Source organism: Nonomuraea helvata, assembly GCF_039535785.1.
Classification (GTDB): domain Bacteria; phylum Actinomycetota; class Actinomycetes; order Streptosporangiales; family Streptosporangiaceae; genus Nonomuraea; species Nonomuraea helvata.
The window spans coordinates 450,950-566,292 of the sequence record NZ_BAAAXV010000005.1 but is presented as its reverse complement, the minus strand read 5'-3'; the positions used below and the strand labels follow the sequence as shown (position 1 = coordinate 566,292).

The 115,343-nt window shown below is 70.4% G+C and carries 93 protein-coding genes and 1 pseudogene (2 of these 94 running past the window's edge); 43 read left to right on the top strand and 51 right to left on the bottom strand.

Annotated features, from left to right (window positions below; translation table 11 throughout):
• A protein-coding gene (locus ABD830_RS21985) for a serine hydrolase domain-containing protein (RefSeq protein WP_344990252.1) crosses the window boundary here: on the top strand, positions 1-840 show its 3' portion. The gene continues 273 nt to the left of window position 1, outside the view; only the last 840 of its 1,113 coding nucleotides appear in the window; its start codon lies off the left edge, out of view; the stop codon is at positions 838-840.
• On the opposite strand, the pseudogene ABD830_RS21980 reads toward ABD830_RS21985, so the two are convergent.
• From ABD830_RS21980 to ABD830_RS21945, 8 genes and pseudogenes are all read right to left on the bottom strand, one after another.
• Positions 801-926 (bottom strand): annotated as a pseudogene (locus tag ABD830_RS21980) (cytochrome P450); the annotation flags it as partial. The gene ABD830_RS21985 and the pseudogene ABD830_RS21980 overlap by 40 nt on opposite strands.
• Positions 927-1,108: 182 nt before the next feature.
• On the bottom strand, positions 1,109-2,287 hold the full coding sequence (locus ABD830_RS21975; RefSeq protein WP_344990249.1) for a cytochrome P450: 1,179 nt from the start codon (positions 2,285-2,287) through the stop codon (positions 1,109-1,111).
• A 73-nt stretch (positions 2,288-2,360) separates the two neighbouring features.
• The gene (locus ABD830_RS21970; RefSeq protein ID WP_344990247.1) at positions 2,361-3,293 is read right to left on the bottom strand and encodes a cucumopine synthase-related protein; all 933 of its coding nucleotides are present in this window, start codon (positions 3,291-3,293) and stop codon (positions 2,361-2,363) included.
• A gap of 51 nt (positions 3,294-3,344) precedes the next feature.
• The gene (locus tag ABD830_RS21965) at positions 3,345-4,517 is read right to left on the bottom strand and encodes an NAD(P)/FAD-dependent oxidoreductase (protein ID WP_344992970.1); all 1,173 of its coding nucleotides are present in this window, start codon (positions 4,515-4,517) and stop codon (positions 3,345-3,347) included.
• A 26-nt stretch (positions 4,518-4,543) separates the two neighbouring features.
• Positions 4,544-5,872 carry a class II 3-deoxy-7-phosphoheptulonate synthase gene (locus ABD830_RS21960; protein ID WP_344990245.1) on the bottom strand — a complete coding sequence of 443 codons (1,329 nt, stop codon included), beginning with the start codon at positions 5,870-5,872 and terminating at the stop codon, positions 4,544-4,546.
• Positions 5,873-6,359: 487 nt separating this feature from the next.
• On the bottom strand, positions 6,360-7,742 hold the full coding sequence (locus tag ABD830_RS21955) for an aminotransferase-like domain-containing protein (RefSeq protein ID WP_344990243.1): 1,383 nt from the start codon (positions 7,740-7,742) through the stop codon (positions 6,360-6,362).
• Between the two features lie 128 nt (positions 7,743-7,870).
• A complete protein-coding gene (locus ABD830_RS21950; protein ID WP_344990241.1) occupies positions 7,871-8,662 on the bottom strand; it encodes a hypothetical protein in 792 nt (263 codons plus the stop codon).
• A gap of 462 nt (positions 8,663-9,124) precedes the next feature.
• Positions 9,125-10,339, bottom strand: a complete 1,215-nt coding sequence (locus ABD830_RS21945) for an MFS transporter (protein WP_344990239.1) — start codon at positions 10,337-10,339, stop codon at positions 9,125-9,127.
• Positions 10,340-10,452: 113 nt separating this feature from the next.
• Here ABD830_RS21945 and ABD830_RS21940 point away from each other — a divergent pair, with 113 nt between their 5' ends.
• The gene (locus ABD830_RS21940) at positions 10,453-11,289 is read left to right on the top strand and encodes a helix-turn-helix transcriptional regulator (RefSeq protein ID WP_344990236.1); all 837 of its coding nucleotides are present in this window, start codon (positions 10,453-10,455) and stop codon (positions 11,287-11,289) included.
• A 267-nt stretch (positions 11,290-11,556) separates the two neighbouring features.
• Here the strand turns inward: ABD830_RS21940 and ABD830_RS21935 are convergent, their stop codons facing one another.
• Positions 11,557-12,756 carry a cytochrome P450 gene (locus ABD830_RS21935; protein WP_344990234.1) on the bottom strand — a complete coding sequence of 400 codons (1,200 nt, stop codon included), beginning with the start codon at positions 12,754-12,756 and terminating at the stop codon, positions 11,557-11,559.
• Between the two features lie 188 nt (positions 12,757-12,944).
• On the opposite strand from ABD830_RS21935, the gene ABD830_RS21930 reads away from it, so the two are divergent.
• The gene (locus ABD830_RS21930; RefSeq protein ID WP_344990231.1) at positions 12,945-16,127 is read left to right on the top strand and encodes an AfsR/SARP family transcriptional regulator; all 3,183 of its coding nucleotides are present in this window, start codon (positions 12,945-12,947) and stop codon (positions 16,125-16,127) included.
• Here ABD830_RS21930 and ABD830_RS21925 read toward each other — a convergent pair.
• Both ABD830_RS21925 and ABD830_RS21920 read right to left on the bottom strand, forming a co-directional pair.
• Complete coding sequence (locus ABD830_RS21925) at positions 16,075-16,836, bottom strand: ABC transporter permease (protein ID WP_344990228.1); 762 nt, start codon at positions 16,834-16,836, stop codon at positions 16,075-16,077. The genes ABD830_RS21930 and ABD830_RS21925 overlap by 53 nt on opposite strands.
• Positions 16,833-17,777, bottom strand: coding sequence for an ATP-binding cassette domain-containing protein (locus ABD830_RS21920; protein ID WP_344990225.1), 945 nt, complete (start codon positions 17,775-17,777; stop codon positions 16,833-16,835). The genes ABD830_RS21925 and ABD830_RS21920 overlap by 4 nt, the downstream gene beginning before the upstream one ends.
• A 104-nt stretch (positions 17,778-17,881) precedes the next feature.
• Between ABD830_RS21920 and ABD830_RS21915 the strand changes: the two genes are divergently transcribed.
• Entirely contained in the window at positions 17,882-18,706 is an 825-nt protein-coding gene (locus tag ABD830_RS21915; protein WP_344990223.1) for a helix-turn-helix transcriptional regulator, read from the top strand.
• Positions 18,707-18,750: 44 nt separating this feature from the next.
• Positions 18,751-19,701 (top strand): quinone oxidoreductase family protein, encoded by a 951-nt coding sequence (locus ABD830_RS21910; protein WP_344990220.1) that lies wholly within the window; start codon positions 18,751-18,753, stop codon positions 19,699-19,701.
• Positions 19,702-19,716: 15 nt separating this feature from the next.
• Here the strand turns inward: ABD830_RS21910 and ABD830_RS21905 are convergent, their stop codons facing one another.
• Positions 19,717-22,005 (bottom strand): polysaccharide lyase 8 family protein, encoded by a 2,289-nt coding sequence (locus ABD830_RS21905; protein ID WP_344990218.1) that lies wholly within the window; start codon positions 22,003-22,005, stop codon positions 19,717-19,719.
• Between the two features lie 132 nt (positions 22,006-22,137).
• On the opposite strand from ABD830_RS21905, the gene ABD830_RS21900 reads away from it, so the two are divergent.
• Entirely contained in the window at positions 22,138-22,332 is a 195-nt protein-coding gene (locus ABD830_RS21900; protein ID WP_344990215.1) for a hypothetical protein, read from the top strand.
• A gap of 58 nt (positions 22,333-22,390) precedes the next feature.
• Here ABD830_RS21900 and ABD830_RS21895 read toward each other — a convergent pair whose 3' ends face one another.
• Together ABD830_RS21895 and ABD830_RS21890 are read right to left on the bottom strand one after the other, a co-directional pair.
• Complete coding sequence (locus tag ABD830_RS21895; RefSeq protein ID WP_344990213.1) at positions 22,391-24,688, bottom strand: hypothetical protein; 2,298 nt, start codon at positions 24,686-24,688, stop codon at positions 22,391-22,393.
• A gap of 94 nt (positions 24,689-24,782) precedes the next feature.
• Positions 24,783-25,208, bottom strand: coding sequence for an aldo/keto reductase (locus ABD830_RS21890; protein ID WP_344990210.1), 426 nt, complete (start codon positions 25,206-25,208; stop codon positions 24,783-24,785).
• Positions 25,209-25,352: 144 nt separating this feature from the next.
• Here ABD830_RS21890 and ABD830_RS21885 point away from each other — a divergent pair, with 144 nt between their 5' ends.
• The 3 genes from ABD830_RS21885 to ABD830_RS21875 all read left to right on the top strand — a co-directional run bounded on the left by ABD830_RS21885 (position 25,353) and on the right by ABD830_RS21875 (position 30,277).
• Positions 25,353-26,237 carry a hypothetical protein gene (locus ABD830_RS21885; RefSeq protein WP_344990208.1) on the top strand — a complete coding sequence of 295 codons (885 nt, stop codon included), beginning with the start codon at positions 25,353-25,355 and terminating at the stop codon, positions 26,235-26,237.
• A gap of 178 nt (positions 26,238-26,415) precedes the next feature.
• Positions 26,416-29,526: an AfsR/SARP family transcriptional regulator gene (locus ABD830_RS21880; protein WP_344990206.1), complete on the top strand. Its 3,111-nt coding sequence runs from the start codon at positions 26,416-26,418 to the stop codon at positions 29,524-29,526.
• Between the two features lie 31 nt (positions 29,527-29,557).
• Positions 29,558-30,277 (top strand): sensor histidine kinase, encoded by a 720-nt coding sequence (locus tag ABD830_RS21875; protein WP_344990204.1) that lies wholly within the window; start codon positions 29,558-29,560, stop codon positions 30,275-30,277.
• Here ABD830_RS21875 and ABD830_RS21870 read toward each other — a convergent pair.
• Together ABD830_RS21870 and ABD830_RS21865 are read right to left on the bottom strand one after the other, a co-directional pair.
• Positions 30,246-30,794, bottom strand: coding sequence for an alpha/beta hydrolase (locus tag ABD830_RS21870; RefSeq protein ID WP_344990201.1), 549 nt, complete (start codon positions 30,792-30,794; stop codon positions 30,246-30,248). The two genes, ABD830_RS21875 and ABD830_RS21870, sit on opposite strands and share 32 nt — an antisense overlap.
• Positions 30,795-30,986: 192 nt before the next feature.
• A complete protein-coding gene (locus ABD830_RS21865) occupies positions 30,987-32,150 on the bottom strand; it encodes a hypothetical protein (protein WP_344990199.1) in 1,164 nt (387 codons plus the stop codon).
• Between the two features lie 170 nt (positions 32,151-32,320).
• Between ABD830_RS21865 and ABD830_RS21860 the strand changes: the two genes are divergently transcribed.
• The 4 genes from ABD830_RS21860 to ABD830_RS21845 all read left to right on the top strand — a co-directional run bounded on the left by ABD830_RS21860 (position 32,321) and on the right by ABD830_RS21845 (position 35,073).
• Positions 32,321-33,640, top strand: coding sequence for a cellulose binding domain-containing protein (locus ABD830_RS21860; RefSeq protein WP_344990196.1), 1,320 nt, complete (start codon positions 32,321-32,323; stop codon positions 33,638-33,640).
• 197 nt (positions 33,641-33,837) lie between these two features.
• On the top strand, positions 33,838-34,395 hold the full coding sequence (locus tag ABD830_RS21855) for a DUF5994 family protein (protein ID WP_344990193.1): 558 nt from the start codon (positions 33,838-33,840) through the stop codon (positions 34,393-34,395).
• Positions 34,392-34,724, top strand: a complete 333-nt coding sequence (locus ABD830_RS21850) for an STAS domain-containing protein (protein WP_344990191.1) — start codon at positions 34,392-34,394, stop codon at positions 34,722-34,724. The genes ABD830_RS21855 and ABD830_RS21850 overlap by 4 nt, the downstream gene beginning before the upstream one ends.
• Positions 34,725-34,869: 145 nt before the next feature.
• Positions 34,870-35,073 carry a hypothetical protein gene (locus ABD830_RS21845; RefSeq protein ID WP_344990188.1) on the top strand — a complete coding sequence of 68 codons (204 nt, stop codon included), beginning with the start codon at positions 34,870-34,872 and terminating at the stop codon, positions 35,071-35,073.
• Positions 35,074-35,100: 27 nt separating this feature from the next.
• Here the strand turns inward: ABD830_RS21845 and helR are convergent, their stop codons facing one another.
• The 4 genes from helR to ABD830_RS21825 form a co-directional block, all read right to left on the bottom strand.
• Entirely contained in the window at positions 35,101-37,251 is a 2,151-nt protein-coding gene (helR, locus tag ABD830_RS21840) for an RNA polymerase recycling motor ATPase HelR (RefSeq protein WP_344990185.1), read from the bottom strand.
• 185 nt (positions 37,252-37,436) lie between these two features.
• On the bottom strand, positions 37,437-37,670 hold the full coding sequence (locus ABD830_RS21835; RefSeq protein ID WP_344990183.1) for a hypothetical protein: 234 nt from the start codon (positions 37,668-37,670) through the stop codon (positions 37,437-37,439).
• Positions 37,671-37,820: 150 nt separating this feature from the next.
• Complete coding sequence (locus ABD830_RS21830; RefSeq protein ID WP_344990180.1) at positions 37,821-39,035, bottom strand: cytochrome P450; 1,215 nt, start codon at positions 39,033-39,035, stop codon at positions 37,821-37,823.
• Between the two features lie 86 nt (positions 39,036-39,121).
• Positions 39,122-40,285 carry an NAD(P)/FAD-dependent oxidoreductase gene (locus tag ABD830_RS21825; RefSeq protein ID WP_344990177.1) on the bottom strand — a complete coding sequence of 388 codons (1,164 nt, stop codon included), beginning with the start codon at positions 40,283-40,285 and terminating at the stop codon, positions 39,122-39,124.
• A 139-nt stretch (positions 40,286-40,424) separates the two neighbouring features.
• Between ABD830_RS21825 and ABD830_RS21820 the strand changes: the two genes are divergently transcribed.
• Positions 40,425-41,042, top strand: coding sequence for a TetR/AcrR family transcriptional regulator (locus ABD830_RS21820; RefSeq protein WP_344990175.1), 618 nt, complete (start codon positions 40,425-40,427; stop codon positions 41,040-41,042).
• A 51-nt stretch (positions 41,043-41,093) separates the two neighbouring features.
• Here ABD830_RS21820 and ABD830_RS21815 read toward each other — a convergent pair whose 3' ends face one another.
• Entirely contained in the window at positions 41,094-43,955 is a 2,862-nt protein-coding gene (locus tag ABD830_RS21815) for a helix-turn-helix transcriptional regulator (protein ID WP_344990172.1), read from the bottom strand.
• A gap of 170 nt (positions 43,956-44,125) precedes the next feature.
• Between ABD830_RS21815 and ABD830_RS21810 the strand changes: the two genes are divergently transcribed.
• Together ABD830_RS21810 and ABD830_RS21805 are read left to right on the top strand one after the other, a co-directional pair.
• Positions 44,126-53,734, top strand: coding sequence for a LamG-like jellyroll fold domain-containing protein (locus ABD830_RS21810; RefSeq protein WP_344990169.1), 9,609 nt, complete (start codon positions 44,126-44,128; stop codon positions 53,732-53,734).
• Between the two features lie 47 nt (positions 53,735-53,781).
• Positions 53,782-54,111 carry a hypothetical protein gene (locus ABD830_RS21805; protein ID WP_344990167.1) on the top strand — a complete coding sequence of 110 codons (330 nt, stop codon included), beginning with the start codon at positions 53,782-53,784 and terminating at the stop codon, positions 54,109-54,111.
• Here ABD830_RS21805 and ABD830_RS21800 read toward each other — a convergent pair.
• The 3 genes from ABD830_RS21800 to ABD830_RS21790 all read right to left on the bottom strand — a co-directional run bounded on the left by ABD830_RS21800 (position 54,080) and on the right by ABD830_RS21790 (position 57,809).
• Positions 54,080-55,900 carry a DUF2264 domain-containing protein gene (locus tag ABD830_RS21800; protein ID WP_344990164.1) on the bottom strand — a complete coding sequence of 607 codons (1,821 nt, stop codon included), beginning with the start codon at positions 55,898-55,900 and terminating at the stop codon, positions 54,080-54,082. The genes ABD830_RS21805 and ABD830_RS21800 overlap by 32 nt on opposite strands.
• 71 nt (positions 55,901-55,971) lie before the next feature.
• Positions 55,972-57,003: a LacI family DNA-binding transcriptional regulator gene (locus ABD830_RS21795; RefSeq protein WP_344990162.1), complete on the bottom strand. Its 1,032-nt coding sequence runs from the start codon at positions 57,001-57,003 to the stop codon at positions 55,972-55,974.
• A gap of 29 nt (positions 57,004-57,032) precedes the next feature.
• A complete protein-coding gene (locus tag ABD830_RS21790; RefSeq protein ID WP_344990159.1) occupies positions 57,033-57,809 on the bottom strand; it encodes a sugar phosphate isomerase/epimerase family protein in 777 nt (258 codons plus the stop codon).
• Between the two features lie 241 nt (positions 57,810-58,050).
• On the opposite strand from ABD830_RS21790, the gene ABD830_RS21785 reads away from it, so the two are divergent.
• The 10 genes from ABD830_RS21785 to ABD830_RS21740 all read left to right on the top strand — a co-directional run bounded on the left by ABD830_RS21785 (position 58,051) and on the right by ABD830_RS21740 (position 70,077).
• Positions 58,051-59,466, top strand: a complete 1,416-nt coding sequence (locus ABD830_RS21785; protein ID WP_344990156.1) for an ABC transporter substrate-binding protein — start codon at positions 58,051-58,053, stop codon at positions 59,464-59,466.
• 61 nt (positions 59,467-59,527) lie between these two features.
• Complete coding sequence (locus ABD830_RS21780) at positions 59,528-60,538, top strand: carbohydrate ABC transporter permease (protein ID WP_344990153.1); 1,011 nt, start codon at positions 59,528-59,530, stop codon at positions 60,536-60,538.
• The gene (locus tag ABD830_RS21775) at positions 60,538-61,452 is read left to right on the top strand and encodes a carbohydrate ABC transporter permease (RefSeq protein WP_344990151.1); all 915 of its coding nucleotides are present in this window, start codon (positions 60,538-60,540) and stop codon (positions 61,450-61,452) included. Before ABD830_RS21780 ends, ABD830_RS21775 begins: the two co-directional genes overlap by 1 nt.
• A gap of 8 nt (positions 61,453-61,460) precedes the next feature.
• A complete protein-coding gene (locus ABD830_RS21770) occupies positions 61,461-62,621 on the top strand; it encodes a hypothetical protein (protein WP_344990148.1) in 1,161 nt (386 codons plus the stop codon).
• Positions 62,615-63,601: a hydroxyacid dehydrogenase gene (locus ABD830_RS21765; RefSeq protein ID WP_344990146.1), complete on the top strand. Its 987-nt coding sequence runs from the start codon at positions 62,615-62,617 to the stop codon at positions 63,599-63,601. The genes ABD830_RS21770 and ABD830_RS21765 overlap by 7 nt, the downstream gene beginning before the upstream one ends.
• Complete coding sequence (locus tag ABD830_RS21760) at positions 63,598-64,569, top strand: D-2-hydroxyacid dehydrogenase (RefSeq protein WP_344990144.1); 972 nt, start codon at positions 63,598-63,600, stop codon at positions 64,567-64,569. The genes ABD830_RS21765 and ABD830_RS21760 overlap by 4 nt, the downstream gene beginning before the upstream one ends.
• Before the next feature lie 5 nt (positions 64,570-64,574).
• The gene (locus ABD830_RS21755) at positions 64,575-65,702 is read left to right on the top strand and encodes a mandelate racemase/muconate lactonizing enzyme family protein (RefSeq protein ID WP_344990141.1); all 1,128 of its coding nucleotides are present in this window, start codon (positions 64,575-64,577) and stop codon (positions 65,700-65,702) included.
• 121 nt (positions 65,703-65,823) lie between these two features.
• The gene (locus tag ABD830_RS21750) at positions 65,824-66,177 is read left to right on the top strand and encodes a hypothetical protein (RefSeq protein WP_344990139.1); all 354 of its coding nucleotides are present in this window, start codon (positions 65,824-65,826) and stop codon (positions 66,175-66,177) included.
• A complete protein-coding gene (locus ABD830_RS21745; protein ID WP_344990136.1) occupies positions 66,170-67,327 on the top strand; it encodes an FxsB family cyclophane-forming radical SAM/SPASM peptide maturase in 1,158 nt (385 codons plus the stop codon). Before ABD830_RS21750 ends, ABD830_RS21745 begins: the two co-directional genes overlap by 8 nt.
• Complete coding sequence (locus ABD830_RS21740) at positions 67,324-70,077, top strand: aKG-HExxH-type peptide beta-hydroxylase (protein ID WP_344990133.1); 2,754 nt, start codon at positions 67,324-67,326, stop codon at positions 70,075-70,077. The genes ABD830_RS21745 and ABD830_RS21740 overlap by 4 nt, the downstream gene beginning before the upstream one ends.
• 2 nt (positions 70,078-70,079) lie before the next feature.
• Here the strand turns inward: ABD830_RS21740 and ABD830_RS21735 are convergent, their stop codons facing one another.
• Complete coding sequence (locus ABD830_RS21735) at positions 70,080-70,406, bottom strand: hypothetical protein (RefSeq protein WP_344990131.1); 327 nt, start codon at positions 70,404-70,406, stop codon at positions 70,080-70,082.
• Between ABD830_RS21735 and ABD830_RS21730 the strand changes: the two genes are divergently transcribed.
• Positions 70,405-70,572: a hypothetical protein gene (locus ABD830_RS21730; protein WP_344990130.1), complete on the top strand. Its 168-nt coding sequence runs from the start codon at positions 70,405-70,407 to the stop codon at positions 70,570-70,572. The two genes, ABD830_RS21735 and ABD830_RS21730, sit on opposite strands and share 2 nt — an antisense overlap.
• Positions 70,573-70,585: 13 nt before the next feature.
• Here the strand turns inward: ABD830_RS21730 and ABD830_RS21725 are convergent, their stop codons facing one another.
• From ABD830_RS21725 to ABD830_RS21710, 4 genes are read right to left on the bottom strand one after another with little or no spacing between them, the layout of a single operon-like run.
• Entirely contained in the window at positions 70,586-71,719 is a 1,134-nt protein-coding gene (locus ABD830_RS21725; RefSeq protein WP_344990128.1) for an NAD(P)/FAD-dependent oxidoreductase, read from the bottom strand.
• Between the two features lie 21 nt (positions 71,720-71,740).
• Positions 71,741-72,505 carry an amino acid ABC transporter ATP-binding protein gene (locus ABD830_RS21720; protein WP_344990125.1) on the bottom strand — a complete coding sequence of 255 codons (765 nt, stop codon included), beginning with the start codon at positions 72,503-72,505 and terminating at the stop codon, positions 71,741-71,743.
• On the bottom strand, positions 72,502-73,353 hold the full coding sequence (locus ABD830_RS21715; protein ID WP_344990122.1) for an amino acid ABC transporter permease: 852 nt from the start codon (positions 73,351-73,353) through the stop codon (positions 72,502-72,504). The genes ABD830_RS21720 and ABD830_RS21715 overlap by 4 nt, the downstream gene beginning before the upstream one ends.
• A complete protein-coding gene (locus ABD830_RS21710) occupies positions 73,350-74,120 on the bottom strand; it encodes an ABC transporter substrate-binding protein (RefSeq protein ID WP_344990120.1) in 771 nt (256 codons plus the stop codon). The genes ABD830_RS21715 and ABD830_RS21710 overlap by 4 nt, the downstream gene beginning before the upstream one ends.
• A 352-nt stretch (positions 74,121-74,472) precedes the next feature.
• On the opposite strand from ABD830_RS21710, the gene ABD830_RS21705 reads away from it, so the two are divergent.
• The gene (locus ABD830_RS21705; protein ID WP_344990117.1) at positions 74,473-75,399 is read left to right on the top strand and encodes a LysR family transcriptional regulator; all 927 of its coding nucleotides are present in this window, start codon (positions 74,473-74,475) and stop codon (positions 75,397-75,399) included.
• Positions 75,400-75,408: 9 nt separating this feature from the next.
• On the opposite strand, the gene ABD830_RS21700 is transcribed toward ABD830_RS21705, so the two are convergent.
• Both ABD830_RS21700 and ABD830_RS21695 read right to left on the bottom strand, forming a co-directional pair.
• Positions 75,409-76,197, bottom strand: a complete 789-nt coding sequence (locus tag ABD830_RS21700; RefSeq protein ID WP_344990115.1) for an SDR family oxidoreductase — start codon at positions 76,195-76,197, stop codon at positions 75,409-75,411.
• A 47-nt stretch (positions 76,198-76,244) separates the two neighbouring features.
• Positions 76,245-77,438 carry an aminotransferase class I/II-fold pyridoxal phosphate-dependent enzyme gene (locus ABD830_RS21695; RefSeq protein ID WP_344990112.1) on the bottom strand — a complete coding sequence of 398 codons (1,194 nt, stop codon included), beginning with the start codon at positions 77,436-77,438 and terminating at the stop codon, positions 76,245-76,247.
• Between the two features lie 111 nt (positions 77,439-77,549).
• On the opposite strand from ABD830_RS21695, the gene ABD830_RS21690 reads away from it, so the two are divergent.
• From ABD830_RS21690 to ABD830_RS21675, 4 genes are all read left to right on the top strand, one after another.
• Positions 77,550-78,446 carry a hypothetical protein gene (locus ABD830_RS21690; protein WP_344990109.1) on the top strand — a complete coding sequence of 299 codons (897 nt, stop codon included), beginning with the start codon at positions 77,550-77,552 and terminating at the stop codon, positions 78,444-78,446.
• Positions 78,443-78,697 carry a hypothetical protein gene (locus ABD830_RS21685; RefSeq protein ID WP_344990107.1) on the top strand — a complete coding sequence of 85 codons (255 nt, stop codon included), beginning with the start codon at positions 78,443-78,445 and terminating at the stop codon, positions 78,695-78,697. Before ABD830_RS21690 ends, ABD830_RS21685 begins: the two co-directional genes overlap by 4 nt.
• Before the next feature lie 96 nt (positions 78,698-78,793).
• The gene (locus ABD830_RS21680; RefSeq protein ID WP_344990104.1) at positions 78,794-79,762 is read left to right on the top strand and encodes a zinc-binding dehydrogenase; all 969 of its coding nucleotides are present in this window, start codon (positions 78,794-78,796) and stop codon (positions 79,760-79,762) included.
• Positions 79,763-80,169: 407 nt separating this feature from the next.
• The gene (locus ABD830_RS21675) at positions 80,170-80,943 is read left to right on the top strand and encodes a hypothetical protein (protein ID WP_344990102.1); all 774 of its coding nucleotides are present in this window, start codon (positions 80,170-80,172) and stop codon (positions 80,941-80,943) included.
• A 143-nt stretch (positions 80,944-81,086) separates the two neighbouring features.
• Here ABD830_RS21675 and lanL read toward each other — a convergent pair whose 3' ends face one another.
• Positions 81,087-83,627, bottom strand: a complete 2,541-nt coding sequence (lanL, locus tag ABD830_RS21670) for a class IV lanthionine synthetase LanL (RefSeq protein ID WP_344990099.1) — start codon at positions 83,625-83,627, stop codon at positions 81,087-81,089.
• Positions 83,628-83,686: 59 nt separating this feature from the next.
• Positions 83,687-83,830, bottom strand: a complete 144-nt coding sequence (locus ABD830_RS21665; RefSeq protein ID WP_344990097.1) for a hypothetical protein — start codon at positions 83,828-83,830, stop codon at positions 83,687-83,689.
• A 318-nt stretch (positions 83,831-84,148) separates the two neighbouring features.
• Here ABD830_RS21665 and ABD830_RS21660 point away from each other — a divergent pair, with 318 nt between their 5' ends.
• The gene (locus tag ABD830_RS21660) at positions 84,149-84,709 is read left to right on the top strand and encodes a GNAT family N-acetyltransferase (RefSeq protein WP_344990095.1); all 561 of its coding nucleotides are present in this window, start codon (positions 84,149-84,151) and stop codon (positions 84,707-84,709) included.
• On the opposite strand, the gene ABD830_RS21655 is transcribed toward ABD830_RS21660, so the two are convergent.
• Together ABD830_RS21655 and ABD830_RS21650 are read right to left on the bottom strand one after the other, a co-directional pair.
• A complete protein-coding gene (locus tag ABD830_RS21655; RefSeq protein WP_344990092.1) occupies positions 84,691-85,650 on the bottom strand; it encodes a GNAT family N-acetyltransferase in 960 nt (319 codons plus the stop codon). The genes ABD830_RS21660 and ABD830_RS21655 overlap by 19 nt on opposite strands.
• Positions 85,651-85,673: 23 nt before the next feature.
• Positions 85,674-86,273, bottom strand: a complete 600-nt coding sequence (locus ABD830_RS21650) for a cadmium resistance transporter (protein WP_378521039.1) — start codon at positions 86,271-86,273, stop codon at positions 85,674-85,676.
• Between the two features lie 294 nt (positions 86,274-86,567).
• Between ABD830_RS21650 and ABD830_RS21645 the strand changes: the two genes are divergently transcribed.
• Both ABD830_RS21645 and ABD830_RS21640 read left to right on the top strand, forming a co-directional pair.
• On the top strand, positions 86,568-87,758 hold the full coding sequence (locus tag ABD830_RS21645) for a cellulose-binding domain-containing protein (RefSeq protein ID WP_344990088.1): 1,191 nt from the start codon (positions 86,568-86,570) through the stop codon (positions 87,756-87,758).
• Positions 87,759-87,861: 103 nt separating this feature from the next.
• Positions 87,862-88,482 (top strand): acyl-homoserine-lactone synthase, encoded by a 621-nt coding sequence (locus ABD830_RS21640; RefSeq protein WP_344990086.1) that lies wholly within the window; start codon positions 87,862-87,864, stop codon positions 88,480-88,482.
• A 34-nt stretch (positions 88,483-88,516) separates the two neighbouring features.
• Here ABD830_RS21640 and ABD830_RS21635 read toward each other — a convergent pair whose 3' ends face one another.
• Positions 88,517-89,992, bottom strand: coding sequence for an LCP family glycopolymer transferase (locus tag ABD830_RS21635; protein ID WP_344990083.1), 1,476 nt, complete (start codon positions 89,990-89,992; stop codon positions 88,517-88,519).
• A gap of 150 nt (positions 89,993-90,142) precedes the next feature.
• On the opposite strand from ABD830_RS21635, the gene ABD830_RS21630 reads away from it, so the two are divergent.
• Complete coding sequence (locus ABD830_RS21630) at positions 90,143-91,564, top strand: phosphatidylinositol-specific phospholipase C domain-containing protein (protein ID WP_344990081.1); 1,422 nt, start codon at positions 90,143-90,145, stop codon at positions 91,562-91,564.
• Between the two features lie 101 nt (positions 91,565-91,665).
• Positions 91,666-93,171 (top strand): SDR family oxidoreductase, encoded by a 1,506-nt coding sequence (locus ABD830_RS21625; RefSeq protein ID WP_344990078.1) that lies wholly within the window; start codon positions 91,666-91,668, stop codon positions 93,169-93,171.
• Here ABD830_RS21625 and ABD830_RS21620 read toward each other — a convergent pair.
• From ABD830_RS21620 to ABD830_RS21580, 9 genes are all read right to left on the bottom strand, one after another.
• On the bottom strand, positions 93,138-94,439 hold the full coding sequence (locus ABD830_RS21620; RefSeq protein WP_344990076.1) for a cryptochrome/photolyase family protein: 1,302 nt from the start codon (positions 94,437-94,439) through the stop codon (positions 93,138-93,140). The two genes, ABD830_RS21625 and ABD830_RS21620, sit on opposite strands and share 34 nt — an antisense overlap.
• Before the next feature lie 27 nt (positions 94,440-94,466).
• A complete protein-coding gene (locus ABD830_RS21615; protein WP_344990073.1) occupies positions 94,467-94,619 on the bottom strand; it encodes a hypothetical protein in 153 nt (50 codons plus the stop codon).
• Positions 94,620-94,681: 62 nt separating this feature from the next.
• Entirely contained in the window at positions 94,682-96,586 is a 1,905-nt protein-coding gene (locus tag ABD830_RS21610) for a glycoside hydrolase family 127 protein (protein ID WP_344990070.1), read from the bottom strand.
• Positions 96,583-97,194 carry a YesL family protein gene (locus ABD830_RS21605; protein WP_344990068.1) on the bottom strand — a complete coding sequence of 204 codons (612 nt, stop codon included), beginning with the start codon at positions 97,192-97,194 and terminating at the stop codon, positions 96,583-96,585. The genes ABD830_RS21610 and ABD830_RS21605 overlap by 4 nt, the downstream gene beginning before the upstream one ends.
• Positions 97,194-98,117: a carbohydrate ABC transporter permease gene (locus ABD830_RS21600; RefSeq protein WP_344990065.1), complete on the bottom strand. Its 924-nt coding sequence runs from the start codon at positions 98,115-98,117 to the stop codon at positions 97,194-97,196. The genes ABD830_RS21605 and ABD830_RS21600 overlap by 1 nt, the downstream gene beginning before the upstream one ends.
• Positions 98,114-99,079, bottom strand: a complete 966-nt coding sequence (locus tag ABD830_RS21595) for an ABC transporter permease (RefSeq protein ID WP_344990062.1) — start codon at positions 99,077-99,079, stop codon at positions 98,114-98,116. Before ABD830_RS21595 ends, ABD830_RS21600 begins: the two co-directional genes overlap by 4 nt.
• Positions 99,079-100,677: a type 2 periplasmic-binding domain-containing protein gene (locus ABD830_RS21590; protein ID WP_344990060.1), complete on the bottom strand. Its 1,599-nt coding sequence runs from the start codon at positions 100,675-100,677 to the stop codon at positions 99,079-99,081. Before ABD830_RS21590 ends, ABD830_RS21595 begins: the two co-directional genes overlap by 1 nt.
• A 140-nt stretch (positions 100,678-100,817) precedes the next feature.
• Positions 100,818-101,837 carry a LacI family DNA-binding transcriptional regulator gene (locus ABD830_RS21585; protein ID WP_344990057.1) on the bottom strand — a complete coding sequence of 340 codons (1,020 nt, stop codon included), beginning with the start codon at positions 101,835-101,837 and terminating at the stop codon, positions 100,818-100,820.
• Positions 101,834-102,817, bottom strand: a complete 984-nt coding sequence (locus ABD830_RS21580) for a LacI family DNA-binding transcriptional regulator (RefSeq protein ID WP_344990055.1) — start codon at positions 102,815-102,817, stop codon at positions 101,834-101,836. The genes ABD830_RS21585 and ABD830_RS21580 overlap by 4 nt, the downstream gene beginning before the upstream one ends.
• 86 nt (positions 102,818-102,903) lie before the next feature.
• Here ABD830_RS21580 and ABD830_RS21575 point away from each other — a divergent pair, with 86 nt between their 5' ends.
• Together ABD830_RS21575 and ABD830_RS21570 are read left to right on the top strand one after the other, a co-directional pair.
• Entirely contained in the window at positions 102,904-103,800 is an 897-nt protein-coding gene (locus tag ABD830_RS21575; protein ID WP_344990052.1) for an ADP-ribosylglycohydrolase family protein, read from the top strand.
• Between the two features lie 34 nt (positions 103,801-103,834).
• Positions 103,835-104,317, top strand: a complete 483-nt coding sequence (locus ABD830_RS21570) for a GNAT family N-acetyltransferase (protein ID WP_344990050.1) — start codon at positions 103,835-103,837, stop codon at positions 104,315-104,317.
• Between the two features lies 1 nt (position 104,318).
• Here the strand turns inward: ABD830_RS21570 and ABD830_RS21565 are convergent, their stop codons facing one another.
• From ABD830_RS21565 to ABD830_RS21550, 4 genes are read right to left on the bottom strand one after another with little or no spacing between them, the layout of a single operon-like run.
• Positions 104,319-105,458, bottom strand: coding sequence for an amidohydrolase (locus ABD830_RS21565; protein WP_344990047.1), 1,140 nt, complete (start codon positions 105,456-105,458; stop codon positions 104,319-104,321).
• On the bottom strand, positions 105,455-105,769 hold the full coding sequence (locus ABD830_RS21560; RefSeq protein ID WP_344990044.1) for an antibiotic biosynthesis monooxygenase family protein: 315 nt from the start codon (positions 105,767-105,769) through the stop codon (positions 105,455-105,457). Before ABD830_RS21560 ends, ABD830_RS21565 begins: the two co-directional genes overlap by 4 nt.
• Entirely contained in the window at positions 105,766-106,710 is a 945-nt protein-coding gene (locus ABD830_RS21555; protein ID WP_344990041.1) for an ornithine cyclodeaminase family protein, read from the bottom strand. The genes ABD830_RS21560 and ABD830_RS21555 overlap by 4 nt, the downstream gene beginning before the upstream one ends.
• Positions 106,707-107,594, bottom strand: a complete 888-nt coding sequence (locus ABD830_RS21550; RefSeq protein ID WP_344990039.1) for a PhzF family phenazine biosynthesis protein — start codon at positions 107,592-107,594, stop codon at positions 106,707-106,709. The genes ABD830_RS21555 and ABD830_RS21550 overlap by 4 nt, the downstream gene beginning before the upstream one ends.
• 72 nt (positions 107,595-107,666) lie before the next feature.
• Here ABD830_RS21550 and ABD830_RS21545 point away from each other — a divergent pair, with 72 nt between their 5' ends.
• Together ABD830_RS21545 and ABD830_RS21540 are read left to right on the top strand one after the other, a co-directional pair.
• A complete protein-coding gene (locus ABD830_RS21545) occupies positions 107,667-108,542 on the top strand; it encodes a LysR family transcriptional regulator (RefSeq protein ID WP_344990037.1) in 876 nt (291 codons plus the stop codon).
• 167 nt (positions 108,543-108,709) lie between these two features.
• Positions 108,710-110,497: a cellulase family glycosylhydrolase gene (locus ABD830_RS21540; protein ID WP_344990034.1), complete on the top strand. Its 1,788-nt coding sequence runs from the start codon at positions 108,710-108,712 to the stop codon at positions 110,495-110,497.
• Here the strand turns inward: ABD830_RS21540 and ABD830_RS21535 are convergent.
• Entirely contained in the window at positions 110,494-111,540 is a 1,047-nt protein-coding gene (locus ABD830_RS21535; RefSeq protein WP_344990032.1) for an alcohol dehydrogenase catalytic domain-containing protein, read from the bottom strand. The genes ABD830_RS21540 and ABD830_RS21535 overlap by 4 nt on opposite strands.
• Before the next feature lie 148 nt (positions 111,541-111,688).
• Positions 111,689-112,381, bottom strand: coding sequence for a hypothetical protein (locus ABD830_RS21530; RefSeq protein WP_344990029.1), 693 nt, complete (start codon positions 112,379-112,381; stop codon positions 111,689-111,691).
• Here ABD830_RS21530 and ABD830_RS21525 point away from each other — a divergent pair, their 5' ends adjacent.
• Both ABD830_RS21525 and ABD830_RS21520 read left to right on the top strand, forming a co-directional pair.
• Entirely contained in the window at positions 112,382-114,838 is a 2,457-nt protein-coding gene (locus ABD830_RS21525) for a glycosyltransferase (protein ID WP_344990026.1), read from the top strand.
• Positions 114,839-114,869: 31 nt separating this feature from the next.
• Positions 114,870-115,343, top strand: partial view of a SigE family RNA polymerase sigma factor gene (locus ABD830_RS21520; RefSeq protein WP_344990024.1) — the 5' portion only. The gene runs 51 nt beyond the window's last position; only the first 474 of its 525 coding nucleotides appear in the window; it begins with the start codon at positions 114,870-114,872; its stop codon lies off the right edge, out of view.

Below are 115,343 nucleotides of genomic sequence, written 5' to 3'. Positions count from 1 at the left end.
GCGACCCGCTTCCAGTCCTGGTCGATGGCCAAGTCGTTCACCTCGGCCGCCGTCGGCATCGCGCTCGGCGAGGGACGCATCAGCTCGGTCGACGACCCCGTGGACAAATATCTGCCCGAGCTGGCCGGCTCCGGCTACGCCGGGGTGCCCATCCGCGAGCTGCTGCGCATGTCGTCCGGCATCGACTGGGACGAGGCCACCGACGCGCCACGCCTGCAGGCCGCCGCCAACAAGGGCTACCCCATCACGGAGATGGCCGCCCGGCAGAAGCGCGGCTGGGACTGGGGCACCCGGTTCGAGTACACCAGCATGAACTCCTTCGTCCTGGCCCGGCTCGTCACCAAGGCCACCGGAGTGCCGTACCACACGTATGTGCAGCGCAAGATCTGGCAACCCGCCGGCATGGAATCCACGGCCACCGTGGGCAACGACTCCCACGGTGACAGCCTCGGCTACTGCTGCTACTACGCCACTGACCGCGACTACGCCCGCTTCGGGCTGCTCTACCTGCACGGCGGCCAGGCCGACGGCCGCCAGGTCGTCCCGGCCTCCTGGGTCAGGGCGTCCACCGCCCCGTCCCCGGCCAACCCGCGCTACGGCCTGCACTGGTGGCTCGGGGAGGGTCGAGATTTCATGGCGGCCGGGCTCGGCGGCCAGTACATCTACGTCTCACCCGAGCACGGCGTGGTCGTCGTCAAGTCGGCCACCGCCGGAGGCCGCCCTGATCAGGAAGAGGCTCTCGTCGCCTTCCACGCCGTGGCGGCCGAGGTGGTCAGGACCCGGAGTGGCGCAGGTCGGGGTCACACGTCCCAGGTGACCGGGAGGCTCTTGACTCCGTAGATGTCCGCGGTCTCCGGGCGCAGGCCGACCTCTTCAGCCGGTACGGCCAGGCGCATGGTGGGGAAGCGGTTGATGAGCGCGGGGAGCGGGTCGGCCCCGGGCTGCCCGCGGCGGTGGATGCGCTTCCACCCGGACGCGGTGCCGGGCGGCGACATCCGTCGCAGAACCTGACCGAGGCGGCAAAGAAGGTGCGCGGTTGCCACCTCCTCTGCCGCCTCGTCTGTGCCATCTGTGCCGCCCTCGTCTCAGACGGCCGACAGCGGGAACGTCAGGAAACGGCGGCGTTTGACGGTGTCAGGACCACATCCAGCGACACGATGTAGTCCTTCATCTGATCAAGAGACCGCATGGGTTTCTCCGCATCGAAGCGAATGTCGGAGAAGGTGGCGACGAGCCGCTCCAGCACGATGCGCCCCAGCACCCGCACCAGGGGCAGGCCAAGACAGATGTACATGCCCTGCCCGAAGGTCAGATGGGGATTGGGGGAGCGCCTGATGTCGAATCGTTCCGCGTGTGGGAAGTAGGTCTCGTCGAAGTTGGCTGCCGAGTCCCAGACCACCACGTACTGACCCGCCTTGATCTCGTGCCCACCCAGCACGGTGTCGTTCCGAGCCGTGCGCCACAGGTTGAACCACGAGAAGTCGTAGCGAAGGATCTCCTCGATGGCCCCCGGAATCAGCGAGGGGTCGCGCCGCAGCGTCTGGTAGAGCTCCGGGTCCAGGCAGAAACGAGCGATGGCGTAGGCCAGCATGAGGGAGAGCGGGGCATTGCCCGCGGTCGCCAGATCCAGGCACATGTGGACGATTTTCTCCTCCGCCAATCGTCCGTCTTTGCTCCGCTCCGCGAGCAGAACGCTCATCAGATCGTCGCTCGGCTTGCGTTTGCGCTCGTTGAGCTGCTCCGTGAACAGATCGACCACGTCGGCGTGATCCGGCGAACGAACCCCGATCAGCTGGCCGAACATCTGGTCGGACCACTCACGGAAACGGCCGGCGCCCGTGATCCGCAACCCGAACATGTCCCCGATGACGCGTTCCATGAGCGGGAAGCACAGCTCCCCGAGCGTCTCCATCCTGCCGGAGGCCAGGGCGGGCGCGAGCAGCGAGTCGACCATCGACGTGAATTCCGGCGCCCGACTCTCGATGTTGCCCGGCACGAACGATCGCGCGACGAAGCCGCGCAGGAAGCGATGCTCCGGTATGTCCGCCCGGCCGAAGGAGAATGGCAGGCCCATATGGGTCTTGTTGGTCACCGAGAAGGTGTCGGGATTCTTGAGCACGTGACTGACGTCTTCGTACCGGAACACCTCCCAGAGGTTGTACTCCGGACGGAAGCGTAATGGCTCGTTCTTCTGCATCTGCTGGAACCAGGCTATCCGCTCCTCGATCGAGTCGCTCAGCTCGGGAAACAGCAGATCTCTGGTCGGCTTGCTCGATGTGCTGGTCATGCCTTCCCTTTTCTCCGGCCCTTTTCTCCGGCCCTTTTCTCCGGCGCGGCGCGTCCTGCCGACGTGGTGGTCACTACAGGAGCTCGGCCGTGAGCCAGATGTGTTCCTTCGTGCGAAACGTGCTCTCCCACACGGCCTTGCCGACCTCGGGGAGCCTGTCGATGTGATCGTCGATCACCTTGCCCAGGACGGCATTGCTGAGCGTCTCTGAGGTCGGTCCGTACTGGACGATGAGTTTGTTGCCCGTCGCCTGGCTGAAGCGGAGCCTGCCGATCGGCGCGTCGCAGATGCGTTCCCGCACCGGCGTCGGCGCCACGCTCACCAGCGGCGCCCAGGCGTACATGGACTCGCCACTGACGACCGCGTGGTCCTGCAGCACCGTGAACGGCAGCGACTTGACGAAGTCCACACAGAGCTGCTCATTGAGATCGTAAGCAAGCTCGGCGGTAACCTCCACGCCGAGTGGTTGCCAGGTGAGCTTGATGGGAATGCGGCGGAGCGGATCGTCCTCGGTGTCGACCGGTGCGGGCGTGTACTCCGGTCGCATCGTGACGTCGCTCGTGGCGTACCGGTAGTGCTCGCCGACATGCCACGGGAAGTAGTGATGTGACCAGGCCGTCAGCCGGTTCACGTATTCGGTCAACGTCGACAGCCTGTCCACGAGTTCTCGGCGGTCGTCAGCGGGCTTCCCGACCTTGGCGGCGTACTCCGCCAACATCGGGAAGCCGTTGTAGCCGAGGAAGGTGCTGTAGATGGGATCCAACGTGCGGAAGACCGTGAGCAGGTTCTCGACGGACAGGCTCTCGTCCGTCGCCATTCTCACCAGCTGGTAGAGATTCATGGAGTAGTCGCGGACAATGCTGTTCGCGAAATCCCACGCGGTGAAGTACTGACCGTACGATCCGGGCAGGTCGGGAAGTGTTCCGGTGCGCATCTGCCGGATCTCCGAGGGTTCCTCGGAAATGTACCTGGTGATGAGCTCCCTGAGTTCTGGATATGCAGACACCTGTCCCCCAATTGATGTAAGCGATGACGTGCCTTGTTCTCTGGAGAAGCCTTACGACGCCACCCGCAGACGGCCGGGCGAGCACCGCGCCAACAGGGGGTGGATCTCCCCTGTGACGATCTGCGTTGCCAGGGTTCGTCCGATGAATGGAGCAAGAGTGATGCCACTGTTGGCGAACGCCTCGTAGTAGCCGCAGACGCCGGACAATGCGCCGACGCTGGGGAAGCCGTCCGCCGGGAACACCGCGGTGCCGATGCGGGTCCGCTCGACGGTGGACGACGCCAACGCCGGAACCGTACGGTACGCCCGCTCCAACAGGTCCTTGACGATCTCGTCGCCGGGCTCGGACCGGATTCCGGCCGGAAGACAGGCATCGACCTGATCGGATCGCACCCGCACGCGGCCCGGCCCCGCCGACCTGACGTGCGCCTCTGCCCCGCGCAGGACATGCTTCACCGGATCGCCGTCGGTCGCGAGATCGATCACGAGGCTGCTGCGCGTCGCGACTGCCCCGGGCATAGGAGCTCCGAGCGCCGCGGCCACCGTGACGGCCTCCGGACCGGCGGCATTGACGACGGCATCGACCTCGATGCGGTCCTGGCTGTCCAACCGGAGCGCCACGACTCGGTCGCCGTGGACCTCGATCTCTTCGACCGCGCTGTTCCACAACGTCAGAGAGCCGGACTGCTTCGCGGTCTCGATCACTGCGGAGACCAGTTTCGGCCCGTCGATCCAACCCTCGTCAGGGAAGCGCACAACTGGTGCTTGAGCCTCCGGGAACGCGATGCCCGGCTCCCAGTCCCGGGTCACCTGGGCCGCGTCGCGCCAGATCGTACGGTAACCCCAAGCGCTGAGCCGATCGACAACCTCCACGAACGACTCGCTGGTGCCGCCGCCGCCCACGCCGGCGGCATCGCTCCACGCCAGACTTCCGGTGGGATGCCACCAGGGAGCGGAAGTGAACTGCTTGGCGAAATGTACGTGTTCGATCATCCCGGTGTGACTCAGTTCGAACCGCGGATATGTCGGTTGCTGGAAGGCGCTCAATCGGGCAAAGCTGACATCAGTGGTCAAACCCCCTGGTTGTCCGCGCTCCACGCAATGAACGTGCACCCCGCGCTGCGCGAGGAAGAAAGCCACACAGGCTCCGATGACGCCGGTCCCCACGACCCCTACGGTTTTCACTGTCCCTCCATCTCTTGCGGCGGAGCATGATCGCAGCATCGAATCCGGTCCGAACCGGCTCACGGTCACAGGAGCTCGGCGATGTCGAAGGCCAGGTCGAGAGACTGGCTGCGGTTGAGCCTCGGGTCGCACGCGGACTCGTAGCGGTGGTGCAGGTCGTCGGCCAGGATCTCGGCGCCGCCACCGATGCACTCGGTCACGTCCTCGCCGGTGAACTCGACGTGGATGCCGCCAGGGTGGGTGCCGAGCGCGCGATGGACGTCGAAGAATCCGCGCACCTCGTCGAGGATGTCGGCGAGGCGCCGGGTTTTGTGGCCACTCGGCGCGAGGAAGGTGTTGCCGTGCATGGGATCGCTGATCCAGGTCGGCTTCCCGCCGGTCTCCTGGGCGGCGCGGATCAGACCGGGCAGTCGGTCGCGGATCTGCCGCGCGCCCATTCTGGTGATGAAGGTCAACCGCCCCGGCTGCCGGTCCGGATCGAGGATGTCCACATAGGAGCGGACCTCGGCCGGCGTTGTCGTCGGGCCGAGCTTGACCCCGATGGGGTTCGCGATGCTCCGGCAGTAGGCGACGTGCGCGCCGTCCAACGCGCGTGTGCGCTCGCCGATCCAGAGCATGTGGCCGCTGGTGGCGTACGTCAGCCCGCTGTCAGGGTCGATGCGGGTGAGCGCGTTCTCGTAGTCCAGCAGCAGCCCCTCGTGACTGGCGAAGATCTCGACCGAACGCAGCTCGTCGAGTTGGACCCCGCAGGCGCCCATGAACCGCAGTGCGTGGTCGATCTCGTAGGCCAGCTCCTCGTAACGGGCGCCTGCCGGAGAGTTCGCCACGAAGTCCCGGTTCCACCGGTGCAACTGATCCAGGCCCGCGTACCCGTCGCGCGCGTGGCCGGCCACGATATCCAGTGTGAACCGCGAGGCTTCGTACATCCGCCACAGCCGAGCCGGGTCCGGCACGCGGGCCGCAGGATCGAAGTCGAAGCCGTTCACCGCGTCGCCCAGATACACCGGGAGCGTCACGCCGTCCCGGGTCTCGACGGGGCTCGAGCGCGGTTTGGCGTACTGCCCCGCCATCCGGCCGATCTTCACAACCGGCCTCGCCGCCGCATAGGTGAAGATGACGGCCATCTGCAGCAAGGTCTTGGTCTTGTTGCGGATCGCGTCCGGGGTCACGCCGTCGAACGTCTCCGCGCAGTCGCCGCCCTGCAGCGCGAACGCCTCGCCGTTGGCCACCGCCGCCAGCCGGGAGCGCAGGCTTTCGCATGCGCTCGGCGTGACCAGACCGGGCGCGGCGGACAGCCTGGTCAGCACGTCCCCCAGAGCCGCACGGTCCGGCCAGTCCGGCTGGTGCGTCGCGGGCATGTCACGCCAAGAGACGAGTAATTCGGAATTCGTCACGGATGGCAGATCATCACAATCTCTCACTGGCGTGCAATGAATGCACCGAGTGGTCCGGTCAGACGGGCATCGAATGGTATGGGTAATTATGGACGGGTTTAATTATCTTTGCACTTGACAGAAAGAGTTGTGTGATCTCCCTAATGGCGGCTCGGCGCAGAGGGGTCTTCCCGGGGCGACGCTCGTCGGCGTGAGCCCCGGGTTGTTGCTCCGGGCTGACGAAGGCCACATCACCATGCGGCCGATCGCGGGCACCACGTGCTACGACCCGATGGGCGCGGACAAGGTCGCCGATCGGGACGTCGGGGATGTCCTGTGTGCGACGTTCCCCGCCTGGACCATGACGGGGACGCCGAAGCCGCGCGATGAAGATCACCGACGACATCGAGGTCGAGGTCGAGATCGAGGTCGAGATCCAGGTCGAGATCCAGGTCGAGGTCGAGTCACCATGACGGCATGGCGATGGTGGCGAACTTCCTGGCCGGCGTCACGACGCGAGCAGCCCGGTGACCTGGCGCATCGCGGCGGCGAGCACACCGACGGCCTCCGGGAGCTGGCCGCTGCGCACCGCACCGTAGCCGACCACCACCCCGGGGGCGGACGGCCGGCGGCTGAGCTGGAAGTGCCTGCCGGGATGCACGAGAACCGACCTGGCCCGCGCGAGAGCGGCCAGCCGGACGTCGTCGACTCCGCTGGGCCACTGGATGTACGCGTGGGTACCAGCAGGCACGCCGGTCATCCTGGCGCCCGGCAGGTGTTGCTCGACGGCGTCCCGCAGCGCGGAGCGCCGTGCCCGGAAGACGCTCCGGACATGTCGAACGTGCTGATCCAGCACGCCTGACGCGACGAAGTGGGCGAATGTCAGCTGGGTGAGCGGGTCCGGGGCGCCCAACTGCATCAGACCGAGCCGGTCCACCACCGAGGCCGGCGCCACCGCCCAGCCGAGCCGTATACACGAACCGAGCAGGGCCCCGGTCGCCCCGACGTAGATCACCCGTTCCGGATGATGCCGTTGCAGGGCGAGCGGACCACTGCCGGCGTCGAACCACAGATGCCCGTCCCGGTCGTACTCGATCACCCAGCCGTCCACGTCGGCGGCCCAGCGCAGCAGCGCCTCCCGTCGGCTCGGTGACAGTACGACCCCCGTCGGCACCTGCGACACCGGGGTGACCAGCACAGCGCGCGCTCCGGACCGCGCAAGCGCGTTGACGTCAATCCCCTCGCCGTCCACGGGCACACCGGTCACCGCCAGGCCGGCGTGCTTGGCGAACCTGGCCTGCCAGGGTGCGCCGGGGTCCTCCACGGCGATGTGGTCGCCCCCGAGCTCGCGCAGGACGTGGCACACCACGCCGACGGTGTGGTCGAAGTCCGCGGTGACGGCGACCTCCGCGGCGGTCGCCAGGACTCCCCGCGAACGGCCCAGGTATGCGGCGAGTTCGGCTCGGAGTTCCGGAACGCCGAGAGGGTGCCGCCGCGGACCGGGTTCACCGATCGATCGCCCCACGTGCTCGTAGGCCTGCAGCCATTCACGTGAGGGGAACAGCACCGTGCTCGTCGCGTCGACCCGCAGGTCGAAACGGGCTTCCGTGCTTCTGATCGGCTCGACCGTGGCTCGGTCGAGATGAGGCAGATGTGTCGCCACCCTGGTGCTCGACCCCTGAGTGGCCCGGAGATAGCCCTCGGCGATCAGCTGTCCATAGGCCTGGACCACGACGCTGCGGGAGACTCCAAGGTCTTCGGCGAGATCGCGGCTCGACGGCAACCGGACACCTGGATGCAGGGTGCCGTCCTGTATCCGTCCGCGGATGGCTGACTGGATCTGCGCGGTCATGGGCAGCCGCGACTTCCGGTCGATGGTGATCGGTAACATTCTTCCCCCCGGCGCTGACTTTCGTTCAGCGCGTATTTCCCCTCGTAGCCTGATTTCCCTCCGTGCCGACTTTCCTGGGTGTTGGCTTCTTGAGCGCTGACCATCCCGGGTCGGCGGTGGCTTTCCTTTCAGTGCGGATTGGCCCGCCCACGGGGCGTGAAATCGACTCGGCCGACGCCATTGCCGGCTGAAACGCCGGACGCGGGACAACAGCGAAAGAGCAGCGAAAGAACAGTGAGAGAACAGTGAGAGAACACGGAGTGGTCCATGGGCGCGGCCATGCGTGGCGCGGCCGGCGATGCGCCACCCTCCCGCGGCACGGGAGCTCCTTGGTGTGCCCGACGGTCGTCGATGTGCTCGGGCCGCTGATGAATCCCGCGGCTCTTGGCGCGGCCGCCGGCGTAGTCGTACGAACGGCTCCGGTCGTCGCCGGGGTTCCGGCCCGCGGTCCGCGTGACCTCGGCATCCTGCCGGCGGTGCCGGATTCTTCGCGCGGTGACGGGCCGCCACACTACGCGAAGATCGTACTGGGGATCGTCGCGGGCACACGCGGCACGGTTCGTGACGCCGTCCTGCTGTCCGCCGCGGTGATCCTCGGCCTGCGGGTCATGGTGACTGCCGAACCGGCCGAGAGCCTGATACCGCCGACCGGGCGTACAGACGCCATCGACGAGATCGTCGGCGAACGCGGCCACCGTCGTCAGGCCGGTGGACTTGCCGGGGGAGCAGCTCAGGCGACGCACGAGCGTCATCCCGCCTATGGCCTCGTCCGCGACGGCGGTCGTCAGCTCGGAAAGCGCGGCCGGCGCGGCCTCGGGCACGGCCGGCCCGCCCCATCGTGCGAAGTGGCCGGTGTGGTCCGGCGGCTTGCTCCCGAACGCGTCGGCCACCACCCTCCGGTGGCCTTCGCGCCCGGTCACGTCAGGTTCTCCCGCCGCCCTGCTCCAGCGTCGCGGCCACCGCACCGGCGAGCCGAACGTCGGTGACAGGCACCGATCCGACGAGGAACCGTGTCCGCGCCGGCCATGGCCTACGCCCTGACCTCGGCCGGACGCCGTACGCCATATCCGGCGAGGGTGACCACATCGCCCGGTATTCGGACGGCCGGTCCGGAACAGGTGTGCCGATCGATGCGCGACCTGGCCGGATCCCGTGCGCTCACCCCGATGATCCCGGCGCCGGCGGCCTCGGCAGGCTGGTGGGGACGCAGGACCAGCCGGGCCTACGCGACTCGGCCCGAACGCCGCAGGGTCTCCGGGTTCGACTCGGCCATTCGCGGCCGCGGGCCTGTAGGAACTCCGTCGACAACCCTGATGAGCATGCTTGTCTGACAACGCCGTGTCCCCGATTTCATGGCGCGCTCAGTTTCCTGCCCGGACGGATCAGTACCCGGGCGATGGGACGCGATCAGGCGCCTGGTCGGCGGCCGAGCGCACCGTGCCTCCGCCGGCCACCAGCGCGACGATCGTCTGGCCGGCCGCGGCCACGCACATCAACATGATCGGTGCCTGCCAGCCGGAACTCATCGTGTGCAGCAGCCCGAAGACCACCGGCCCCACAGCGGCCAGCAGGTACCCGATCGACTGCGCCATCGCCGACAACGCGCCCGCCATGCTCGCGTCCTGGGCGCGCAGGCTCATGAAAGCCAGCGCGAGCACGAGGCAGGCTCCGCCGCCCAATCCGAGGACGATACTCCACAGCAACGCCAATCCCGGCGCCACGAAAAGCCCGAGGTAGCCGAGGAGCATGACTGCCGAGCAGATCGTCGCCAGCGCGCGCTGGTTCTGTGCCCACCGCATCGCACCGGGCACCGCCAGGCTGGTCAGCACCGCGACCGCCTGGAACAGGAACAGCAGCCATCCCGCACTGGCCGCACTCATGCCGTTGTCCTGGAAGACCTGAGGCAACCACGTCACGACGACATAGAAGCCCAGCGACTGCAAGCCCATGAACGCCGTGACCGCCCACGCCAGCCCGGAACCCCACGGCAACCGGTGCCGGCGAATCGCCTGCGCGGCACGCCGCGGAGCCCGCATCTGAGGAAGCCACAGCAGGACAGCCACCAGCGCGAACAAGACCCAGCAACCCAACGCGGTATACCAGCCGCCGGGGGCGACCTCACTGATCGGCACCGCCACCCCGGACGCCACTGCGGCGACACCGCCCATCACCGTGGCATAGGCGCTGGTCAACAGTCCCACCTTGGTGGGGAAATCGCGCTTGATGAGGCTCGGCAGCAGCACGTTGCCCACGGCGATGCCCGCTCCGATCAGCACGGTTCCCCCGAACAGACCGACCGCCGTCGGCACCCACCGGAGCGCGATCCCGAGCGTCAGCACCACGAGCGCACCCCCAAGGAGCTGCTCAGCCCCCCACCGCGCGGCCAGTTGGGGCACCAATGGTGACAGCACCACGAACGTCAGCAGCGGCAATGTGTTCAGCAGGCCCGCCACAGCCGGGGCCAGACCCAGATCAGCCTGCACTTGATCCAACAACGGGCCGACGCCGGTCAAACTCGCCCGCAGGTTGGCTGCCACCACCAGCAGCCCCCATATCAGCAACGCCTGACCGGAACGCCGTGTCGACGTACTCTCCATGCACACCACGATCAAGCCGCACCGTGACCGACAGCCAGGCCGTGCTCAGGCTAGCCCCGAGAGGGCCACGCTCCGCACCGCGCGATCAATGGGCGACCCGGTAGCCTGTCGACGTGGGGACGCCACTGGGGAATTTCATCCGGGCCAAGCGCGACAGCATCCAGCCGGAATCCCGTGGACTGCCGGACCGCGGCCGCCGCCGCTCACCGGGTCTGCGCCGACTGGACCTCGCCACGTGGGCCGGCATCAGCGTCGAATACCTGACCCGCATCGAGCAGGGCCGCGACCGCAATCCATCGCCGGCGGTCATCAACGCCCTCGCCGACGCGCTCCGCCTCAGCCCTTCCGAGCGCAACCACCTGCGCTACCTTGCGAAGATCACCAGCGACGAATGCTCCGTCCACATCCGTCCCGTGCCGCCGTCCCGACGCGTGCGACCGTCTGTCCTGCAGACACTCCGCCTCCTCGAACCCGGCATCGCCATCGTGACCAACCGGTTGGGCGACATCCTGGCCCATACCAGCAGCTACCAGGTGGTCACCAGCGGCACCGGGCTGCTCGACGCCACCCATCCCAACCTCAACCGCTACCTGTTCACCGATCCCCGCGCCCGGGCGTTCTTCGTCGACTGGGACGACATCGCGGACGAGCAGACCTTCGACCTGTGGCAGGCGCCGTCCCTCGAGAATCTCGAGTGGCTCACCGCGGAGCTCACGCCCATCGCCGGGTCCGAGTTCACCCGCCGCCTGAAGCGTCATGTGCTGCCGCGGCGTGGCGTTCTCCGGCTCAACCACCCGGCCGGGCAGCAGCTTCGACTGCTTCGTGAGACGCTCGAACTGCCTGCGGAGGCCCAACAACTCGTCGTCTTTCTCCCGGCCGACGACCAGACGGCCGAGGCCATCCACCAGCTCCGGCGCCAGTCCCACGGCCGGCTCCGATCCATCTCGTGACACGCCGCGAGATTGGCGCTCTCCCGCAGACATGCTTCATCGGAGCCTCCGGCGCCGGCCCCGCCTCCTTCGCCACGGTGGGCCCCGGCTCCCGCGCACCGGCCGAGCAGCACCTCAGCCGCCCGGCGCTGGGCCGGGGTCGCGGCCGTGACGTCATGGGGGATGCGCCGTCCGCACGATGGCATCATCGAACCGGCTGACGGCAAGCGGCGCCGTCCACGCCGTGGCGGCCGGGGTGGTCAGGACCCGGAGTGGCGCAGGTCGGGGTCATACGTCCCAGGTGACCGGGAGGTTCTTGACCCCGTAGATGTCCGCGGTCTCCGGGCGCAGGCCGACCTCTTCAGCCGGTACGGCCAGGCGCAGCGTGGGGAAGCGGTTGATCAGCGCGGGGAGCGCGACCCGCAGCTCGACGCGGGCCAGCTGCTGTCCCAGGCACTGGTGGATGCCGTGGCTGAAGGCCAGGTGGCCGCCCTCCTGCCTGCGCAGGTCGAGCACGTGGGGGTCGGTGAAGCGCTCGGGGTCGCGGTTGGCGGTGTTGTAGGACAGGATGACCGCCGTGCCGGCCTTGATGGTCTGGCCGCCCAGCTCGACGTCCTCCAGCGCCGTCCTGAAGAACGTCTTGGCGACGGTCAGATAGCGCAGCAGCTCCTCCACGGCCCCGTCGGTGAGCTCGGGCTCGGCGCGCAGCGCGGCCAGCTGCTCCGGGTTCTGCAGCAGGGCGAAGGTGCCCAGGGCCAGCATGTTCGCGGTGGTGTCGAACCCGGCCGACAGCAGGATCAGGGCCATGCCCCGCAGCTCCTCGTCGGTCAGGTCGCTGTCGAGCAGGTCGCTGAGCACGTCGTCGGTGGGGTTGGCGCGCTTGGCGGCCACCAGCTCGGCGAGGTACTGCTGGACCGCGGTGTAGGCCGCGATCAGCTCCTCGTCGCTGACCTCCCCGCCGAGGAACTTGTCGATGTTCTCCTGGAAGGACCCCCGGTCCTCGTACGGCACGCCCAGCAGCTCGCAGATGATGACGGAGGGGATGGGCTTGGCGAACGCGGTCACCAGGTCCACCGACGGGCCGGCCTTCTCCATCGCGTCCAGATGCTCGGCGGTGACCTGCTCGACGCGCTCGGTGAGCAGCCGCATCCGGCGGACGGTGAACTTGCCCACCAGCGGCTTGCGGTAGCGGCTGTGCTGCGGGTCGTCCATCAGCAGGAATTCGCCGGGCGGTGCCGGGGGGACCTCGATGTCGCCGAGGTCGATCAGCGGGTGGTGGCGCATGAGCTCCTTGCGGGAGCTGAACCGAGGGTCGGCCAGGACCGACCGGACCAGGTCGTATCCGGTGATCAGCCAGCCCTGGTGTCCGTCGGGGAAGGGGAAGTGGCTGATCGGGCTGTGCTCGCGGGCCTCGATCAGCTCCTTGGGCGGGTCGAAGGGGCAGCCGGGCTGACGCGTGGTGGGCAGTGCGGTGACGGTGTGTTCCATGGCTATTCCTCAAGGCTCTGGCAGCAGATTTTTCTCGCCGGTGTCGTTCACCATCGCCGACCGCCCTGATATCGGGCCGACACCGTGCTGACACGGACGCTGACACGACACCGGCCGACCTGATCGCAGGGTGTCCGCGGATTGCGCGCGGTCGCGGTCAGTCGTCACGGTTCGGCACAATTACCCGTGTGCGAGTCGGATTGCTGGGACCGTTCGAGGTCCATAACCGTGACGGTGCCGTGGTGGAGGTTCCTGGGATTCGGCTGCGCGCACTGCTCGCCGCACTCGCCCTCGAACCCGGCCGGATCGTCACGCGTGCGAGGCTGGTGGACTGGATCTGGGGGGAACAGCCGCCCGCGGACGAAGTCAATGCCTTGCAGGCGTTGGTGTCCAGGCTGCGCAGGGCGCTGCCGGACGGTGTGGTGGAGGCGCATTCCGGCGGGTACCGGCTGGCCGTGGCTCCTGATGCCGTGGACGCGTACCGGTTCGAGCACCTGGTCGGTCAGGCCCGTGCCGCCGAGCCAGAGGCGCGGGCGGATCTGCTGCGCTCGGCCTTGGCATTGTGGCGCGGCACGGCCATGGCGGACATCGCACTGCGCGACAGCGAGGCGTTCGACGCCGCGGTCGCGCGTCTGGACGAACTGCACGTCGCCGCGCTCGGGGACCGGGTGGACGCGGACATCCGCCTCGGCCGTGGCTCGGAGCTGGTCTCCGAGCTGACCGAGCTGGTGGCCACGTACCCGCTGCGTGAGGGGTTCGTGGCGGCGTTGATGCGGGCGCTCGCCGAGGCGGGGCGCGGGAACGAGGCGTTGACCGTGTACCAGCGGACGCGCGAGCGGCTCGCTGAGGAGCTGGGCGTGGATCCGTCGGCCGAGCTCTCCGCCCTGCACACCGCGTTGCTCCGGGGCGAGCTGGGCGAGCGCGCGGAGAACCGCAGGACGAACCTGCGCTCCGAGCTGACGAGTTTCGTCGGCAAGGACGATGACATCGCCGCGGTCGCCGTTCTGTCCATCGGGCACCGGCTGGTCACCTTGACGGGGGCGGGCGGCGCCGGCAAGACGAGACTGGCCACGGAGACCGCGCGGACGATGCTCGCCGAGCTGCCGGACGGGGCGTGGCTGGTCGAACTGGCCTCGGTGCGGGCAGGCGGTGAGCTGGCGCAGGCCGCCCTTGCCGCGATCGGCCTGCGTGACCAGGCAGTGCTCGGTGACGCGCGGGCCGGGGAGCCGATGGACCGGCTCATCACCGCGGTCCGGGAGCGCGCGATGCTGCTGGTCCTGGACAACTGCGAGCACATGATCGAGGAGGCCGCTGCTTTCGCGGATCGGCTGCTGGGGGAGTGCCGGAGGCTGCGGGTCCTGGCCACGAGCCGGGAACCGCTCGGCATCACCGGAGAGGTGCTGTGGCAGGTCGAGCCACTCGCGCTGCCCGCGCAGGGAGCGGACCCCGCAGAGGTCGGGGCCTCGCCCGCGGTGCGACTGCTGCGGGACCGCGCGAGTCTGGTGCGCAAGGACATCGGCTCCGACGCGCAGACCTTGTCGGCCATGGCGCGGATCTGCCGGGCGCTGGACGGGATGCCGCTGGCGATCGAACTGGCCGCGGCACGGCTGCGCACCATGTCCATCGATCAGCTCGCACGCCGGCTCGACGACCGGTTCCGGCTGTTGACCAGCGGTAGCCGTACGGCGCTTTCCAGGCACAAGACGCTGCGCGCGGTCGTGGACTGGAGCTGGGATCTCCTGTCCGAGGCCGAACGCGGCGTGCTGCGGCGGCTCTCGGTGTTCTCCGGCGGGGCGAGCCTGGATGCGGCCGAGCGGGTGTGCGGCGGCGAGATGTTCGCCGAGGAACTGGTGCTCGACGTGCTGACCGCGTTGATCGAGAAGTCGCTGCTGCTCGCCGACGGCGAGGGCACCCCGCGCTACCGGATGCTCAACACCATCAGGGAGTACGCGGCGCACCGGCTCGCCGAGGCCGGGGAGAGCGAGCCGGCACGCCGGGCACACCTCGCCTACTTCACCGAGCTGGCCGAGACGGCCGAGCCGCACCTGCGCCGGGCCGAGCAGCTGGAATGGCTGGCCACGCTCGAGGCCGAGCACGACAACATCAGCGCGGCCCTGCACGGGGCGATCGCCGAGGGGTGGGCCCAGGAGGCGATGCGGCTGGTCGCGGCCGTGGGCTGGTACTGGTACCTCAGCGGGAACCGGACCGAGGGCACCGAGTTGAGCGTCGCGGCGGCCTCCCTACAGGGTGAGGTGACCGACGAGGTGCGGGCGATGGCCTGCGCCACCGTGACGGTGTTCATGACCTCCGGGCCCGGCCGCGATCAGTATCAGGCGCAGGAGTGGATCCACGAGGCGCACCGGCTCGTCCAGCGCAACGGGTATCGCCACCACCCCAATCTCAGGTTCGTCGAGCTGTGGGAGCGGATGCTGAGCGAGCCGACGGATTTCCTGGCCACGTTCGAGCCGCTCTTCGCCGACGACGATCCCTGGGTACGCGCGCAGGCCAGGCTCGCTCGTGGCCGATTCCGGCTCACGCTCGGGGGCGACGAGACCGACGTGGACGTCGACGCCGAGATCGCCCTTGCCGAGTTCCGCACGCTGGGTGACCGGATGGGGATCTCGTTCGCGCTGACCTTCCTGGCCGATCGGCTCGCCATGCGCGGGGAGTTCGCACGCGCGTGCGAGCACTACGAGGAGGCGGTCGCGGCGCTGACCGAGCTGGGCTCGACCGAGGACGTGGTCAGCCTGCGGGCGCGCCAGGCCCAGCTGTACTGCCTGCTCGGCGATGAGCGGTCCAGCACGTCCGCCATGGCAGAGGCGCAGCGGTACGCGGACGGCATCGCGTGGCCGGACACCCTTGCCGATCTGGAGCTTTCGAAGGCGCAGGTGGCGCGCCGGCGCGGCGAGCCGGACGAGGCACACCGACTCCTGGCCACGGTGCGGGAGATGCTGGACAACGGGGAGCTGAGCGACCTGGCCCGCGCCAAGGCCATGGACCTGTACGGATACCTCACCGAGGATCTCGAGCAGGCCCGCGCGCATCGGAGCGAGGCGTTCCGCGCGGCTGTGGAGACGACGTATCCGCCGTTGATCGCCGAGGTGTTGATCGGGATCGCGGAGCTCGCGCTCCGCCAGGGACAGGACGAGCAGGCCGTGCGACTGCTCGCGGCGAGCGACGCCGTGCGCGGCACACCGGACCGTTCGCAGCCGGACGCTTCCAGGATCGCCGCGGACACGCGAAGTCGCCTCGGTGAACGCGGTTTCACCGAGGCGACCCGTGACGGCCGGCAGCAGGATTGGCGTGAGCTGGCCGAGGTCACCCTCGCTTGGCGAACGTCGAGCGCGCCCACAGGTACCCGATCAACATGATCCCCACGCACCAGGCGATCGCCGTGATGGTCGAGCTCGTCGACGGCGCGCCGGCCAGCAGCCCGCGCACGGTCTCGATGATCGAGGTGAACGGCTGATACTCGGCGAACTGCCGCGCACCCGCCCCCATCTTGTCGGCCGGCACGAACGCGCTGCTCAGGAAGGGCAGGAGCATCAGCGGGACACCGACGAGGCCCGCGCCCTCCGCCGACTTCGCCGCGAGGCCGAACGCGATGGTCAGCCAGCCGATCGCCAGCACCGCCAGCGCGACGATGCCGATCACGCCGAGCCACTGCGTGAAACTCGCCGACGGCCGGAATCCCATCAGGAACGAGACCCCGATGATGAGCGCGATGGCCACCAGGCTCCGTAGCACGGTCGCGATCACGTGCGCGTTCAGCACCGCGCCCCGGGACACCTGCATGACGCGGAGCCGGTTGATGAATCCGGTCGTCATGTCGGAGTTCACCGCGATCGCGGTGGGGCTGATCCCGTAGCAGATGGTCGTGATGATCAACCCTGGCGTCGCGTAATCGGCGTAGTTGACGCCGACGTCGAACGCGTCGCCGAGGATGTAGACCATCATGAACATCAGGACGAGCGGCATGATGATGCCGTTGAACAGGGCCAGCGGATTTCGCATCGTGTGCCGGAAGTTGCGCCGCAGCATGGTCGCGGAATCCGCCAGGGAAGCTGAAATGGCGTTCATCGTGCGTTGATCTCCTTGTGCGCGTGGCCGGTAAGGGCGAGAAAGACGTCATCCAGGTCCGGTGTGTGCACCGACAGCTCCTCGGCTTCGATGGAATGCGCGTCGAGCCGATCGAGCAGCGCGCGTAGCGACCGCACCCCGCCGTCGCCGGGTACCCGCAAGGTCAGCTCTTCGTCGTTCCTGGTGGACTCGTGCAGCACCCGTGCCGCGACGTCGAGTGCGTACGGATCGGTGAACCGCAGCCGGACATGGCTGCCGGGAACCCGGCGCTTGAGCTCGTCGGCGGTGCCCTCGGCGACCAGCCGGCCCTGATCGAGCACGGCGATACGGTCGGCGAGCTGATCGGCCTCCTCGAGGTACTGGGTGGTGAGGAAGATGGTCGTGCCGTCGGCGACCAGTTCCCGGATGATCTCCCACATGGTGCGGCGGCTGCGCGGATCGAGTCCCGTCGTGGGCTCGTCCAGGAAAATGATCTGCGGGTTGCCGACCAGCGTCATGGCGAGGTCCAGCTTGCGGCGCATGCCGCCGGAGTAGGACGCCGCCTGTTTGCCCGCCGCTTCTGCCAGATCGAACTGGTCGAGCAGCCGGCGGGCGATGCGCCTGCCCTCTGCCTTGGGCAGGTGCAGGAGATCCGCCATCAGCAGCAGGTTCTCCTCGCCGGTGAGCAGGTCGTCCACCGAGGCGAACTGCCCGGTGACTCCGATCGCCGCACGCACCGCCTTGGTCTCCGTGACCACGTCGTGCCCGGCGACGACGACCTTGCCGGCGTCGGGCGTCAGCAGCGTGGTCAGCACGTTCACCGTCGTGGTCTTCCCGGCGCCGTTGGGGCCGAGCAGGGCGAAGATCGTGCCGGTTCGGACGTCCAGGTCGATGCCGTCGAGCACGGTCTTGTCTTTGTACGCCTTCCGCAGCCCCGAGGCCGCAATGGCTGAACCGTTCATGGCGTCCACGATCGCCGACCGCCCTGATACCGGGCCGATGCCGGGCTGACACGGCCGCTGACACGGCACCCCATCAGTCCCGACCGGCCCATATCCTGGCGTTTGTGGCAAATGACTACCGTCATGCGGAGCTCCGCGACTTCCTGCGATCGCGGCGCGCCCGGCTCACCCCCGGCGACGTGGGGCTGCCGGAGGCGGGCCGGCGGCGCACCCCCGGTCTGCGCCGCGAGGAGGTCGCGGTGCTGGCGGGGGTCGGGGTGTCCTGGTACACCTGGCTCGAACAGGGCCGCGACATCACGGTCTCCGGCGAGGTGCTCGACGCGATCAGCCGGGCGCTGCGGCTGGACGCGGCCGAACGACGGCACCTGTACCTGCTGTCCGGCCTGAGCTCACCGCCACGCGCCGCGGCGGCGGACTCGGTCACAGCGGAGCTGCGCCGGGTGATCGACGCCTGGTCGCCGCGGCCGGCCTACATCATGAACAGGCACTGGAACTTCGTGGCCGTCAACGACGCCGCCCGCGCGGTTTTCGGGTACGGCGAAACCGATCAGAACTGCCTGGTCGCCTATTTCACCAACGAACGCTTCCGCGCCATGAGCCTGGACTGGGCAGAGCACGCCGCCGAGGTGGTGAGCAGGTTCCGCGCGGACGCCGCGCAGTACGCCGACGACCCGGAGTTCGAGCGCATCGCCGGCGAACTCGCCGCGGCCAGTCCCGAGTTCGCCGAGATCTGGGCCCGGCACGACGTCACCGCCGCCGACTTCGCGGTGAAGTCGATCCACCATCCGGACGCCGGCGACCTCTGCTTCGAAGCCCTGAAGATGCCGCTGAACGACCACCCCGGTCTGCATCTCGTGCTGCACAACCCCCGGCCCGGCACCGACACCGAGGCCAGGCTCGCCAAGCTGGTGGTGGCACACCCACGATAACTGGAGTCTGGGTATCGTGCCTGGTCGGCGGCAGGATCGTCGGCATGAGAGCTATCACGATCCCTGAGTTCGGTGGTGCGGACGTTCTTCGGACGGCCGAGGTGGAGGTTCCCGAGCCCGGTCCCGGCCAGGTCGCCATCGACGTCGCCTACGCGGGCGCCAACTTCGCCGAGGTCCTCTACCGGCGGGGCGTCGCGCCGGTGCCGCTGCCGTTCGTGCCCGGCATCGAGGTCTCCGGCCACATCCGCGCCCTCGGCCCCGGTGTGACCGGCCTGCACGTCGGCCGGCCGGTGGCGGCACTGACCATCGTCGACAGCGGCGGCTACGCCGAGGTGGTCACCACCTCCGCCGACCTGGTCGCCCCGCTGGACGGCCTCGACCTCGGCCTGGACGTCGCCGCGGCGATCCCGTCCAACAGCACCACCGCCTTCCTCGTGCTCGACAGAGTGGCCCGTATCGCGCCCGGCGAAAGCGTTCTGGTGCATGCGGCGGCCGGCGGTGTGGGCAGCCAGCTCGGCCAGGCCGCCAGGTTGCTCGGCGCGGGCCGCGTGGTCGGCACGGTCGGCAGCCCCGCCAAGATCGAAACCGCCAAGGGCTTCGGCTACCAGGAGGTGGTGCTCCGCGACGAGCACCCCGCCGGCTTCGACATCGTGGTCGACATGGTGGGCGGGGAGGCGCGCCGCACCGGGCTCGATGCCCTGAATCCGATGGGCCGCCTGATCGTCATGGGCAACGCGAGCGACGCCGACGACGTCGGCATCCCGGCCAACGAGCTGTGGTTCACCAACAAGACCGTGTCGGGCTTCAACCTGGCGGCCTTCTCCGCCGCCTTCCCCGAGGAGGCGGGACGCGCGCTGCGCCGGGCCGTCGCCGCCGTGGCGGCAGGCGACCTGCGACTGCGTGTCGAGGAACTGACGCTGGATCAGGCGGCCGAGGCGCACCGGCGCATCGAGTCCGGCACCACCACGGGCAAGCTCGTGCTCAAGGTCTCCTGAGCGAGGTCCGGCGGTTCAGACGCGCACCACCGCGGTGCGGGCGTGCCCGCGGCTGCCGCCGACGTCCACTTTGACCGCGCTCTTGGTCCTGCGCACGCCGCGGTCGCGTTCCTTGACCGATTTCACCGGCCAGGGCAGCGTGATCTTCACCTCGTCGGCGGTCCTGGACGGGTCGGAGACGGCGAGCCGTACCCGCTTGTGGTCGCGGCGGACCAGCAGCGTGCACGGTCCGTCGGCGGTGAGCGGCCCGTGCCCGGTCTCGACGGTCCCCGCGCGCCAGAAGACGGCGGCGAGCAGGTTGTCGCGGGCGATGACCTGCGCCGTCCCGGAGTTGGCGAGGATCTTGATCCGCCGGCCGTAGGCCGCGGTCTGCGCGATGGAGGCATCGGGCAGGACGGCATAGGCGTAGCGCGCCTTGCGCGGATCGACGCCGTGGTCGAGGAGGATCGTCGTGTAGTGCCTGGTGACAGGGGTCTCGTCGCCTCCGGTGGTGGCGCCCTTGTCGATGTCGCGCCAGCGGCCGGTGCGCTGCTCGCGGATCACCTTCGCCTCGACGCCGTCGAGCAGCGCGTAGCCGGCCACACCCGACAGATGGAGCCAGCCGTCGCCCCGGGTCAGCGGCGGATGCGTCTCATGGGTGTTGCGGTTCTCCACGATGGTCTCGATGCGGCGGCCGTCGGAGGCCTGGATGCCGGTGCCGAGGGCGATCACCGCGTCATCGAGCAGGAACCACGCTTTCTTGGCGCGCAGCGAGGAGCCGTCGGCGATGAGCTTCATGGCGGCCACGCCGTACTCGCCGTCGAGTGCCACGCCGCCCGCCCACGGGGTGCGCGGCAGGTGAGGCGCGCCGTGCGCGAGGTCGGCGCGGCCGCGGGTGTCGACCGTCGTGCCCGGCAGCCGGTACGGGTCGATCGTGGGCCAGAGCTCGTCGTTCCAGTGAGTGAGGTCGCCGGTGTAGAGGTAGGTCATGCCGTCGCCGGTGTACCAGCCGCGCAGGTTCTCCTGGTTCATGGCCTCGGCCGCGCCGATCCGCTCCGAGCTCATCGCGATCGCGTAGGCCCACGTGGGACGGCGGTGCACGATCCGGTCCATGTCGGCGAAGACGTACGTGCCGGTGGTTCGCGGGCCGACCGGCACCGACGGGTCCTCCAGCAGCGCCTTGGCCCTCGCGATGCTCGCCAGCGGCGCGAGCGTGTCGAAGGGGGTGACCTGGTTGCGGGTGAGCCAGCCCTTCACCAGCGGTCTCCAGCGCCGGGCATGGCGCTCGGGCGCCGCCTCCAGCAGGGTGAGGATGGCCTCGACCGCCTTCTGCCCCGAGTGGTAGTCGCGGTGGCCTTGCACCGAGATCTGCCGGCCGCGTACGCAGTCCATCATCAGCCCGTCGAAGATGAACGGCACGAACGAGCGGTCCACGATGTCGTAGACGTTCCCGATGCCGGGGATCTCCCACGGTGACCCGGAGAGCATGGCGATCAGCTTGGCCACGCTCTCCAGGTAGTCCACGCCGTAGCTGCCGTTGTAGGGGTACACGCCGTGCTGGATGAACGACCCGTCACGGTAGAAGCCGTCGCCCGGGCCCGAGGTCGTCCGCAGCAGGTCGGAGACCGCGTTCCTGGCCCGCTTGATGAGGCGCGCGTCGTGGGTGAGCAAGCCGCGCATCGCCACCGCCATGGCCTTGCCCGCCCGGTTGGCGCCGGTCTCGATGACGCCGGGGTGGGTGACGCGGCGCTCCGGGTCGGGGCACCAGCGGCTCAACGGGCGCAGCCAGCGCTCGAGGCGGTCCTGGGGCAGGCCGTCGTACAGCAGGGCGCAGGTGTCGGTCAGCGAGCGGGGGACGCCGATCTCCCACCAGTACCAGTTGCTGCCCTGCTGGTCGAGCCCCTCGTGGTAGGCGTGCTCGTACAGGAAGTCCAGCGCGCTGACCGCGATCTCGGCGACCTGCCTGTCCCCGTGCATGGCGGTGCCCGGAGTGGCCCAGCCCAGCGCCAGTGTGCGCATGCGGTTGTAGGCGCGGTTGAAGTTGCCCGTCCGGGGGTCGTCGAGCGGCAGGTCGGGCCAGAGGCTCGGGCGGTCGGGGGTGGGCTTCAGCTTGCGCAGTACCGCATTGGCAGAGCCCTCGATCGCCTGCGTCTTGTCGGTGTAGGCGGCGTCGTACGACCCGCCGGCCAGCAGGCTCACCCACCGCTCACGCGCGGCGTCGAACGCGGCGGCGCCGGCCGCCTCGGCCGGTCTCTCCCACAGGGCGAGGCCGGCCACGGCCGCGGCGCCGAGCAGGGCGGACCGCCGGCTGAGGGGGTTGGGCATGGAGGACACTCCGACAATCGGGCAAACATCAGCCAAAGGATCATATGTCGACTCTGCGATGGTGAGCGGCCGCACGCACGTCGCCGGGGGCGCGTGCCATTTTGCCCAAAATTCGACTGCCAGCCCACCGCCGTGGACCCGGGCATCTCGGGCGGCTGGGCCATGCAGGTCCAGACCTCCGTCGTGCGCGGTGGAGGCCTGCAACTGCCCATCAACCTCCTCATGGTGCAGTTCTCCATGAAGTCCCAGCCATCCAATCCGTGCAAAGACCCCAGCATCGATGACAACGACGACATCACCGATATAACCGACGAAGAGTGGGCGTAAGGACCAGGGGCCGCCGGGCGGGCGCGTACCGCCCGGCGGCCCGGTGGTGTCAGCTTCCTCAGCCAGGCTTGGCGGGCTTGCGATAGGTGATGATCTTGTCGCCTTCTCCCGGGTACGCCATGATCAGCAGCCGCTGGGTGCCGTACTTCTCTCCCTCCCAGGGGAACCAGGCGAAGTGCACGCGGATGCGGTAGTGCCCCTTGCGGCCGTTCAGCGACAGGTCGGGAAGCTCGGTGCCGCTGAGCCCGTCCATGAAGACCATCTGGCCTCCCGGGCTCTCGTAGCCGACCTCGACCACGTGGTCCCAGCCCTTGGTCTCCACCGGCGGGCGGCGCCCGTACGTCTCCAGCGTGACGCAGACGTGGAAGTCGGAATGCGTGTCCACCATCAGGTGACTGGGGCCCACGGAGACCAGGCCGTCGGCGGGGGCCGCGCCGTACACGCCGTCGTCGGCGGGGTCGCTGCCCTCCGTCTCCTCGTACAGCTCCAATCCCGCCTCGGGCCATTCCGGCTCCTTGAGCCGGATCGCCTTCGCGGGCCGGATCCGGGGGCGGTGGCGCGGGGTGGCGTCGCATTTGCGCTGCTCCTCCGCCTGCCACTCCTCGTACTCGCGGTCATCCTCGTCCTGCGCCGCCTGGACCGCGACGTCGGCGGGCGGGCAGATGGGGGCGAGCACGCCCTCGAGGCCGCGTACGTCCACCTTCTCCACGGCTTTGACGCGGGCGAGTTCGGCCGGGTCGTTGCGGGTGTAGGCGCCGCACAGGCGGCGTCCGTGGGCGAGCAGCACCTGGTCGGGCGTGGTGTCGGCGAACGCGAGTGCGCGGCTCTCGCGTACCGAGCAGATGAAGGCCCGCGTGCCCGTACGCGGCTGGGGTTCGGCCGCCTGCGGCCGCTGCCAGGACTCCTGCGGTGAGCAGTCCGCGGCCGTGGTGACCGGGCCGCGCGAATGGTCGGCGGCGGGCAGGAAGCACAGCGTCACGGACGTGGCCAGCGCCGCAACCAGGACGTGGTGGCGCATGCGGGCGGCGGGCGGGGCGGCGTACAGGAGGAACAGGACGAAGGCGGAGGCGGCGAGCGCGGCGCTGTACCACAGCGGCGAGAGGCCGAACAGGACGCGGCCGCTCTCGTCCGTGTCGAACAGCCCCGGCGGGTAGAGCGACAGCCGCGACTTGACCATGTCGGGGAACAGGTCCAGGTCCCTTTCGGGCCTCGCGGTGAGCGCGGAGGCGGCGCCTGCCGCCGCGGTGATGACCAGGGCCGCCATCGTGACCCGCAGCAGCCGCCTGGTCCTGCGGACGACGGCGACCAGGATCAGCACGGCGGGCGCGCCGACCCCGACGAGCAGGTCCACGCCGACCCACAGCAACTTCACCGGCTGGGACAGGTACTCGCTGAAGAGGTGCTCGACCACGCCTCTGGGGCCGGTCCACACCGGCATCCCGCCGGCGAGGTTGACCGCCGCGGGGAGCAGCGGGAGCACCACCGCCACCGCGGCGAGCGGCCACGGCCGCCGCGCCGCCCGCGTCGCCGGCAGCGGGGACGGAGGTACGGCCTGGGGCGGGCCGCCCAGTTCGTGTGCCGAGCGCGCCGCCCACACCGTCCAGAAGACGCCCAGCACGCCCACGATGGCGTGCACCACTGTCCTGGGGTCCAGACCGCCCCCGATCGAGACGTACATGGACGACCTGGGCAGCGACAACGACACCGCCGCCGAGACCGCGCCCGCCACCACCGTGGCCCGGCTCCAGCGCGGATCCCTGACCTGCCCGGCCAGGACCGGCACCAGCCACACCAGAGGGATCGCGTCGACCAGCGGCAGCCGCCACAAGGGCGCCATGAAGTCGTACCGCCCCAGAGCGTCGGCCACGGTGTCGGCCACGGTGACGACGGCGTCGAACAGCCCCGCCACCAGCGCGACGATCCGCAGCCACCGGGGCAGGACCCCGGCCAGCACCAGGAAGAACAGCCAGACGACGGCGATGTGCAGCAGCTCGCCGGGTAGGCCCAGCCACCACTGGTACGGGATCGGCAGCTGGACCAGCAGTGCGGACGCCACGTCGAGATACAGGGCCGCCCGCAGCAGCCTGACGCGCCTTCCCCCGGCGGGCGGCTCGCCTGCCAACCGTCCGCGCAGCACCTGCCAGTACGCCCAGCCCTGCAGAATTCCGCCCACGACCAGGACGATCTCCAGCCACCAGGTGAAGGGCATCAGGTCCGGTTCCCAGTAACCGACGACGAGCTGCCGCAGCAGTGCGGGGTCGCCGGTGGCCAGCGCGATGACGCCGAACGCGACAGCGACGAGTGCATAGCCGGTCGCGAGCAGCGCGGCGATCCTGCCGAAACGGTAGCGGCGCACGGGACGTCCTCAGCGGAAGTCGAAAGGGTGTACGAAGGCGCCCAACCCTAGCGAGCCACCCCGAAGATGATCAATACCGCCCGCATAACGTCCGTCAGCCGCGGCTTTCGGGTGCCCAGTTCCGTACGGCGGGGGCGTACCCGGCGGGCTTGTCCCCGACCTTGACGCCCGGACTGACCAGCCGGCCCTGATACTCCGGCGTGAACATCCGGTAGACCGACGGGGGCGGCACGGAACTCGCCTCGTCGAGCTCGGCGCGCAGCTCGGCCGGCAGCTCGAGGTCGAGGGCCGCCACGTTGGCGCCGAGCTGGTCCGCGCTGCTCGCCCCGACGATCGCCGAGGCGACGCCGGGCTGCGTGGCGACCCAGTTGAGCGCGACCTGGGTCATCGTCACGCCGAGCTTGCCGGCGACGCTCTCGACCGCCGCCAGCAGTCGCCAGTCGGTGTCCGAGCCTCGGACGTATACGTCTGCTTGCTTCGGCCGGATTCGACCTGTCGATGGGGGCCGGCCGGCGATCACGTGATCGGATGCAGGCGGGTTCTGTCGGCGACGATCTCTATTGTCCTGCGTCATGACGACTGCCGTGTCGGCGCCCGGCGCCGCCTGCCTCCTCGCCCCCCATCCATCCGCGCACCGGTGCGACGGCATCGCGGGGGTGGGCGCGTGAACGGATGGGAGCGCGTGGCGGAGGCCGTGGGCGCGGGTGACGCGTCCCGAACGGCCGACGAGGTGCTACGCCTCGACGCGGCCGAGCGTCGTGAGGTGGCCCACCGGCTGCCCCACCACATCGGCCCGGCCAGGGAGGCCGCGCACGCACGCTTCGACAACCTGAGGGCGGAGAAGGAACGAGCCCGCGAGAGGTTCGTCGCAGCTGAGGTGGCCGGCGGCCTGTCCATGGAGGAGGCGGTTCACCGGTGGTGGACGACGGAGGTCCACCACAGCCAGGTCGGCTGGAGAATGCGCGACAACTGGATCGCGCCCTTGCGGGTCGCGGGCGCGGGCGCGCTGGGAGGCGCGGCCGCGGCCGCCGCCTGGATCTTCCGGCGCGACTTCTCCGGCCGGGGTGAGGACCTTCCTCTGGAGCCGCTGCTGCGGGTCATCGCCGCGCGCCCGGCGGAGTGGCAGGCCGACCTCGCCGTACGCGTGGCAGGACGCCTGCGCGGCACCCGGCGGCAGCTGGAGGACGGCACTGTCGCGCTGGCGCTGGAGCTGCTGCGCCGCACCGGAGCCCCGCCTCCCGACCACGAGCCGCTCGTGGTCGCCTGGGCGTCCACCGAGCCCGATCTCCAAGTCGATCCGCTGGCGGAGCACCTGATCCCGCGGCTGTTCGAGGCCGAAGGCGTGGGCCGGGTGCTGCGCGACGAGCGGGACGACGAAGGGCGGGGGCGGCGGTCCTGGCTGCGCGCGCTGCGCGACCTGGCCGACGCCGGGCGGATCGAGCGCGAGGCGCTGGTCGACGGGTGCGTACGCCGTTTCCTGCGCGGCGGCAGCGCCACCGACCTGCGCTTCTTCGTCCGCCTGCACGACCGGCTCTGGGTCCTGAAGTGACCCACCGGCCGGCGTGTCACGACGGCTGAACCGAACGTGACGGGATCTCGCCTGATCTTGGTGACCGGGCGAGATCTTGTCGTTTCTCCCGGTCATACCAGTGTCTCCATTTCCCCTTCCGTCCGCCTTCCACTCGCTAGCATCACAGCGGGACAACCAGGGGACGCGAAGGGGACGCATGGAGTCGGAGGCGCGCTTCGCGCTTCTCGGGCCGGTGTCGGTCCATGGGCCTGACGGGCCGGTGGCGCTGGGTTCGCCGAAGCAGCGGACCGTGCTGGCCGCCCTGCTGCTCAATGCGAACCGCGCGGTGCCGGACGACCGGCTCGTCGCCCTGGTCTGGGGTGAGCACCCGCCGCGCACGGCTGTCGCGCGCTTACAGGTTTACATCCACGAGCTGCGGGCTCTGGTCGGCAAGGAGCGCATCAGCCGCGTCGGCGCCGGCTACCGCATCCACGCCGCTGAGGATGAGCTCGACCTGCGTCTGTTCGAGCGGTACAGAACCGCCGCGCGCGAGGACGCCGAGAAGGGGCGCCACGCCGACGCCGTGGCGAGGTTGCGCGCGGTGGCGGAGCTGTGGCGCGGGCCCGCGCTGGCGGGGACCAGTGCCACGCTGATCGAACAGGAACGCCCCGGCCTCGAGGACAGGCGCGTCTGCGCCCTGGAGGAGCTGTACGACGCGGAGCTGGCGTCCGGGCGGCATGCCGAGATCGTCGGCGAACTTCATACTGTGGTGGCCGAGCACCCGCTGCGCGAGCGGCTGCTGGGGCAGCTCATGCTGGCCCTGCAGCGGTGCGAGCGCCGCGCCGAGGCGCTGGCCGTGTACCGGGACGCGAGACGGCGGCTGGTGGGCGAACTGGGCATCGAGCCCGGCCCGCACCTGCGCCAGTTACACCAGCGGCTCTTGCAGGACGACGGACCGGACTCCCCGGGGCAGGGCCTGCAGGCGGTGACTCCGATGCCCGCACCTTTTGTCGCGCGGCCGGCAGAGTTACCCAGGAACGTGCCCGGGTTCGTCGCCCGAGACGCGGAGCTGGCCTGGCTGAATGAGTGCCTGGCCGGCGGCGACGGAGTGTGCGTGCTGAGCGGCACGGCCGGCATGGGCAAGACGGCCCTCGCGTTGCACTGGGCGCATCAGGCCAAGGAGCGCTTCCTCGACGGCCAGCTCTACATCGACCTGCGCGGCTACGATCCGGACCACGAGCCGCTGACCACGACAGCGGCTCTGACCCGGCTGCTGGTCTCGCTCGGCGTCGATCCCGAACGGACGCCGGGCGGGTTCGAGACCCAGCTCGGCCTCTACCGCTCGCTGCTGGCGGGGCACTCGTTCCTGCTGGTCCTGGACAACGCTCGCTCAGCGGCCCAGATCGAGCAACTCCTGCCCCCGAACGGCGTGGCGCTCGTGACCAGCAGGAACCGGCTGGGCGAACTGGTGGCGTACGCGGGCGCCAGGCAGCACTCGCTCGGCCCGCTCTCCGACGAGGACGGCCGGGCGCTGCTGGACAGTGTGCTCGGGCCGGCGGGCGGCCCGGCCGAGTCGGACGCGCGCGGCGAGCTGGTCCGCGCGTGCGGCGGGCTGCCGCTCGCGCTGCGCATCGCCGCGGCGAACGCCGCCGCCCGGCCCGAGGACGGCACCGCGGCGGTCGCGGCGGAGCTGGCCGCCGGCAACCCGCTGGCGGGACTCACCGTGGACGGCGCCGAGCACAACACCGTCACCATCGCCTTCTCCGCTTCCTACCGCGTGCTCGCCCCGGCCGAGCAGCAGGTCTTCCGCCTGCTCGGGCTCGTGCCCGGCCCCGATGTCACCGTGGCGGCCGCGGCGGCGGTCACCGGCCTTCCCGAGGACGCGGCCCGCGCCTCACTCAGGGCCTTGGCCGCGGCGCACCTGATCGAACACCACATCACCGATCGGTACCGCTTCCACGACCTGGTCCGGCTCTACGCGGTGGCGGAAGCCGGGCGCGACCCGGAGCGTGAGCCGGCGTGGCAGCGCCTGTTCGACCACTACCTGGAACTGGGCGCCGCCATCGCCGCCGAGTGCGCGCCCGGGGAGTTCCTGATCCCCGGTCCGCAGCCGTACCCGGAGACTGGTGAGCAGCCGTCCCCCGAGGCGGCCGACGTCGTCAACCTGATGGCCGCGCTGATGCGCGCGATCGAACGGGACTCCGGTCCAGGGGTGTGGCGCCTGGCCGACATGGTTCGCGTGATCTGTGCCCGTACCGGCCGCATCGGTGAGTGGATGGAGATCGCGCCGGCCCTGCTGGAGGCCGCCTCCGCCCACGACGTGCCGGCCGTAACCGCCATGCTGCACACCGGCATGGGCGACGGCCTCTTCCGTACCGGCCGCCGTGAGGAGGCCGTCGTGCACCTGGAACAGGCCGTCCGCATCGCCCGCGAGAGCGGCGAGCGGAAGGGCGAGGCGACGGCCAGGATGGGACTGAGCTTCGCGCGTGCGTGGACGGGCGGCCTCACCGAAGCGATGGCCGACAATGTCCGGGCCGCGCAGCTCTTCGGCGAGCTCGGATCGATGCCCGGCCACATCCGGGCACTCCATGCGCTCGGCAACCAGTACCACCACCTGGGCCGGCTCGACCTGGCCGAGAACTACTGCAGGCAGGCACTCGCGTTGAGCCGGCGCCACCATCTGCACCACGCCGAGGGAGCCGACCTGCGGCAGTTGGGCGCCGTCCTCCTCGACCAGGGCCGCTACGGCGAAGCGGAGAGCTGCCTCCGGCAGTCGGTCGCCCTGATCAACTCGATAGGCGGCCACGGCGCGGCCACCACGCACGTCTGGATCAGCCGGCTGCACTGGGAGAACGGCCGGTGGGCGCAATCACGGGACGAGGCGCTGCTGGCGCTCGACGTGTGCCGCAGCCAGGGCGACCGGCTGGTGGAGGCGGCGGCGCTGATCGCCCTGGCCGATGCCGGAATCGGCCTCGGCCTGACGGCAGAGGCCTCCGACAGCCTGAACCTCGCCGACGACCTCATCGGCGCGGGCGGCCTGAGCTGGCATCTGGCGTACGCGCTGCTCGCCCGCGCCCGGCTGCTCGATGTCCGGGGCGACCACGAGGGCGCCGTCCGCCACGCGCTGCGGGGCCACGCCGTGGCGTGCGAGAACACGTACCGGCTGCCGGAGCTGGCCGCGCTGACGGAGCTGGCCGGGCTGGAACGGCGACGCGGCGACCGCGAGGCGGCGGCGTACAAGGCCGAGCAGGTCCTGCGGCTGTGCCGGCAGATCGGACATGCACCGTGTGAGGAGAAGCTCGCGCCGTTGCTGACAGACGCGATGTGAGGACCCTCGATGGCCGTTCACTCCATGACACGTGCTGCTCGCTCTCTACCTCAAGATCCGGGGCGAGCTCATCCGGTCGCTGCGCAAGCGGGCCGAGCTCGCCGACTCCGAGCACCGCCTGCTCGCCGAGCGGGCGGAGACCGCCGAACGGCAGCGCCTGGCCGCGGAGCTGCACGACATCGTCACCCACCACGTCACCGAGATCGTCCTGCACGCCGACGCGCTGCGCGTCACCACCGGCGACGACGACGCCCGCGCGGCAGCGGAGCAGATCCGGCGGGTCGGCACGCGTACTCTCACCGAGCTGCGCGACCTCATGCGTGTGGTCACCACAGGGGCCCGGCCGGTGCCCGCCGGACGTGCCGACGACGACACCGGCGGCGACCTGGCCGCGCTGGCGGCGGCCGACCACGCGGCCCTGAACGTGGAAGGCGATCCCGGTACGGTGCCCGCGGTCGTGGCCCGCGCCGTCTACCGGGTGGTGCAGGAGTCGCTGACCAACGCCCGCAAGCACGCCCCCGGGGCGCCGGTCGCCGTCAACGTCGTCTATCCCGGCGACCGGGCCGACGTCGAGGTGCGCAACGCGGCGCCCCGGCGGAGCGCCGATCCCGCACTGACCGGCGCCGGCTCAGGGATGGGCCTGACCGGGCTCGACCGCCGGGTGACCCTGCTCGGCGGCACCTTCAGCGCGGGAGCCGACGGAGAGGGAGGCTTCACGGTCACCGCCAGCATCCCCGCCCCCGCCGCATAGAACGCGCAGGATCATTCGGCGGGGCAGGTGGTGCCCGGTCGGGCAGGGTCAGGTCGGTCAGGTACGCGGTGGCGTGTCGGATGGGGCACTTCTTCTTCGTCAGGTACAGGGCGTGGCCGGGCCCTTCGTAGCCGACGGCCACCGATCCCGGGATCATCCCGGTGAAGCTCTCGGTCCACGCGTAGTCACCCCACGTACTGCCGATGCCCAGGAACGGCGGCAGGCCGCGGGTGGGCAGCGGGCGGGACGGGTTGGCGACCTTCAGCGGCCAGCCCGCGCATGCCAGCGCGTCCATCCCGGCTCCTCCGCCGAAGTTCGGCGAGATCTTCAGCGACTGACGACTGACCTTCCGCAGCTGGGCGTAGCCGGTGTGGCCCCGCTCGTCCCCGCAGCTCATCGCCATGACCCCGGGCAGGACCCACGTTCGCGTGTTGCCGAGGACGAAGTCGGCGAATCCGGAACCGTCCCCACGCGTGGCCTTGACGACCGCCTCGGTGGGCGGCGCGGGGATGGACATCGGATCTGGGCTGCGCGGCCTGGCCGCTCGGGTCGGATCGTATGCTCCGGGAGGGCCTGTGCATGCTGCTCAGCTCCCGCGGCCAGGAGGTGGTCGCCGCCGTGGGCGACGGCGAGGCGCTCCGGGTGGCCGTGGCGGAGCACGGTCCCGACATCGCCGTCGTCGCGGCGCGGCAGCCGCCCGAGGCTCAGGTCATTCCAGCCAGTCGGCGCCGGTCCGGAGCCAGGAGCCTCCCAGGAGCGCCGAGCACAGCGCGTCGGCTCTGTCCCGGCCGACCAGCTCCACACAGACGTCGCGGAGTGGCCGGGCGAGGTAGCGGACCTCAGCCGCGGCCTGCCGGACGGCGTACTCCAGCGATCGACGCGAGATCCAGGCCAGTTCGGGGCCGGGATCGCGTTCGGTCGGACGGGTCAGCAGGAGATCGTCGCCGTCCGCAGCGACATGGACCCAGGGGTGGCCGATCCACACCATCATCGGATCAGGCTCGCGGTGCCGAGCGGCGTTGCGCCAGTTGGCCAGGTCTGTGGGGTCGCTGCAGCAACCTGGCGCGACGAGCGGCTTCCCTGCTACCACCAGGCAATATCCCCCGCTCACAGCGCTGACTTGGTCGAGGGCGTCCTCGGCTGCCAGGTCTGTCGCAACATCCTTGACTGTGGCCCGAACCAGCGTCGTCAAGGAGTGCCTGCCGAGAAAACCGGACAACGGGATCAGCGTCGCGTTGCCCGGCATCGGTCTCGGCAGTCCTGCCGTGGCGACCCGGTCCAGCCAGTAGGCGTCCAAGAGCGACTCGTCGGCGGGCGGTGCCGGACAGCCGTCGGTCAGGACGCCGGACAGCGCGTCGATCACCGGCACCAGCCGCACGTCGTCGTGGACCACCGGAGACGGTTTTTGAACCGGGCGGGCGGCGGTGGCACGCAGAGCCCGTTCGTACTGCCGCCTGTCGAAGACGAACGTCCCGAGAGTCGCCGGCAGGTCCCAGTCCCGGTGGTTGTTGTTGAACCTCGACCACCGCACGACCGCGTCCGTGACCTCGATCCTGGCCAGCAGCGCCCAGCACTCCGGGATGCCGCAGGTGCACCCGAGCAGCATGGTCTCGTCGTCATCCTGGTTGTAGACGGTCTCTGCCGGCTCCCCGAGATAGTGACGGCTCGGCCAGCCGACCAACCGCTGTGGAAAGTAGCTGTAGTCGCCCGCAAGCAGGGGCGCGGGCTCCGGTGCGAACTCCTCGGCGCGCTCGAGCTGCTCGTCCTGCGCATAAGGCAGCTCGGCCGTCCGTACGAGATCGAGCAGCGGAACGCCATCTATCAAGATCTCGATGAGACCCTGGTTGCCCGTCCGGAACTCGATCTCCTGCATGTCGCCTCCTCACCGACATCCTGGCGCATTCGCCCGCCCGGCATTTTCGGCGAGTCGATGAAAGTTACACAGGCTTTGGCGCGTTTGCCCAGCTCGCGCGTACCTGGACTTGACCAGACCAGCGCTCCGCGGAAAGAGTCGTGTCGATCCTTTTCTGAGTGGGGAGTCCGATGAGTCACGCTCGTCGCCGGTTGATCGCCATCCTGCTTCCCGGTTTCCTGGTCGCGCTGTGCGCCTTGGTGCCCTTCATGCAGCAGTCCGCCAGCGCGGTCAGCGACCCGACCGGCCCTGTAACGGGCAACGCCACCTATTTTGACGGACTCGGCATGCCGTACGGCGGTTGCGGAGTGCCTCAGGCGAATCTCGACTCACAGGATTTCGTCGCGCTCAACGTCTACAACACGCCCGGCGACTACACCTTCTACCCCCGGCCGCTGACGGGGGCCAATCTCAGCAAGGCCGGGTTATGGAACAACGGCCTGAACTGCGGCCGCTTCGTGCAGGTCGAGATCGCCGATTTCTGCACGGGGACCAACGACGGCGCGCAGAACCAGCCGTTCTGCCGCAACGGCTCCTGGGCCTCCGACGCCTACAACGGCGCGAAACTGACCATGCTCGTCGCCGACAGTTGCGGCGACTCCAACGGCTGGTGCCGTGACGATCCCTACCATCTGGACCTGTCCAAGGACTCGCTCAACCGGTTCGTGAAGAACGGCGCCGCGGTCGGGGACATGTATCCCAACCACTGGAACAACCGGCACGTCACCTGGTCGTTCATCCCCGCGCCCAACTACAGCGGCGACATCAACATCGGGTTCTTGCAGGGCGCCCAGGTCTGGTGGCCGGCCATCTCCGTCTCGCACCTGGCCAACGGCATCCACGGCGTCGAGTACTTCGCCAACGGCGCGTGGCAGACGGCCCAGATGAACGGTGACATGGGCCAGTCCTACGTCATCGGCGGGATCACGTCGGGCTCCAGCCAGTTCCAGATCCGGGTGCGAGACGTCACCGACACGCTGATCAACGGCGGGCGCGTGTACAGCTTCACGCTTCCGTCGGCCTGCAATCCGTGCGGCACGCCGTACACCAAGGTCAGCTACACCACCTCACAGGGCTCGACCTCCACACCCACGGCGACCCCGACGGTGACCCCCACCGTCACGCCCACGCCCACGGGCGGCACCGGTGTCTCCTGCGGTGTGAACTACCAGGTCGCCAACGCCTGGCAGGGCGGCTTCACGGCCAACGTCACCGTGCGGAACACGGGTACGACGACCTGGAACAACTGGACGATCACGTGGACCGCGCCGTCCGGCGTGAGCCTGGTCAACGCCTGGAGCTCCACCATCACGTCGTCAGGTACCACGTGGACGATCAAAGCGCCGAGCTACGCGACGAGCCTCGCGCCAGGGGCGACGACCACCTTCGGCTTCCAGGCCAACGGCCCGTCCACGCCCGGCCCGGCCGGCATCGCCTGCTCCTCCGGCTAGCAGTCGATCGGTGCGGTGGCGTGATACACGCCATGACCAGCGGGAGAGGAGCGCGTACTGACGCTGGGGATTGGTGAATCCGGAACCGGCAGGTATGGTCAAATCACCGAGGACACTTCGTGCGTTGGCACACAGGTCGGCGTCGCCCGCGGCGATAGACGATCGAGGGCCTTTCGGTCCGGACGGGCTGGGCAGCCATGCCGCCGACACTTCTCTCCTACCTCAAACCGCTGAGCGCCCGCGCGTCCACGGTTCGCGCCACCGGCTCGAGGCTCCGGCTCTCCACGAGTCCCGTGCTGGACCGGTCCGCCGTCGTTGACGGGGCCTGGTGGCCGTACTCCCTCGATGCCGCGGCCGAGCTGCCCGGCCTGGTCGCCGCCGTCGATCGGCGTCTGGGCAGGACCACGCTGCGGGTCACGGTGTACCGGCATGCGTGGGACCACCTCCCGCGCCGGATCCCGGCACGCGGGCGCCAGGTCAGGGTCGGCTGGTTCGGCCAGGCCGATCCCCCTGTGGTGACCTTGAGCTTCGACCGCGCCGAGCCGATCGTCTTACTGGTGATCCCGCCGGGCGCGGGGAGCGGCCTTGCCCGGGCCGCGCTCATCCTCGCCAACCAGGGCAGGAGCGGCTTCGCCGCCGCCCACTTCCTCACCGTCGCGCACCTTCCCGCCGCGCCGGGCACCGCCGCGCCGGGCACCGGCGCGCCAGAGCGGGGCGGCCTGCCCGGCTCGGACGCCGATCGGAGACTCTCATGACCGTCATCGACACATCGCCTCCAGGCGTGGCGGGGCCATCGGCTCCCACCACCGTTCATCTGTCGGGCGAGATCGACATCTTCAGCAGCGGGGCGCTGCGCGAGCAGCTGCTGAACACGCTGGACCACAGCACCAGCCTGCTCATCCTCGACCTCTCAGAGGTGACGTTCTGCGATGCGTCCGGGCTGGCCGTCATGATCGGTGTCCAGCATCGCGCACGAGTTCAAGGCATCACCGTCATGCTGACCGCACCGCGCCCGTTCCTGTCCCGACTGCTGCACATCACCGGACTGGGCCGCAGCCTGCCGGTGCTCGAGGACAACCGGTAGGTGCGGCCCGCCCTTTGGGGGTTTAGAGCGGCAAGAAGGGGCAGGCGTTTGCTGTGGCTAGGCCCGTACGGGCTGTCTAGGCCCGTATGGGCTGTCAGTTTTGCCGATGATTGAACTGCTTTGTTGCGGCGAAAGAAGGTCACCGATGAGCGTGACACAGTTCCCGCTTACCCTGCGCGTCACCGTCAGCGGAGCGACTCCGGACGAGATCAGGGAGAACGCCAGGGCTCAGGCGCATGACTTCTTCGGCCTCGACGCCGAACTGGACGTCATCAGTGCTGAAGCCGAGTCGGAGGAGGAGCACCGCAATCGCTACCGCGCGACCGTCTTCTTCCGTCGAGTCGCCTGACGCTCTCGGACATGGTCGCGGCCGGCGTCAGGAGCTCGTGAGGATGACGAGCTGCTGGGTCGCTCGGGTCATCGCGACATAGCGGTCGACCGCTCCTTCGATGCCCTCGCCGAACTCCTCCGGATCGATGAGGACGACCAGGTCGAACTCGAGCCCCTTCGACAGCTCCGGCGTCAGCGCCCGGACGCGGGACGTCGCCTGGAAGGTGGGATCGCCGATGACACAGGCGGTCCCGTCGGCGTGTGCGGCGAGCCAGGTGTCGAGGATCGAGCCCAGATCAGAAACGGATCCGTGTACGACGGGGACACCGCTGCTGCGGATGGAGGTCGGCACGTTGGCGTCCGGGAGCGCGGCCAGGATGACCGGCTCGGCTTCCGCCATGATCTCTTCCGGCGTCCGGTAGTTGATGCTCAGGGAAGCCAGGTTGATCCGGTCGAGCCCGATCCGCTCGAGCCGTTCCTGCCACGACTCCGTGAACCCGTGCCTGGCCTGGGCGCGGTCCCCGACGATGGTGAAGCTCCGGGACGGGCAGCGGAGCAGCAGCATCTGCCACTCCGCGTCGGTCAGCTCCTGAGCCTCGTCCACCACGATGTGCGCGAAGGGGCCGGCGAGCTGGTCCTGGTCGGCGCCGGGCAGCGCGGCATCGTCGACCAGGGCCTCCTTGAGGTCCTGGCCGTGCAGCATCGTCACCACACCTTCACCGTCGTCATCGGCCTCGAGCAGGTTGTCGACGACCTGCGCCATGCGCTCGCGTTCGGCGGCGACGGAGGCGGCATGCCAGCGCCTACGCCGTGACGCCTCCGGGTCGCCGAGCCGCTGCCGTGCCGCGTCCAGGAGCGGCAGGTCGGACACCGTCCAGGCCTGGGCGTCCGCGCGCTGCAGCCGCCGAACCTCGTCCGGGCTCAGCCAGGGAGCGCACATCCGCAGGTAGGCGGGTACCGACCACAGGTCTCCGACGAGGTCGGCCGCTTCGATCAGCGGCCACGCGCGGTTGAAGGTCGTGAGCAGCTCCCTGTTCCGCAGCAGCGACTTGCGGAGCAGGTCAGGCGAGACGTCATCCTCGTCATGCTTGTCCATCAGGATCGTGAGCAGTTCCTCCCAGATCTGGTCGCGCGCCTCGTTGTGCGGAGTGCCGGGTTCCGGCGCTTCGAACGCCTCGGCCCAATCGTCGGCGCTCAGCCAGATGTCGGACCAGTGGGTCGTGACCGTCATCCCCTTGGTGGGCGGGTTCTCGTAGAACCTGACGGCCGGCTCGATCGCCTTCACCATGTCCGCGGACGACTTCAGGCGGGCCACGTCCGGGTCGGTCTCGATCGCCGCCGCGGCTCCCTCGGTGACGAGGTCCCGCAGGGTGCAGGTCTGTACGCCCTCCTCTCCGAGGCTGGGCAGGACGTCGGCGACGTAGGCCAGGTACGGCTGGTGCGGACCGACGAACAGCACGCCTCCCCGCCGGTGACCGAGGCGGGGGTCGGAGTAGAGGAGGTAGGCGGATCGGTGCAGCGCGACGACGGTCTTCCCCGTACCCGGTCCGCCGTCGACGACGAGAGCGCCGCGGGATCCCGCGCGGATGATGGCGTCCTGGTCGGCCTGGATGGTGCCGAGCACGTCCCGCATCCTGGGCGACCGGCTGCTGCCCAGGCTGGCGATGAAGGCGGACTGGTCGTCGAGTGCGGCGTGCCCGACAAGCCCGTCCGAGGTGAACACCTCGTCCCAGTAGTCGCTGATCCGGCCGCGGGTCCAGCGGTACCTGCGGCGGCTCGCCAGCCCCATCGGGTTGCCGTGGGTGGCTCCGAAGAACGGCTCGGCCGCGGGGGAGCGCCAGTCGAGCAGCAGCCGGCAACCCGTGCTGTCCGTGAGGCCGAGCCGTCCGACGTACACCGGCTCGGCATTGTCCGCGCTGACCATGTGGCCGAGGCACAGATCCAGACCGAAGCGACGCAGCGCGCGCAGGCGAGCGGTCAGCCGGTGGATCTCCAGGTCCCGGTCCAGCGCCTGCCGGCCCTTGCCGCCGGGCGCCTTGCGCTCGGCGTCGAGGCGGTCGGACAGTTCGGCGATCGACTGCTCGAGGCTCTCCGCGATGGCCGCGAAGTGCACCTCATCGCCGGCGATCAGCGCCGGGTCGGCCTTGGGGGAGAGGTGGTCGGGAAGGTCAAACGCGCTGGTGGTCAGCGGGCTCACGTCATCAGCTCCGATGTGGGTTGCGTGCCTCGGCCGCTGATTCTGCGGTATGACCCGGGTCTTGCCGCAAGTCCCCCGGTGCGCTATACGTTAAGAGTGGAAAGGAGCGGATCTTCCCCTTTCCCGCCACCCTGCGCCTTCGTGATACCCCGGAGCCGCCAGAGGCCGCTCCGGGGATTCGGACCTCAGCAGGGTGTGAAGGAGAGCTTCTGCTGACCCTCGAGCGTCCCCCACTGGTCAGCGGGCCGATTGCACCCGAACCAGCGCTGCCCGACGAGCTGATCCCCGGCGTAGTAGCTGATGACGACGAGGTTGTCGCCTCCCGGCGGGGGAGGCGGAATGGCGTGAGCCGGGGTCGAGCCGAGAGCGAGCGCGCCGGCAGCCAGCGCCCCCGCTAAGATCCCGCGCTTGATTCTCATGAAGGTCCTCCAGATCAGCCGGCTTCAGGCCAGAGCGAACGCCGAGGCCTTTGGGGTGAGCTGAGATCAAGGTAACCGCCTTCGACGGACGCCGCCAGAAGCAGTCGATCATTCAGGACGGAATCATCATCCGCACGTCGGCGCAGGGGTTCACCAGCGGACCGGCACGGTGCGCAGCCCGCCGACGGCCAGCCCTTCCACGCGTTCCAGCTCCGCCACGGGCACGGCCAGCTCCAGGGTCGGGAGCCTGCGCAGCAGCACCTCCAGCACGACCTGCAGTTCGGTGCGGGCCAGTGCCTGGCCCAGGCAGGAGTGGGCGCCGGAGCCGAAGGCCAGGTGAGGATTGGGGCTGCGGCTCAGGTCCATCTCGGCCGCGTGCTCGAAGGCGCTCTCGTCACGGTTGGCCGCGGCCATGTTGCAGATCACGGTGGTGCCCTTGGGCAGGACGGTGTTGTTGACCTCGGTCTCCTCGCGTAGGTAGCGGGGCAGGCCGAAGCCGGAGTTGGCGTCGAGGCGCAGCGTCTCCTCGACGGTGGTGCGGATCAGCGACGGATCGGCCAGCAGCCGCTCCCAGCGGGTGCGGTCGGCCAGCAGCATGGAGACCATCTTGCCGATCATGTTGGCGGTGGTCTCGTGCCCGGCGACCAGTAGGGCCATGCCGGTGACCAGGATCTGCAGGTCGTTCAGCCCGCCGTCCTCGGGGCCGCCGGCCGCGATCAGCTCACTCAGGAGGTCGTCGCCGGGCTCGGCGCGCTTGGCGGCGAGGTGGTCGGACATGTACTGGAAGAACTCCGCCTGGGCGGCGTCGATCTCTTCCTTGCCGTAGCGGGTCAGGTTGAGCAGCGTGTCGGACCAGTACGAGAACCGGTCCCGGTCCTCGGCCGGAACGCCGAGCATGTCGCAGATGACGTACACCGGCAACGGGAAGCCCAGACCGGCCTTGAGGTCGCCGGGCGCGCCGCGCTTGACCATGTCGTCGATGAGGTCATCGGCGATCTGCGCCATCTTGGGCCGGATGGCGTTCATGCGCTTGGCGGTGAACCACTTGCCGACCAGACGCCGCCAGCGCTGATGCTCCTCCCCGCCGTCGGGGATGATCGCCGCCATCTCGCTGTTGAACAGTCCGCCGTCCTCCGTGGCCGACAGCCGGGCGGCGTCGGGGGCGTTCAGCAGACGGGTGAAACGCGGGTCGGCCAGCACCTGCTTGACGTCCGTGTAGCGGGTCAGCAGCGTCGCCTGGTCGCCGCTGGGCAGCGTCACATGGGCCACCGGGCACGTGCCGCGCAACTCGGCCCACTCCGCGGGCGGGTCCAGCGCCGCGTCGCTCGTGATCGGATAGGTCAGGACCTGCTCGTCTGCGCTCATTCGGCGTCTCCTCATGGAGGTCTCGTCATCGAGTATGCGATGGGCCGCTCCCGGACCGCCTGTGGCGGCAAGGAGCGGATGGTCTTTCAGGTGTTCAGGTGCTGCTGCCGCAGCAGGCGGGCCTGCTTGGGCATGTTCCAGCCGAGGACGCCGGTGATCCGGCCGTCCTGGCGGTAGACGGCGGCGAAGCGGTGCTGCTCAGGGTCGCCCTCCACGACGGTGACCTCGGCCGCCGGTGAGGGCAGGCCATGGGCCTGGATCTTGATGTCGTACTGGTCGGTCCAGAAGTACGGGATCGGCGTGTACGGGCGATCGGCGCCGAGGAGGTTGGCCGCCACCACCTGGGCCTGCTCGGTGGCGTTGGTGCGGTTCTCCAGGCGCAGCCGCCTGCCCAGACCCGAGTGTTCGAAGGAGGCCACGTCGCCGACCGCGTAGACGCCGGGAGCGGCCCGGCAGCAGGCGTCGCACTCCACCCCGTCGCCCAGGGGCAGGCCGCTGCCGGCCAGCCAGTCGGTCGCCGGGCGGGAGCCGATGGCCACCACGACGGCGTCGGCGGGCAGCAGTTCGCCCGTCGCCAGCCGTACCCCCGTGACCCTGCCTTCGGCGCCGACCAGCGCATCGACCGCGGCGCCGAGCCGCAGTCGTACTCCGCGCCCGGCGTGCGTGCGCGTGAGCAGGCCGCCGACCACGTCGCCGAGCTGCTCGCGCAGCAGCGCCGGCCCCATGCCGACGAGGGTGACCTCCAGGTTCATGACGCGGGCGGTGGCGGCGAGCTCCGCGCCCAGGACCCCTTCGCCCACGACCACGAGCCGGGTGCCGGCGGTCAGGTGGGCGCGCAGGGTGAGAGCCTCGTCGAGGCTGCGCAGGACGTGCACGCCCGCCAGGCCGTCCTGGCCGGCGAGCCGGCGTGGGGTCAGACCGGTGGCGACGACCACGGCGTCGGCCCGCAGCGCGCGGTCGGAGGCGGTGGTGACCGTGCGCTCGGCCGCGTCCAGCGCGACGGCGGGCTCGCCCCGGACGAACTCGGCGTCCAGGGCTTCGAGCTGAGCCGCGGTACGGAGCTGAGCGCGGCCCGGCTCCCAGTCGCAGGCCAGGACCTGCTTCGACAGCGGGGGCCGGTCGTAGGGGAGATGGAGCTCGGCGTCCAGCAGCGTCAGCCGCCCCCGATAGCCGTGCCGCCGCAGCGCCTCCGCCGTGCTCAAACCGGCTGCCGAGGCGCCGGCGATCAGCACACTTCCGGGCGAGGTCACGAGGCGTTGCTCGGGTGAAGAGGGGTGGCCCGGCCTACACGTGTCCACATATGTCGAGATCCCTTCGTCCTGCCGTCCATACGTTAGCCTACATCTGCAAGATAACCTACACATGTAGTCGTTCGATATGCTGGCGGGCGTGGCCACCCGAAAAGAGAGCAGCACCCCATTGGGCGACCGGCGTGTCCGCCGCACCCGGTCAGCGCTGGCGCGGGCGCTGATCCAGCTGGTCGAGCAGCAGGACCTGTCTCGGATCAGCGTCTCCGACGTCGCCGAAGGCGCTGGAGTGAGCCGCTCGGCGTTCTACGACCATTACCGGGACGTCCACGAGCTGGCTGAGGACGCCTGCACCGCGATGATCGACGGCTTGATCGAGTCCATGCCGGCCCTGGCCTTCGACGCGGTGGACCTGGCGCAGGAGGCGACCCAGTCGCTGACGGAGTTCTTCGCCAGCCTCGCCGAGCACGCGGGGCTGTATCGCGCGCTGTTCGGACCGCAGGGGAGCGCGCGCGTCGTCGACCACATTCGCCGCCGCATGGCCGCGGTCATCCATGAACACCTGGTCCAGGCCGACGCCGGCGAGCCGCGGGAGCACGTCCCCCATGACGTCACCGCCGCGTTCATCGCCGGGGCGCTCATCGGCGTGGCCGTCGACTGGCTCCAGTGCGGATGCCGCCGGACCCCGGCCGAGATGGCCACGGTGACCTGGCCGCTCCTGAACGCGCACTACCGGCTTTACGAGAGCGGCGGGAGCTGAGGTGGCGGCGCCGCGGCTGCCATAGCACAGCCCCGCCTTCTGACGGAGGCCTCAAGCCCTGAGTGCCACTCCTGGCCGCGGCGTTCCGGCAGGCGGCGTGATCGTCCCGGACCGCCGCAGCAGCTCCGCCAGCTCGGTCCGTGAGGTGATGCCGAGCTTGGGGAAGGCGCGGTAGAGGTGATAGCCGACGGTCCGCGGGCTGAGGAAGAGCTGGGCGGCGATCTCCCGGTTGGACGACCCCTGCGCGGCCAGGAACACCACGTGCCGCTCCTGCGGCGTCAGCCCGCGCAGCGCTTCCGGCAGCCGCTCCGCCGGGCTCGCCTCGCCGGCCGCGCTCAGCTCGGCCGCGGCGCGCTCAGCCCACGGGGCCACACCCAGCTGCTCGAACGCGGCCCGCGCGGTCCGCAGATGGGAGCGGGCTTCGGACCTGCGCCTGATGCGGCGGAGCCACTGCCCGTAGGCGAGCTCGGTCCTGGCCCGCTGGAAGGACGTCAACGACGGGCCGTGCAGGTCGAGCGCGCCGGTGAAGAGCGGCTCCGCCTCGCCGTCCGGGGCGACCAGTGCCCGGCACCGCAGCGCCACCGCGCCCACCCAGCGCTGGCGCGTGTCACCCGCCCACCGCTCCAGCAGGGCGAGCGGCTCGACGGCGGCGCCGGGCAGGTCGGCCTGGACGGCCGCGTCGACCAGGTCCGCCGCGCAGCGGACCGCGATCACCGGGTGGTGCGCGGGCCCGGCGACCACGCTCTCGAGGTGGGCCACAGCGGCGCCCGCCCGGCCCAGCCCCAGCTCAAGCAGGCCGAGCGCCCAGGTGGCCAGCGCCGCGCTGGCCGGCGCGTCGTGTTCGGCGCAGTAGGCCAGGCTCGACTCGGCGTAGGCGCGGCAGCGCTTCTCGTCGCCGCTCAACGCGGCGATCAGCGCGACCAGGCCGCTCAGGTGCCCGATCCGGTGGGTCTGGCCGAGGTCACCGGCGAGCTTCAGCCCCTCGGTGGCCTGCCTGAGCGCTTCGGCGTTGCGGCCGCTCAGCAGGAGGGCCTGGGCCTGGAGCTGCAGGGCGTACGGCAGGAGCCCCATCAGGTCCTGGTGGCGGCAGTCGGCCACCAGCGTGGAGGTCAGGCGCAGCGCCGAGCCGGCGTCGGCGGCCATCAGCCCCAAAGAGGTGGCGGTGATGGCCTGCTGTGTGGCCAGGGCGGGCGTGTGCTCGACCAGCTCGCCGATGGCGGAGAAGCCGCTGAGCGGGCCACCGGCCATGACCTTCGCCAGCAGGGGCAGCGACCGGGCCAGCGGGGCGGACCAGCTGGGCTGGGCTCCTGCCCGCGCGGCCGGCGAGGCCTCTGATCGCGCGGCGTGGGAAGGTGCCGGCGAGGCCTCTGGCCGCGCGGCCTGCGAAGAAGCCGGCGAGGCCTCCGGCGCCGACCAGACGGCGGCGGCGATCTGGGCGGCGAGCCCCTCGTCGCCGCTGTAGCCGGACAGGCGGATCGCGTCGGCGATCATGACGACGGCCATGGCGTCGTCGCCGATCCTGGCCGCCGAATCCAGCAGCATCCGCGCGGCTCTGGCCGGTGAGCCGGTCTCGGACTCCACGGTGGCCAGCACGCGGGCGGCCGAGGCCAGCGTCGAGGGTTCGGCGCTCAGCCGGGTCGCGCAGGTCGCCAGGTCCGCCGCCCGGCGCAGCTGGCCGGCGTCGCACGCGGCGAGCGCGGCGGCGGCCTGGCGACGGCCGCGTGGCTCGGGGTCGGTGGTCAGCTCGGCTGCGCGCTCCAGCGACGGCGACGTCCCGATGGCCTCCAGCTCGCGCGCGATCTGCTCGTCGGGCTCCAGCGCGGCGGCGGCGAGATGCCAGACCCGCCGCTCGGGCGACGTCTCGGCCAGGGCCAGGTGCGCGGCGATGCGGGCCGAGATCGGTGCGGACTGGTAGGCGGCGACCAGGACCAGCAGGTGGCGAGGGGTGAGCCCGGCCGGCCGCACTTCGACCAGCTGGGCGGTCTCGGCGGGCTCCAGATCGGCCGGGGTCGCTCCGGCGGTGGAGAAGAGCTCGGACCGATAGGCCGGAAGCGCCCCGGCGGCGGCGAGAAGTTCGGGCAGGGAGGCTGCGGGGTCGGCGGCGGCCAGCAGGAGGAGGAGACGGGTCCGCTCAGGCAGGGCGCGTAAGCACGCGCCGTACAGCTGATCGGCCCGCCGCGAACGCCCGGGCCAGCCGGTGTAGAGGCCCAGCGGCGACAGCCTGCCCTCGACCTGCGCGGGGCTGATGCCCGCGGCCAGCTCGCACAGGGCCAGCGGATTGCCGCGGGCATCGCCGACGATCCGCTCACGCACCTGCGGGACGATGCCCGGCCTGCGCTCGGCGACGATGTCCAGCGCCGCCTGCCGGTCGACACCCGGCAGGTCCAGCTCGTCGATCCCCTGGAGCGCGGGCACCTCGCCCTCGGCGGCCACCAGGATCACTACGCGTGCGGCGGCGAGGCGGCGTACGCAGAAGGACAGGACCGCCAGGCTCTCCCGGTCCAGCCAGTGCGCGTCGTCGATCAGGCAGAGCACGGGCCGCCGCGCCGCCAGGTGGCGCAGGAGGTTCCAGACCGGCAGGTACGGCGAGTCCGGCCAGGCAGGGTCGCCGGGCACCCGGCTCTCCGGCCCGGGTTCGCCCAGGCGTTCGAGGGCGTCGCGCTGCTGGGCGGGCAGGTGTTTCCAGCGCGGGCGGGTGGTCGCCAGCAGCATGTGGAGGCCGCCGTACGGGAGGTGCGACTCCTCCGGGGTGCCGGAGGCGCGGAGCACGATTTGATCACTCGCGATCTCGGCCGCGAAGGCGAGCAGCGCGCTCCTGCCCGCTCCGGCTTCCCCGCGCACCACCAGGGCGCCGCTCTCACCAGCGAGAAGTCGCGTGATCCTGGCCTGCTCCGCGATGCGCCCGTGCAGCACGAGGCGAGAGTACCTGACTCGTAGTGGATCTCATACCTAACTGGGAACATTCAGACGTCCTTGATCCACGTCATCCGTACAGATGTGGGACGGACGGGTCGCGAATACGGTCTCCGCCGGAGGTCGGCATGAGGAATCGTTGGGCCACCCGTCTTTGCGCGGCACTGACAGTGACCACCCTTGTCATCAGCGTCGCGGGCCAGGCAGCCCACGCGGCTCCCAAGGAGCCCACGCTCCCCGAGCAGCGCATGGGCTCGGCGGCGAACCGTGCCCATCAGGTGGCGGCGGACGCGACCCAGGCGCGGACGAAGCTGCCGGAGCGGGCCGCCGCCAAGCCGCCCAAGGGGACCGTGCCCCGGGAGGCCCCGAAGTCGCCCAAACCGGTGGCCCGGCTGTCGAACACACCGCAGCGGGTGGGCAAGGCGCCCGGCAGGCCGGGCAGCAAGGCGGTCCACGGGTTCGTCGCCGCGCAGAGCCGCGCGGTGCCCACGCTGGGCGACGCGACGTCCAAGGTCTTCCAGAACCCCGACCACACCTACACCGTGCGCACGTACTCCAGGCCAGTGCGTTATCGCACGGCCACCGGGGAGTGGGCGGACATCGACGTCAACCTGACCGGCGCCGACGGACGCTGGCGGCAGGCGGCCAACGACGTCGGGGTCGAGGTGGCCGACGACGCCGCCGACCCCAGGCTCCAGTCGCTCACCTTGGACGGGGAGCACAGCCTGTCCTTCTCCCTCCAAGGCGCCAAAAGCACCAAAGCCAAGGTTTCAGGAAATATCGCGAAATACCGTGGGGTGCTGCCTGGGACGGACATCCAGGTCGAGACCACCTGGGACGGCATCAAGGAGTCGCTCGTCCTGACCTCGCGCCAGGCCGCGACGGGCCCCTGGGACTTCCCCTTCCAGGCCAAGGGTCTGACGCCGCGGAGCACGTCGCAGGGCGTGGAGTTCGTCGACGAGCAGGGCGCCGTACGGATCACCGTCCCCGCCGGATTCATGCGCGACGCCGACGGCGCCCGCTCCGACGCGGTCCAGTACACCCTCGTCGGCGACGTCCTGCGCGTCAGCGCCGACCAGAAGTGGCTGCACGCCAAGGACCGCGCGTTCCCGGTGGTCGTCGACCCCTCGTCGTATGTGCGCACGACCAGCGGCGCCGCCTCCGACACCTACGTCGACAACCACTCCGGCGCCAACCACTCCGGCAGCGACCAGCTCCTGGTCGGCTCCCAGGACGGCACCAAGCGCAACAACACCTACATCAACTTCAACCTCGCCTCCCAGATCCCCCACGCCTACGTGACCGGCGCCGCGCTCTTCCTCTACAACACCCTGTCGGACTCCTGCTCGGCCAACCCCGTCACGGTGAGGGCGATCACCAGCAGCTGGAACGTCGGCACGATCGCCTCCTATCCCGGCGTGACTCTCGGCGACACCTGGGGCTCGGCCAGCTTCACCGGCGGCGTCACCTGCGGCGGCGCCGGCTGGGCGTGGATCGGGATCAACAGCGCGGGCCTGTCCGCCCTGTCCGACTGGGCCAACGGCGCGGGCAACAACGGTCTCGCGCTGACCGCGGACAGCTTCAAGGAGTTCGCCAGCGCCAACTCGGCCAACCCGCCGTACCTGCAGGTGGACTACAGCCCCTGGCGGGCGCTCTACGCGATCGACTCCGGCGCCACGATCGACCCGCCGGTGACGGCCAACGGCGCCGGCAGGCTCCCCGTCACGGTGATCAACAACGGGATGAACTCCTGGGCCCCCGGCACGGTCAAGCTGGGCTACAAGGTGTACACCACCGGCGGCAGCTTCGTGGGCAGCTCCACGGCGGCCGCCACCCTGCCCGCCACGATCGGCAACAACGGCTCGGCGAAGGTGAGCGCCACGATCGACCCGCTCAACCCCGGCTCGTACCAGATCTGCTGGGACATGGTGGCGAACGGGCAGTTCTTCTCCGACTGGGGCGTGCCCGTCTGGTGCGTGAGCCTGACCGTGGTCAACCTCCCGCCCCAGGTCGACTCGATGTGGCCGGGCAACGGGTACGTGGAGTCCACGCTGACGCCGGAGTTCACGGTCACCGGCCACGACGAGGACGAGTGGCCCGGCGGCGAGCTGAACTTCATCTTCAACGTCTGCCTGGTCTCCGCCCCCGACACGTGTCCCGCGACCGGCCTGGTCAAGGGCGACTCCAACACGGGTGCGCAGAGCGCGAGCTGGGCGGTGCCGCAGGGCAAGCTCAAGTGGGGCGAGCAGTACATGTGGCAGGCCCTGGTCACCGACGGCAAGAACTCCAGCCCGGCGACCGGGTGGAGCACGTTCCGCACGGTCGTGCCGCAGCCCCTGGTCTCCTCGCACGTCTCCGACAGCGCCGGCACGGCCGCCGTCAAGGGCATCGACCCGCTGACCGGCCAGTACTCGGCCACCACCACGGACGCGAGCCTCACCACCGCCGGTCCCGCGCTGGCGATCACCCGCTCGTACAGCAGCCTGAACTCCCGCTCGGGGATGTTCGGCGTGGGCTGGACCACCGCGTACGACATGAAGATCGTCACCGACCAGGACCTGACGGGCAACGTCGTGGTCACCTACCCCGACGGGCGGCAGGCGCGCTTCGGCCGTAACCCCGACGGCACATACGCGCCGCCCGAGGGCCGGTCGGTGAGCCTGGTGAAGACCGATCTGGCGTGGTTCCTCCGCGACAAGTCCGGCGGCGCGTACGTGTTCGACCCGAACGGCCGGTTGACCGCGATCTACGACGACGACCAGCACGGCGAGTACCTCACCTACAACGGTGACGGCACCCTCGCCAAGGTCGTGAACAAGGTCAGCGGCCGCGGCCTCTACTTCACCTGGACCAGCGGACTGGTGACCTCGGTCGCCACCGACGCGGCCCAGGGTGCGCCCGCGTGGACCTACGGCTACGGCTACGGCCTGCTCGCCCAGGTCTGCCCGCCGGGCACGACGACGGCCTGCACGAAGTACTCCTACAAGATGGTGTCGCACTACCGGACGTCCGTCGTGGACGCCGCCCCCGCGATGTACTACCGCCTCCACCAGAGCGCGACCAACGAGACCCAGCTCTTCGTCGGCCAGGACGACGCGCAGGCGGTCAACCTGGCCTACGGCGCGGCGGGCGCCCCGGCCGGGACCACGGACGGCTCGGCGACGTTCAACGGGACGAGCTCCTACCTGCGCATGCCGTACAGCATCACCGACGACACCACCTACGCGGCGGTCGGGATGTGGTTCAAGACCACCAAGGGCGGCGTCCTGTACGGCGCGCAGATGAACACGCTGGAGGACTCACGGGGCCCGCTCCCGTGGGGCTTCCTGCCGATGCTGTACGTCGGGACCGACGGGAAGCTGCACGGCCAGATGGCCGACGACGGCAGCTGCGGATCGATGGCGTCGACCGCGGCGGTGAACGACGGGACCTGGCACCACGTGGTGCTGACCTCGAGCGGAACCTGGCAGAGCCTGTACGTGGACGGGTCGATCGTGGCCAGCCGCTCCAAGCAGATCAAGGCGACCCACCTGCCGTACGCCAGCGTCGGGGCGGGCTACATGACCACGTCGGGCTGGTGCCCCGCCGCGCCCACCGACGCGCGCGGCCACTTCACCGGCCAGATCGACGACCCCGCCTTCTACACGCACCCGCTCGGCCCCACGTCCGTCGCCGCCCAGTACGCGGCCGGGCAGTACACGGGCGCGCTGGAGACGGTCAAGCTGCCCTCGGGCAAGCTGCAGGCCACGCTCGTCCACGACACCCAGAACGACCGCGTCGCCTCGGTGACCGACGCGGGCGGCGGGCAGTGGAAGGTCTACCCCGCCCAGACGCAGGCGAGCACGGAGTACTACCCGAACGCCGTCCTGGACGCCCGGCCGCGCGAGTACTACCGCCTCGCCGAGTACTCCGGCACCCGGGCGGCCAGCGCCGCGTACGGCGACGGGCGCGACACCGACGCGACCTACCACAACGTCACCCTGGGCCAGGCCGCGCCCATCTTCCTGGGCACCGGCGGAGACTCGGCCGCCGGGTTCAACGGCTCCAGCTCCTACCTGGAGCTGCCCGACGGCGAGATCAAGGGCGGCGGCGACCTCTCGGCGGAGCTCTGGTTCAAGACCGCCAAGCCCGGCGTCCTGCTCGCCTACCAGGCCCAGGCCATCACCGACCCGGCCGGACCGCAGGCGAACTACACGCCCGCCCTGTATGTCGGGACGGACGGCAAGCTGCGCGGCCAGTTCTGGGACGGCGCCGCGGTCGCGCCGATCACCACGAGCAAGACCGTGACCGACGCGAGCTGGCACCACGCCGTCCTGACGGCCTCCGGCGGCACCCAGTGGCTCTGGCTGGACGGCGCCGTGGTCGGGACCAGGTCCAAGGGGCCGGTGTCCACGGTCGCGCAGAACCACGTCTACGTCGGCGCCGGCTTCATCGCGGGCAACTGGCCCGCCAGGCCCTCGGACACCCTGGGCCACTTCACCGGCACCATCGACGAGGTGGCGCTCTACTGGAGCAGCCTGGGCACGGACGCGATCGAGGCGCACTACCGCGACGTCGCGACGTTCGGCATCCCCGCCACCACCGTGCTCGCCGCCGACCCGCGCGGCAAGGCGATGGTCTACAGCTACGACCCCAAGAACGGCGGCCGCCCGACCTCTCTGTACGACGCCTCCGGCGGCACCACCCGCTACGGCTACGACCTCAACGGCAACCTGGCCTCGGTGACCGACCCCGACGGGCACACCACCCAGCTGTACAACGACAACCGGGGCAACCCGGTCATGAAGGTGACCTGCCGGGGACCGCGCTCCTGCCAGACCTCGTACTTCACCTACTACCTGGACGCCGGCAACCCGCTGAACCCCCGGAACGACAAGCTCACCGGCGCGTTCGACGCCCGCGCCGGCGCCGGGAACGACCCGGCGCACCGCACCAGCTACACCTACGACATCTCGGGCGACCTGCTCACCGTCACCACGCCTCCCGTGGGCGGATCCGCCGACGGCCGCACCACCAGGTACGCCTACACCGACGGCACCGAGGCCGCCGTCGGCGGCGGCACCGTCCCGGACGGGCTGCTCGCCTCCGTGACCACCCCCGCCGGCAAGGCCACCCGGTACGGCTACCGCCAGAACGGCGACCTCGCCCAGGTGACGGACCCGGCCGGGCTCGTCACGAAGTACGACAACGACAGCGCCGGCCGGCCCATCACGGTGACGGAGATCTCCGACACGTTCCCGAACGGCGTCACCACCTCCATGGGGTACGACGCGCTCAACCACCTCACCGCCTCCGTCGGCCCCGCGACCACGGACGTGATCAGCGGCGTCAAGCACCTCCCATGGGTCATCTACACCTATGACGTCGACGGCAACGTCACCAAGGTCGAGCAGACGGACCCGACCGGCAAGGACGTCACCCGTACGACGATCTACACCTACGACTCCGCCGCCCGGGTCTCGTCCGTCAAGGACGCCGAGGGCAGCACCACCACCTATGGGTACGACGACTACGGCAACCTCACCAGCACCGTGGACGCCACCGGCGCCGACTACCGGCGCACCTACGGACCGACCGGCCTGCTGCTGACCACCAGCCTGGCCAACTGGGTGGGCGACCCGCTGGACAACGACGCCCCCAAGGAGCTGGTCCTCGAATCCCGCGCCTACGACCCGGCCGGGCGCCTGGCCACGGTCACCGACGCCATGGGCCGCACCACGCGCTACCGCTACTTCGACGACAACCTGGTCGAATCGGTCTGGGCCGAGGGCTTCCACAACGCCGACGGGACCACCAGGGACATCCCGCTCGAGCAGAACACCTACGACAGCGCGGGCAACCTCATCCAGCGGATCAGCGGTAACGGCAAGAGCACGACCGCCTACACCGTGGACGCCGCCAACCGGGTCACCGAGGCGCTGCTGGACCCCTCCGGCATCAAGCGCAAGACCACGTACGGGTACGACGACGACGACCACGTGATCTCCCTCGTCCAGGCGCAGAACAACGCCTACACGTGGACCTCCTTCGACGTCGACGCGCTGGGCCGGACCCTCTCCCAGAAGGTCTTCGACGGCGACAAATGGCTCACGACCTCCTGGACCAGGGACCAGCGGGGCCTGCCGCGGACGATGACCGACCCCCGTGACGCGGTGACCGACTACACCTACGACGAGGCGGGCCGGCTCACCACGACCAAGGCGCCGACGGTGGCCGTCGAGCACTCGGGCGGCGCGCCGTACAACGTCAGGCCGACGACGCGGTCCGGCTACAACACCTTCGGCGACGTCGTGACGAGCGAGGACGCCGAGGGCTACCGGACCACGATCACCTACGACGGCATGAGCCGGCCGCTCGCCCTCACCATGCCCTCGTACACGCAGCTCGGCGCCGGCGCCACGGTGACCGCGGGCTCCACCACGAAGTACGACGCGCTGGGCCGCGCGACGAGCGTCGTGGACGCGCTCGGCCACGGCAACACCTACACCTACGACCAGCTCGGCAACGTGGTCGCCACCACCGACGCGGCGGGCAAGCAGTCACGGTCGGGCTTCGACGCGGCCGGGGAACTGCTCTGGACCCGGGACCAGGCGGGCCGGCTGACCGGCGCGACGTACGACGACCTCGGCCGCCGGATCTCCACCACCGCCGTCGATCGCACACCGACCTCGGCCGGGTACACCACCACCTACGAGTACGACGACGCGGGCAACCTGACCTACGTCACCTCGCCGTCGGGCGCGCGCAGCCAGTTCGGCTACAACGCGGCGGGCGAGGTCATCGTCGACGTCAACCCGCTGGTCCAGGCCCGCTGGTACACCCGCGACCACGCCGGCCGGGTGACCAAGGTCCTCAACCCGGACGGCACCAGCAGCACGCTCACGTACGACGGCGCCGGCCGGGCGACCGCGCTGGCCGATCTGGACGCGGCGGGCAAACAGCTGCGGTCGATGACGATCGGCTACGACCCCGGGAGCAACCCGGTCACCGTCAACAGGCCAGGCGGCGGGGTCAGCACCTACGAGTACGACGCGCTGAACCGGCTGACCGGCCAGCACGAGAAGTCCACGTCGGCGCACACCATCACCACGACGTTCGGCTATGACGCGGTCGGCAACCGCACCCGCTTCACCGACGGCAACGGCAACGCGACCTCGTACGCCTACAATCCGTGGAACCTCCAGACGGCGATGCTCGTACCGGCGACCACGGCGTACACCACGCTCGCCGACCGCCGGACGATCACCGACTACGACGCGGCCGGCCGCCCGGTCCAGGTCACCAAGCCGGGCGGGGTCACCGTCACCCGCACCTTCGACGCGCTGAACCGGCTCACCGCGGAGACCGGCGCGGGCGCCGAGAGCGCCACCACCGCCCACAGCTTCGGCTACGACGACGTCGGCCGGCTGACCTCGGCCGGGGGCGACACCTTCGGCTACGACGATCGCGATCATCTCGTCAGTACGTCGGGGCCGTCCGGCACGGCGTCGTTCACCTACGACGGCGACGGCCGCATGAAGACCCGCACCGACAAGGCGGGCACGGCCGCCTACGACTACGACGCGGGCAGCCGCCTCAAAACGGTCCGCGACCCGCTCACCGGCGGGACCTCGATCTACTCCTACGACTCGATGGACCAGCTCAAGGGGGTGGACTACGGCGGCGCCAAGCGCGCCTTCGACTACGACGACCTGCACCGGCCCGCCTCCGACACGCTCACGAACACCGCCGGCGCGGTGCTGGCCGCCGTCACCTACGGCTACGACGACGCCGACCGGCTCACCAGCAAGACCACGACCGGTACGGCGGGCGCGGGGGCCAACACCTACGGCTACGACCTGGCGGGCAGGCTGACGTCCTGGAACTCGGTCGCCTACGAGTACGACGACGCCGGCAACCGGACCAAGGCCGGCACGGCCGCCGCCGCCTACGACGCGCGCAACCAGCTGGTCTCCGACGGATCGGCCGGCTACGCCTACTCGGCACGCGGCACCCTGAAGTCGAGGACGCCGACCGGCGGGAGCGCGAGCGCCACGAGCTACGACGCGTTCGACCGGATGATCAGCGACGGTGCCGCGACCTACGCCTACGACGGGCTGGACCGGGTCGCGTCCGCCGCGGGCCGCGCGTTCAGCTACTCCGGCCTGGGCAACACCCCGGCCGCGGCGGGCGACGAGCTCTACGGCAGGGACCCGGCGGGCGACATCGTCTCCGTCGCGGGCCTGTACGCCTACACCGACCGGCACGGCGACCTCACCGCCACCTTCACCGGCGCGGGCGCGCTGACCGATTCGGTGGCCTACGACCCGTACGGGAAGGTCGTCGCCAGCTCGGGCACCAAGCGGGGCGTCGGCTACCAGGGCGGCTGGACCGACCCGGCCACCGGCAAGGTCAACATGGCCGCCCGCTGGTACGACCCCGGCACCGGCGCCTTCCCCAGCAGGGACACGCTCGAGGTGGACCCGATGCCGTCGGTGAAGGGCAACCGCTTCACCTACGCGGACGGCGACCCGCTCGGCCGGGTGGACCCGACCGGCCACTTCGGCTGCCCCGCCTTCGTGTGCGGCACCGCCAAGGACGTCATCAAGGTCGTCAAGGTGAACATCGCCAGGCCGGTCTGGAACGCGGCCGACTACATCCTCGTCGGCGGCGGGGAGGTCGGCGCGGCCGCGCGCGGCTCACGGTTCTGCGGTCCGGTCTGGCTCTACTGTCTCGCGGCGGTCGGCGTCACCGCCGGCGTGGCCTACTACGCGGCGAAGTGGTGGAAGAACAACTGGTGGAAGGGCTGGCCGGACGGCAGCGGGCCGTACATCGACTACCCGGACGGCGGCTCCTCGCCCGGCAAGGGGAAGTCCGGCGACCCGGACGGGGACGGTGACCCCGACCCGGGCAAGCACGGCTCGCCCAGGAAGACGCCCAAGGCTGACCCGCCGCCGCCTCCGCCGCCCACGCCGCAGGAGCTCGCCGACATCGCCGCGAAGACGCGCGCGACCAGGCCGGGCCCCATCGACCATGACCGGCTGCCCGGTCCTGCGGGCACCTCGCTGGCCGACGCGCTCGACAAGGGCCTCACCCACAGGGTCGACAACGCCATCGACAAGATCCTGGACAGGGTCGGCGTGGCCTTCACGCCGACCGAGGCCGGGGCGGGCGACGGGCAGCCCAACGGCGGGCTCGACCCGGCACCGCACGTCGTCGGCGGGTGCTCGGGGGTGTTCGGCGCGGACGCGATGCAGGACTGCCGCGTCGATCCGGGCCCGGCCGTCCCGCAGGACCCGGCGGTGCAGCTGGACCCCTGCCGTGGCGTCACGGGCGCCGGCTCGGCCTGCCTCGCCGCGGGGGAGTCGCCCCTGTCGAACGCGAGGGACGGCGGCGGCGACGGTGCGGGCACGTTGGGGATGTCCGCCGACGACTCCTTCAGGCTGGCTCGCGCGGGAGACAGGCCGCGCTGGGGTGCCAGGCTACCGATGAACATGGACACGGTCCGGCGGGTGGCGCAGGACTGGGACATCCGGATCGACGACCTGACCATCAGGATCGACAAGAGGATCGACGGGCTGGCCGGGGTGACACTTCCCAACCAGGCGGTCCTGCTCCGGCGAGCGGCCTTCCGCAGCGAGGAACTGCTGGCCCGCACCCTCGCCCACGAGCGGTTCCACGTGGAGGACTTGCGCGCGGGCGGCGCCTATCCGACGTCCCAGGAAGAGGCGGAACCGTATGAAGAGCGGGCCTATGCCTTCGAGGACGATTGGTGGGCCAACCATCCACGCAACCGGTGACGCGGGAGGAGCCGGGTACGTAGGGCGTAAGACGAGAGGTGGACCCGTTGCCGAACACCCATGACGAGGCACTCCGATGGGAGAGCTGGCTTCATGCCTACGAGCAGGCTCGTGACGAGCTGCCCCGAGCGATCTCCGGGCGCTGCCCGAACTGCGGCCGGGCCTGCCTCCGCCTGGTGTACCGGCTCCGGATCCCGCACCTGCTCGTCGGCGACGCCCACTTCTGGTGCGACCACTGCCTGCAGGGGCCTTACCTCGGGCGCGTCGAGATCCCCGAAGCCGCCGCGGCGGACGCGGACGAGCAGGCGTACCAGCGGGTGAGGCCCACGATCCCGGACTACCAGCTCATCCCTCCTGCGACGTCCGAACTCCCGTAGGCGCCCGGTTGAGCAGGGGCTCGACGGAATCCCACACGGGAGGCTCCGGCCACCCGCCCCCGCCTCCGCGGGCGGCCTCCAGGCCGATGACCGCGCAGGCCAGCAGGTGCTCGCCGGGCGGCAGGTCGCCCGTCAGCGTGGGGATCGTGGTGTGCGGGGCGAGCACGTTCGTGCCGGGCAGGGCCGTGACGAAGGTGCCCTCCTGCCGGCCGAACAGGTCCTCGATCACGCACAGGCCGTGCGGAGAGTCGAGCCTGGCCAGGCCGGGACCGGTGTCGACCCGGGTGGGCGGCTGTTCCCGGCCGACCGCGAAGGCGCCCTCGGCCGTGCGCAGCGCCCGCCCGGTTCTGATCCGGTGCACCCGTACGTGCCACGGGGGCAGCGCCACCAGCCAGGTCTCGATCTCCACGTCGTCCCAGGGCGTCCAGCGCGCGTACAGCACGCCGTCGGAGGCGGAGGGGTCGTGCGGCAGCTCGCACGGCCGCCAGTGCAGACCGTCCTCGCTGAGTGCCAGCGTGCTGTCGAAGGCGCCCTGCTCGAGCCCGAACGTCCCGGCCGGCACGCTGAAGCCGAAACGCGTGGAGTAGGCGAACTTGGCGTACTTGGCCGCGCCGTGCCGCGCCCACGGGGCGTGCTGCCCCGCGCTCAGCAGCACCACGTGCCGCCCCTCCTCGCAGCGCATCAGCGCCACGCCCGCCTCCGGCTGGGTGCTGACGTCGGGCAGCGGGGGCGCGTCGGCCTCCTTGGCGGCCCAGAACGGGTGCTCCGCGGGCAGGGCGAGCGGCAGGAACGCCTTCATGGCCCAGTACGGCGAGCCGGGCGCGTTGTACTGCTCGGCCATGTGCGGCTGCGGGTAGCCGTAGCCGATGGTGAGCAGCCCGGAGGTGTCGCGGATGGGCCGATCGGCCCACCAGCGCAGGTTCCGCAGCAGATGACCCTTGGTCACCTCCCAGGGCAGCGCCTCGACCCCGGCGAAGGCCAGCGCCCCCCAGAACGCCGACTGGGCGAAGCGGTAGGTCAGGCTCCTGCCGAACGGGACGGCGACGCCCTCGCTGGTGAACCAGTGCTGGAAGTCCTGGGCGAACGCCGCGGCCCGCTCCCGGAAGCGCCCGGCCCTGGCCTCGTCGTCGCCGAGCGCCGCGTAGATGAGGCCGTAGTAGTGCATGGCGAACGGGATGTAGTAGTCGCGCTGCCACTTGGGCCCGTCGGTGTACCACCCGCGTCCGAGGTCGAACTCCTCCAGCCGGTCGAGTCTGGCCGTGTTGACGTCGTGGTCGTGGGAGACCCCGACGCGGTCGAGCCCGAGCCCCACCATGACCGGGAAGAACAGCCAGTTGTTGTCGTTCGGCTCCACGGTGACCGCGTGCCGCAGCCAGGCGGCCACCGTGTCACGCTGCCGGCCGGTCAGCGGGTCCCAGATCTGCTCGGGGGCCAGGGCGAGGGTCAGGCCGAGGGCGGCGGTCTCGACCAGCCGCTGGTTGCGGTCGAAGGCCGCGCCCCAGTAGTCGGGGTGCTCGGGGTCGGTCCCGGCGGCGAGCCCCGTGCGCCAGAGCTCCCAGTGATCGAACGACCCGCCGCCGGCCGCCAGCGGCGCCAGCCCCCACAGCGGGCGTGCAAACGCTTCCAGTTCGGCGGCCGCGTTGTCGTAGTGCGCCGTGTTGAAGCCGAGCCGCAGCCGCCCCCTGCCCGGGCTGAACCGGGAGATCAGCGGATCGACCAGGTCCAACACCTGCCGCCTCAGGTCGTCTCGGTCGTCGCCAGGCCGCCCTGCGCGGTCGTCGGTGTCCACGGGTTCTCTCTCCTCCGCTGGGAAAGCGCTTTCAGGACAGGGTTCCCGCCGTCGCCCTCACTTGTCAACAGTCAGACGGTCACCCGGGGCGGTGCCACCCGGGGCGGTGCGGTGCTGTCGCGGACGTGCAGCTCCATCGGCAGGCTCACCGGCTCCCCGTCGTGGCCCACGGTCATGAGGGCCTCCAGCATCTCGGCCGCCTGCTTGCCGAGCTGCCCGCGGGGCACCGACACCGTGGTCAGGCTCGTGTGCGCCACGTGCTCCAGCGCGATGTCGTCGAACCCGACCACCGACAGGTCCTCCGGCACCCGCACCCCGAGCTCGCGCATCCGGGTCACCGCCCCCAGGGCCACCAGGTCGTTGTAGGTGGTGAGCGCGGTGGCGCCGGTGCCGGCCACCTCGGCGGCGGCCTCGTACCCGGAGCGGCTGGTGGACCCGCACGGCAGGATCGTGACGGAGATGCCGAACGCCTTGGCGGCCTCCAGCGCCCTGATCCGCTCGGAGTTGGCCCAGGACACCTCGGGCCCGCTCAGGTAGGCGACCCGGCGGTGGCCCAGCTGCGCCAGGTGGCCGCAGATCAGCATCATCCCGCCGAAGAAGTCGGCGGAGATGGCGGGCGCGGCGATGCCGGGGACTATCCGGTCGAGCAGGACGAGCGGGTGGTCCCGTGCGGTCAGCGCGACGAGGTCGGCGCGCTCCATGCGGGAGGAGCAGAGCAGCACCCCGTCGCAGCTGCGCATCAGGTCCTCCACCAGGCCCTGCTCGATCGAGGGGTCGTCGTCCGACTCCATGACCATGACACGGCGTCCGTGGGAGTGGGCGACCGCCGAGACGGCCTTGAGCACGTCGGGGAAGTAGGGGTTGGCCAGGTTGGGGACCAGCACGCCGATGGTGCCCCACTCCCCGCGGGCCAGACCTTGCGCCGCGGCGTTGGGCCGGTAGCCCAGCTGCCTGACCGCGTCGTGGACGCGCTCCGCGAGCGAGGGGTCGACCTTGGCCGTGCCGTTGAGTACACGGGAGACCGTCGAGGGCGACACCCCCGCCGCCGCCCCGACGTCGCTGATCGTCACCCGTGGCGCGCGGCCCTGCCGCACATTACGCACCTGCTCCTCCTACCCCCGTGTGGCGCCCGTCAGCCGAGCAGCCCGCGCAGATGATCGAGATCCTTCCGTACGACCGCCACCGGATCGGCCGCCGGGTAGTGGACGTGCAGCGACAGCAGGCCGGCGTAGCCGCGGGCGCGCAGCCCGGGGATGATCTCCGGCCACGGGACCACGCCTCCGTCCGCGAACGGCTGCCACTCGCACACCCAGCCGTCCGCCGTGGACCGCCAGACGGCGTTCTTCACTCCCATGCAGGCCATCCGATCGCCCAGCAGGTCGACATTGAGAGCCCATGCCTCGCTGCCCTCCTTGGCCTGGTTGCCGGGGTCGGCGTAGAAGCGCACCTCGTCCAGGTCGCCGGCGAGTGCGAGGGCGAGCGAGGCGGACGGATGGATCGTACCGTGATGCAGCTGGAGTGCCAGCTTTACGCCGTGCCGGGCGGCGAGACCGGCCAGGCGGGACAGCGCGGCCCTGGACTCCTCCACCTGGCGCCGGTATCCGGCGGCGGGGTCGTAGCGGTAGAAGCCCGCCCGCACGAGGGGGACGCCGCTCTCGCCGCAGGCCGCGATGATCCGTTCGGCGTCCGCACCGGTGTCGAGCAGGTCGGTGGTGACGATGTCGAGGGTCAGGCCGCGGCGCTCGAGCTCCGCGGCGACGACGGCGATGCCGCCGGGGTCGGCGGGGCTGACCGTCTGCCCCTCGCGAACGAGAAGATCCGCCCCCTCGGCGCCCACCGAGGCCACCGCCTCGGACAGCGGGGCGGCGTCGATGGGGCCGAAGGGCTTGGTGAAGGCGAGCAGGCGCACGCGTTACTCCAGAGTCTCTCAGAAAGCGCTTGTAGCGATCGAGTCAAGGTGCCGGTTTACAGGCATCATGGGCGAGCATCCATCTGAAACCGCTTTCTCACAAGCCTTGAATCAGATTATGAGCCGGGGTTACTCTCGGACCCACCCCCCGGGCAAGCGCTTACCAGCTGCCCCAGCACCTCCGGCCCCTTGGGAGGGCTCCATGAAACCTCGTGGCACTACCGCGATGATCACCGCGGCCATGGCATCAGTGCTCCTGGCAGCGTGCGGCACATCGAGCAACGGCAACAGCGGCGGCGGCGGCTCGCAGACCACGCTGCAGATCTGGGACTTCTCCGCCGAACAGGTGAACTTCCACAAGGACATCGGCGCCCAGTTCACCAAGGAACATCCCGACATCAAGATCGAGTGGCGCTCGATCACCCAGAACGACTACATGAAGACGCTGCCCCTGGCCTTCCAGAGCAACCAGGCGCCGGACATGTTCTACTGGAACGCGACCGGGCTCTCCCAGCTGCTCGACCAGAAGTGGATCCGCCCGCTCAGCCCGAGCGGCACCGTCCCCGCCGACTTCGCCAAGCGCTGGCCGGACGGGTCCTTCCTGGAAGGCATCAACGTGCAGGACGGGAAGACCTACGGCTTCCCGTTCTCGGAGAACCTGTACTGGGGCTCCGGCTACATGTTCCTCAACAAGCAGGTCTTCCAGCAGGCCGGGCTGGACGTCAACAACCCGCCGAAGACCTGGTCCGACCTCAAGAACACCTGCGCGCAGATCAAGGCCAAGACCAAGGCGCAGTGCATCGCCGCCCCCACCAAGGGCGTGGACATGCAGCGGATCTGGTACGGGCTGATCAGCAGCGTCTCGACGGACGAGTTCTTCGACTACAAGACGGGCAAGTTCGACCTGACCCAGCCCGACCAGGTGAAGACCTTCTCCTTCATCCAGGAGCTCAACAAGGCCGGATACCTGGCGCCGGGCACCAACGACAAGAACTTCTCCCGCCAGCAGTTCGCCGCCGACCAGGCCGGCATCATGTTCGACGGCACCTGGCTGCCGAGCGTGTGGGCCAGCCAGGGCTTCAGCAGCGACAAGTACGTGGTGGCGCCGCGCGTCGACCCGGACGGCGGCCATACCGGCGCGGCCGGCCGCAAGTACGACACCAACAAGTACTGGGTCAGCTCGCAGACCAAGCACCCCGACGCCATGTGGACGTTCATCCAGTGGATGACCGACCCCAACGGCTACTTCGTCAAGCAGTACTACAAGAGCGCCTTCGGCACGCTGGCCTACGTCGACAACGAGAAGATGGTCACCGACCCGGCGCTCAAGCAGATCATGCAGATCGGATCCAAGCCGGGCTACCGGGTCCAGCTCCCCGTGCCGCTGCTCAAGTGCCCCGACATCGCCAAGTCCAAGGCGTACGTCAACGCGCTGGCGAAGAGCCCCGACGGGGAGTGGGAGGCCATGGGCGAGGCGCTGGTCAGCGGCCAGTCCCTGGCGACGGTGGGCGCCGCCATCGTCAAGCAGCGGCAGGCCGCCCTTGAGGAAGGGCTCAAGCAGGAGGCGGCCGCCGGCCTGAAGGTGTCGATGGACTGCTACACCTTCTCCGACTGGGACCACACCAAGGACTACACCTCCGACAAGTACCGCGGCTGACCGGACGGCGCCGTCGGCCACGCGTGCGGGCGGCGCCCCCTTCTCCCTCGTGAGGACATCCATGACAACCACCGGCACCGCCCTCGCCCCCGGCAGGGAGAGGGTGACGGAAGGGGACCGGTCGCCCGCCGGGCGCGTGCCCGAACGCGCCGATCACTCACGCGAGCGCGTCCGCGGCCTCGACAGGCTCTGGCTGATCGTCTTCCTGGCCCCCTTCCTCCTGCTCTACCTCGGCTTCACCATCTGGCCGCTGCTCGCGACGATCTACTACTCCTTCTTCGACTGGTCGGGCATCGGCCCGATCGACCACTTCGTCGGGGTCGGCAACTACGGCACGATCCTGGCCGACCCGCTGTTCTGGCTCTCGGTCGTCAACACGCTGATCTTCGCCCTGCTGACGACCGCCATCAAGCTCCCGATCTCGCTGCTGGCGGCGATCGTGCTCACCCGCAAGTGGCTGCGCGGCAAGCGGTTCTTCCGGACCGTGTTCTTCGCGCCGCTCATCATCCCCGTCGCCATGGCGGGCCTGGTCTTCACCTACCTGCTCAACCCGTCCAACGGCGCGCTCAACGCGATCCTGCGCGACCTCGGCCTGGTCGACCAGGGGTTCGACGTGTTCGCCAACCGGTGGAGCGCGCTGCTCGTGCTCGTGCTCGTCTCCATCTGGCAGATCTTCGGCCAGTACATGATCTACTGGATCGCGGCGCTGCAGAACGTGCCGGAAGAGGTCTACGAGGCGGCCGCCATCGACGGCGCGGGGGAGTGGAAGAAGCTCACCCGCATCACGCTGCCGATGATCAAGCCGGTCGCCGTGATCATCACCCTGCTCGGCCTCGTGAACGCCATGCACGTCTTCGGGCTGGTCGTCACCCTCACCGCGGGCGGGCCCGGCACCAGCACCTACGTGGTGTCCTACTTCATCTACCAGAACGCCTTCGGCGCGGTGCCGTTCGCCTACGGCTACGCGTCGGCCGCGGCCCTGCTGTTCTCCGTCATCGCCTTCGTCGTGGTCTCCGCCCAGGGCGTCGCGGTCCGCCGGGCCCAGCGGCTCAGGAAGGAGTACGGGGTCTGATGGTGACGATCGACAAGACAATGGGCACCAAGACGGCCGGCACCAGGACCAGCGGCGCGAAGCCGGACGGCGCTCAGGCCCCCCGGCGCAGCCAGGCCGTGCGGGCCAACCTCATCGCCCTGCCGATCCTGCTGGTCGTCGGGCTCGTGTGGGTCTATCCCTTCCTGTGGACGATCTCGGCCGCGTTCAAGACCCAGGCGGGGATGTTCACCAGCGGCGCGAGCCTCGTGCCCGACCAGCTGAACTTCGACAACTTCGTACGCGCCTGGGTCAACGCCGGGTTCTCCGGATACTTCGTCAACACGGTGCTCTACTCGGTCGCCTCGACCCTCATCGAGCTGATCAAGGCGGCCCTGTGCGGCTACGTGCTGGCCAGGTACGAGTTCCCCGGCCGCACCCTGCTCTACCGGATGATCGTGGGGACCCTCTTCATCCCGGTCGCCTCGATCATCGTCCCGCAGTTCGTGCTGATCGAGAACCTCGGCCTGCTGAACACGCGGGCCGGGGTCATCCTGGCCATGTCCGGCGGCGCCGGCGCGCTCTACGTCCTGCTGTTCGTCGGGTTCTTCTCCAGCGTCCCGACCGACCTGTTCGAGGCGGCCAAGCTCGACGGGGCCGGCTTCCTCAAGACGTTCCGTCTCATACTCCCGCTGGCCAAACCGGTCATCGCGGTGGTGGTCATCTTCCAGTTCATCAGCAGCTGGAACGAGTTCAACATCCCGCTGGTGTTCACGCTCGGACAGCCCGACCTGCAGAACCTCGCCGTCGGGATGCTGTCCTTCCAGGGCGAGCACGCCACCGACTGGACCGGGTTCGCCGCCGGGATGACGATCTCGTTCCTGCCGATGCTGATGATCTTCCTCTTCTTCCAGAACTACTTCACGCGCGGCCTGGCCGGCGCCACGAAGGGGTGACACTCCACGTGAAGATGAGGCACGGGGCCTTCGCCTACACCTGGGACCTCGTGGGAGACCCCGCGGGAGCCGAGCGCATCGCCGGTCTCGGCGTGAGCACGGTGACCCTGCAGGCCGCCTACCACTCGGTCCGGGCCATCACCCCGTGGCATCCACGCCACCGCGTCGTGCAGGCCGAGCACGCGGCGGCCTACTTCCGGCTGCGCCCCGACCGCTGGCGCGGGCGGCTCCGGCCGTACCCGCCGAGCTGGGGGGTGTCCGACGAGGACCGGTTCGGCACGGCGCTGGCCGCGCTGGCGGAGGCCGGGCTGCGGGCCGAGGCCTGGATGGTGCTCACGCACTCCACGGTGCTGGGCCGCGAAGCGCCCGACCTGACGGTCAGGAACGCCTACGGCGAGTCCTACCCCTACGCGCTCTGCCCCGCCCAGCCCGACGTCCACGAGTACGCGCTCACCCTCGTGCGCGAGGTCTGCGAGCAGTACGACGTGCCCGCGCTGATGCTGGAGGCGTGCGGCTGGCTGGGCGCCGAGCACGCCGGCCACCACGAGAAGACCTCCGGCGCCCACCTGTCCGCCTGCGGCAGGGCGCTGCTGTCCATCTGCCTCTGCCCGGCCTGCCGGGCCGGGCTGGCCGGGCGCGGCCTGGACGTCGAGGAGCTGGCGCGCGACGTGCGCGCCGCCGTGGACGGAGAGCTCCAGGAGGGCGTCCCGGCCGGGACGAGCCTGGACGACGTGCTCGGACGCGAGCGCGCCCAGGCCCTGTACGGCCACCGCGGCCAGGTCATCGGCGACCTGGTCCGGGCCGTGGCGGCGCTGGCCGGCGGCCGCGAGCTGCTGCTCATGGCCACCGACGACCCGCAGGTCACCGGCCCCGACGTGGGGATCGACCTGGCCTCCTTCGACGCGCCGGTCGACGCCTACGTGCTCAAGTACTGGGGGCAGGAGGAGGCGGCCGTGGCCCAGGTGAAGGCCGCGGCGAGCCGTACCGACGTGCCCCTCGTCGCCAACCTCACCGTGCTGGAGGACGGCCACGCCCGGATCCCGGCACTTGCCGCCGACCTCGTCGCCGGGGGAGCGCGGCAGCTACGTTACTACCACGCCGGGCTCGGCTCACCCGCCCGCCTGGCCAGCGTGCGAGCCGCGGCTCGCCTGAAGGAGAGTTCATGCTGAACGGCCTGTACGTGATGGACCCGAACCGCTTCGACGACGTCTACGGCCCCGAGGCCCGGCAGGCGATCGAGCGGCACCTGACCATCACGTCGCCCCTCCTCACCGCCGACCGGATCACACCCGACGTGCTCGCCGGCCTGGAGGTGCTGGTGACCGGGTGGGGGGCGCCCAAGCTGGACGCCGAGCTGCTCGCCGCCGCGCCCAAGCTCTCCCTGGTGCTGTACGGCGCGGGCTCCATCCGCCCGATGGTCACCCCGGAGATGTGGGCCAGGGGTGTGCGGGTCACCTCGGCGGCCACCGCCAACGCCACTCCGGTCGCCGAGTTCGCGCTCTCCCAGATCCTGTACGCGCTCAAGCACGGCTGGCGCTACGTGCTGGCCGCGCGCGCCGCCGCCGCCACCGCACCGCGCGGCCCCGAGCTGGGGGCCTACGGCGCGACGGTCGGGCTGGTCTCGCTCGGCGCCACGGGCCGGGCCACGGCGCGGCTGCTCGCCCACCACCGCCTCGACGTGCAGGCCTTCGACCCGTACGCCGACCCGGAGCAGGCGAAGGAGCTCGGCGTGCGCCTCGTCGGCCTGGAGGAGCTGTTCGCCACCTCCGACGTGGTCAGCCTGCACTCGCCGCTCACCCCCGAGACGCGGCGCATCGTCGGCGCCGCGCTGCTGGAGTCGATGAAGCCCGACGCCACCCTGATCAACACGGCCCGCGGCGGCCTCGTGGACGAGGCCGCGCTCGTGGACGTGCTGAGCCGGCGGAGTGACCTGTTCGCCGTACTCGACGTCACCGACCCCGAACCGCCCGTCGCGGGATCGCCGCTGTTCACGATGCCCAACATCGTCGTCACCCCGCACGTGGCGGGCAGCCTGGGCCACGAGCGGCGCCGCCACGGGGAGGCGATGGCCGAGGAGCTCGCCCGCTACGTCGCGGGAGAGCCCCTGCTGTACGAGATCACCGAGTCCGGCCTGGCGCTGAGGGCATGAGCCGGACCACCCTGGTGCTGCTGCCGCCGCACGATCCGGCCACCGCCGACTGGCGGGCCCGGCTGGAGGAGGCGGTGCCGGAGCTCGTCGTGCTTGAGCCCGGGACCCTTTCGGAAGCGGCACAGGCGCTGGCGGAGGCCGACGCCGCCTACGGCACCCTGCCCGCGGACCTGCTGGCGCACGCCGGACGGCTGCGCTGGCTGCAGGCCGCGCAGGCCGGGCCGCCCCCGGGGTTCTACCACCCGGCCCTGGTCGCGCACCCCGTGCAGGTCACCAACATGCGTGACACCTACACCGACCACGTGGCCGCGCACGCGCTGGCGCTGGTGCTCGCGCTGGCCAGGGGCCTGCCCCGGTACGCCCGCGAACAGGCCGGCGCGCGCTGGGCACCCGACTGGGACCCCGGCGCGGTGCTCTCCATGGGCGAGGCCACCGCCCTGGTGGTGGGAGTGGGCGCGGTCGGGGCCGAGGTCGGCAGGCTGCTGGCGGCGTTCGGCACCAGGGTGGTGGGCGTGGACGCCCGGCGCGGTGGCCCCGTGCCGGGCTTCGCCGAGGTGCTGCCGGCAGACGGCCTCGACCGGCTGCTTCCCGAGGCGGACCTGGTCATCCTGACCGTTCCGCACACCCCCGCCACCGAGGGCCTGCTGGACGCGCGGCGGATGGCGCTGGCCAAGCCCGGGGCGTACGTCGTCAACATCGGCCGCGGGCCCATCCTGCGGCTCGACGACCTGGTCGCCGCCCTGTCCACGGAACACCTGGCCGGCGCGGCCCTGGACGTCTTCGAGACCGAGCCGCTGCCCGCCGATCACCCGCTCTGGCGGCGTCCCGACGTGATCATCACCCCGCACGTGGCGGGCGTGGGGCCACATGCCGACGAGCGGCGCTTCGCCGTACTGCTGGAGAACGCCCGGCGCTTCGTGGCCGGGCGCGAACTGATCAACCTGGTCGACAAGTCCGAATGGTACTGAAAAACGTGAATCGGATAGCACGCGTCGAGACCTTCACCGTGGCCCTCCCCTCGCTGCGCGACTTCGCCGTCGCGGGCGGCTCCGTCGTCCAAGGCGGCCGTCCGGCCGTCAGAGTCCTGGTGAAGGTCACGGCCGACGACGGCGCCACCGGGTGGGGCGAGGCCACCCCGATCCCCTCCTGGACGTACGAGACCACCGAGTCCATCGTCTCCACCATCGAGGGCTACCTGGCACCGGCGGCCGTCGGCCGCCCGCTGTGGGACCTGGACGGGCTCTGCCGCGCCTTCGACCGCACCATCAGCAAGGGCTTCTCGATCGGCATGCCGCTGGCGCGCGCGGCGGTCGACGTGGCCTGCCACGACGCCTACGCCCGCAGCCTCGGCGTCTCCCTCGGCGAGCTGTGGGGCCGGCGCAGGCGCGACACCATCGAGATGGCCTGGATCGTGGCCACCGAGTCGGCGGACGCGGCCGCCGGCTCCGTGGCCGAGGGCCGCGCGCACGGCTACCGCCACGTCAAGGTCAAGGTCGGCCTGCACGACGAGGACGAGGACGTGGCCATCGTGGAGGCCGTGCGCGCCGCCGCCCCCGACGCCGTGCTCTGGGTGGACGCCAACCAGGGCTACACGGCCGCCGCCGCGCTCCGGGTGGCCAGACGCCTGGCCGATCTGAACGTCGCCGTCTTCGAGCAGCCGCTGCCGTCCAACGACATCGCCGGTCTGCGCCGCCTGCGTGACGCCAGCCCCATCCCGGTGGCCGTGGACGAGAGCCTGCGCCACCCGAGCGACCTGGCGACGTTCGTCCGGCTCGACGCCATCGACGTCGCCGTCGCCAAGGTGCAGCGCTGCGGCGGGCTGACCCTGGCGCTGCGCCAGTGCCAGCTCGCCGAGGACGCCGGCCTGGCGATCATGGGCTCCGGCCTCACGGAGTCCGACATCGGGCTGGCCGCCTCGCTCCACCTGTTCGCCGCGTTCGGCGTGGACACGCCGGTCGACCTCAACGGCCGGCAGTTCATCACCAGCCCCTACGCCACGGATCCGGTCATCACCGTCGCTGACGGCGTCGCCCACGTGCCCACCGGCCCCGGCCTGGGGATCGGCGTGGACGAGGACGCGGTCCGCGCGCTCGCTCTCTGACGGGGTCCACTACTCCTTAGGCTTGACTAATCACGGGGAGTTGCTGTGCTATGTCTGCAGACCCTGCTGCCTCATATCGGGCGAAGTCCCCCAAAGGGATGTCCAGCTCTGGAGGTTTCGGATGGCCGAGTCATCGGATGGCGAGGAGATCTCTCTCGAGGGAATCGATCTGGAACTCGGCGAGTTCGACCTGAGCTCCGTCGAGGAACTGGAAGGAACGGTGCTGGGGCAGATCCTGACGGAGCTCTATCCGCAGGAGATGGCCGGCGGCACGCTCGGGCAGATCTTCAGCTCGCACAGCCGCCACAGCGCGTTCAGCTCGCACAGCCGCCACAGCGCGTTCGGCTCGTTCAGCGCCTTCAGCGCCCACAGCCAGCACAGCCAGCACAGCGCGTTCAGCTCGTTCGACTCCTTCAGCTCGTTCAGTTCCTTCGACTCGTTCAGCTCGCACAGTTCGTGGTCCGGACGTGGTTGAGGCCGCGCCGTTCAAGTCGTTCATCTGCAAGGTGGCGTCGCGGTGCAACCTCGACTGCGACTACTGCTACGTCTACCACCACGCCGACCAGTCCTGGCGGCGGCAGCCGCACCGCATGTCGGTGGAGACCGCGGCCCGGCTGGGGCAGCGGATCAACGAGCACGCCCTGGCCCACGGCCTGCCGCAGGCCGACATCATCCTGCACGGCGGCGAGCCGCTGCTGCTCGGCGTGGACTATCTGCGGACGTTGTTCGAGACGGTCACCCGGCACGCGCCCGACGTCCGGATCCGCTGGAACGGGCAGACGAACGGCGTCCTGTACACCGAGCAGGTCCTGGCCTTCTGCCAGGAGTGGGAGCTCTCCTTCGGGCTCAGCATGGACGGCCCCCGCTCGGTCCAGGATCTGCACCGGCTCGACCACGCGGGCCGCTCCTCGTTCGAGGCCGTGGAGAGGGCGATCGCCCTGTTACAGACGGCGCCCCGGCTGTGGGGCGGCATTCTCGCGGTCGTCGACCTGGCCGCGGATCCGCTGGAGACCTACTCCTACTTCCGTTCGCTCGGCCCGTCGTCGGTTGACTTCCTCCTGCCGCTCGGCCACCACGACCGCAGGCCGCCGGGCAAGGATTCCCCCCAGGCCACGCCGTACGCCGACTGGCTCCTGCCGATCTTCGACGTCTGGTACGCCGAGAAGCCCCAGCCGATCAGGATCCGGCGCTTCCGCGACATCATCGCGCTCTTCCTCGGCGCGACGCAGAGCTCGGAGGAGTGGGGCCTGCAGCCGGTCGACTTCGTGGTCGTGGAGACCAACGGCGAGATCCAGGCCGTGGACACGCTCAAGGTGACCCATCCGGGCGCCTGTCAGCTCGGCATGAACCTGTTCGACCACAGCTTCGACGACGCGCTGACCTCTCCCAAGGTCCGGGCGCGGCAGAACGCGTGGGCGACCCTCAGTGACACCTGCCGGGCCTGCGATCTGGTACGCATCTGCGGCGGCGGCTACTTCCCCCAGCGTTACTCGCGCGAGAACGGGTTCGCCAACCCGTCGGTGTACTGCGCGGACCTGATGAAGCTGATCCGCACCATCGTCGGAACGGTCCGCACCGATCTGAAGAGCCTGGCCAGGCGCGACGAAGGGCGGCACATCCAGTGACTCCCCGGCTCGATCAATCGACCATCGCGGCGTTCGCCAGGCCCGGCGGGTGGACCGACACCACCCGGGCCGTCTTCGCGTCGCGCTACCTGAACACCCTCGTCGGAGTGCGCCGCCTGGCCTCCCTGCTGCCGGAGCCGGTGCTGGCCGCGTCGGGGTTCCCCGGCTGCCTCCAAGCGTTGACCGAGGCGGCCGCACCCGTCCAGCGGCGCGTGCTGGGCCATCCCAGCGTCGCCTTCTGGGTCGATGTGGCCTGGGACCTGGTCCGACGGCGTGCCCACGAACGCTTCCCCGACGTACATCTCGTTCCGCACCTGCGGGAGTTCGCGCGGCCGGCCTGCGCGGCGCTGTACCTGGCAGGGACGGGGCAGCTGGACGCGACCGTCCGCGCCGACGCCCACGGCCGGGTCAGCCTGCCCGGCGCGGGCCTGACGCTGACCATGGGGGAGCCTCGCCGCCGTGTCCGGCTCGCGGTCAAGGAAGCGACGTTCGCCGGCGACCCGCCGTCGTCCCGGGTCCCCAGGCTGTCCGGCGGCATCGAGCTCAACTGGCTCGACCACGATCTGCGGCTCGGCGGCCGCGCCGACTTCTCCTTCGCCGACCTGGACCCGGCCGCCGCGGAGCACTGGCGCGCGACCCTGGAGGAGCAGCTGCACCTGATCGCCCGGGTGTCCGAGCCGCTGGCGGAAGAGCTGTCCGGCGGAGTCAACGTGATCGTCCCGGTGCACTCCCCGGACGAGCGGCGGCATCTCAGCGGCAGCTTCCGCGAAGCGCCCGGCCTCGTCGCGCTCTCCCTGGGCAGGCCACTGTCGATCGTCGAGGCGCTCGTGCACGAGTACGGGCACCAGAAGCTCAACGCGATCATGACGATCGTCCCGCTGATCGTCGACGACGCCGGCGAGGCCCTGCATTATTCGCCCTGGCGGGACGATCCCCGGCCGCTCACCGGCCTGTTGCACGCGGTGTACAGCTTCGCCATGGCCGCGCACTTCCACCGGGGCCTGCTCGACCTCCCGGACGCGGGAGGGATGCGGCCCGAGGAGGTCGTGGCTCGCGCCTACCGGATCGTCCGCCAGATCCGCGTGGGGCTGGACGGCCTGCGTGAACACGCCATCCTGTCGCCGCTCGGTGCGGCGTTCGTCGCGGAGATCGTCGCGTGGGCCGAAGAATGCGCCGACGGGCTGCCGCTGCCCCCACCCGGCGACCGCCACCGCATCGACGCCGACCTCGCGGCGCACCGGGCGCGCTGGGACGAGCGCAACCCGCCCTCGCCCATGCTGGACGAGCCGGCGCCGGTTCTGCCGGATCCCGCGGCGGCCGGCGTCCTGCGCGCATTGGGCCTGCCCGAACAGTGGGTGCCCAACGGCGTCGTCCGGCGCTGGTACACGGGAGACTCGCTGCTGGAGGCGGCCCGGGCGCTGCCGGAGGATGTCGAACTGCCGTCCGTCACGCCCGGCACGTCACTGACCGCGGACCTGGCGGTCGCGCATGTGGCGTACGTGCGAGGCGACTATCGCGCGGCGGCCGAGCACTACGCCTCCTGCGTCGGGCTGGATCCGCGCAGCCCGTACTTCTGGCAGTGCTACGCCTTCGCGCTGCGGCATCTGGGGCGGCGCGACGAGGCCCTGCACATCCTCACCCGGACCGAGCAGCTCATGGCCAAGGCGGAGCCACCCGCCGTCAACCAGGACATACGGCCGTCAGCAGCGCCGATCCTCACGCTGCCCTCCGCACCTCCCGCCCACCCCCGTTCGGTGCTGCTGCCGGTGTCAGAGCCGGTAGAAGCCGAACTGCGCGGCAGCCCTTACTGGAACTTCGTCGCGGCGACACTCGCGGGGGCCCAGCTTCCGACCCTCATCGCCGTGGCTCACGGCCTGAAACCCGCGATGGACGCGTGGATCCCCGAGGACGGCTGGCACCCGTTCCTCGCTCTGGTCGCCGAGCTCGGCCTGCGGTATCACGTGGACGCCTGCTTCGACCGGTTCTCCCCGCAGCTCGCGCAGGTTCCGCCGGGTCAGCTCACCACCACCCGCGCCGCTTTCGCCCCGGCGCTGACCGAGGGCACCGAGGCACACGTCTTCCTCGCCCGCGACAGCGCAGCGCTCGACCGCGTGGTGGCGGCGGGCTGGTATCCGCTGATCGTGAACGGCAAACTTGTCAACAAGCACCGGGCGGACCACGACAAGTTCGGCGACGCCCTCGGCTATCCCCGCTGCTGCCAGGACTTCTTCCGGGCCCGCAACAACTGGCACGACGACAACACCTACTACGCGGCGCTCCGCAACACCCGCGGCGAGCCGTCGCTGCTGTGCAACCCGTTCATCCGGCACCGCGTGCACGGGCTCATCGCGTACATGCCGTGCTCCTATACCTGCGCCTCCACCAGGCAGTACGCCGGACACCTGCGCGACGTCATCCGCGCCGAGCTGCCGGCGTACGCCGACGAGATCGAGCGGGAGAGCGCCAAACTGCTGCTGTGCGTCTCGGAACTGCGGATGTACGGCTTCACCGGAGAGACCCTCACCCGGTCGGCGGATGAGGTGAACATCGACTACGAGAGCGTCGAGTCCCTCTATCCGGTCGAGCACAGCGATCCCCTCGCCGACCTCCTCGCATCCGGCAACCGGTGCACGCTCGACGGCAACATCGTCCATGTGCGCCGCAACGGCGAATACCTGGACTCCTACGAGGCGCGCAACGACCGGCACGGGCCCGAATGCCCGTTCGTCATCTCTTTCGGGAGAGGCTGACCTCATCCACCTCCTGGTCGGTGCTCGGTGCCTATGGGGGCCGGAAGCAGTTTGCCGAACGGGACGACGCGCAGGGCCCGGAGGCGTTCGACGGCGCGCGGGTGGCCGTGGCCGGCGGCGAGCCGGTAGTAGAACCTGGCGATGTCGCGCTTGGCCGAGCCCTCCCGTTCGTACTGCTGGCCGTAGGCGCAGGACAGGTTCGCCGCGAGCTCGATGTTGTACGGATCGCCCGCGAGGGCTTCGGCGCCAGGGTGACGTCGCTGGAGCGCGGCGTGGATCCAGTAGCGCGCCGCCGGAGACTCGCCGGTCAGCACGTGGATGTTCACCATGCGTCAGCTGCTCTTGCTCACTCTGGCGATCATGATCGCCGCGATCACGTGCGCGCTCGTCCTGGCCACCGGCGCGGAATGGCCGGGCGCCCTGCTCAGCGGCGGCGGTGCCGGCGGGGCGACGCTGGCGACCCTGCCCAGACTGCTGAACAGGCGCGACTCATGAGGACCGGGCGGGGTCAGCGGGTGGTCATGAGGGTCAGGCTCTCGTCCTGCACGGATGTCGCGGCGCCCCGGGTGACGCGGTATTCGGCGAGATCGGGACCCTCGCCGTTGACGATCTCCTGAGCCGCGAGGCGGCCGAGCTCGGGTGCGAGGTTGACGCCGCTGTGGGTGACGAGGTGATAGAGGCCGGGTACGCCGGGGTGCGTGCCCGCCAGCGGCAGGCCGTCCGCCGGCACGGGCCGGACGCCGAGGCGGACGCCGGCCAGCCGGGCGGTGCGCAGCGCGGGAAGGACGCGCTGGCCGCCGGCGTGCAACCGTTCGGCCAGGGCGTCGTCGCTCTGGGCGGGCAGCAGCGCGTCGACGGGCCAGGAGATGGAGCAGATCCGGTCGCCGGGGGCGGGGCGCAGGTCCACCTCGGGCGTGGCCAGGATGGCGTCGAGCTGGAGATCGGGGACGGGGGTGCTCTCGCCCACCAGCCCGGGGATCCGGTTCATGGGGAGGTCGGTGCCGGCGAGCGCCGCGACGCGGTCGGCGTCCGGGCCGGTGCAGTTGACCACCCAGTCGGCTTCCCAGCGCCGCGTGCCGGTCTCGACGCCGGTGACGGTGTCGCCCCGGCGGATCAGCGCGTTCGCCCGCAGGCCGTACCTGATGTCGGCGCCGAGCGTGGCGGCGCGGTCGAGCAGGCGCTGAACGAAGAGCGGGGCGTCGTACCACGCGCTCTGGTCGTGGACCACGAGCTCGCTCGCCGTGCATGCCGCGGGATCGACGGCGGGGGCGAGATCCCGCAGCTCGGACGGGTCGGCGAGGCGGCAGGGATGCCCCCAGGACCGGAGGCGGACGGCCCGCTCCCTGAGCCCCCGCTGGCTCTCCTCGCTGTCGCCCCACTGGATGGCGGGCATGGGGTGCCGCCACGACGTGCCCCCGAGCTCCTCGGCCAGCGTGGCGTGCAGGGCGGCGCCGGCGCGGTTCAGCTCGTAGTAGGTGCGCGGGGTCTTCAGATGGGTGACGTCCATGGAGAACGTCGCGCTGGAGGTTCCCGCGGCGGGGCCGCCGGCTTCGATGACGACGACCTGAACCCCTGCGACGGCCAGATGGTAGGCGACGGAGGCGCCGAGCACTCCGGCGCCGAGAACGATGACGCGGGACACGTGGATATCTTTCCTTCGGGGTCAGAGAACCTTGCTGAGGAATGCCCGGGTGCGCTCGTGCCGGGGCTCGCCGAGCACGGCGCCGGGTGGCCCGGACTCCACGACGACCCCGTCGTCCATGAAGACGATGGTGTCGCACACCTCGCGGGCGAATCCCATCTCGTGGGTGACGATGATCATCGTCATGCCCTCGGCGCGTACCAGATCGCGCATGACGTCCAGGACCTCGCCCACGAGCTCGGGGTCGAGGGCCGAGGTCGGCTCGTCGAACAGCATGAGATCGGGCCGCATCGCCAGGGCGCGGGCGATGGCGACGCGCTGCTGCTGGCCGCCGGAGAGCTGGTCGGGGCGGCTGTGCGCCTTGTCGGCCAGTCCCACCCTGGCCAGCAGGGCGTGGGCGCGCTCGCGCACCTCGTCCTTCTGCTCCCTCTTGACCATGATCGGCGCCATCATGATGTTCTCGAGCGCGGTCATGTGCGGGAAGAGGTTGAAGCGCTGGAAGACCATCCCGATGTCCACCCGCTGGGCGGCGATCGCCTTGTCGGGCAGTTCGTAGACCTTCCCGTCGCGCTCCTCGTAGCCGATCAGGCGGTCGCGGAAGTAGAGCCGGCCGGCGTCGATGCGTTCGAGGTGGTTGATGCAGCGCAGGAACGTGGACTTGCCCGACCCGGACGGGCCGATCACGGCCAGGACCTCTCCCTCCGCGACCTCCAGGTCGATGCCTTTGAGCACGTCGAGCGTCCCGTAACGCTTGTGCACGCCTTCCGCGCGGATGAGGGTGTTCATCGGCTGAACCTGCGTTCGATGTAGTGCTGCCCGGCGTTCAGGACGGTCGTGGCCACGAGGTACCAGAAGCACGCCACCGTGAGCAGGGGGACCTGCTGGAAGTTCCTGGAGTAGATGCCCTGGATGGAGGTCAGGAGCTCTGGCACCGCGATGGCGAAGACCAGGGAGGTGGTCTTGAGCATGGAGACGGCCTGGTTGCCCGTCGGCGGGATGATGACCCGCATGGCCTGCGGAAGAATGATCTTGCGCAGGGTCTGGAAGCGGGTCAGGCCCAGGGCCTGGGACGCCTCCGTCTGGCCGGGGTCGACGGAGCTGATGCCGGCACGCACGATCTCGGCCATGTAGGCCGCCTCGTGCAGGCCGAGGCCCAGCACCGCAGCGGCGAGCTGCGTGATGATCTGGTTGGTGTCGAACTCGAAGAACGTCGGCCCCCAGGGCACGCCGAGCCCGATCTTCGGCACCACCGCGGACAGGAAGTACCAGAACAGCAGCTGCACCAGCAGCGGCGTGCCACGGAAGATCCAGATGTAGAACGCGCTCAGCGCCGACAGCAAGGGGTTGGGCGACATGCGCAGCACGGCCAGCACGGCGCCGCCCGCGATGCCCACCACCATGGCGAGCAGCGTGAGCAGCAGCGTGGTGCCGAGACCGCTCAGGACCGCGGGGGAGAAGAGGTACTCGCCCACCACCTCCCACTGCATGCGCGGGTTGGCCACCCACCCCTGCAGCAGGAAGATCGCCAGGAAGCCCAGGACGGCCGCGCCCACCCAACGCCCCGGATGGCGGAGCGGGACGGCCTGGATCCGCTCCTGCGCGGCCGGGGGCGCGGTCTGCCGGGCCGTGGTCACGACTCGCCGCCGTTGATCACTGCTTTGTCGAGGGCGCCTGACGACATCTTCCACTTGTCGAGGATCTTGGCGTAGGAGCCGTTCTCCATCAGCTTCTGCAGCGCCTGCTGCACGGCCTTGGAGAGGTTCTGGTCCTCCTTGTTGACGAGGATCCCGTACGGCAGGAAGCGGTAGGGCTCGCCCACCTGCTTCATCCGGCCGCCGGACTGCTCGGCCTGGTACGTGATGGTGGGCGTGCCGCCGATGAAGGCGTTGGCCCGGCCGGTGGAGACGGCCTGCAGGCAGCCGACCGTGTCGGGGAACACCAGCACCTTGACCGCCGGCTTGCCCGCCGCCGTGCACTTCTTGTTCTGCTGCTCGGCGTCGTCGGCCTGGGCGGTGCCCTGCTCGACGGCCGCCGTCTTCCCGCAGAGATCGTCGAGCGACTTGATCGTTTGCGCGTCCTTCTCCGTGACCAGGAGCGAGCTGCTGGTCTTGAAGTAGTCGACGAAAGTGACCTTCTCGCGGCGTTCCGGCTTGTCGAGCATCGCCTGGATGGCCAGGTCGTAGCGGCGTGCCTGCACACCGGCGATGAGGCTGTCGAAGCTGGCCTGGCTGAACGTCACCTCAACGCCGAGCACCTGGCCGACGGCCTTCATCAGCTCCGGTTCCAGGCCGATGACCGACTTGTTGTCGGTGTCGAGGAAGACCAGCGGCGGATAGTTGTGACCCGCCGCGACGTTGAGCGTGCCACTCTTCTTGATCTTGTCAGGCAGAAGGTCGTGCAATTCCTGACTCTTCTGCTGTGCCGGGGCGGCCGCCTGGGAAGCGCCGCCTCCCGAACAAGCGGTCAGGGACAGGAGTCCCGCCAGGCCGATTGCGGCGGCTGCTTGGGTGGACCGCATCGCGCAGGACACCCCCTCTCTGGCTCAGTACTACTACGTTCCGTAAACACCAATATTGGGGGTCCGTTTAGATACGACAAGGTGAGCGAGCATGCGCATTGGTGCACATCCTGTTCAGTCGTCCTTATTCTCTTCCTCGATCTCACCAGCCAGCCGAGTCCGGGCAGGCGATCGCGTGGCCACATTTCGGCTCGCGATCTGGTGATGCTCATCGCCGTACTGTTAAGTTGGATCGATGCTTACCCCGGCGCAGTTGCAGGCCATCCGTGAGGTGGTCGCCACCGGTTCACTGAGGACTGCCGCCAAGCGTCTCGGCTTCACCCCGTCGGCCATCTCGCAGCAGGTCTCCTCGCTGGAGCGGACGCTGGGCGTCCAGTTGTTCGAGCGTCTGCCGCGCAGCATCCGGCCCACCGCGGCGGGGGCCGAGCTGGCCCGCAAGGCCACGAGGCTGCTGGCCGACCTCGAGGCGGCGGAGGAGGAGATGCGCTCCTTCGCCACCGCCCACCGGGGCAGACTGCGGCTCGGCAGCTTCTGGTCCGCCGGATTCCGGCTGGTGCCCGCCGTGCTCGCCGAGTTTCTCCGCGACCGCCCCAACGTGGACATCCGCTACGAGGAGGGCGATCCGCACAGGACCATTCCCGCGGTGAACGAGGGGCGGCTCGACCTTGCCGTGGTCTTCGAGTACGGCATGGTGCCGCACAGCCGGCCGAAGGACCTGAACCTGACCTTGATCATGGAGGAGCCGCTCTACGTGCTCGTGCCGACCGGCCATCGGCTGGCCGCCCGCAAGCGCATCCAGTTCGGCGAGCTGTCCGCCGAGCGGTGGATCTCCTACACCGAGGGCATGGACGCCTCGCTCAACCTGTCGCACATCTGCGCGGCCAGCGGCTTCGATCCCGACGTGCTGTTCCGCACCAACGACTACAACCTGCCCTTCGAGCTCGTACGCAAGGGGCTGGGGGTGGCGATCGTGCCGGAGCTGGCGATGATCGAGTCGCGCGACGTGTGCGTGTTCCGGCTCAGCGACCCCTCGCACGTTCGCCGGGTCTTCACCGTGTGCCGCGCCACCGACCCCAACCCCATGCTCGCCCACGCCACGAACATGCTCATCAACGCCGCCGAGTCCCTGCACCGGCGCACGGACCTCCCCGTCGCCGTATGAGCCGTCAGGTCATGAGAGGTCGGGCAGCCCCAGGTCGAGGTTGGGCCGGTCGATGCCGCCGTCCACCTCCAGCACCTTGCCGGTCAGGTAGCGCCCGGCCGGGGAGACCAGGTAGAGCACCGCGGCCGCCACGTCCTCCGGCTCGCCTATCCGCCCCAGCGGCGTGGCCTGCTCCATCTGGGTGCGCATGGCCTCGTCGTTCATGACGATGTCGAGCGCGGAGGTGGCGACCGCGCCGACGGCCACCGCGTTGACCCGCACGGCGGGGGCGAGGTCGAGGGCGGCCAGCCGGGTGTAGTGCGCGAGTGCCGCCTTGGCGGTTCCGTAGGCCAGGTAGCCGCGCCCCGCCACACGGCCCACGGCGGAGGAGACGTTCACGACCGCGCCGCCGCCCTGGAGGAGATGGGGGACGGCGGCCCTGGTCAGCTCGTGCGCGACGCCGACGTTGAACTGAAACGCGTTCTCGAGATGCTTGCGCTTCGTGTCGAGGAAGGCGCGGGGCAGCGCGCCGCCCACGTTGTTCACGACGATGTCCAGCCGCCCGAAGGCGTCCGCGGCCCGCTCCGCGAGCGCCTCGGCAGCGCCCGGCACGGCCAGGTCGCCGGGGACGACCAGGGCTCGCCGGCCGGCCTTCTCCACCTGGTCGGCGACCGCGCGGAGCTGCTCTTCTGTGCGGGCGCAGAGTGCCACGTCCGCCCCTGCCTGGGCGAGCGCGACGGCGGTGGCGGCGCCGATGCCCCGGCCCGCGCCGGTGACGATCGCGGCGGCGCCGGTGATCTGGAAGCGGTCCAGGATCATGCCCACCAGCCTAAGGGCTGACTGTAACTTGTTTCAATCAGCCGTTCCTACGCATCGGAGAAGAGCCGCAGGCGGTCCCGGGCGGCGGCGAACGCCGACACGATGCGTTCCACCTGGGCATCGGTGTGGGTGGCGGTGATGCTGACCCGGATGAGCGCCTGGCCGGGCGGGACACCGGGCGAGATCATGGCGGTGGTGAAGACGCCTTCGTCGAACAGCTCCCGCCACAGCCGGAAGCAGAGCAGGTCGTCGCCGACCGGTACCGCGATGACCGGCCGGTCGGAGGGAGCTACCGCGTACCCCATCGCGGCCAGGTCCCCGCTCAACCGCTCGGCCGTGGCCCGCAGGCGGTGGCGGCGCTCCGGCTCCGCGGCGATGATCTCCAGGGCGGCCAGCGCGGCCGCGGCGCACGCCGGGGGCAGTGCGGCGGTGAACACCATGGACCGCGCGTAGTGCCGCAGGTACGCGATGATCTCCGCGCGGCCGGCCACCGCGCCCCCGAGGGTGCCGAGTGCCTTGGAGAAGGTGATGGTCTGCAGATCGACCGCGTTCTCCAGCCCCTGCTCCTCGGCCGCGCCCCGCCCGTTCGCGCCGAGCAGGCCGACGTCGTGGGCGCTGTCCATGACGACGCGGGCGCCATACGCGCGGGCGAGCTTGGCGATGCCCGGCAGTGCGCACACGCTGCCGGAGGTGGAGAACATGCCCTCGGTGACGATCAGCCGCCCCGCACCGGGGTCGCCGGCGTCGAGCAGCCGTTCCAGGTGGTCCATGTCGTTGTGCCGGTAGCGGCGTAACCGCGCTCCGCCCACGCGTACGGCGTCGATCAGGCAGGCGTGGACCAGCCGGTCGCCGATCACCGTGTCGCCGGGCCCGATCAGCGCCGCGAGGGCCAGATTGGCCAGGTAACCCGCGCTGGTCACCATGACCGCCTCCCGGCCCAGGAAGGCGGCCAGCCGCGCTTCGAGCTCCTCGTGCAAGGTGAGCGAGCCGTTGCTGAGGCGTGAACCACCCGTCCCGGTGCCCAGCCGCCGCGTCGCCTCGACCGCCGCCTCCTTCACGCGTTCGTCGCCCGACAGGCCGAGGTAGTCGTTGGAGCCCGCCTGTACGAGCACCCGCCCGTCGATCACGACCTCGCCCTCGCCCGGCCGCTCGCCGACGGCCCGGTAATAGGGATAGACGCCGAGGTCCTTGACGAACTGGTACGCCTCAGGCAGCCGGCATTTCGCGAACACGTCGACCATGGGCTCTCGCCTCCTGGAGAGGTTATGTTCTTTTACGCGCCCTTTGTAGCCTTTCGGGCGATTTCGATATCCTGCAGGGAGGGATTCAGACCCGAAACCGAAGGCGGTCTCATGGGTGACGACCGTGCAGGTAAGCAACCGCGCCGATACCAATTCTGGAGCCGGCGCGAGCGGAAGGACGTCGACCGCGGGGCCGGCAGGCGCGAGCGGGAGCGGCACGACCAGGTGGCGCCGAGCGACGAGCCGGACGTCCTCCTCGACGTCCCCGTCGTCAAGGTCGAGGAGATCCACCTCGAGGTGAACGACCTCCGGGCGCGGGTGTCGCTGAGCGCCGAGGTCCTCGACCTGCTCAGGCTCAATGTCGGCGCCGACGTGGCGCTCGGGCGGGTGGAGCTGGACATCAAGGGTGTCGAGGCGCAGGCGCTGCTCAAGGTACGGCTGCACAACGTCGCCCTGATCCTCGAAAGGGTGCTGCAGACCATCGACGACAACCCGCAGATCCTCGAGCATCTGACGCGCGGCCTGGGGTCGGCCGTTCGTGACGTCGGCGGCGGCGCCGGCCGGGCCGTCGGCGACCTCGGCCGGGGGGCCGGTGAAGCCGTGGAGCAGGTAGGCGTGGGCGCCGGGGGCGCGGTGCGGGACCTCGGCCGCGGCGCCGGGCGCGCCGTCGAAGACGTCGGCCATGGAGCCGGGGAGGCCGTGGAAGAGGTCGGCCGGGGGACCGGCGGGGCCGTGGAGGACGTTGGCCGGGGGACCGGCGGGGCCGTGGAAGAGGTCGGCCAGGAGGTCGGAAAGACGGCCGGATCCGTGCGTGACACGGTGCGGGGAGTCGCCGGAGGCCAGGAGCGCGAGCCCGCCGACGACCGGGAGCGGGTGGCGAGAAGGCCCGCCAAGCGTCCCGTACGCGAGGGCAGGCCCGTCCGGCGTCGCACCGAAGAGGAGCCCGAACCTGAGGAGCGGCCCCGGCGGTCTCGGCTCATCCGGCGGCGATCGGAGGGACCTTCATGACCGGCAGCGGCAGGCCGGTGCCGCCTGAATCGGCGGACATCGAGCTCACAGCCACGGTGGAGGCGGACGAGCTCCGTTTCGGTGAGGTGCCACGGACGCGGGTCGACTTCACCGGCAGCCCCGAGCGCGAGTCGAGCTCCGGCAGCGACCGGGCCAACCTGCCGGACCGCGTGGAGAAGGACGTGACCTACCGGCACGTCCGGGTCGACTACGCCCTCGTGTCCACGCTGACCCTTCCCGCCGACGAGTAGTGCCCTCTCTTTTACGGAGAGCTGCTTGCATTTGGAGCGAATCACTCCGCTCCTTTATCGGAGCGGTACGCTCCGATAAAGGCTGCAGGAGGAATCATGAGAGCTGTGTGGTTGAGGGAGTTCGGCGGTCCGGAGGTTCTGGTGCCCGGCGAGGCGCCCGACCCCGAGCCCGGGCCGGGTCAGGTGGTGGTCCAGGTGGCCGCGATCGGCATCCCGTTCGTGGAGACGCAGATCAGGTCCGGCAGCGCGCCGGTGCCTCTGCCCGTACCGCCGATCATCCCCGGTAACGGAGTGGGCGGCACCGTGATCGCGGTCGGCCCGGAGGCCGATCCCGCGCTCGCCGGTCGGCGCGTGGTGACGTCACTGGGCGGGTCGGGCGGCTATGCCGAGAAGGCGGTGGCCGAGGCCGCGGGCCTGATCCCCGTGCCGGACGGGCTCGGCCTGAACGACGCGGTGGCGCTCCTGGCGGACGGCCGTACCGCGCTGGGCCTCCACCGCTCGGCGGAACCGCGGCCCGGCGAGTGGGTGCTGGTGGAGTCGGCGGCGGGCGGCCTGGGCACCCTGCTCGTGCAGCTCGCCCTCGGCGCCGGAGCCCAGGTGATCGCGACCGCGAGCTCCCGGCGCAAGCTCGACCTCGCCGCCAAGCTCGGCGCCCACGTCACCCTCGACTACACCGAGCCCGGCTGGGACGAGCGGGCGCGCCGGGCGACCGGCGGCGCGGGCGTCCAGGTCGCCTACGACGGGGTGGGCGGCGAGATCGGCCGCACGTCCTTCGGGCTGGTCGCGCCCGGTGGCCGCTTTCTGATGTTCGGCGCCGCCGGGGGATCGCTCACTGACGTGTCCTCCGCCGAGTTCCTCCGGCGCGGCGTCGATCTGATCACCGGCCGCCGGTTGTTCGCCTCGCCGGCGGCCATGCGCGCGCTCGCTGCCGACGCCCTGGCGGAGGCCGCAGCGGGACGCCTCAGTCCCGTCATCGGCCAGACGTACCCCCTGGCTCGCGCCGCCGAGGCCCATGCCGCCATCGAGGCGCGGACGGCCCTCGGCAAGACGCTGCTCATCCCCTGACCCCCGTCCGGCGGTCGCTAACAGCGGCCCGGCTTCCGCGAAGGGCGTCAAGCCCCCCGCAGCCGAGAGAGCTTCAACGCCTGCGACCGCAATCGGATGGTTGGGCGGTGTCGTGCACAGGGTTCCGGTGAGCGACGGATGTCCCAAAGATGGCAACGTCCTGATCAGGAGGAGGGCAGGCACCGCGCGCCACGGCCGGCGGCCCTGCCCGGCCATGCCATCGTGGCTGGTTCCAGCAGCGCCCGGGAGCCGCCGCTCGGCCGTCATGGCCATGGTTGACGTGTCACCTTCCGAGTTGTGAGCCGGACTCGATCCCCGTACCCGCTGGGGTCATCGACCCGGGCGCGAGCACCGAACACGCCAGGCGCGCTCGCGCCCGATCACGAGGAAGGCTGGCCAGCGGAGGCATGACCGCCAGGCGAAAGACCCCGACCGGCAGCAGGAGCACGAGCACCACCCGAAGCGGGCGGGGGAAGCCGCGCCGTGTGCGGCTGAGCGTCGCACAGATCGCCGGCGGCGCCCTGGCCGCGCTCACCGCCGCAGTCATGGCCTCCTCCCTGGGGGTGGCGGGTACGATGATCGGCGCGGCGGTGATGAGCGTGGCCACCACGGTCGGCACCGACATTTACGCCCACTACCTACGGCGCACCGGCAACAAGGTCAAGCAGCACACCGCCACCGGCTGGCGGAAGCGCTTCGAAACAGGGGCGCCGCCGGATCCGCCGCGCAGGCGGCTGAGGTGGCTCCGCCTGGGCGCGGCGGGCGCCCTGGTGTTCACGATCAGCTTCGGCGGCATCCTCATCTACCGGATTTTCGCCGGGGAGACGGTGGCCGACCAGGTGAACGGCAAGACCCGCGCGAAGGCCGAGCCCGGCCGGCGGCACGGGCCCAAGGAGCGGCGTACCGAGCCGGCATGGCGGCAGCCGCGCTCCCGCCCGGTCACGCCCGCACCACCGTCGGGTGGGCGATCCCCGGCTCTCTCGCCCACGCCGTCCCTGATCAGCACGCGGGCCACCGCGAGCACTGCCCCGAGCGGCACGGCGTCCGCCGCGCCCCTGCACGGCCCGCCGGCCACGTCCGTGCCGCCGGCGGCCACACCGCCGCCCACCTCGGCACCCTCTGAGCAGCCGCCTCTCGAGAGCACAGCGCCTTCCCAAGCGCCGGTGCCCACCGTGCGGTAGGCGCTGAGGAAAGCCCTAGGTGACCAGGACGGCCCGGACCGCCGTCAGCGGGAGGCGGCGGCGCGGGCACACCTGACCAGCAGCACCGGCCTGGCCTGGCCGGGCGGTCGGTGGCCGCAGTCGGCGTGATGCCGACACGGTCATTACCTGACGATCGCGAGACAGTCAGGACCGCCGCGCGCCAATCGGCGGACGAACGTCAGGACGCCCGTCAGCCCTTGCGCCCACGAAAGCGAGCGGGCGGGAGGGTCGTCGGGGGCGAAGAAGCTGGGGTGGGCCGGCGGGCCGGCGCTTCGAAGCAGCAGATGAGTGGCCAGGTCGTGAGCCGCCTCCAGGTAACGCTCCGACTGTTCCAGAACGGCCAGGTCCAGCAGATGGTTGCCGACACCGGCCACGCCGCAGCACTGGCCGAGTGTGCTCAGTCGTGGCATGTGGGCGATGCAGACGTCGGCTCCCTGACGCGCGAGGTCGGCCAGCGACGCGTCGTCCAGCACCTTGCTCGCGTGCAGCAGCGTCTGCCCGATCCCGGAAAGGCCGCGGCACCACGACATGGTCATCGGTTCTGCCGCCGGGTCCTTCGCTTCGAGCACGAGAGTCCGGGTGCGTTTCGACAGGTGGCGCACGCAGTCCGCGGCGGCTTCGAGTGCCCACGACTCGCCGGTTTCCTCGGCGAGGCTGAGCAGCAACTCGGCGACGCCGGCCAGGCCATGTGCGCGTCCGGCTGTCACATCGGCCTTGCCCGGCGTGGTGCTGGGACTGAGCGGCTGTTCCGCCGCCACCATGCGGGCACAGTGCCGCGCCACCTCAAGGTCTGCCGGGTCGCCGTTGGCGCGGTAGAAATACAGGTGCCCCAGGCCGACACCGGCGTTTCCGTCGATCAGGTCAAAGGTCTCGTAGTTCCACTCCGGTGGCGGCAGGCTCCGGCCCGGCCAGTCCGTCAGACTGATGCCGCAGTTGACCGCCTCCTGGAGGAACAGGTCCGTCCCGGTCACGCCGGTGAACAGGCCGGGTTGCGTCCTCAGCGGTGCCGCCGTGACGCGTTCGGTGAAAGCCGCCAGCTCACGCACCTTCCGCTGCACGGCCGGCCGATCCCGATGGTGCAGCAGCTCCAGGCCGATGCCCGCACTTCCGCTGTAGACACTCGCGTCGTTGGCGGCCTTCGTGTTGGCCGCGGCCTCCAGTACGTTGTCCAGCAGATCGAGCAGGTCGCCCACCAGGTTGTCCATCACCTCGGCGGCCAGTTCCGCGGTGACCACAGGCGTCGACGGCGACGGCGGGGACGCTGCCCGACGGTGGTCCCCTGACGCGAGCCGCCGTAGTGCGGCGCGCGCATGCTCCTCGTCGCCGAGCAGATCAACGATGGCGGACATGGTTTCCGACGGCGCCTGACCGTGGTACCGCGAGATCGTTTGCAGCGCCCGCGTTCTTGGCAGCTCCGGATCGTCGCCAAGGGTCACCGGGTGCAGACCGGTGGCCGCGTACAGCAAGGTCATGCCGAGCGTGTGCAAGTCGTCGACATCTCGCGGTGGCTCGCCGCGCACCTGCCGTGCGGGCGCATAGCCTGGTGTCCTTCCGGGGAGGTGCACTCCGTCATAGGAGGCAAGACCGAAGTCGATGATGCTGGCGCCATCGCCGATCACCACGTTGTTGGGGGACAGATCCCGCATCATGACGCCACGTTCGTGCATCGAGGTGAGGACACGCGCCAGCTCACCCGCCAGCCGATCGAGGCTGCGCGCCCCTGTGCCTGGCCCGGTCGGGTAGGGGCCGTTCTGCCGTACGTCTTCGGCCAAGGTCCGAGGGCCACAGTCGGTGGTGACCAGGAACTCGTCGTCGCCGTACCGGAAGTGGTCGAGGAAGCGCGGCACACCGGCGACTCCATCGAGAACTTGCAGGATGCGACGCTCGTTGCGCAACCGCATCCGGCCGTCGTTCCCATCGCCGTGCTCGGCGACGAAGGCGCGCGCCTGCTTGATGACCACCTGTCGGTCGGTCTGCTCGTCGATCGCACGGTAGACGTTGCCCTGGGCGGCTTCCCGGATCCCGACGACGACGCGGTAGCGTCCGCTGAGCAGGACCTCGCCAGGGGAGTGGCCGGGTCCTGTGCGAGCACCGACGAACGGATCCTCGACCCACGAGGGTTGCCGGTAGCTGAGCCCGGCGGGCTCGTCGAACTCCTCGCCGGCGGGTCCTTGCAGCCGGGTGATCTGTTGCCCGCGCGCGTCGGTGGTCCGTCGGGCGACGAACGACCCGTACCGGTAGTACACCGGAGCGTCCGCGGACACTCTCCGGTCGCTGAGTACGCGCGGTCCCTGGTGGCCGCGCAGTGCCTGGGCGAGCCGTGTGCCGACTTCACGGACAAGTCGCTGGTCCGGATAGACAGTAAATGCCTTGCCGACGCTTTCAGCGGCTGACTGGCCGTCGTTCAACTCGTGGAGCACCTGTTGCGAACGGGCCAGCTTGAATACGCAGCCTTCGGCCACCAGGAATGGGACCAGTTTTTCCACCAGCGCGGGAAAGTTCGAGGTGCGGGAAGATACGTGTAACTTCCATCCGTGATCCGGTAAAACGGCCCCGCCCGGCCTGACAACCAGCCAGACAGGGCCGCTCGTCACCGTGTGGTCGGCGCTGACGTATTGCCGGACGACTTGTTCGACCCAGTCTGGGGAACCCGTCTCATCCATCTCCTGCAGCCCCCATCTGAGTGAATTCCGCTACGTCCGCGCCGCGCCGGTCTCGGCGATCAGCAGATAAGCGAAACCCCAGGTCGCGTCACGGGGCAGCGGTCCTGATCGGCCTGGCTCTCCCACCGCTGCTCGAACTCGACGACCGGCTCCATCACGTCGGTGCCGACCACTCGGGGTTCCATCTCCAGAAGCGCTGACATTTCTCGTCCTTTCCGCCTATTACGGTCCGTCCGATATCCAGCGTAATGCTAACATCCGGCGGAGTCCTGTCAAGATCCCCTTTCGGAGTCCGCGGGTCGGCGTCGGATAAGCCCAGGTCAGGCGGTCTTGAATGCCGGCTTCCCGTAGTGAGTGGCGGCGGGAACGCCTATGAGTAATCGATGCGACACGCTCAATGAGCGCCATGAGGATCGGACCGAAATTTATGTCGATCTTATTGCCTCCGAAATTGAAGAAGGGGTTGCGGATTCCCTTTCGGCGAAGCGGGCGCCAGTGCCGGCATTAAGCTTGGGGAGCCTATGAAAACAGTCCTGTACGTAGCACCCACCGCGTCCGCGCCGGCATTGTGTCTTCGACCATGGCGAGCCGAGGACGCAGCAGCCCTGGTGACGGCTCATCGCGACCCACTCATGCGCCGCTGGCTGATCACTTCTCTGGCCGGCGAGTCAGACGCTCGCCAATGGATCGACGATCAGAACAGGGGGTGGGACGACGGCGTCCGTTTCAGCTTCGCCATAGTGGAGCGCGGCCGGCCCGTCGGCCACATCGCGGTCAAGGGAGGCGTCGATCCCGCCGGCGCCTCCGCCGAGGTGGGTTACTGGACATCGGCCGAGACCCGGGGCCGAGGAATCGCTTCCCGCGCCCTTGAGTGCGTGTCGCGGTGGGCGCTCGGCTCGCAGGACGTGATGCCGCTGGCCCGCCTTGATCTGTTGCACGCCGTGGACAACCACGCTTCCTGCCGCGTGGCCGAGAAATGCCGATACGTCCTGAGCTCCGTGCTCCCCGCCCAGCCCCCTGTCTTCCCTTCCGAGGGGCACCTGCACGTGCGCATGAACTCCACTCAGAAAGCACGCACGTAGGTGGTGACAGACTTGACGGCAGCGAAGCCGGCACGCTCGTAGATCGCGATCGCGCCCGTTCCGTTGGCGGCGTCGACGCTCAGCCCCGCGGTGCCGTACCCCTGGGCCTTGAACGCGGTGAGGGCATGCGTGATCAGCGCGCTCGCCACGCCCCTTCCGCGCCACTCCTCGACAGTGGCGACGATCTGGATCCAGGCCTCGTGTGCGCCGATGGCCGTCGGGTCCGCCTCTCGCCGGTGGGTCAGCAGGCAGCCCACCGCGTTCCCGCCGGCCGTGGCCAGGAACGAGCCTTCCAGATGGAAGGCGGTTGTGCCGGTGATGAGGCGCTTCCAGCTTTCCGGGGTGTGCGGCGTGCTACCCCAGTGGTCGCGGAAGGCGGCGTTGCGTACCTTGCGGGCCTGCTCGTCCAGCTCCGGTGCCCAGGTGACGATCGCGACCCCCTCGGGAACTCGCGGCGGGGGGATCGGCACGGCCAGTTCGCGCCGCCTGCTCTGGAAGACGCGAGCGGGTGCGAACCCCGCCTCCTCGGCGAGCTTGGCGAGGTCATGGTTGCCGTCATGGACGTGCAGATGGAGATGGAGAGGTCTGCCGGGATGGCGCCTTTCATGTAGTGCGGGAGCGGTTCTGAGGGACCAGTCGATGATCCGCCTGCCGTATCCGCGCCTGCGGTGGTCGGGGTGCACGCCGCCGCCCCAGAGATCCATCACATGGACGGGGTCCGCCGCCTCTCTGACCGGGGCGAGCCCGAGCGCGACGATCCGGCCGTCCTGCCTGGCGGCGAGTGTGCCCTCCGGCAGGTTGAGCAGCGGATTGGCCAGGCGCTCTGCCATCTGCTCCACGGTGGCGTGGCTGCCGGTCCTGTCCACCGCCTCGACGGCGGCGGCGAACTCGGCCCAGGCCGGGGCATCGTCCGTGGTGAGCGGTCCCCACTTCACGTCCATGATCTTAGGCTGCCGGCCGCGGATCAGGACAGGCCGAAGGCGCCGCCCTCGACGAGGATGAGCACGCCGAGGCCGATCAGGACGATCGGCAGCAGGAGGTGACCCCAGCGGCTCAGCGCCCGAGCGATGACCGGGCGGGTGGCGAAGAACCGCCCGGCCGCGCACCACACGGCGACCAGCGCCAGAAAGACGATGATGTAGACACTCATCGAGCCGGCACCGGCCGTGGCGAACACCGGGACGTACACGCCGAGGTTGTCGCCGCCGTTGGCGAAGGTGACCGCGGCGACCTCCAGCGCCTTCGGCCCGCCGTCATGTTCGCCGGCGAGGTCGTCCTCGCCACCGTCGCGGTGGTTCTTCCACGCCTGCCACGCCGCCCTGAGCCCCAGAGCGAGCGGGAGCAGGCCCAGATAGGGCAGGACCGGCGCAGGCAGGAAGGTGGCGCCGAAGGCCGCCGCCGTGGCCACGGCGAGAATGCCCAGGAATCCGAGGTACTGACCGGCCACGACTCGCGCTGCCGCGCCCCGGCGTCCCGCGCCCTGAGCGAAGAAGAGCGCCAAGAGCAAGATGTCGTCGATGTTGGTGGCGGCGAACAGTCCCGCTGCCTGCCCGATGACGCCCATGTTCACGCCGGGTTATTCCCTTTCGCCGTGCGGTGTCCTGGGTGACCCTACCGGTCAACGACACCGCGGGCTGCTGCCGGTGACGGTGATGAAAGGTTCAGGCGCGGGTCGGGCCGGTCAGGCGGTGAGCTTGCCTGGTCAGGTGCGTAGAAGGAGGTGTGGTCAAGGGGCGCAGGGGAGGGGACGGCGTTGACACTTCGGCCTGGTGCCGCGAAACATCGTCGTCAGGAGATGGTTTGGGAGCGCTCCCATTCTGTGGCCGCGCCCCACCGAGCCCAGAAGGCGAGCGATGTCATGTCCCGTCCTCTCGCGCTGCCCGCCCGGCTCTGGGCAGTCGTTGTCTGTGTCGCCCTGGCGATCGGCGGCATCGCCGTGAGCGTGCCCGCTTCGGCGGCCGTCGGATGCAAGGTGGACTACACCGCCAACTCGTGGCAGGGAGGCTTCACCGCGCAGGTGAAGGTGACGAACCTGGGGACGGCGCTCAGCGGGTGGCGGCTGCGGTGGACGTACGCGGGGGACCAGCGGGTGACGAGCGCCTGGAACGCCCAGGTGGAGCAGAGCGGCAAGGTGGTGACGGCGGTCAACGTGGCGTGGAACGGCGCGCTCGCGACGGGTGGCAGCGCCGAGTTCGGCCTGCAGGCCACCTGGTCGGCGGCCAACCCCGCGCCCACCGACTTCACACTCAACGACGTGGCCTGCAACGGCACCACGACCCCGAGCCAGACCCCCACCGTCACACCCACGGTGACACCCACGGTGACACCCACTGTCACGCCGACGGTCACCCCCACCGTGCCGCCCGGTTGCTCCGGGGCGACGGTCTGCTCGGGGTTCGAGGACCAGGCGGGCGCCCCGTCGGGTGACTGGCAGGTCGTCACCCCCAACTGCGCCGGCACCGGCACGGCCGCGATCGACACCGCGATCGCGCACAGCGGCGGCAAGTCCCTGCGGGTCAACGGGGGCGGCGGCTACTGCAACCACCTCTTCGTCGGCACCACCCGGGACGTCTCCCACGTCGGCCCGGTCGTCTACGCCAGGATGTGGGTCCGGCACACGACCGCGCTGCCCGCGACGCACGTCAGCATGATCACCATGGCCGATGCCAATGACGGCAACCGCGACCTGCGCATCGGCGGCCAGAACGGCGCCCTGCAATGGAACCGCGAGTCCGACGACGCCACGCTGCCCGAGCAGAGCCCGGCGGGCGTCGCGCTCAGCACCCCGCTCCCCGTCAACCGCTGGGTCTGCCTCCGCTACCAGGTCGACACCACCAGGCAGTCGATGCGTACGTACCTGGACGACCAGGAGATCCCCGGCCTGCGCGTGGACGGCACCCCGACCCAGGACGTCGACTCCCAGTGGCTGCGCCGCACCACCGCGCCGCGCCCGGCCACGCTACGGCTCGGCTGGGAGAGCTACGGCAGCGACCAGGACACCCTCTGGTACGACGACGTGGCACTCGGCTCGTCACCGCTGTCCTGCTAGAGATCGTCAGGCGGCAGTCCATGTCATCTTGAGCCCCCGGGTCCGCGAACAACTCGAAAAGAAGCGATCGGCGAGGAGCCGGTTCATTCGCGAAGGGGTGTTCGTGGACGATTTCCCGGGGGACAGACGTGCGCAACGGATCGTGGTCGGTGGAGCGGGCGAACTGCCGGCGTGGCTGCTCGACGGCATGTTCCGCCTCCGCCACAGAGTGTTCTACGAACGCCTCCGCTGGGACGTCGCCAGCGTCCGCGGAAGGGAACGCGATGTCTTCGACGACTGCGACCCGGTTTATGTGATCAGTCATGTGGCGGGCCGCCAGGAGGTCACGGGGTGCTGCCGGCTGCTGCCCACCGTCGGTCCGTACATGCTCCGCGACGTTTTTCCGGAGGCGTTACGTGGCGGCGAGGCTCCGCAGGATCCGGCCGTCTGGGAGCTCAGCCGCCTGGCCACCGGCGGCGCCTGGTCCCGTACGGTGGCGGCGGGTTTCGGCCCCCTTGCCCGCGCGCTGATCTGGGAGGCGTTCCGCTGGGTCGATCAGCACGGCGACGCCGTGGTCGCGGTCTCCAGCGTGGCCGTGGAGCGCAGCGTGAACGCCATGGGCGTGCCCACCCGGCGCCTCGGTGACGGCCGGGCGACGCGCCTCGGCAGCATGCTCTGCTCGGCCTACCTCACGTCGACCAAGGCCTTCCTGGAGAACGTGTTCCCTGTGTGGGAAGGGCAGTAGGAGGCTGCGTGCCGACGCCGGCGCGCAGCCCCGGCTAGGTTCCCTTCTTGCCGGTGCCGGGCACGCAGGACGAGCCCAGCGTTTCCAGCCGGCCGGGCTGCTGCGTGGTACGCGGCCGCGGCGAGCGCGTGGCGGTGGCCGAACTGCTCGGAGAAGGGGTGGCGGGCGCGGTGCGGACCGCCTGGGCCGAGCCACGGGAGCGCAGGGCGGCGCTCGCCGCCCGGCGGATGCGTGGATAGTCCGGGTAGGCCGGGTTGTACGCGGGTGGAACGAAGTTCAGCTTGGACACGCGGGCGCCCTTGACCTTCTGCGCGAGCGGGACCAGGTCCTGCAGCAGGTCGCGCGGGATGTCGGTGCGGAAGGTCTGCTTGGCCGCGTGGGCCAGGGCGTTGAACTTCAGCAGCACGTTGCTCGGGTTGAGCTGGGTGAGCATGGCGCTCATCACGCACTGCTGGCGGCGCATCCGGGTGTGGTTGTCGGCGCCCGCGCAGGTGCTGCCCGGATGGTCGCGGGCCCTGCCGTACCAGAGGGCCTGGGTGCCGTTGAGCGTGCGGGTGCCGGCCTTGACCACGCCGCCGTCGGAACGGCCCACGCCGTAGCAGATGTCCTGCTCGACATGGATGGTGACGCCGCCGAGGGCGTCGATCAGCCGCGCCACGCCCCACATGTTGACGAGCATGTAATAGTCGATCTTGAGGCCGAGGATCTGGCCGAGCGCGCCCTTGACCGCCTCCGGGGCACGGTTGGGGGCGTGGCCGGCGACCTCGGGGTGCATGTCGGCGTAGGCCCAGATGCCGTTGATCAGGTCCGCGGAGCCGCGGCCCTGGCCCGGTGGCAGCCAGAAGTTCTTCGGCGGCGGGAACCGCTTGGCCAGCGCGGAGCCCGGCGGGAACGGCGCGTTCTCCATCTCGCGCGGCAGCGCGAACACCATCGCGTCGCCCGTGTGGACGTCGATGCTGACCACGTTGATGCTGTCGGTGCGGATGCTCACCCCCTTGCGCGAGTTCGCTCCGTCGCCGCCCAGCAGCGCGATGTTGAGCCGATCGCGTCCCCGCCACGGATCCTTGTGATCGATCGGCTGCGAGGGCGAGTCCTGGAAGACGCCGCCGATCGCGTCGTTGGAGGTGTGGGCGGTCGTGGCGGCCAACCCGAAGGGCAGCACCACGGTCACCGCCAGCACGCCCGCGACGGCAGCCGTTCCGATCTGACCCCACCGGCTCAGCCTGCCAGGGCGCAGCACGATGTACGAGCTGATCACGACCGCGGCCCAGGCCAGCCCTGCCACCACGCACAGCCCTGTGACCACGGCCAGCCAGGTCGAGTCAAGGAGCAGACCAGCCAGTGCCCCAGCGTTGAGCAGCGCCACCACGGCGCCGATCAGCAACACCCCGAAAATCCCCGCCATGATCAGACCGGTGCGCTTGCGCCCGGCGCGCAAATGCGCGGCGCCTGGCACAACGATCGACGCGAGCGTCCAGCCGATCACGGACGGAGCAGTCCACCTGCGCATCCGCTCTCCCCTTGGGCAACACAGTGCCCCATCGTGCAAGGAATTTAGCAAATCGGGCCGCCGGAAATGTCGCGGTGGATCGAAGTCGTCACATGAACCCGGCATCTGGAGCGTATTGTCGGGGACCACCCCGGATGTGAAGATCAGGGAATGCCCCCCTCAAGAGCCGCCCTGTCGGTGCTCGCTGTCGCCGCCTCCACGCTGCTGATCAGCGGAAACGCCGAGGCGACGGCGGACCTGCCGTTACCCTCGGCGATCTTCCGCGCCACGCACAACAGCTACTCCGGCAACGTCGACGGTGCGAAGAACTCGATCGCCTACCAACTCGACCACGGCATCCGCTTCATCGAACTCGACATCCACGACAACGACTACGCCACCTCGCACGACTACTCCGTGGGCCACGACTCCCCGGGCAACCAGGTCGACCACACGGGGAACCCCGCCTCGAACCGCCTGCGCGACTGGCTCAACGTGATCAACACCTGGTCCGCGCAGCACCCCACCGCCGCCCCGATCGTCGTCGCGCTCGACGTCAAGGACGACCTGACCGACAACGCCTCGTACGCCGCCGGCAACCTGGCCGCGCTCAACCAGGAGCTCACCTCCGTCTTCGGGTCGCGGCTGTACTGGGCCAAGGACTACCCGGCGAGCCCGCCGACGGTGGACGCGCTGCGCGGCCGGGTGCTCCCGCTGCTCTCCGGCGACGGCCAGACCCGTACCCTGTACAAACGCGACATCGGCTATCACCCGGCCGTCGCGATCAACGGCCGCGGCCAGGTCGTGGAGGTGCATGACTCGGGCTCGGGCGCGCTCTGGTACTGGAGCGGCACGTACGGACCCGACGGCCGTGTGACCTGGCTGCGCCACGGCAGGTACGACACCGGTGTCACACCGGCCGTCGCGCTGAACGACAACGGCGACCTGGTCGAGGTCCACCAGTCCGAGAACGCGACCACGCTGTGGTACCGCACCGGCCGCCTCGGAGCCGACGGCGAGATCACCTGGTCGTCCAGCCACCGGTACGACGACGGCGTCCTGCCGACGGTCAGGTTCACCGACGCGACGGGCACCCGGATACGCGAGATACACCGCAGCCAGAGCAACAGCCAGAACTGGACCTGGGACGGCGTGCTCGACGCCGGCGCGATGACGGTCTCGTGGAGCGGCAACGCCAAGACCTCCGACGCCCGCTACGACAAGACCACCTCGGCCAGCGGCACGTCGCGCGTACACGTGTGGACCGGCGCCGACGGCCCGACCCCGTCCCAGACCCTGCGGCTGGACACCGACAGGTACACCGGTGACCGCATCCGCTACCAGCAGACCGCCTTCGACGAGTTCCAGCAGGGCGACAGCGCGGAACTCCAGCAGGGCGCGCTGTTCTACGCGGCGCCCGCCACGCAGTCGTCGTTCATCACCGCGGCACGGCAGGCCGGGCGGCTCGTGCGCGGCTGGGACTTCGACTCGGCGGGCAACGCCACCGACCCGCCGGCGAACTATCCGGCGACCAACTACCCGTACCGCAGCTGGTACCAGGACCTCCTCGCCCAGTCAGGGGCCGTCGAGTAGGACGCCGCCGGTCCAAGGCAAAGACATCTTTGCGCCCGATCCGGATTCCCCTCGCCGCCTGATGGAACCGAACGGAGAAAGGGGCTGCGAAGGGTACGGAGATGGCGCGCTGTCTGGTCACCGGGGCCACCGGCTACATCGGCGGCCGGCTGGTCCCCGAGCTGCTCGCGGCCGGTCACGAGGTCCGCTGCATGGCGCGGTCCCCGCAGCGGCTGCGGGACCTGCCGTGGGCGGCGCGGACGCACATCGTCCAGGCGGACGCCACCGATCCCGGACAGACGCGACAGGCCCTGGACGGGATCGACGTGGCCTACTACCTGATCCACACGATGGGCGGGTCCGGCCGGTTCGCCGAGAACGACCGCAGGGCGGCCGAGACCTTCGCGGCGGCGGCCGAGCGGGCCGGGGTGCGCCGGATCGTCTACCTCGGCGGCCTCGTCCCCGGCGAGCGGCTCTCCCCGCACCTGCGCTCGAGGGCCGAGGTCGGCGAGATCTTCCTGAGGGCGGGCGTGCCGGCGGTGGTGCTGCGCGCGGCGGTGGTCATCGGCTCGGGTTCGGCCTCCTTCGAGATGCTGCGTCACCTGACCGAACGGCTGCCGGTCATGACGACGCCTCGCTGGGTGCACAGCCGTACGCAACCCATCGCCGTCCGGGACGTGCTGCGTTACCTCACCGCCTGGGCGAGCGTCCCTGACGAGGTCAACCGGGCCTTCGACATCGGCGGCCCGGACGTGCTGACCTACGCCGACATGATGCAGGGGTACGCGTCCGTGGCCGGCCTGCCCCATCGCGTGATCATCCCGGTGCGGGTGCTCACCCCGAAACTGTCGAGCCTGTGGGTGGGGCTGGTCACCCCGGTCCCCTCGGGGATCGCGCGGCCACTGGTCGAGTCGCTGCGCAACGAGTCGGTCTGCGGCGAGCACGACATCAGCCGGTACGTGCCCGACCCCGAAGCCGGCCTGATCGGCTTCCCCGAGGCCGTGTCGCTCGCGCTCAAGAGGATCAAGGAGGCCGATGTCGCGACCCGCTGGTCCTCGGCCGCGACGCCCGGCGCCCCGAGCGACCCGCTGCCGACCGACCCCGACTGGGCCGGCGGCAGCCTCTACACCGATTCCCGCAGCATCGAGGTGGCCGCGGACCCGGAGGCCCTGTGGCGGGTCATCGAGGGCATCGGCGGCCACAACGGGTGGTACTCGCTGCCGGTCGCCTGGCACCTGCGCGGCCTGCTGGACAGGCTCTTCGGCGGGGTCGGCCTGCGCCGCGGGCGGCGCGACGCGTACCGGCTGAGGGTGGGAGACACCGTCGACTTCTGGCGCGTGGAGGAGGTGCTGCCCGGCCGCCTCCTGCGCCTGCGCGCCGAGATGCGGCTGCCCGGTCTGGCCTGGCTGGAGCTGAGCGTCTCCCGTTCTTCCGGCCGTACGTACTACCACCAGCGGGCGATCTTCCATCCGCACGGCCTGCTCGGCCACCTCTACTGGTGGGCGACGTCCCCCTTCCATGGCCTGGTCTTCGGGCGCATGCCCGTCAACCTGGCGGCGGCAGCGGAGACGGCCAGGCGACCGCTGAGGGGCGTCTACTCGTCCGGGCCGTCGAGCCGCGGGGGATAGCCGGGCGGCGGCGTGGGCAGCCGCCACGGCTCGTGGATGTGCTCGGCGGGCAGGCCGGCGAGCTCGGGAACATGGCGGCGGACGTAGTCGCCCATCGGGTCGTACCGTCTGGCCTGACGCAGCGGGTTGAAGGAACGGTTGGGCCGGGTGTCGTTGCCGGTGCCGGCGACCCATTGCCAGTTGCCGGAGTTGTCGGCCACGTCGCCGTCGAGCAGGAGCTCGAAGAAGTGCCGGGCGCCGTCGCGCCAGTCGAGGCCGAGGCGCCTGACGAGGTAGGCCGCCACGATCAGGCGGGCCCGGTTGTGCATCCAGCCCTCTGCCAGCAGCTGGCGCATGCCCGCGTCCACGATGGGCAGCCCGGTCATGCCGGCCTGCCAGGCCTGCAAGGCGTCCTCGTCGTGCCGCCAGCGCCGTTCGCCGTGGCGGTAGTTCTCGCGGTTGATCTGCGGGAACGCGTACGTCACCTGGTGGTGGAAGTCCCGCCAGCACAGCTGGCGGACGAACTCCTCGCTCCGCTCGGCGCGGCAGGCCAGCTCCAGGGGAGACAGGCAGCCGAAGCGCAGGTACGGGCTGAGCCGCGAGGTCCGGTCGCCCGCCAGGTCGTCGCGCCCGTCGGCGTAGTCGTCGAGGCCCTGCCGCAGCCACCGCGCGGCGCGCTCGCGGGCCGCCGACTCGCCGCCGGGCATGGCCCCGCGCCCATCGGGATCGGGCAGCCGGCCCACCGCCAGGCCCTCGGGTATGCGCACCCGGCGGGGAGGCGGCAGCTGCGGGCGGCGGACGTGACGCTGCCACGCGCGCCAGTACGGCGTGAAGACCCGGTAGTGGTCGCCCCTTTTGGCCGGCGCGCCCGAGGGCAGCAGCTCGGCCGGAGGCACGACGGTGACGCCCGGGAAGCGCAGGAACTCGATCCGCTCCCCGGCGAAGCGCTCCTCACGCCGCCGGGCGAGCGAGCTGACGTCGGCGGCGGCGAAGACCGCCGCCGCACCCAGTTCGGTGGCCAGCCGCATCGTCTCGCGGACGACGTCGCCCTGCCGCACGACCAGATCGCCTCCGCGCGCCCGCAGCGAGGCGCGCAGATCGGCCAGGCACTCCAGGAGGAAGCCGTGCCGCTGCCCCTCCGGTACGGCCGGGTCCAGCACGAACAGCGGCACCACCCGCGCGGCGCGATCACACGCGGCGGCGAGTGCCGGGTGGTCGTGCACGCGCAGGTCCCTGTTGAACAGCACGATCGCCGTGTCCATCAGCGCGTTCTCCCCCTGATCACGCATGTGGACAGTATCGGTCAGGCAGAGTGGTCAGCGGGGGACGAAACCGCGGTAGACGACGCGCCGCCGCCAGAGCACCGGCCACTGCCGGTCCCTGATGCCGCTCAGCACGAGGGCGGCCACCCCACCGACGAGGACACTGCCGACGATGACGCTCATGACGAGCATGAAGGCGATTTCCATGACGATCCGTTCGTCAGAAGTTGAAATCTGAATTACTGGCGGGAACAGCGCCCTCAGCTGCCTTATTCCTCGTGGCGGATCCAGACGGTCATGTCGGAGGGTCCGCGGTTGGCCCAGGAGAAGTAGGGCACGGCGGTCAGCGCGACGCTCCGGCGGCCGGGCGGGCGGCTGCTGTACAGATCCTCAACTGAGTCGTCGGCGGCGGTGGCGTCGGCGTGCAGGGTGACCACGCCCGTCCGCTCGTCGGGGACCGCGTGGACGGGGACGTCGCCGGCTAGAGCGAGGTTGTGCACCGCGCAGTCGTGGTCCACGCCCTCCAGGCAGAACACGACCGGCCCGCGCTCGAGGGCGAGTCTGCCGGCGGCGGAGGCGACGGCGGGGTGGGCCCACGTCCGGCGGACCTCCATGCCGAGGTCGATCTCCACCTGGTCGCCGGCCCGCCAGCGGCGGGAGAGCGTGAGGTAGCCGTCGCGAAGGACGGGCTCGTGAACGGGTTCGCCGTTGACGGCGACCGCGAGTGCCCGGCTCCAGCCGGGGACGCGGACGGCCAGGGCGAACTCCGCCTCATCGTCGGCCGGGGTGACGGTGACGGTGAGCCGGCCGTCCTGGGGATAGCCGGTGTCCTGGCGCAGGGTGACCTCGCCGCCGGCGAGGGTGAAGCGGGCGGTGCCGGCCACGTACAGGTTGATGACGGCTTCGTCGGGACCCTGGGCGTAGATGTAGCGGCCGAGCTCGCTGATCAGCCGGGCGAGGTTCGGCGGGCAGCAGGCGCAGCCGAACCACTCCTGGCGGGCGACGGTGCCGTCGCTGGCGAGAGGGTTGCCGTAGAAGTAGTGGGTGCCGTCGGCGGAGGCGCCGCTGAGGACGCCGTTGTACAGGGCGCGTTCGAGGACGTCGACGTAGTGCGCCTGGCCGGTGAGGTTGCTCAACCGCTGTGCCCACTGGACGAGGCCGATCGAGGCGCAGGTTTCCGCGTAGCCGTGGGCGTCGGGCAGGTGGTACTCCGGTCCGAAGCCCTCGATGCCGGGGACGGAGCCGACTCCGCCGGTGACGTACAGCTTCTTGGTGGTGAGGTTGGTCCACAGCCGCCGCACGGCCTGGAGCAGCCGGTCGTCGTCGTACTCGCCGGCCAGGTCGGTCATCGCGCTGTACATGTACAGGGCGCGGACGGAGTGGCCGACGGCCTCGGCCTGGTCGGCCGCGGGCTGGTGGCTCTGGTTGTACTCCCGGAACCGCCGCAACTCCTCCGGCCGCCGGGGGAGCGTGGTGCCGAAGTAGCCGGGCGTGCCGCGGCGCTCCATCTCGATCTCGAAGTAGAAAGGCCGCTGCCCGCGCCAGTCGATGAGGCGCCGGCTGAGGTCGAGGTAGCGGGGCTCTCCTGTGACGCGGTAGAGCTTGACGAGGGCGAGTTCGATCTCCTGGTGCCCGCAGTAGCCGCCGGCGCAGGGGCCGTCGGCGCTGAAAACGGTGTCGATCAGGTCGGCGTAGCGGCGCACGATGTCGAGCAGCCGGGTCTTGCCGGTCGCCTCGAAGTGGGCGACGCCGGCTTCGATGAGGTGGCCGGCGCAGTACAGCTCGTGGGCGTCGCGCAGGTCGGTGAACCGCTGTCCCGGCTTGACGACGGTGAAGTAGGCGTTGAGGTAGCCGTCGTCCTGCTGCGCGCCGGCCAGCAGCTCGATCGCCTGGTCGACGGCCTGGTCGAGCTCGGGGTCGTCGGTGGTCGCCAGGCAGTAACTGGCGGCCTCGATCCACTTGGCGACGTCGCTCTCCCAGAAGATGTGCGGCTCGTCCGGGTCCCCCGGCCGCCAGGTCAGGGTCAGGGCGTCGAACTGCTGGCCGGGCCGGCGCATCTGGTCTTCCTGGTGCCGCAGCGTACGGGTGCGGACCAGCTCGCGGCGGGGGGCCCAGAACCGGTCGTCGATGGTGACCGCGGTGAGCGGCAGCGGGTGGCGCAGGTACGTGATCATGAAGGCTCCAAACGAACAGGGAGGACCGCGGTGCTCCAGACGTAGGCGAACGAGACGAAGGCCGGTGCGGCGATGCCGAAGACCGGGACCAGCCCCGGCACGAGGTAGTACGCGCAGAGGACCACGCCGGCCACGAGCAGCGTGACCAGCGCCTGGAGCGGGCGGGCGAGGACGAGCACCGCGCTCCGGCGGACGAGCGCGAACGGCCCTTCGGCGAAGTGGGCGGCGAGGACCCAGACGTTCACCGTCATGCACGACAGGAACAGTGTCATCAGCCAGAGCGCCGCACCGAGCAACGGCTCGACGACGCCGAGGTCGAGGGTCTCCAGCAGCCGCCGCTCCATCAGGAGCACCGCCCAGGCCGTGGCGAAGACGTAGCCCACCACGTTGGCGGTGCGGAACTCCTGCCGCCACAGGCGGCGGAACTCGCGAGGGGTGGAGGAGCGCAGGAACTCGCCGCGGACGACGCCGTACACCGCGGCGGTCGCGGGGAAGACGCCGAGCACGATGCCGCCGGCCAGGCTCCAGACGACCCAGAGCAGGTGCAGCTTGAGCAGCAGCAGGCCCACCTCGCCCGCCCTCGTGTGCCAGGTGATGACGCGTTTCATCAGCCTTTCACCGACCCGATCAGGACGCCCTTCTCGAAGTAGCGCTGGAGGAACGGGTAGAGCACCAGCACCGGGAGGCTCGAGACGACGATCACGCCGTACTTGATCTGGTCGGCGTACTGCTGGTCGTAGCCGACGCCGCTGCCTCCGCCGGCTCCGGCGCCTCCGGCGAACGCCTGATTGGACAGGAGAATGTCACGCAGCACGATCTGCAGCGGTTGCAGGCTGTTGTCCCGGACGAACACCAGCCCGGTGAAGAAGTCGTTCCAGTGCTGGACCAGGTAGTACAGGCCGATGACCGAGATGATCGCCTTGGACAGCGGCAGCGCGACCCTGGCGAAGTACTGCAGGTAGGACACGCCGTCGATCAACGCCGCCTCGAACAGCTCCTTCGGCAGCGAGTGCTCGAAGAAGGCGCGGGCGATGATGAGGTTGTAGACGTTCACCGCTGACGGCAGGACGAAGACGAGCCAGTTGTCCAGCAGGCCGAGATCGCGATAGAGCAGATACGTCGGGATCAGGCCGCCGTTGAAGAACAGCGTGAACACGAAGAACAGCATGAGAACCCGCCGGGGCCGGAACTCCGGCCGCGACAGGGCGTACGCCGCGGGGATGGTCACGATGAGGTTCAGCGCGGTGCCGAACACGCTGTAGAGCAGCGTGTTGCGGTAGCCCGTCCAGATCCGGTCGTCGTCGAAGATCTGCCCGTAGCCGAAGAAGCTCACGCCTTTGGGCCACAGCCAGACCTCGCCGGTGGAGATCAGCGACGGATCGCTCACGGACGCGATCACCACGAAGTAGACCGGGTAGATCACCGCGAACAGGACCGCCACGGAGATCACGCCGAGCGCGAGCATGAAGACCACGTCGCCCGCCGTCCTGTTGCGGAAGAATCCCTTGCTCTGCAGGTTGGTCCCGCTCACCACAGACTCCAGTTCGACACACGGCGGGCGATCGCGTTCGCGGCGATCAGGAACACGAAGTTGATGACCGTGTTGAACAGGCCGATCGCGGTGGCGTAGCTGAACTGCGTGCTGAATATGCCGATCTTGTAGACGTACGTGGCGATGACCTCGGACACCGGCAGGTTCAGGGTGTTCTGCATCAGCCACACCTTCTCGAAACCGGTGTTCAGCACACCGCCCATGGTGAGAATGAGCAGGATCACCATGGTCGGCACGATGCTCGGGACGTCGACGTGCCGGATGAGCTGCATCCGGTTCGCGCCGTCCACCTTGGCCGCCTCGTACAGCGCGGGATCGACCCGCGACAGCGCGGCGAGGTAGATGATGCTGTTCCACCCGCAGTGCTGCCACACGTCGGAGATCACGTACACCGGCACGAAGGCCGACGTGTCGCCGAGGAAGTTCACCTCGCTGAGACCGAAGAAGGCGGAGACCTGGGTGAGCAGCCCCGTGGACGGGTTGAGGAACGCCTGCAGCATGCCGACGATGACGACGATCGAGATGAAGTGCGGCAGGTACGTCGCCGTCTGCATGAACTTCTTGCGGCGGCCGCCGGCGATCTGGTTGATCATCAGCGCCAGCAGGATGGGTGCGAGGAACCCCACCACGAGCGTGGTGATGGCGATGACGAACGTGTTCCGCAGCAACGGCCAGAACAGCGGGCTGTCGAAGAACTGCTGGAAGTACTTCAGCCCGGCCCATTGCCCGCCGGCGAGGCCCGCGGTGAAGTCGAACTCGCGGAAGGCCAGCTGGATCCCGTACATCGGGACGTACATGAACACGGCGACGAACCCCACGGCCGGCAGGACCATGAGCCACAGTTGCCAGTACCTGCCGACATGGCGGACAACCCTCGGACCGGAGCGCCTCCGGACGTCGGCCGCCACCGGCTTGCGGGCTGCGACAAGAGTCTCCGTCATCAGCGCGTCTTCGCGTACTCGTCGTAGTAGCGCTGGTAGATCTCGATGTTCTTCTGCAGGCCGGAGCTCTGGACCTGCTGGACGTACGTGTCCCACTGATCCTCGACGCCGCCCTTGGTGATCCACTCGGCGAACTTCGTCATCGTGGAGTTGAGCATCGTGGTGTTGTTCAGCGCCAGCTGGTTGGTGTCCTCAGGCTTCATCTGGATGAACTGGAACGGGTAGACGTCCTTGTCCACGTCCATGTTCGCCAGCGCCTTCTGCAGCGGCTTCGTCTGCTCGACGGCCTCGTCCAGGTCGCTCGGCAGCTTCACGTCGATGTCGTCCCGGATCCAGACCGGGCCGTTGTCGGCGATGGTGACCGTCCACTTCCAGGTCGACGGGTCGGTCTTGGGGTCGGCCGGCGGAAGGACCTCGTACTCCTTGTCGCTGACCTTCTTGACGTACTTGCCGAGATCGCCGAACAGCACCTGCAGCGACATCTCCTTGTCGTAGAAGGCGTTGACGATCTTGAGCGCCGCTTGCTTGTTGCTCGCCTTCGCGGACACGAGGATCTGGTTGGCCGGGAAGTTCTCGTTGTAGGAGTCGTACGACCAGGTCACCGGTGTCGTCTGCCCGGCCTCCGCGAGCAGCGGCGGCATCGCGACGTACTGGTCCGCCAGCTGGGCGCCGAACCGGTCGCTGGCCGTCCAGCCCCAGCTGAAGCCGACCCGGGCCACCTTGCCGGAGCCGCGGCCGACCGCCTGGTAGGCCGAGTAGTCCTGCGTCATGACGTTCTTGCTGACCAGGCCCGCGGCGTAGCAGCGATGGAGGAACTGGATCACCCGCTTGTAGCGGTCGTCGACGAGGAAGTTGCCGACCTTGCCGTCCTGGAGGAAGTAGCCCTGGCCGCCGCCGCCCGCGATCGGCAGGCCGACGCTGCCGAGCAGCACGCTGGGCTGGAAGTACCCGAAGCCGCCCGTGCCGACCGGCGACCAGTCCATCGGGATCTCGTCGTTCGTGTCGCCGTTCCCGTTCGCGTCCTGTTCCTTGAACGCGACGAGTACCGTGAACAGCTCGTCCCAGGTGGTCGGCATGTCCAGGCCGAGACGGTCGAGCCACTGCTTGTTGATGTACTGGTGGATGACGGTCGTCGGCCAGAACCGCTTGTAGCCCGGGATCGCGTAGATCTCGCCGCCGGTCAGCGTGGCCATCGACTTCAGCTGTGGTTTCGCCGCGAACAGCGCCTTCACGTTCGGCAGCGCGTCCAGGTCGTCGCTCAGGTTCTCGAACAGCGTCCGGTACGTGCCCAGGTCGGCATTCGTGATCGAGTTCGTTCCGATGATCAGGTCGGGCACGTCGCCGGCCGCCAGCATGGTGGACTTCTTCTGGTCCCAGTCGGCGGAGATCTCCTGCCACTGGATCTTCACGCCCGCGATCTTCTCCAGCTGTTTGGGCCACTCCATCGTGCTCATCGGCTTGGTCAACGGATGCTTGGTGACAGCGATCCGCAAGGTGCCCGGATCGCTTGCGGAGTTCTTGCCGGAGCAGCCGGCGAGTGCGGTGAGGCCGGCCGCGACGACGAAGGCACGGCGGGACAGAAACGGTGAAGTGGCCATGGGGGTCCTCCTACGGGGGGACGGAGGGGTGTGACCCGGATCTCAGTGAATGTTTCAGCGATGTTAGGGGCGGCCGTTCAGCGATGTCAATGACGAGACAATCAAGATGACAAGCGACCCGACAAGGAGTGAAGAGTGGGTCAGGCCGACGCGGACGAGTCGCGAATCAGCAGGTGTGTGCCGGTGTGCACCTGCCGGGCCGCGCCGTCGTAGCCGTCGAGGCGCTCGATGAGCAGGCGGACGGCGGCGTCCACCATGGAGCCCTGATCAGGGCTCCCCGACGACAGCGACGGGATGGTGAACTCGCCCTCGTCCGTGTCGTCGAAGCCGGTGACCGCGACGTCCTCGGGGACGCGGATCCCGTGCGTGCGCAGGGCTTTCAGCACGCCCACGGCCATCGTGTCGTTGACGCACACCGCGGCGTCGAACCGGGGGCCGCAGCGCCGCAGCAGCCCCACCATCGCCTCGTAACCCGTGGCCCTGCGGTCCCAGTCGGAGCTGTTGGCGACGAGCGACGGGTCATGCTCGATGCCGTGCTCCTCCAGGGCGGCGAGGAACCCGGCGTACCGGTCTCCGGTCGGGGCGGCGCCGACCGGACCGTTCCACACGAACGCGAGCTTACGCCGGCCCGTGGCGAGCAGGTGCCGGGTGATCGCCAGGAAGCCCGCGTACTCCGCCATCAACACGCAGTCCAGCGCCTTGATCGGAGCGCCGCCGAGTGCCACCGCCGGGCGCCGTGGGGCGGCACCGGCGAGCTGCTCGTCGCTCAGGTGGTGCGGGCAGATGATCACGCCGTCGACGTCGGCGGTGGTCACGCCGAGGACCGCGTCGCGCTCGCCCGCCCTGTCATGGGCGATCCGGAGCGTGGTGGTGAACCCGCGCTCGGCCAGGGCGAGGATGAGCCGCTCGGCTTGCTCCGCGAAGTACGGCTGGTAGAGGTTCGGCACGACGACCGCGATCCTGCCGGTCCGGCCGGAGGCGAGCCCACGCCCGGCCTGGCTCGTGGCGTGTCCCGCCTCGTAGCCGGCCTCCTCGATCGCGGCCTGGACCTTGGCCCGGGTGGCGGCCGAGACGTGCGGGCGGCCGAGAAGGACGTTGGACACGGTCTTCGCCGAGACGCCGGCCAGCGTGGCGACATCCGCGAGCGTCGGGCGCTTCATCGCGGGTCCCGGCCGAGCGTGGACTCACGCCGTACCAGCTCGACGGGTGACACGAGCGCGCGCGGCTGCCGCGGGGCCGTACCGGCGAGGCGATCGGCCAGCAGCTCCAGCGCGCCGCGCGCCAGCCGGGCCGCCCCGGGGTCGATCGTGGTGAGCGACGGCGTCGAGAACCGCCCGTCCTCCAGGTTGCCGTAGCCGATGGCCGCCACCCGTCCCGGGACGTTCACCCCGTGCTTGACGAGCGCCGCGAGCGCCCCGAGCGCCACCTCGTCGTTGACGCAGAGCAGCGCGTCCACGTCCGGATGCCGCTCCAGCACCTGTACGGCGGCCCGCGCGCCCGCGCGCCGGTCGGCCACCTCACCGAGGTCCACGTACGGTACGGCGGCCGGGTCGATGCCGGACCCGGCGAGAGCCGCGCACATCCGGGCCTGGTCCGCTCCGAGCAGAGCCGGGCGGGAGCGCCCCATGACGGCGAGGTGGCGAGCCACCAGCGCCGCCGCCTCCGCGACGTCCTCATCGACGCTGTCCACTGTGCTGTCCATCAGGGCCGCGCCGCCTTGCACGGCGACCACCGGGCGGTCGTCCAGCCCGTCGGTGACCAGCGTGGCCGGACCGATGACCACCACGCCGTCGAACGCCTTCCCCCGGGCGGCGAGCACCGCCTCCAGCCGGGCCGGATCGCCGTGCGTCGGCTCGACCGCGGCCAGCATTCCGTAGCGATCCGCCTCCGTGACGAGCGCCTCGACGAGACCCGCGAGATACGGGCGGCGCAGCTCGGTGACGGCGATGCCCACCATGCCGACCAGGCCGGTCCTGAGCGTCCTGGCGGTCCGGTTGGGGACCCAGCCGAGCTCGTCGATCGCCGCGTGCACCCGCCGCACCTTCTCCGGACGGATGTGAGGTTCGCCATTCACCACACGGGAGACGGTCTTGATCGAGACACCGGCCCGATCCGCGACCTCCCGCATCGTCACGCGCATGCGTACAGCGTAGGTCACGGCAGCGCCTGCCAGCATTCAGTTTTGATCTACAGCGACGGCGCCCACGACCGGCCACAATGAGAGTGATGTCAGCTCAGCTTCCCGCGCGGGCCACGGCCTCTCTCCTCGGCCTGGCTCTCGGCGACGCCTTCGGTTCCCAGTTCTTCGTACCGGCCAATCACCACGCACTCTCTTCCCGTCACCTTCCACCCGGCCCATGGCAGTGGACGGACGACACCGAGATGGCGTCCTCCATCTATCGCGTCCTGGCCGACCACGGCGCCATCGACCAGGACAGGCTCGCGGCGAGTTTCGCCGCGCGCCATGACTTCGACCGCGGCTACGGCCCGTCGACGAACCGGCTGCTCCGGCTGGTCCGCGAAGGAGGCGACTGGCGCTCGCTTTCCGCGGAGCTCTTCGACGGCAAGGGCTCGTGGGGCAACGGTGCCGCGATGCGCGTGGCGCCGCTCGGCGCCTGGTTCGCCGGTGACCTGGCGCACGTCGTCCGACAGGCCGCCCTGTCGGCACAGGTCACCCACACTCATCCCGAAGCGGTGGCCGGCGCCGTAGCCGTCGCCGTGGCCACGGCCGTAACCGCCACAGAACCCGATCTTCCCGCCGGTCGCTTCCTCGACCGGATCAGGGAACACGTGCCCGCGGGCATGATCCACGACGGCATCACCGAGGCGCGGCAGCTCCTCACCATCAGCGACCCCGCACTTGCCGCCCGGATGCTCGGGAACGGGCGGCAGGTCGCCGCTCACGACACGGTCCCGTTCACCCTCTGGGTGGCGGCCCGCGAGCGCCACGACTTCGAGGCGGCCATGTGGACCACCGCGGCGGCCGGCGGGGACGTCGACACCACGTGCGCCATCGTCGGCGGCATCGTCGCGGCCGCCGAGGACGTTCACCTGCCGCCGGAGTGGAGGAGCAGGTGCGAACCGCTGCCGGACTGGGCCGGGGCCCCTGTAGACGACCGGTAAATAGGTTAAAACGGGTCATTGGGATACTTCGACCATGGATACGAATGCGAGGGGGCCGGGCCGTCCCGTGGAATGGGCGCTGCGTTCGGCGGAGCCGACGGACGTTGAGGCGATCGCGGAGCTGCGGGCGACGGTGATGCGCCCGGACCTGGAGCGGCTGGGACGGTTCGACGAGCATCGGGTCCGGCAGCGGCTGCGGGATGCCTTCGCCCCGCAGCACACCTCGGTCATCGTGGCCGCCGGTGCCTTCGCGGGCTGCGTCGCCGTGCGCCCGGCCGAGGACGGGCGCTGGCTGGAGCATTTCTATCTCGATCCGGGCCTGCAGGGCCGGGGGATCGGATCGGCTGTCCTGCGGGCCGTGCTGAGTCAGGCCGATGCCGACGGCGTGCCCGTCCGCCTGAACGTCCTCCAGGGCAGTGCCGCCCGGCGGCTGTACGAGCGTCACGGGTTCACCGTGGAGGCCCAGGACCCGGTCGACGTCTTCATGGTGCGCCGGCCGGGCGCGGGCGCCTCGTGAGTCAGTCCACGTACCGGTAGACCTCCCTGCCGTCGATGTGGACGCGCACGGCCCGGCTCATGGTGTCCAGCGGATCACCCGACCACAGCACCACATCACCGTCGAGTCCGGGCCGTAGCGCGCCGACGCGGTCGCCGAGTCCGAGCAGCGCGGCCGGGGTGGCGGTGATCGACCGCAGCGCGGTCCGCCGGTCCAGCCCCTCCTTGACCGCGATCGTGGCCTGGTGAACCAGGTACTGGATGGGCACCGAGTTGTGGTCGGTGGTCAGCGCGAGCGTCACTCCGGCCGCGGCGAGCAGCGCGGGACTGCGCGGGGTGCGGTTGCGCAGCTCCGGTTTGCCGCGCCCGGTGGTCAGCGGGCCGCTGACGACAGGGATCTGCCGTTCGGCCAGGAGGTCGGCCAGCAGGTGGGCCTCGGTGCCGTGGTGGACGACCAGCCGGTGTCCGAACTCGTCGGCCAGGCGGAGGGCGGTGCCGATGTCGTCGGCCCGGTGGGCGTGCTGCCACCAGGGCAGCTCGCCGTCGAGCACCCTGGCCAGCACCTCCAGCGTCGGATCGCTCTCCTGCGGCCTGCGCGCGCGATAGTCGCGGGCCCTGGTCAGGGCGTCGCGGATGACCGCGGCGGTGCCCTGGCGGGTGGAGGGCAGCCGGCCGTGGTTCCCGTGCACCCGCTTGGGGTTCTCGCCGAGCGCGCTCTTCACCGCGACAGGCTCGCGCAGCACCATGTCGTCGACCGTACGGCCGTGGCACTTCAGGGCGACGGCCTGCCCGCCGATGGGGTTGGCCGAGCCCGGCAGCACCGCGGCGGTGGTGACGCCGCCCGACAGCGCGTCGGTGAACCCGGGGTCGGCCGGGTTGACGGCGTCGAGCGCGCGCAGGCGGGCGCCGTTGGGCTCGGTCGCCTCGTTCAGGTCGTCGCCGGACCAGCCCTCGCCCTCCTCGTCGATGCCCAGGTGCGAGTGGGCCTCGACGAACCCGGGCAGTACCCAGAGCCCGGCGGCGTCGACGACCTGGACGTCATCGGGCACCGGGATCCGCGCCCCGACAGCGACGATCTTGCCGTTCCTGATCAGCACGGTGCCGCCCTCGACGGGATCGCCGTCGACCGGGACGACGTACCCTCCGGTGAACGCGACGTTCATGTGGCGCAGCCTCCAGTGAGGACGTGATGGTGCTCGACGGAGGGCGAAGGCGTCAGCTCATAACGCTCGTCGCCCGGATAGAGCACGGCCCTGGAGACGTCGTCACCCGCGAAGTGGCGGATCGCCTCCCACGACTCCCAGTAGGTGATGAGCCGGAACTCGACGTGGTCGTCGAAGGCGGCGTGCAGCACCTGAGCGCCGCGGTTGCCGGGCGTCGAGGCGGCCTCGGCCACCCCGGTGTCCAGCAGGTGCGCCGCGAAGCCGTCGGCGTGGTGGTGAGGGACGCGGCCGGACCAGGTGCGTGCGATCATCTCGGCTCCAGACGGGTCATGGTGAGCTCGGCGGCGGCCAGGTCCTGCACGCCCAGCCCGATGAACTTGGCCACGGTGATCTGCGCCGGGCTCTGCCTGCCGGGGTGACGGCCCAGGACCAGATCGCCGATCTCCACGCAGCCGTCCGCCGTGACGGCGCCCGCCGACACGGCCCCGATCAGGTCGCCCGCGAACAGGGGCGCCTCGGCGCGGCTGTCCACGACGAGCAGGTCGGCCCGGGCGAAACAGTCAGGGTCGAGCTCGGCCTTGCCCGGGTCGTCCGCGCCGACAGCGGTGACGTGCTGGCCCGGCCGCAGCCACGAGCCGCGCAGCACAGGCTCACGGGCGGCCGTCGCGGTGACGATCACGTCCGCGTCGTGGACCGCCAGATCGGGTCGCGCCGCCACCGTCACCGACACCTGCGGTATCCGCTCAGCGAGCGCCGCCCGCAGCGCGTGGGCGGCCCCCTCGCGCCTGCCCCAGATCACGACCGCCTCCAACGGCCGCTCCGCCACGGCGGCCAGCACCTGCAGGCGCGCCTGCAGGCCCGTGCCGAGCACGGCGAGCGTGCGCGCGTGCGGCCTGGCCAGCAGCCGGGTGGCGAGCGCTCCGGCGGCGGCGGTACGCACGTCGCTGAGGTGATGCTCGTCCCGCAGCACGGCCAGCAGGTCACCGCGTTCGCCGTCGAGCACGGCGACGAAGCCGCTGCCCGCAGGAGATCGGGCGGCGAACCAGGAGGCGACCTTGACGATGAAGACCGGACGCCCGGGCAGCCAGGCGGATTTCACATGCACGTCGCCGTTCTCGCCCGCGGGCGCGAGCACCGAGATCGCCGCCTCGCCGAGCCCGCGGCTGTGGTCGGCGAACGCCCGCGCGACCGGTTCGACCAGGTCGCCGAAGCCGACCGCCCGCCTGATGTCCGCGGCCTCGTAGACCTTCACCGCTCACCGCCGGGCAGGACCTCCAGCGTGCCGAGGCCGACCCGCACCACCTCGCCGCCGACCGTGACCCGCTCGACGGTGTCGGCGCCGCCGTACGCGCCGATCGAGATGGCGCTGGGGCGGCCGGTGAAGCGGCCCTGCGCCAGCGTCATCCGCTCACCGTCGCCGAGCCGGCCGCGGTGCATCAGGTACGCGGCCACGCATCCTGCCGCGCTGCCCGTCCCGACGTCCTCCATCAGGCCGTCGTTGTTCCAGTGACGGCCCTCGGGTGTGGCGGCGTCCAGCAGGTAGGCGAACTGCGCGCCGCGTGCCTCCAGGAAGCCGGTGAGATCGCGGTGCGCGACCCTCGCCCTGGCCAGCGCCTCGCCGCGCACCGGGACGATCAGGTAGCGCAGTCCGGTGGACCAGACCTCGGGCGGCAACGCCTCGTCCAGGTCGTCCGGCGTCAGGCCGAACGCCGCCGCGATCGCGTCCTGGTCGCCGGCCGGCGGGCGCGCGACGAGTTCGGGGCGTTCCGTCTCCAGGAGCGCGGCCACGCGTCCTGGCGCGCTCCGGCGGGTGCTGACGCTGACGGTGCCGGCCGGGAGCGTGATCGTCCACGCGCGGTACCGCTCGGCCGTGGGAGCGTCGAGGTCGTGCAGGACGGCGGCGGCGCCCAGCACGGGGTGCCCGGCGAAGTCGAGCTCCTCGATCAGGTCGAAGACCCTGGCCTGGATCGCGTCGCCCGAGCGGCGCACGAAGATCGTCTCGAAGTGCCGGAGCTCCTGGGTGATCAGGGACATCTGGGCGGCGCTCAGTGGCGGCGGGTCGACGAAGACCGCGAGGCTGTTGCCCGAGTACGGCCCGTCGGCGAAGACGTCGACGTGGTGGTAGGCGACTGGCATGCGTCTCACCCTAGGAAAGCGCGGAGCCCATTGAGAAGCGCAATATCGCTATAAGAGCCATAATGCTTGCTTATGGCACACGACCTCGAGATCGCTGACCTGCGATCGTTCGCGACGGTGGTCCGCGCGGGCAGCATCACCAGGGCGGCCCACGCGCTCCAGCTCAGCCAGCCCGCCGTGAGCCAGCGCATCCACCGCCTGGAGCGCGCCGCGGGCGACCGCCTGCTCATCCGCGACGCCCGCGGCACCCGGATCACCCCCGCCGGCGAGAAGCTCCTGGCCTACGCCGAGCGCATGCTCGCCCTCCACGACGAGGCCCGCGCCTCCATCGACGCGCAGGGCGGCCAGGCCACCGGATCCCGCACCGTCGGCCTGCTCGAAGATCTCGCCGTCACCACGCTGCCCACCACGCTGGCCGACTTTGCCGCCCTGCATCCGGGCATCGACCTGGAGGTGGTCATCGGCCCGGCCCACGCTCTCCGCGAACGCGCCGAACGCGGCCGGCTCGACCTCGCGCTCGGCGACCCGTCTGTCATGCCGGACGCCGCGGTCCGCCGGCGCCGCCGGGTGCCCCTCGCGTGGGCCGCCGCGGCGTCACTCGACCCGGCCCGCGACCCGCTGCCGCTGGTGATGTTCTCCATGCCCTGCCATTGGCGTGCGCCGGTGCTCGACGTGCTCAACCAGCGGGGCCGCCGCTGGCGCATCGCCTTCCAGAGCACGAGCCTCGCCGCCGTACAGGCCGCGATCTGCGCGGGCATCGGCGTCGGCACGCTGCTGACCGGCAACGTCCCGGCCCATGCCGTACGGCTCGGCAGCCGCCACGGTCTGCCGCCTGCGCCCCAGGTCGAGATCGCCATCAGCAGGCGGCCGGGCACCGAGAACGACGCGGTCGTCGACAGCCTGGAACGCCTGATGCGCCAGTCCATCGCCGCGGACCCGGGAACCTGATATCCAGCACCGCCGGGGTGAAAGTTTCACCAGCGTCCCCGACTTCGTCCATGGTCAGCGCAGTGGCCGCGCTTCCGGGCGCCGGGACGTCCTTGCGGAGCCCTCCGGGGGCGGGGATCTTTGGGAGCGCTCCCAATTTGCGCTCCCCTTGACCGCGGAGAACATTCATGGCAATCCTCCGGGACCCGTGGCGCAGAGCGTTGACGGCGACAGCCGCCGTCCTGCTCGCCGGATTCGGGCTCGCAACCGTCCAGACGTCCGCTGACGCCGCCGTGTCGTGTTCGGCCACGTACTCCAAGACCTGGGACAGCGGCGGCGGCGCGTTCGGCGCCACGATCACGGTGACCAACACCGGTGACCCGTTGACCACCTGGGCGCTGAGCTTCGACTTCCCCAACAGCCAGGTGATCACCCAGATGTGGGAGGGCACGCCCACCCCGGCGACGCCCACGCCGGCGGGTGCGGTCATCACCATCAACCCGCTCTCCTACAACGCGGCCAAGGGCACCGGGGCGACCTGGACCGTCGGCTTCAACGGCACCTACACCGGCGGCGTCAACAGCAACCCGCCCAGCGTCTCGTGCGCCGGGAACGGTGGTGGAAGCACGCAGCAGGCCCTGGTGGTCTCCCCGGCCAGTGTGAGCGTGCCCGAGGGCGGGACCGCCGGTTACACGGTCCGCCTGCAGTCCCAGCCGTCCGGCAACGTGACGGTCACCAGCACCGCCGGCACCGGTGACGGCGACATCACCGTGAGCGCCGGTGCCTCGCTGACCTTCACCACGGCCAACTGGAACACCCCGCAGACCGTGACGCTCCGCGCCGCGGAGGACTCCGACAGCGCCAACGGCACCCGGCCGATCACCGTCACCTCCTCGGGCCTGACCTCCGTCACCGTGAACGCCACCGAGGCCGACAACGACGGCGGCACCGGTGGGGCGGCACCCGCTCTGCACGTCTCAGGGAACAAGCTGCTCACCGCCGGCGGCGCCACCTACCGCATGCTCGGCGTCAACCGGGCCAGCGGCGAGTTCGCCTGCGTGCAGGGCAAGGGCATGTGGGACAGCGGTCCCGTGGACCAGGCCTCGGTCAACGCGATGAAGGCCTGGAACATCCACGCGGTCCGGATCCCGCTGAACGAGGAGTGCTGGAACGGCACCAACGGCTCGCCCAGTGGCGCGACGTACCAGCAGAACGTCAAGGACTACGTGAACCTGCTGGTCGCCAACGGCATCACGCCGATCGTGGAGATGCACTGGAACTACGGCCAGTACACCGGCCAGGGCGCCGGCTGCTCCGACACCGCGGCGACCTGCCAGAAGCCGATGCCCGACGCCCAGTACGCGCCGACGTTCTGGACCGGGGTGGCCAACATGTTCAAGGGCAACAACGCGGTCGTCTTCGACCTGTTCAACGAGCCCTACCCGGACGCGGCCGCCAACTGGAACGCGACCGCCGGCTGGACCTGCTGGCGTGACGGCGGCACCTGCACCGGCATCGGCTACCAGGTGGCCGGCATGCAGTCACTGGTGAACACGGTACGCGCCACCGGCGCGACCAACGTGATCATGCTCGGAGGCCTGGCCTGGTCCAACGACCTGAGCCAGTGGCTGACCTACAAGCCGAACGACCCGACGGGCAACCTGATGGCCGCCTGGCACACGTACAACTTCAACAGCTGCTCCAACACCTCCTGCTGGGACAGCCAGGTCGGGGCGGTCGCCGCGAAGGTGCCCGTGCACGCCGGTGAGATCGGCCAGAACTCCTGCGCTCACGACTACATCGACCAGGTGATGGCGTGGGCCGACGCGCACGGCGTCGGATACACGGCCTGGACGTGGAACCCGTGGGGCTGCAGCGGGGGCAACGTGCTCATCACCGACTACAACGGCACCCCCACCAGCACGTACGGGGAGGGCTTCAAGGCCCACCTGCTCACCCAGAATCCACTCTCCTAGAACCACTGGGCCGGGCCCGTCGCCTGGCGGGCCTGGCCGGTGGTCAGGACCATGCGGAAGCGGGCCTGGCCGGAGACCATCTTCTGGAACGCCGCACCGGCCTCCTCCAGCGGAGCCTCCTCGATCCAGGCCCGGACGCCGCTCTGGGCGGCGAACCTCATGGTGTTCTGGGTGTCGACCGCGATGCCGGAAGCGTGGGCGTACACCCGCTTGGCCCCGTTCACGAGCTGCAGGGGCGTGATGTCCAGCGGTTCCATGGCGACGCCGACGATGACGAGCTCGCCGCGGCGCCCCAGCCCCTCGACCGCCGCGGACATCGCCGCGGCGCTGGTCACCGTCGCCAGCACCACCTTGGCCCCGCCGCGGGCCCGCAGGGCGTCGGCCGTCCGCTCGGCGGCGCTGTCGATGTAGTGAGAGGCGCCGAGCTTGTGGGCGAGCGACGCCTTCTCAGGCCCGCGGGCCATCGCGACGGTGTCGAAGCCCATCTTCGCGGCGAACTGGACGCCCAGATGCCCCAGGCCGCCCAGACCGAGGATCGCGACGGTGTCGCCCGACCGCGCGGAGCTGCGGCGCAGCGCGTTGTACACGGTCACGCCGGCGCAGGCCAAGGGCGCGGCCTCCACCGCCGTGAGCTCGTCGGGGACGGCGGCCAGGGCGACGGCAGGCACCACGACGGAGTCGGCGAACCCTCCGGCGTAGGCGACCCCCGGCACCTGAAGCTCGGGACAGAGGATGCCGTCACCCTCCCTGCAGGCGTCGCAGTGGCCGCAACTGCCTCCGTACCAGCCGACCGCCACGCGATCACCGGCGGACCAGCCGCTGACGTCGTCGCCGATGGCGTCGATGCGTCCCGCGATCTCGTGCCCTGGCGTGAGGGGAAAGGTGGTGCCCGGGATGTTCCCGGAGGTGATCAACACGTCGGAGTGGCACACCCCACACGCCTCGACGGCGACCCGCACCTGGCCAGGTCCGGGCTCGCGGATGTCCACCTGAACCAGTGTCATGTCCCCGCCGGGTTCGGCGACCTGAATGGAACGGTCCATGACAGAACCTCCTAACGTCCTCACGGACAGGCCCTCACTGGTGCACCGTTTCCAGTTTCACCTCATCTATCCACCGGATCTCTTCACCGGATCTCTTCACCGGATCTCTTCACCGGATCTCTTCACCGGATCTCTTCACCGGATCTCTTCACCGGGCGGCTTGGCCGTCTTCGGCGAACGCGCGGCTGCGGGCGAATGCCCGGAGCGGCTCGTGGTAGTAGTACGTGTCCAGGCCGCGGGACTCGAGCAGGTGCATGTTCACGAGGGATTCGAGGAGCGCCGAGGCGTCGCCGGGCGGCAGGTCCAGCACGACCGAGGCGGCGGCGAGCGAGACCTCCGGCCCCTCCGCCAAGGAGAGCAGCTGGAACGCCCTGGCCTGCGGCGGTGACAGCCGCTCCACCGCTGACACGTACGGCCGTTCGGTGGCCCGGCACTCCGGCGGGAGCACCGGCGAGTCCGGGCCGGGCCTGGTGAGCCGCTGGTTCGCCTCCGCGATGCTCCAGCCAGGCCGCGAGGCGATCCGCGAACCCGCGGCCTCGAGCGCCTGCGGCAGCCCGGCCGTGCGCCGGATCAGCTCGCGGATGTCCGCGACGAGGATCCGCCGTTGCATCTCGCGCAGAGCCGGGCCGGGGTCCAGGCCCAGCTCGTCGGCGAGCAGCCACGGCACCAGGAACGTCAGCACGCCGAGCCCCACGGCGATGACGACCATGACGGCGAGGTCGAGATCACCGAGGATGTTGAACAGCCCCCAGTAGGTCGCACCGCACCACAAAATAGGCGTAGGCCGGGCCGTGATGGACCGCGATGCAACCTCGCCGCCCGCCGGGGCTGTCCTCGCCATGTGAATCGCCATCATGTCGATCTGTCCGTCGTCATCCCCGCTTACAACGAGGAGCGACGGTTGGCACACACGCTCACCCGCGTCGCCTCCTACCTCCGCGCCTGCCCGCTGAGCTGGGAAGTCGTCGTCGTGGACGACGGCTCGGCCGACGCGACGGGTGACGTGGCCGCGACGGCCGCGCGGAAGGAACCGCGCGTCCGCACGCTGCGCCTGCCGGTCAACCGGGGCAAGGGCCGTGCCGTCCGCGAGGGGGTCCTCGTCACCACCGGCCGTCAGGTGCTGGTCTGCGACGCGGATCTGGCCACCCCGATCGAGGAGCTGGCCGGGCTGCGTGAGGCGCTGGCCGACGGTGCGGACGCCGCCATCGGATCGCGGGCCGCGCCGGGGGCGCGCATCGAGGCCAGGCAGGTGTGGTTCAGAGAGCTGCTCGGCGCGCTCGCCAACGTCCTGATCAGGCTGCTCGTCGTGCCGGGGATCGCCGACACGCAGTGCGGGTTCAAGCTGTTCGACGGGGACAAGGCCAGGCGGGCCTTCCGCCGTTGCGGCGTGGACGGGTGGGGCGCCGACGTGGAGATCCTGCGCGTGTTCGCCGAGCACGGCTGGCGGGTGCGCGAGGTGCCCGTCCGCTGGGCGCACCAGCCGGACTCCAAGGTGCGCCCCCACCAGTACCTGGTGACGCTCGGCGAGGTGCTGCGGGTCGGGCTCCGGTACCGGGGCGGAGACGTCGCCCGCACGGCAGGGGTGACCGCGGTGTTCCTGGCACTCTCCGTCGTGCTCTACGTCCACCTGTGGGCCGACCCCTGGACCCGCTACCTGACCGACGGCGGGCAGGACCAGAACCAGTGGGAGTGGTTCTTCGCCGTCACCGCGCACAACCTGGTGAACCTGGACAACCCCCTGTTCACCACGCTCCAGAACCATCCCTCCGGGGTGAACCTCATGGCCAACACGGTCATGCTCGGCCTGTCGGTCCCGCTGGCCCCGCTGACGCTGGCGCTCGGGCCGTCGATCACGTGGGCGGTCGTGCTGACCGCCGGACTGGCGCTGACCGGGACGGCCTGGTACGTGCTGTTCGCCAGGCACCTCGTCGGCTCGTGGCAGGCGGCCGCCATCGGGGCGGGCTTCTGCGCGTTCGCCCCGCCCGTCATCTCGCACGCCAACGCGCACCCGAACCTGGTCGTGCTCTTCGTCATCCCGCTCATCGTCCACCGGTTCCTGCTGCTGTGCCGGCGTGAGCAGGTCGTCCGCGACGGCTTCGTGCTCGGGCTGCTCGTCTCCTACCAGGTCTATCTCGGCGAGGAGGCGCTGCTGCTCGCCGCCACCGGCCTGGCCGTCTTCGCGGCGGCGTACGCGCTGCTCAGCCCGGAGTCGGCGCGCGCCGCGTACCGGCCGCTGACGGCGGGGCTGGCGCTGGCCGCCACGACGGTCCTCGCGCTCACCGGTGCCGCGCTGCTCTTCCAGTTCTCCGGGCCGCAGAGTTACGCGAGCCTCATCCACGGGCCCGCCGGCAACGACGTACGCGCGCTGGTGGAACACGCCGCCCGGTCGCTGGCCGGCGATGCCGGTGTGGCGGCGGGCCTGTCCATGAACACCACCGAGCAGAACGCCTTCTTCGGCTGGCCGCTGCTCGTGCTGACCGTCGGCGTCGTCGTCTGGCTGCGCCGCAGGGCGGCCGTCCTGGCGCTGGCGGCCGTGATCGCCGTGTCGGCCTGCTTCTCGCTCGGCCCCGAGATCGTCTTCTACGGACGGCACACCGGGATCCACGGCCCGTGGTACCTCCTGTCGCGGCTGCCGCTGTTCGAGTCGGTGGTGGAGTCGCGCTTCACGATGGTGTGCGTCCCGGCTGTCGGCGCGCTCCTGGCGATCGCCGCCGACCACGCCCTGGCCGCCGCCGCGGCCCTGCCCAGGGGCCCCGTACGCGTCCTGCTCTGCCTGGTGCTGGCCGAGGCCCTGCTGCCGATCGCCCCCACCCCGATCGCCGCGGCCGACCGCCCCCAGGTCCCCGCCTTCTTCGCCGACGGCGTGTGGAGACAGTACGTGCGGCCCGGACGTTCGGTGGTGACCGCGCCGCCGCCGGACACCGTCGACGCGAGCCCGCTGCACTGGCAGGTGGCAGCGGGCCTGGGCTTCCCCCTGGTCGAGGGCTATTTCGCCGGCCCGTACGGACCGGATCGCCAGGGCGTCTACGGAGCCCCGCCCCGTACCACCTCGACCCTGCTGCGTGCGGCACGCGACACCGGCGAGGTGCCGCGGGTGACCGAGGAGCACCGCCGGGCCGCTCGCGAGGATCTGGCGTTCTGGCGCGCCGACGCCGTCGTGCTCGCGCCTCACCAGCGACAGGCGGTGCTGCGGGCTACGCTGACCGCGCTGCTGGGCCCCGGCCGCCAGGTCGCCGGGGTGTGGCTGTGGGATGTCCGCGCCATCGTGCAACCTGATCCCGCCCGGGCGCTGTCGTAGGTGATGACCACGACTGAGGAGAACGTGAGCGGTGCGACCAGACGAGGAGCAAGACTACGTCGCGTACGTGACGGCGCGACTACCGGCCCTGCGCCGCCTGTCCTACTACCTGTGCAGGGACGAGCACCGGGCCGACGACCTCGTGCAGAGCACGATCACCCGGCTGTACGTCCACTGGCGGCGCGCCCGGGAGGCGCGCGACCTGCACCGCTACGTCGACAAGATGCTGGTGCGGACCTTTCTCAACGACCAGCGGCTGGCCTGGTGGACGCGGGTGCGGCTGACCGACCGGCCGCGCGAGCAGCCCGGCCCCGACGAGGACATGGAGACGAAGACGGTGGTGCACGCCGCGCTCGCCCAGGTGCCGCCGCGCCAGCGAGCGGTCCTCGTCCTGCGGTTCCTCTGTGATCTGCCGGTGACGGAGGTGGCCGAGCTGCTCGGATGCTCCACGGGCAACGTGAAGAGCCAGACCGCGCGCGGTCTGGCCCGGCTGCGCGAACTGCTC

What these genes read in the sequence shown, in the direction of transcription:
- ABD830_RS21580 (WP_344990055.1), bottom strand. Translation starts at nt 102,817, where the DNA reads ATGCGCGTGACGATGCGGGAGGTCGCGGATCGGGCCGGTGTCTCGATC.
- ABD830_RS21835 (WP_344990183.1), bottom strand. Translation starts at nt 37,670, where the DNA reads ATGAGAATCAAGCGCGGGATCTTAGCGGGGGCGCTGGCTGCCGGCGCG.
- ABD830_RS21535 (WP_344990032.1), bottom strand. Translation starts at nt 111,540, where the DNA reads ATGGACCGTTCCATTCAGGTCGCCGAACCCGGCGGGGACATGACACTG.
- ABD830_RS21635 (WP_344990083.1), bottom strand. Translation starts at nt 89,992, where the DNA reads ATGCGCAGGTGGACTGCTCCGTCCGTGATCGGCTGGACGCTCGCGTCG.
- ABD830_RS21955 (WP_344990243.1), bottom strand. Translation starts at nt 7,742, where the DNA reads ATGTTACCGATCACCATCGACCGGAAGTCGCGGCTGCCCATGACCGCG.
- ABD830_RS21690 (WP_344990109.1), top strand. Translation starts at nt 77,550, where the DNA reads ATGGGTGACGACCGTGCAGGTAAGCAACCGCGCCGATACCAATTCTGG.
- ABD830_RS21905 (WP_344990218.1), bottom strand. Translation starts at nt 22,005, where the DNA reads ATGCCCAACCCCCTCAGCCGGCGGTCCGCCCTGCTCGGCGCCGCGGCC.
- ABD830_RS21585 (WP_344990057.1), bottom strand. Translation starts at nt 101,837, where the DNA reads ATGAAGCGCCCGACGCTCGCGGATGTCGCCACGCTGGCCGGCGTCTCG.
- ABD830_RS21910 (WP_344990220.1), top strand. Translation starts at nt 18,751, where the DNA reads ATGAGAGCTATCACGATCCCTGAGTTCGGTGGTGCGGACGTTCTTCGG.
- ABD830_RS21845 (WP_344990188.1), top strand. Translation starts at nt 34,870, where the DNA reads ATGAGCGTGACACAGTTCCCGCTTACCCTGCGCGTCACCGTCAGCGGA.
- ABD830_RS21630 (WP_344990081.1), top strand. Translation starts at nt 90,143, where the DNA reads ATGCCCCCCTCAAGAGCCGCCCTGTCGGTGCTCGCTGTCGCCGCCTCC.
- ABD830_RS21705 (WP_344990117.1), top strand. Translation starts at nt 74,473, where the DNA reads ATGCTTACCCCGGCGCAGTTGCAGGCCATCCGTGAGGTGGTCGCCACC.
- ABD830_RS21530 (WP_344990029.1), bottom strand. Translation starts at nt 112,381, where the DNA reads ATGGCGAGGACAGCCCCGGCGGGCGGCGAGGTTGCATCGCGGTCCATC.
- ABD830_RS21735 (WP_344990131.1), bottom strand. Translation starts at nt 70,406, where the DNA reads ATGGTGAACATCCACGTGCTGACCGGCGAGTCTCCGGCGGCGCGCTAC.
- ABD830_RS21830 (WP_344990180.1), bottom strand. Translation starts at nt 39,035, where the DNA reads ATGAGCGCAGACGAGCAGGTCCTGACCTATCCGATCACGAGCGACGCG.
- ABD830_RS21760 (WP_344990144.1), top strand. Translation starts at nt 63,598, where the DNA reads ATGAGCCGGACCACCCTGGTGCTGCTGCCGCCGCACGATCCGGCCACC.
- ABD830_RS21785 (WP_344990156.1), top strand. Translation starts at nt 58,051, where the DNA reads ATGGCATCAGTGCTCCTGGCAGCGTGCGGCACATCGAGCAACGGCAAC.
- ABD830_RS21540 (WP_344990034.1), top strand. Translation starts at nt 108,710, where the DNA reads ATGGCAATCCTCCGGGACCCGTGGCGCAGAGCGTTGACGGCGACAGCC.
- ABD830_RS21615 (WP_344990073.1), bottom strand. Translation starts at nt 94,619, where the DNA reads ATGGAAATCGCCTTCATGCTCGTCATGAGCGTCATCGTCGGCAGTGTC.
- ABD830_RS21645 (WP_344990088.1), top strand. Translation starts at nt 86,568, where the DNA reads ATGTCCCGTCCTCTCGCGCTGCCCGCCCGGCTCTGGGCAGTCGTTGTC.
- ABD830_RS21605 (WP_344990068.1), bottom strand. Translation starts at nt 97,194, where the DNA reads ATGAAACGCGTCATCACCTGGCACACGAGGGCGGGCGAGGTGGGCCTG.
- ABD830_RS21935 (WP_344990234.1), bottom strand. Translation starts at nt 12,756, where the DNA reads ATGGAACACACCGTCACCGCACTGCCCACCACGCGTCAGCCCGGCTGC.
- ABD830_RS21680 (WP_344990104.1), top strand. Translation starts at nt 78,794, where the DNA reads ATGAGAGCTGTGTGGTTGAGGGAGTTCGGCGGTCCGGAGGTTCTGGTG.
- ABD830_RS21650 (WP_378521039.1), bottom strand. Translation starts at nt 86,273, where the DNA reads ATGGGCGTCATCGGGCAGGCAGCGGGACTGTTCGCCGCCACCAACATC.
- ABD830_RS21765 (WP_344990146.1), top strand. Translation starts at nt 62,615, where the DNA reads ATGCTGAACGGCCTGTACGTGATGGACCCGAACCGCTTCGACGACGTC.
- ABD830_RS21685 (WP_344990107.1), top strand. Translation starts at nt 78,443, where the DNA reads ATGACCGGCAGCGGCAGGCCGGTGCCGCCTGAATCGGCGGACATCGAG.
- ABD830_RS21595 (WP_344990062.1), bottom strand. Translation starts at nt 99,079, where the DNA reads ATGACGGAGACTCTTGTCGCAGCCCGCAAGCCGGTGGCGGCCGACGTC.
- ABD830_RS21625 (WP_344990078.1), top strand. Translation starts at nt 91,666, where the DNA reads ATGGCGCGCTGTCTGGTCACCGGGGCCACCGGCTACATCGGCGGCCGG.
- ABD830_RS21550 (WP_344990039.1), bottom strand. Translation starts at nt 107,594, where the DNA reads ATGCCAGTCGCCTACCACCACGTCGACGTCTTCGCCGACGGGCCGTAC.
- ABD830_RS21620 (WP_344990076.1), bottom strand. Translation starts at nt 94,439, where the DNA reads ATGCGTGATCAGGGGGAGAACGCGCTGATGGACACGGCGATCGTGCTG.
- ABD830_RS21780 (WP_344990153.1), top strand. Translation starts at nt 59,528, where the DNA reads ATGACAACCACCGGCACCGCCCTCGCCCCCGGCAGGGAGAGGGTGACG.
- ABD830_RS21570 (WP_344990050.1), top strand. Translation starts at nt 103,835, where the DNA reads ATGGATACGAATGCGAGGGGGCCGGGCCGTCCCGTGGAATGGGCGCTG.
- ABD830_RS21655 (WP_344990092.1), bottom strand. Translation starts at nt 85,650, where the DNA reads ATGGACGTGAAGTGGGGACCGCTCACCACGGACGATGCCCCGGCCTGG.
- ABD830_RS21945 (WP_344990239.1), bottom strand. Translation starts at nt 10,339, where the DNA reads ATGGAGAGTACGTCGACACGGCGTTCCGGTCAGGCGTTGCTGATATGG.
- ABD830_RS21775 (WP_344990151.1), top strand. Translation starts at nt 60,538, where the DNA reads ATGGTGACGATCGACAAGACAATGGGCACCAAGACGGCCGGCACCAGG.
- ABD830_RS21730 (WP_344990130.1), top strand. Translation starts at nt 70,405, where the DNA reads ATGCGTCAGCTGCTCTTGCTCACTCTGGCGATCATGATCGCCGCGATC.
- ABD830_RS21865 (WP_344990199.1), bottom strand. Translation starts at nt 32,150, where the DNA reads ATGCAGGAGATCGAGTTCCGGACGGGCAACCAGGGTCTCATCGAGATC.
- ABD830_RS21560 (WP_344990044.1), bottom strand. Translation starts at nt 105,769, where the DNA reads ATGATCGCACGCACCTGGTCCGGCCGCGTCCCTCACCACCACGCCGAC.
- ABD830_RS21855 (WP_344990193.1), top strand. Translation starts at nt 33,838, where the DNA reads ATGCCGCCGACACTTCTCTCCTACCTCAAACCGCTGAGCGCCCGCGCG.
- ABD830_RS21590 (WP_344990060.1), bottom strand. Translation starts at nt 100,677, where the DNA reads ATGGCCACTTCACCGTTTCTGTCCCGCCGTGCCTTCGTCGTCGCGGCC.
- ABD830_RS21860 (WP_344990196.1), top strand. Translation starts at nt 32,321, where the DNA reads ATGAGTCACGCTCGTCGCCGGTTGATCGCCATCCTGCTTCCCGGTTTC.
- ABD830_RS21750 (WP_344990139.1), top strand. Translation starts at nt 65,824, where the DNA reads ATGGCCGAGTCATCGGATGGCGAGGAGATCTCTCTCGAGGGAATCGAT.
- ABD830_RS21965 (WP_344992970.1), bottom strand. Translation starts at nt 4,517, where the DNA reads ATGCTGCGATCATGCTCCGCCGCAAGAGATGGAGGGACAGTGAAAACC.
- ABD830_RS21920 (WP_344990225.1), bottom strand. Translation starts at nt 17,777, where the DNA reads ATGAACGGTTCAGCCATTGCGGCCTCGGGGCTGCGGAAGGCGTACAAA.
- ABD830_RS21695 (WP_344990112.1), bottom strand. Translation starts at nt 77,438, where the DNA reads ATGGTCGACGTGTTCGCGAAATGCCGGCTGCCTGAGGCGTACCAGTTC.
- lanL (WP_344990099.1), bottom strand. Translation starts at nt 83,627, where the DNA reads ATGGATGAGACGGGTTCCCCAGACTGGGTCGAACAAGTCGTCCGGCAA.
- ABD830_RS21545 (WP_344990037.1), top strand. Translation starts at nt 107,667, where the DNA reads ATGGCACACGACCTCGAGATCGCTGACCTGCGATCGTTCGCGACGGTG.
- ABD830_RS21925 (WP_344990228.1), bottom strand. Translation starts at nt 16,836, where the DNA reads ATGAACGCCATTTCAGCTTCCCTGGCGGATTCCGCGACCATGCTGCGG.
- ABD830_RS21575 (WP_344990052.1), top strand. Translation starts at nt 102,904, where the DNA reads ATGTCAGCTCAGCTTCCCGCGCGGGCCACGGCCTCTCTCCTCGGCCTG.
- ABD830_RS21660 (WP_344990095.1), top strand. Translation starts at nt 84,149, where the DNA reads ATGAAAACAGTCCTGTACGTAGCACCCACCGCGTCCGCGCCGGCATTG.
- ABD830_RS21610 (WP_344990070.1), bottom strand. Translation starts at nt 96,586, where the DNA reads ATGATCACGTACCTGCGCCACCCGCTGCCGCTCACCGCGGTCACCATC.
- ABD830_RS21850 (WP_344990191.1), top strand. Translation starts at nt 34,392, where the DNA reads ATGACCGTCATCGACACATCGCCTCCAGGCGTGGCGGGGCCATCGGCT.
- ABD830_RS21975 (WP_344990249.1), bottom strand. Translation starts at nt 2,287, where the DNA reads ATGACCAGCACATCGAGCAAGCCGACCAGAGATCTGCTGTTTCCCGAG.
- ABD830_RS21870 (WP_344990201.1), bottom strand. Translation starts at nt 30,794, where the DNA reads ATGTCCATCCCCGCGCCGCCCACCGAGGCGGTCGTCAAGGCCACGCGT.
- ABD830_RS21565 (WP_344990047.1), bottom strand. Translation starts at nt 105,458, where the DNA reads ATGAACGTCGCGTTCACCGGAGGGTACGTCGTCCCGGTCGACGGCGAT.
- ABD830_RS21675 (WP_344990102.1), top strand. Translation starts at nt 80,170, where the DNA reads ATGACCGCCAGGCGAAAGACCCCGACCGGCAGCAGGAGCACGAGCACC.
- ABD830_RS21880 (WP_344990206.1), top strand. Translation starts at nt 26,416, where the DNA reads ATGGAGTCGGAGGCGCGCTTCGCGCTTCTCGGGCCGGTGTCGGTCCAT.
- ABD830_RS21700 (WP_344990115.1), bottom strand. Translation starts at nt 76,197, where the DNA reads ATGATCCTGGACCGCTTCCAGATCACCGGCGCCGCCGCGATCGTCACC.
- ABD830_RS21720 (WP_344990125.1), bottom strand. Translation starts at nt 72,505, where the DNA reads ATGAACACCCTCATCCGCGCGGAAGGCGTGCACAAGCGTTACGGGACG.
- ABD830_RS21665 (WP_344990097.1), bottom strand. Translation starts at nt 83,830, where the DNA reads ATGTCAGCGCTTCTGGAGATGGAACCCCGAGTGGTCGGCACCGACGTG.